This is a genomic window from uncultured Porphyromonas sp. (genome assembly GCF_900541275.1).
Classification (GTDB): Bacteria; Bacteroidota; Bacteroidia; order Bacteroidales; family Porphyromonadaceae; genus Porphyromonas_A.
In genome coordinates this window covers 115,344-230,686 of record NZ_UQJH01000001.1, presented here as the reverse complement: position 1 = coordinate 230,686, position 115,343 = coordinate 115,344, and the positions used below count along the sequence as shown (strand labels likewise).

The window sequence follows — 115,343 nt, the reverse complement described above, 5'->3', positions numbered from 1 at the left end:
ATCCCACTGCAGTTGATCAAGGATGACCACGACCCCTATCGGGGCGTCTTGCACCTTGACTGTGCCTTCCAGCCGGTAGGGGAGGGCTTGGCAATCATCTTCCCGGGTGCATTCCGCCACTACTCTGACTATGAGTTCCTTGTTTCACTCTTCGGTCCGGAGAATGTCTTCTCCATTACACGTGAGGAGTTCTTTGAGATGAATACAAATATCTTTAGTCTCTCCCCGCGAAAGGTGATCATAGACAGCTCCTTCGCGAGGCTGAAGGGTTGGCTTGAGACCCGAGGACTGGAAGTGCTGACGACCCCATACAGGGAGGTGAGCAAGCTGGGAGGCTTGCTCCGGTGCACCACTCAGCCCTTGGTCAGGAGGTACTGATCGGTGCTTCTTAGTCTGTGTAGAAGTCAATCACTTCGCGGATTGCCCTCTGGCAAACCGGGCAAAACTCAGGATTGGTATTGGTCCTCATACGACAGTCCTTAGAGGGTCTGTAGACACCCTTAAGGCTATAGCCGGCTCCTTCGTACACCCCCACGGGATAGTTGCACTCCTCTGGAGTCGGTATGGCGGACACCTCTGCGGGTAGCAGGTCGACCCACTTGGCACTAAATTCCTTCAGCGTAGTGATATTCTGCTCCCACGGCTCCACATCGGTCGGATACATCGGTATCTGCTCTGCCTCGTAAGCATACTCGTCCGCCAGTCCGGCAAAGCTGTGTCCAAACTCATGCGTCACCACTGGGACAAATGCCGGATGCTTAGTCATCGAGAGGTTGTACGAATTGAGTATCCCGCCTCCGCCATAGTGGGGTGTATTGACCAGTACGATGATATGCTCGTAGGGCGTCCCGGCGAGGAGGTCGTGCAGCTTGCGGAGGTGTAGTGTCGTGAGGTAGCGCTCACTATAGAAGGTGTCAAAGTGTGAGCCGAGCGCGGTGTCCCTCCAGATCCCCTTAGAGGGAATGGAAGCACCGCTCTCTGCTGAGGGAGAGCGAACTGCTATGATCGAGAAGCGGTCACGCAAAGACTTGAAGGGCTCGTGCCCGAAGATCGACTCTACAGCCTTATGGGCGTCCGCCAAGTAGTCCTCCATCTCATCCTCCGTATAGCCGTCAGCTACAAATGCTATATGGATTGCTCGAGAACTGTCCTTGGGGGCTTGAAGAGTGGTGTAGGGCAGGATACCCTGCTCACCGAGCGGGGTCATCAGTATATCGTGCGGGTTTATGCGCTGTGTCATGGAGGCAATGACATCGTGACGGCTATTTCGGAGCTCGAGACTAACCTCCACCGGTTGCTTCGGCATAGGGATCAGAGAGACATTCTCAAAGGCTCTCCTGCCACTCTCCTGTGCTTGTGGGTAACTCAGCCACTCCTGAAAGAGCGACGAGAAAGGATGCTTGTAGATCACCCTCCCGGTGGCAAGGTCTCTGACTGTGATCGTGCCATTCCCCTTCATCGGCGTCTCGGCTAAGCGATGCCTCTTGCCATACCAGCGAGGAATCTTGTAGTAAGCCAGCAGGGAGATGTCCTGAACACTGGCATTTCCGGAGAAGATATAGTCCAGGCGTAGGGTCTGGTCGATAAAGTACTCTCCGAAGTCCTGGGCTATAAGGCGACAGGGCAGGAGAAGGTGTGCACATAGCAGCAGAGTCAGTCGAAAGATCTTATTCATAGCCTATTGAGATAAAGTCGGCCCTCCAGACCTAAGTGAAAGAGTAGGTCGAGTGCTGACAGGTTGGGTACGAATCCACTCTGATCCTCAAAGACCTGCCAGTACCTCGGTAGGACCGCCCTACCTTCACGCAGCTGAGAGGGTAGGGCGATGTCAGACCTCTGAGCCTCATCTCTCACACCCTCAGATACTATCGTGGGGGTAGGAATACGCCACTCTCCGAGGATAAAGGTGAGCCAATGCTGATTGAAGTCAATGAGCCTACCTCCCACCTCACAATGACAGAGAGAGATCACTTGATCCTCATAAAACTGCCAGTAGGGCGTGGAGCAGTACGAGGAGCGCAGTGCCTCCTCCAGCCGATGTCTCCAGTGATCGTGCTCGGCAAGATAGATCTCTGACGTGGGCGGAGAGGGGTAGGCAAAGCGCTCCACCGGTATCGTAAAAGGTGTAGCGCCCTGTGGGGTAAGGAAATAGGTCCGATTGCGGAGCGTCTGCTTCTGATACTGCTCACTCACGTTGATCACCGCATTAGGATGATCCATCATCAGTTTGACCTGCAGGATTGCAGGAGCAAAGAGGGTGGGCAGAGAGAGCATACCACTTTTCCTTACTTCAGCACAGTTCCAAATCTCCGCCACCGGATCTTGCCGTGGAGGAGGTCCCTATCCTTATCCAGCGATAGCCAGACGAAGAGAGGCTTGCCAACGATGTGATCCTCAGGGACGAAGCCCCAGGCTCTGGAGTCGGCAGAGTTGTGCCTATTATCTCCCATCATGAAGTAGTAGTCCATCTCAAAGGTGTACGACGAGGCTGGCTTGCCATCTATCAGTACACCCGATGTGGTCTTCTCTACCGTGTGATGCTCAAAGTTCCGGATGCACCGCTCATAGAGTGCCAGATTTTCCGCTGTTAGAGGGATTGTCTCGCCCTTGGCCGGGATGTGGATCGGTCCATAGTTATCCCTCGTCCAGTCAAATAAGTCACTAAGAGGGTATGTCGTGAAGACCGACTGTCCGGGATCAGGCTCCACCTCGATATGGAGGACCCCACTGTGCTTTTGCAGCGTTTCCCGCATAGACTTGGTGAGGGGCAGATGGTAGATCAGCCCGAAGCCCTTAGTCATATCTCCGGTAAAGCCCAGCTGCTCATAGAGAGGATAGTAAGACTGGTCTAGCCCATCCAGCAGAGCGATATCGTCTCGAGCCACCCCCAGCTCATACAGCTCATCCTCCGACAGCATCGTGCCATCGGTCTGTACGAAGTAATTGAGCTGAGCGTGAGGCGGTGTATCAACCTCCTTCGCATTGATATAAAGGGCGTTGTGTCGCACCTCAAGATCATCTCCGGGAAGCCCTACACAGCGCTTGACATAGTGATCTCTCATATCCACGGGACGTGCGACCACCTTGCCAAACGTGCGAGGATCACTCCAGATCCGATCTCTCCCATAGAGGTGACAGAGGGTGTAGTAGTCAGGATTGGTCACCTTAAGTGGGACAGTGTCTCCGGCGGGGAAATTGAAGACTACCAGCTCATTTCGCTTAAGACGACCAAGACCGCTGATGCGCTTATAGGGGAGCTGAGGCTTATCGATGTAGGCTTTCTTCCCATTCCAGGGGAATTGATTGTGCACCAAAGGAAAAGCGAGCGGGGTCATCGGTAATCTCGGTCCAAAACTCAGCTTAGAGACAAAGAGGTGATCGCCCACAAGTGAGGTCTTCTCCAGGGAGGAAGAGGGGATCTTGAAGTTTTGGAAGAAAAAGATATTGAGTACCTGTACCGCTATCAGGACGACAACGATGTCCTCTACGAGTCGCATCGTGCTGCGCAGAGTCTTACTCGAGGAGCTCTGCCACCACCGCCAGGGGATAATGTGGGTGATATAATTGTCAAAAATCAGCAGGGTAGGGACCACAAAGAGCCACACACTGCCCACCCAAATGGCAAATAAGAGTAGGGCGATCGCCCAAGCGCCAAACTTGATCCAATCCCGCTTGGGGACAGCCTTGAAGTCTATCGTTTTCATATCACTTATCGAAGTGCAGCATATCCTCCATGCCGTACCATCCCTTCTTACCTCGTAAAAACTCTGCAGCCATCACCGCCCCCATTGCAAAGCCCTCTCTCCCAAAGGCTTCATGCTCCATCCTGATCACATCCTGAGGACTGCCAAAGGCTACTCGGTGGATGCCGGGCACCTCTCCCTCACGAAGAGAGTGTATAAGTATCTGGTCCTCAGCTATGGTAGGCATCTCTGCATTACCGAGATAGGCCTTTGCGTCTCTGTATCGATCCATCTCCGAGATAATGTCACCGGCAACAGTCAGGGCAGTGCCACTGGGGTAGTCGAGCTTATGGATGTGGTGTACCTCCTCCATCTGAACCTCTGAGTACTGGGGGAGATTATTTATCAGCTTAGCGGCCTCTCTCACCAAGTGACGGAAGAGGAAGACTCCGATGCTGAAGTTGGACGAGTAAAAGAAAGCCCCATCACGCTCTCTGACCTGCGCCCGGATCTCCTCCATACGATCGGTCCACCCGGTAGTACCACTGACCACGGGAAAGCCACTCTCGATCGCTCTACAAATATTACTATAGGCGCTGTCAGGAGTAGAGAAGTCGATGACGACATCAGTCTCGGAGGGGATAGATGCTTGATCGTCCTTGTCAATGCGTCCAACGATCTCGTGCCCCCGGCTATGGGCCACCTGCTCAATGGCATGACCCATACGTCCATATCCTATCAGAGTTATTTTCATTGCAACTATATATGTGATTTGCTCGGTGTAAACTTCCGTAGCTGACAGAAGTGGTCACAAATGTAATCAATTATCAACATAGCCTCACATCTCGAGCATTTGAGCTCAGGGACTTTGCAGATCAGTCAAGAGCTTACTCGATCTGACGGTGTGCTAATATCGGTATTAGTGAATTCTTTTACCGGTATTAGTCGCGACTAATACCGGTAAAAGAATTCACTATGGTGTGCGGGGAGTTTTGCTCTGTTTTCACGCCACCTCTTGATAGGTCACGACTGCGGTGACTCTACAGCACCTGCTCAGCATTATTTGCAGCAAAGGTGCTGTACGAATTTTGTTCAAACCTATTTTTATCCATAATAGAGATTATGTTAAGTAGGCGGTTGGAAGGGTATATATGCTGAGTAAAAATAATCAATAATACCACCCTATCTTCACCGAGTCACCGAAGTCTCACCAGCTACCAGTCTTAAGATATTACACTCAGTTACGTAATACGTCTGCTCCCTGTATCTACGCACTCACAATCATCGTAAGGCATAAGAGCATACCTCACCTCCAATATGCCACAACTATGGTTGGTCTGGGTCGTTATAGCGATATGAAGGGGTTTGCTTAACTTTGTCCTAAGAGTATATAACTAATAGAAACTATTATGCCATGAAGGAGTCTGACAAAATCCACCAAGATGAGGAGCTTGCTCTACCGCGCGATAAATTTGCTATCTGCATCTCGAGGTCCCAGTGCAGTGGTGGCGTCACCTTTGCTCATCGACTAGGGGAAAAGCTTGGTGTGCCGGTCTACGAGGACAATATATTTGACTTAGCCGCTAAGGATCACAATATACGGAAGGATCTCTTTGTGCAGAATGAGGACAATACAGACTTCTCAGTCCCAATATTCTATGGTTCTGAGTACGCCTCATCGGGGTCTATGATCACCTACTCTGACAACTTTCTATCCAATAAGAATATCCACTCGATGCAGGCTGAGACGATACTCAGGCTGGCAAGAGTGAGCTCTGCCATATTCCTAGGGCACACAGCCGACTTTACTCTACGAAATCACCCCAACCTCCTGACTATCTACATATCTGAGCCGATGGAGATACGGGTCAAGAATCTCCAGCGGGATTATGAGGGAGTAAGCGAGGAAGAGGCCATTGACCGACTCCTAAAGCTGGATAAGAACAGACGGCAGTACTACAATTACTACACCGGCAAGCGCTGGGGACGCTGTGAGAGCTACGACTTAGCCATCCAGCCCTCCTTCTTTGGCATAGATTATGCAACTACTTTAGTGATGGACATACTTCGCTCCAAGGGATTCCCTCTTGAGGGTACTTCTATGGAGGACGCAAAGGAGGGTCCCAATCCATAACTAAGTAAGTTGTATAGATGTTAGATAAGCATATAAGTGATCACAAGGAGATACATGGCGAGCTGACTGAGACTCTGATAACCGATCAGAGTGACTTTGACACGCTCTTTGACCAGCCCTCCTCTCCCGATGGAGACGACTCACCCGACGGGCCTGAGTCGACCGGAGATAAGGGTAAGAAGGAGAAGACAGAGACCCCGACACTGGACTCCTTCGGCACTTGGCTCAGTGACCAAGTGAAGAAGGGGAAGCTGGATCCTGTCTATGGTCGTGAGAAAGAGCTACAGCGCATCACCCAGATCCTCGCCAGAAAGAAGAAGAATAATCCCCTACTCCTCGGAGAACCGGGCGTAGGCAAGACAGCTATCGTAGAGGCACTAGCACAGAGGATCGTAGCGGGTGAGGTCCCGCCCTACCTCCTCAATAAGCGGATCATATCATTAGATATGGCCTCCGTGGTTGCGGGATCGATGTATCGGGGGCAATTTGAGGAGCGGATGAAGAAGATCATCCACGAGCTTAAGGCCAATCCTGACATCATCCTCTACATAGACGAAATACATGCCCTCATGGGTAGTGGAAACTCGCAGGGAGGTATTGACGCTGCCAGTATGCTCAAGCCTGCGCTTGCTCGTGGCGAGGTCCGCTGCATCGGTGCCACAACGCTCGAGGAGTACCGCAAGAGCATAGAGAAAGATGGGGCAATGGATCGGCGATTCCAGAAAGTCATAGTGAATGCTCCCGATGAGGAGGAGACGCTACTGATCCTTAAGAAGCTCCAGCCGATCTATGAGAAGCATCACCACGTGACTTATACCGATAAGGCACTTGAGTCGGCAGTTCACCTGACGGAGCGCTACGTGACGGATCGTCAGTTCCCGGACAAAGCAATCGATGCCATGGATGAGGCGGGGGCTTACTCCTTCATCAAGAATCAGAAGCCGGTAGACCTGACACCCTATCAAGATAAGATCGATGAGATACGTAAGCTTAAGCTTCAGTATGTCAATCAGGGACGCTACGACCTTGCCTCACAAGCGCGAGATAAAGAGAAGCAGTACCACGAGGATCTCAAGGCGGTTAAGCGAAGCTTAGAGCGTGGAGACCTCATTGGGGACCCTACCCTCGTCGATACTCAAGAGGTGGAGTATGTGGTCTCCCTCGGCAGTGGTGTGCCGGTGCAGTCCTTCTCCGCCAATGACCTCGGTACTCTGGGCAAGCTGGAGAGTAAGCTTAAGTCTAAGGTGATCGGACAAGACCACGTCGTCCGGGACATCGCGACGGCCATCCAGCGTAATAAGGTGGGGCTACGGGACCCTGGCAAGCCGATCGGCTCATTCCTTTTCCTTGGGTCGTCCGGTGTGGGTAAGACTTACCTCTCTAAGATGCTCGCCAAAGAGCTCTTTGGCACTGAGGAGGCTATGATCCGCGTGGATATGAGCGAGTTTATGGAGAAGTACTCCGTATCACGCCTGATCGGTGCCCCACCCGGATACGTCGGCTACGACCAGGGCGGTGAACTGACGGTGAAAGTGAAGCGTCGCCCATACTCGGTCATCCTCTTCGACGAGATCGAGAAGGCTCACCCCGATGTGCAGAACCTTTTGCTACAGATCCTTGACGATGGTGTACTCACAGATAGTACCGGGGATAAGGTCAATTTCAAGAATACCATCATCATCATGACCTCGAATGTCGGTACCAGACAGTTGAGCGAATTTGGGACTGGTATAGGCTTTAAGGACTTATCTGTCGACAGTAGTGAGGCAGCGGATCAGGTGATCCGTAAGGCGCTTAATAAGCACTTTGCACCCGAATTCCTCAATCGTATCGACAAGATCGTAACCTTCAATCAGCTTAATAAGAAGGATATCCGCCGCATCACCGACCTCGAGCTGAGCAAGCTGGACAAGCGACTACAGGATATCAATATCCTGGTGGAGTACTCCGATGCGGCTCGTGACTTCGTGGCTGAGAAGGGCTTTGATCCCAAGCTGGGTGCTAGACCCCTCAAGCGCGCTATTGCTCAGTATATTGAGGAGATGATTACCGATGCCATCATCAGTGGTGAGGTCAGGCCCGGCGAGCACTACCTTCTCGACACGACAGGTAGAGGGAAGGATGTGAAGCTGAGGATCAGAGTCCCTGAGCCGACTCTTGTCTCCTGATAGCCACTTGTACGGAGAAGGACATCATAGAGCAATCTATGGTGTCCTTTGCTATTTCTGATACAGAGGATCATAGGTGAGATCACTATCAGCGATGCTAAGGTCCTACACAATTGAGTATCTTTGTAGGTGAGTAATCAAGTATTGTATGACACAGTTTTCTATAGATCCCGATAAGGTCATCATAGGCATCGAGTCCTCCTGTGATGACACCTCAGCAGCTGTGCTGAGGGGACAGACCTTGTTGTCCAACGTTATTGCCAGCCAGAAAGTGCACGAGCAATATGGTGGTGTCGTCCCCGAGCTCGCGAGTCGGGCTCACCTGCAGAATGTAGTCCCCGTCGTAAGCGAAGCCATCCGTCAGGCTGGGATCTCTCGGGATGACTTGGATGTGATTGCATATACGAGAGGTCCGGGACTACTTGGGTCACTCCTGGTCGGGGTCAACTTCGCCAAGGGGATGAGTCAGGCTCTGGGGATCCCGATGGTCGATGTCAATCACCTGCAGGGACATGTGATGGCGCACTTTGTACAGCAACCCGGGGAGGATCGACCGGTCCCGCACTTCCCCTTTCTCTGTCTCTTGGTGTCGGGAGGAAACTCTCAGATCATCCTGGTACATAGTCCGCTTGAGATGGAGATCATCGGCAAGACAATAGATGATGCTGCTGGGGAGGCCTTTGACAAGTGTGCCAAGGTGATGGGGCTGGGCTATCCCGGTGGACCTGTTGTAGACAGACTGGCGAAGGAGGGGAACCCACATGCCTTCCACTTCGCTAAGCCTAGGATCAGTGGCTACGACTATAGCTTTAGTGGCTTGAAGACCTCTTTTCTCTATACACTGAGGGACAATCTCGAGAGAGATCCGGACTTTATTGATAAGAATAAGGAGGATCTCTGTGCCTCGCTACAGGAGACCGTGGTCGAGCTCCTTATGGAGAAGCTGGAGCGGGCTGCCAAGGATCTTAATATCGATCAGGTAGGCGTGGCAGGCGGTGTCTCTGCCAATAGTCGCTTAAGACGAGCGTTCGTAGACTATGGTGAGCGGAGCGGGAAGGCTGTCTTCATCCCCCCCTTCAGCTACACGACAGATAATGCCGCTATGATTGCTATGGCTGGAGCATGCCTCTATGCCGCCGGTCATCGTAGCGAGATGAGTGACGCCCCCTACTCAAGGATAACGATCTAATCATACTTGGACATATGGAGTACGACAAATCATTACACAAGTATCTGTCAGACTTAGGACACCTATCGGAGGAGGTCTCCGACCTTCTCCTCTCCATCGGGGCTCATCTCTCAGTCGCTGAGAGCTGTACCGGTGGTCTGATCGCTGCCACCCTTACAAGTATCAGCGGGGCCTCTGACTGGTTTGATACCGGGGTGACGACCTATACACGACATAGTAAGCAGCAGGTACTCGGACTCTTGGATCGGGAGATTCGGGATGGGCTGGTCTCGGAGGCGACAGCGATGGCGATGTGCGAGCACGTTGCAAAGCTCTCCGGAGCTGCATTTTCGCTATCCACGACCGGTGTCGCCGGTCCGGCTGAGAGTGAGGGGTATAAGGCATGCGCTGCTTGGATTGCTGTCCACTCGCCTATGGGAACGGTCTCTCGCTGGCTCGAGCATGAGGATGAGGGACGTAATACCAACCGCGCTTACATCGCGCAGCAAGCGCTCTCTCTACTGCTTGAGGAATTACAGAAGTACGTCAAGATCCAGAAAGGATGACACTTCAGGAGGCGCTGAAGAGGGCGTTTGGGTATGATGGCTTCAGACCCAATCAGGAAGAAGCCTGCCGAAACCTCCTCCTGGGTCGTGATCAGTTGGTCATTTTGCCCACAGGAGGCGGTAAGTCCATCTGCTACCAGCTTCCCGCCCTCCTGCGTGATGGATGCGCCATTGTGGTCTCGCCGCTCATTGCCCTGATGAGAGATCAGATCGATGCACTCAATCGTCGTCACATCCCCTCTGCCACCATCAATAGCTCTATGCCTGATGCTGCCCGGCGTCAGGTGCTTCTGCTTTTACTCAAGGGAAAGTTGAAGCTGCTCTACATCAGCCCCGAGACCTTGATGTCTCAGACCGGGGAGTACATCCTGCGGAGTGCTAAGATCTCTTTCTTTGCCATTGACGAGGCACACTGCATCAGTCAGTGGGGACACGACTTCAGGCCAGAGTACTCGCAGCTAGGTTTTCTTAAGCAGAGATATCCCGATCACCCTATCATCGCACTCACTGCGACAGCTGATCCTGCGACCCGTAAGGACATAGTGAATAAGCTGCAGCTGGCTGATCCCCTCGAGATTGTCGGGGACTTCGATCGACCAAACATTCACATAACCGTGCGGAGAGGGGTAAGAAAGAGGGAAAAGCTGAGGGAGATAGCAGACTTTATCGAGGAGCGTGGCTCCCTATCCAGTGGGATCATCTACTGCACCAAGCGGAAGGATACCGAGATGCTGTCCGACTACCTCAATGGTCAGAATATCCATGCACTCCCTTACCACGCATCGATGTCTCCCGAGTCTCGACTCATCGTACACCGAGCGTTCCTCTCCGGTCAGGTGCAGGTCGTCTGTGCTACAGTTGCCTTCGGTATGGGGATCGATAAGCCCGATGTCAGATGGGTGATCCACTACAGTATGCCCATGAATATAGAGCAGTACTATCAGGAGATCGGGCGTGTAGGAAGGGATGGTCAGCCGGCAGAGGCAGTGATGTACTACTCCTATGGTGACCTTAAGATCCTCGAGCTGCTTATGAAAGACTCCTCCAACGAGGATCTCAATAGAGCCAAGATGGAGTATATGAAGCGCTTCTGTGAGGCTACCGTATGCCGACGTAAGATCTTGCTCGGATATTTCGGGCAGGAGACAGCAGAGGTCTGCAACAATTGCGACATCTGTCTCTTACCACCGGAAGCAACCTTTGATGGTACGATATATGCTCAGAAGGTAATGAGTACTATCGTTAGGGCACAGGAGACGGTCACCATAGAGGATGTAGCAAATATCCTGATAGGATCGCAGCGGAGGGAGCTATGGGATAGAGGTCTCAGCAGGCTGACCACCTTTGGGATCGGAAAGGACGAGACCTGGCTGGCATGGCGAGAGTATGTATACCAAATGGCTCAGAATGGTCTCATCGCCATCGACTACAGTAAGGGCTGTAGCCTCACGATGACCAAGCTCGGCTGGGAAGTGCTACGGGGAGAGAGGACGCTGACGCTAACAAAGTTCACCCCCTATCGTAAGAAAGCGTGACACGACTTGCCCTCTGCTACAATAGGTAGTATGGCAATCGGTGGTCATGCAGTCATTTCCACAGTGACCGATGATGGCCCTGTACAAGGGTGCCTAAGACCTTACTCCTTATCGGGAGTAGGATCCAAGTCGTCCAATATACGATCGACCTCTTTCCCTACCTGGGCAATTTTTGTCCGGCAATGTGTGATCAGTGCCACTGCATAGCGACTTTGGCTAAGTACCTCATCGATCGGCAGGTTACCCTCCTCCAGATGTGAGAGCACACGCTCCGTCTCAGCAATAGCCTCATCGTAGGTCAGAGCGTCTACTTTTTCCTTGATCTCTTCTTTAGTCATAGGTCTTATTGTGTCTTGTCCTTAAGTATGCGGGAGACTTGCCCCTCGATGGAGCCGTCGATCATCAGGATCTGAATGTCAGTATCGCTATCCACCTCTTCGACCGAGGAGAGCTGACGTCCTCCCTGCAGCACCGGCAGGAACCCCCGCCTCATAATCTTCTCTGGATTATAGAGCTCTGCTAGCTTGGCATAGTTGTCCAGTCGCTCCTGCTCCTGCGGGACAATCCTCGTCAGGATCGTGGATAGACGCTGGCGCCTGCTCTCAAGGCCGACGGACTGAGAGCCGACATACAACCTACGATCATAGAGTAGCGCAGTAGCGCGCTTCGTGAGGGTCTCAACGCTATCATGAAGAGCATCCTGGTGACTATGCAGAGCATTGGTCAGTAGCCTCTCTGAGCGGCGCATACGATCGCTCTCTCGACGCTCGAGCGCGGACAGCACCTTCCCCAGTCGAGAGGGGTGATCGACCTGTAGCTGTTGCATCCGATGATAGCGATCGAGAAGCAGAGTACTCAAGTGATCACCGGCATTGACGACCCTATTTACCTGATTCTCCAAGCGATGGATCAGAAACTCTGCGGCCGCTGTGGGCGTCTTGACAGAGGTATTGGCCACATGGTCAGCCACAGAGAAGTCACGCTCATGCCCGATGGCGGTAATGACCGGGAGACAGAAGTTGGCTATATACTCGCAGAGCCTATAGTCATCAAATGCGGACAGATCGATGGGACTGCCCCCACCTCTTAAGATCACCACAGCATCATACGACTCCGCATGATCATATATCCGATCCAAAGCACGTATCACTGTCTGAGTGGTGGTAGCGCCTTGCATCGTAGCTGCGTAGAGATCAAAGTGAAAGAGTCCGGCAAGATTGCTCTTCTGCATCTGATCCCTAAAGTCACCCCACCCTGCAGCGGTCGCAGAGGATATGACGGCTATCCGCTGTGTGAGTGTCGGGAGAGTACACTGCTCCTTATTGAGATCAATAATGCCATCCTTTCTTAGCCTCGCAATCGTCTCCCGACGGATGCGCTCCAGATTGCCCAGAGTGTGATTAGGATCAATATCCAGGATATTGAGGGAGAAACCATACAGCTCATGAAAGGAGACACTCACAGTCATCAAGAGCTCCATTCCAGCACGCGGATAGTCCCCAGTCACATCACAGAAGCGCTGCATCACCCGAGCAGCATTCCCTGCCCAGATAGTGGCTCGTGAGGAGGCTACTTTTCGCCCACGCTCATCTGTCTCTGTCAGCTCTAGATAGTAGTGTCCTGAGGAAGCATTAGAATTAATGCTCGCCACCTCAGCCACGATCCTATAGTATCCCTTGAAGCTCGCATCGAGAGCACGACGTACGCTTCCGAGCAACTCACTCAGCTTAAACGCCTTAACCTCCTCTTCGTCCTCAAAGAGACTGATCCTCGATGCGCCCACGCTCATAGGCAGATAGTGACTACAGTGACCTTAAGAAACGGATCAGTGCCTCTGTGGCTCTCCCTCTGTGGCTGATGCGATTCTTCTCCTCCTCACTCATCTCCGCAAAGGTACGATCAAAGCCCTCGGGACGGAACACCGGGTCGTAGCCAAATCCACCCTCCCCCTGAGGCGATTTCGTAATCACTCCGCGGACCTCACCCACGAAGCAGTGCTCCTGATCATCCAAGATCAGAGTGATGACCGTCCGGAAGACTGCGCTCCGGTCCGCTACTCCATCCAGCTCGTGAAGGAGCTTTCGGATGTTGTCGGCCGGACGGCACTCCGGGCCAGCATAGCGAGCTGTATAGACTCCTGGGCGACCATCAAGTGCCGACACCTCGAGACCAGTGTCATCAGCGAAGCAGTCCATATGGTGACGCTGATGACAGGTCTGAGCCTTGATCATAGAGTTCTCGCGGATCGTCGTTCCCGTCTCCTCTATCTCCTCATCGTCACCCATCTCATGGAGGGACACCACGTCATAAGGCAGTCCCTCAAGGAGGATGAGATCTCTTATTTCCTGAGTTTTGTGCTCATTGTGAGTCGCTAGGAGCAGCCGATGCCTCTCACTCATATTACTCTGTTGAGTCCTCACCATGCCTCGTCGATGAAGTCACTTCCTCAAGTCCCTCTTTCTGTTTCTTCGTAGGCTTGACATAATTGACGTCAAAGCCCTCGCCATAGACTCCCCTTACAGGTGCCTCGGTGATGAAAGCTCGCTCGTCAATGTCCTTCACAATTCTCATGATCGTGGCTGTCTGAGCGCGTCGGGCGATGACCATCATCACCTTCATATCAGATCCGGAGAAAGCTCCTACACCCTTGAGCAGGGTCACACCGCGTCCTGCCTCCTTGATGATCAGCTGACTGATTTCATCGTACTTAGAGGAGATGATGAAGAACTGCACGCACTGACGGTAGCCATTGAGGAAGAAGTCGACCGAGAGATTGCAGGTGATGATCTGGATAAAGGAGTATACCAGCTTATCCGGATCCTGGAAGATAAACCATGAGAGTCCCACAGTGATCACATCGATCGCTAAGAGAGCACGGCCAATGGCCATATGCTTGTACTTATTAATGATCGACGCGATAATATCGGTACCACCCGTCGAGCCACCCCTTGCGAAGATCATTGCAAGGCTGAATCCGATACCAATAGATCCGATGATCACAGCCATAGCCGGATCGTCGGGCAGCATCGGGGTATCAAAGAATTGTCCCGATGCCGGTATCGAGATACCGAGGACAATCACGCTAAATACAGTGCGGATGGAGAACTTCCATCCCAGTATGATCACCGACAGGATCACTAAGATACCATTGATGATATTGTAAGGCCAACCTACGTCGAAGGTCATACCGGCCTTATCACAGGCCCAAGTAATGACCGAAGCGATACCGGAGAGTCCACCCGAGGTGATCTCGTGCGAAAAGATAAACCCTCTCCAGAAGAAGGTGTACAGGAGCAGAGTAAGGAAGATCAGGATATAATCCTCTACCTCGCGCCAGATCTTAGCTGATTTGCTTATGCCCATGATTAATAAGTTAAATAAAACTATTCGTGAAAGCGTCCTTTTACTTTCCAAGGACAATATTGACAATCTTATGAGGTACCACTATGACCCTCTGAGGCTCTTTACCCTCAAGGTATCGCAGAGTGTCCTCAGACCGAAGCACCTCCTCCTCAATCTCTGCCTTACTCATCTCAGCAGGGAGATCCATAGTGAAGCGCACCTTACCATTGAAAGATATCGGATAAGTAATCGTGGACTCCTTGAGGAAGTCCTCATTTAGCTCCGGCCACTTGGCATCCACGACACTATCAGAGTGTCCCAGTGCATGCCACACCTCCTCAGCGAGGTGCGGAGCAAAGGGAGAGAGCATTACGACAAGGTCTTGAAGCAATGACATTGAGGTGCACTTTTGGCTCGCAAGGTCATTGGCACAGACCATCATAGCACTCACACATGTGTTGAAGGAGTAAGACTCAATGCCCTCGGTTACCTTCTTAAGAGCAGTGTGCAGGGACTTCAGAGAGTCCTTCGATGGTTTATCGTCCGTCACCTTCAGCGCCCCTTCGTCATCAAAGAAGAATCCATAGATGCGACGAAGGAAACGGAAGGCTCCATCGATTCCATTCGTATCCCAAGGCTTGGATTGCTCTATCGGGCCGAGGAACATCTCATAGACCCTCAGAGTATCAGCGCCATACTGCTCGATGATATCGTCCGGGTTGACCACATTGAGGTACGACTTGCTCATCTTCTCCACTGCACTACCGCAGATATAGGAGCCATCGTCCTCGAGGATAAAGTCTGCATCATTAAGCTCTCGCTGAGAGGCCTTGAAGGCATCCAGATCCAGTCGGTCATTATGGACGATCCCGACCGACACATGGATCGGCTGGACCTCATACGCATCTTTCTTACCCAGCGAGACGAAAGTATTGGTCCCAATGACACGATAGGCAAAGCTTGACTTTCCCTGGATCATACCTTGGTTAATCAGCTTACGGAAGGGTTCATCCTCGCAGACATAGCCGAGGTCGTAAAGGAACTTATTCCAGAAGCGACTATAGATCAGGTGGCCGGTCGCATGCTCCGTTCCCCCCACATAGACATCCACACTTCTCCAATACTCATTAGCCTCCTTGCTGACAAGTGCCTGCCTATTGTGCGGATCCATATAGCGCAGGTAGTAGGCTGAGCTGCCGGCAAATCCGGGCATCGTGCACAGCTCAAGGGGGTAGCCCTCCTTAGTACACCAGTCCTTGGCCCGACCAAGAGGTGGTTCGCCTGACTCTGTGGGGAGATACTTATCCACCTCAGGGAGCTCCAGAGGAAGCTCCGACTCATCCAGAGTGTAGGGTATGCCGTCCTTGTAGTAGACGGGGATCGGCTCTCCCCAGTATCTCTGTCGGCTGAATATCGCATCCCTCAGTCGGTAATTGACACGCTTGCGACCAAGCTTGTGCTTGTCTACGTAGTCTCTCATCGCACCGATCGCCTCATCGACACTCATCCCATCGAGGAAACCGGAGTGGATCATCGTCCCCTCGTGGCTATCGAGAGACTCCTCCCAAGATGCCGGATCGCTCACCTCAGAGCCTTTCCCCTTGACCACTTGGATGATAGGGAGAGAGAAGTGCTTTGCAAAGGCAAAGTCTCTTGAGTCGTGAGCCGGTACTGCCATCACGGCGCCGGTACCATAGCCGATGAGCACATAGTCGCTGATCCAGATCGGGATCTCCTCGCCCGTTATCGGGTGGATGGCGTAGCTGCCGGAGAAGACTCCGGAGACCGAGTGGTCCATCATACGCTCCCTCTCGGACCGCCTCTTCGTCCGATCGAGATAGGCATCGACCGCCACCCTCTGCTCGTCCGTGGTCACCTCCTCCACAAGAGAACTCTCCGGAGCCAGCACCATAAAGGTCACCCCGTAGAGCGTATCCGCCCGAGTGGTGAAGACCGTAATCGACTCGTGACTATCCTTGAGGTGAAAAGTAATCTCAGCCCCCTCAGAGCGACCGACCCAATTGCGCTGGGTCTCCTTGATCGAGGGCGTCCAGTCTATATGATCCAGCCCTGACAGAAGTCTCTCCGCATAAGCTGACACGCGAAGGCACCACTGCTTCATAACCTTCTGCTCCACAGGGTGTCCACCACGTACGGATAAGCCCTCGCTTACCTCATCATTAGCGAGTACGGTACCAAGGGCGGGACACCAATTGACCATCGTCTCGCCTCTATAAGCGAGCCGGTAATTCATTAGCACCTCCTGTTGCCTCTTCTCATCCCATCCATTCCACTCGTCAGCGCTGAACGAGAGCTCCTCGGACCCCTCAGCACTCAGTCCTTCGGTTCCCCTCTTGGACAGGTGATCCACAAGCGTGGAGATCGGCTGTGCCTTATCCTCCTCCGTATCGTAGTAAGAGTGAAACATCTGGATAAATGCCCACTGCGTCCACTTGTAATACCCCGGATCGCAAGTCATAACCGTTCGACTCCAGTCGTAGGAGAAGCCAATGTTGTCCAGCTGCTTCCTGTACCTGTCGGTATTGATCTTGGTAGTGACGGCAGGATGCTGTCCGGTCTGGATCGCATACTGCTCTGCCGGCAGACCATAGGCATCATATCCCATAGGGTGCAGGACATTGAAGCCGCAGAGCCGCTTGTACCTACTTAGTATGTCTGAGGCAATGTAGCCAAGCGGATGCCCCACATGGAGACCGGCTCCAGAGGGGTAAGGGAACATATCCAGGCAGTAAAACTTCCTCTTAGATGGCTCCTCCGTGACCTTGTATATATTGTGGTTTCGCCACCAGGCTTGCCACTTTTTCTCTATCTCTGTGAAATTGTAGGACATAAAGCTACTCTCTTGGTCTGTCAGACTATTCTATCGCGTGCAAAAATACCAAAAAATTGACAACTCTGCTTCACAGAATGACCGCTTTTCCGTGGCAATCGCCTCAGTGTTCGCCGTCTCAAGCCTAAGCCTCACGGTCCAAGCAGAGGAAGCAATTTTAATCGGATCACTACAGACTGATTATCAATAGGCAACGGGTTACATTAGGTCTATAGCAAAACCAAGCGTACCTCCGTCAAATGAACCCTCAGTCTAATATCGGTATTAGCGAATTCTTTTACCGGTATTAGTCGTCACTAATACCGGTAAAAGAATCGAGTGTGTCCGTGCTCCCTCTCGTCCGTCACAAGCTGTGGTATCAAATGGATGGACATAAGCTAAAAAAAGAGGTGTCCGCCCAGGTAAAAACGGAAGTCGTCTTAGTCGGTGACCAGCGCCCCAACCATTTCCGTAACGGACGAGAAGTGGTGTCGGGTCATATAGTCGTCGATCCCTGCTATCACACCGAGAGGAGCCAGAGGATCGACAAAATTCTGAGTGCCGATCTGAACTGCCGAGGCACCACATAGGATGAACTCGATCGCATCCCTCCAGTCGCAGATCCCACCAATACCTATCAGCGGCACATCGACGACCTGAGACACCTGCCATACCATCCTTAGTGCCACAGGCTTGACTGCAGGACCAGAGAGACCACCGGTGATGGTGGAGATCTTTGGTCTCCTATGCTCCGCATCGACTGCCATAGCCATAATGGTATTGATCAGCGATAGTGCATCAGCGCCCTCGTCTACAGCAGCCTGAGCAATGTCGGTTATGCTGGTCACATTGGGCGTTAGCTTGACGATGAGCGTCTTATCGAAGACCCTCCGCACTGCCTTTACGATCTCGGCAGTGCCTTCGCAAGAGACTCCATAGAGCATACCCCCATCCCTCACGTTTGGACAAGAGATATTCAGCTCGATCGCATGTACCAGATCGAGATCATTAAGAGCCTCTGCCACCTGTACGTAGGAGGCTATCGTGGAGCCACTTACGTTGGGTATGATCTCGGTACCAAGCCGATTGGCCTCAGGATAGATGTGATCAATCCAGTAGTCGAGCCCCTTATTTTGCAGCCCGACAGCATTGATCATCCCTGAGGGGGTCTCCGCCATTCGAGGCTTCGGATTTCCCTGACGAGGCTCCAGCGTCACCGCTTTTGCAAAGATCCCACCCAGCTGAGAGACATCGTACACCTGATTCATCAGCACACCATCACCAAAGGTTCCGGAGGCTGTCGTGACAGGATTTTTCAGCACGAGACTGCCTATCTTAGTCGTTAAGTCGTTCATCTGCTTCATTGCCACAATAGATCCTCGATATTAAACACAGGTCCCTCCGTACAGACGCATACATTACCACGCACCGTTGGCTCTACGCAGCAGAGACAGATCCCGATGCCGCAGGCCATCATATTTTCCAGGGACACTTCGCAACGGATCTTATTCCTACGGGCGATATCTGCAACCGCCTTCATCATAGGAGTGGGACCACAGCAGTATATATCAGAAAATGTCCTCTTGCCCCAGACAGTGTGCTCAGTCACGAAGCCTTGCTCGCCAAGGCTCCCATCCTCAGTAGTGATGAGAAGCTCGCCCACTTCCTCAAAGGGGGTGAGATCGGGAAAGGCACTGTCAGCGCGAGCTCCGAGGAGAAAAGTCGGCTCGTATCCTTGACTGAGTAGGTGGCGACCCATCGTCAGGAGAGGTGCAATGCCCACTCCGCCACCTACTAATAGAGGACTCTCTCCGATAGGAGCGCTGAAGTGGTTTCCAAGTGGTCCCAGTACCTCCACGCTCGTCCCTCTGGGAGCGTCTCTCAAGTAGCGTGTCGCTTTACCGGCCACTTGGATAAGTAGGTCCAAGTGATCCTCACCCCCTCCGTAGATAGAGATAGGGCGTCTCAGTAGCACCTCCGGTGCATGGATGCGTAGCTGCACGAATTGACCAGGAGCAAAGGGAGGCACCTTCACTGCCCTGTCGATAGGCTCCACACGTATGCCATAGAGCGTATCGCTGAAGTGTCGTATGTCGCACACGGACATACTAAGGTCTTTTATCTGTCGCATATATTTCACAATGTCTCCCCCACACGTCTCTTGTGATCTCTATTCAAGGTTCATCTCATACTCCCAAATTTACGATTATTACCTTATCTCTCCACACTCCCGCTATAGAAATCACTCGGATATCCACATAAGTAAACTGATATATACATGCATACAAACCACTGTACGTATACATTTAGATATTTGGTATGGATGGATCTCAGTGTCGTGCGATCGAATGCATACGATCGTGGAACAGTTGAGTCCCTAATATCTACAGGGAACAGTCGCACGATCATATGACGCATAACTATGAATACCATTAAATTACAGACGAATGTTTAGAATTAATCTAGCCTACACGGATTACGCAGCCATCGGAGTGACTGTGCAGTACGTTTCTATGAAGTATAGAATCTTGAAAACCATTAATTTAATCACATAACCATTGACACTATTCTAAGTGACTGCACACATACATTGATGCTTGTGATCGTTAATCCACCCATACAAGTGGGATTGTATCGATATTTACATATATATTTGCATAGTGGACGTGGATATATACGACCCCGGACGTAAGCTACACATTTATATATGGATATAAGGGACAGAATTAAGCTAATGATAGAGACCGAGGGAGTCACCCAAGCCGCCTTCGCAGAGTCTACCGGCATCAATACATCGACGCTGAATCACGTACTTACAGGGAGAAATAATCCCAGTATGGAGGTAATCACGAAGATACTCAGCACGTACCCCCAGTACGAGTCCGACTGGCTCATACATGGCAATGGCTCTATGTGGACTGAGGCCTATAGTGAGGAGCGAGCGAGGAGCTCCACGATCCCCCTCTTTCCAGGTGTTACAGTAGCGACGGACTCCACTACAGGACCAACTTCCGAGCCCCAGACGGGCTCTGAAAAAGCACCTACTGAGAGAAGGAGTCTTCCTTCACTCGGTCCTTTTGAGAAGGTGTCTGTCAGGCGGGTACAGAGGGTCATCATCTACTATGACGACAATACCTACGAGACACTCTACCCCTCACGCCCAGGCGATCTCCCGATCGACCCTCAGTGACGCTATCGCTGGATGCTCTTTGCAAAGCTAAGCACGACAGAGAGCGTCTTTTGATCGATTCTTGTCCTCTATACATACTCATCGGGACGTGGTGTGGGGAAGCAAATTGCACACTCATCAGATAAGATGAGAAATTTGTACCTTTGGCGTTGTAAAGGGGAAGGTTTTGCCAATTGCACACTTGTGCCTTTCCCTTCCTCCGGCACAGACGTACACACTATAGCATTATATGACAAAGCACCTCAGAGCTGCTATCACTGCCATTGGACACTATCTGCCCAAGGATATATTGACCAATGACGACATTGCCAAGATGGTTGACACCTCAGACGAGTGGATCACGACACGCGTCGGCATCCATCAGCGTCACATACTGAGAGACCGCACTGAGGGAGCCTCTTTGCTGGGCGTAGAGGCGATCCGTAACTTGGTAAGACGCCACCCAATGGATCTATCGACGATAGATATGGTGATCTGCTCCACTAACTCCCCGGACTACATCTTCCCATCAACTGCATCCATCATAGCGGCCGAGGCGGGGATCCCGGATGGCGTGCCTTGCTACGACTTTCAGGCTGCATGTAGCGGATTTATCTTCGGGTTGCAGATTGCTCGAGGCTTAGTCGAGAGTGGGCTGTATCGTAAGATCCTTCTGGTGACAGCAGAGAAGAATAGCTACTTTGCCAACCCCTCTGATCGGTCGACCCTCCCCCTCTTCGGCGATGGTGGTGCAGCGACACTTATCGAGCCAACGGAGGACGAGGTGGGGGTGATAGACGTCCTGATCGGGAATAAGAATATCGGTCACCGCGATGACTTGATCATCCCTGCAGGAGGCTCCGCCCGACCCGCCTCGCATGAGACGATTGAGAATGGGGAGCACTTCATCAAGATGAATGGGAGAGTGATCTTCAAGTGCGCTGTCTCGACTATGGGTGAGACGTCGCAGGAGGTGCTCTTACGAAATGGTCTCACCAAGGATCAAGTGGCATGGGTGGTTCCTCACCAAGCCAATCTCAGGATTATGAGTGCTGTAGCTGAGCGTCTTGAGCTACCGATGGATCGACTGTTAGTCAATATCGGGCACTGTGGCAACACCTCATCCTCATCTATACCCATTGTACTCAGTGAGTGTGAGAAGCAGATACGAAGAGGAGATAATATAGTAATGACCGCCTTTGGGGCTGGTCTCACCTATGGAACGGCCTTACTTAAGTGGGCTTACGACACACCGGAGGTGTAAGAGTGATAGAGATGGATAAGATAGAAAACTTCAAGAGCGGCTTCGTCAACATCGTTGGCAATCCCAATGTCGGCAAGTCTACCCTAATGAATCAGCTGGTAGGGGACCGACTCAGCATCATCACCAATAAGTCGCAGACGACGAGGCACCGCATTATCGGCATCGTCAATAGCGATCGTATGCAGATCGTCTATAGTGACACTCCGGGGGTGCTTAAGCCCAAGTATCGTATGCAGGAGGATATGCTCTCCTTCTCACGCAGTGCCCTTGAGGATGCCGATATCCTTCTTTATGTCACAGATACCATTGAGCAGGCGGACAAGAATGCGGACTTCGTCGCTCAAGTGGCTAAGCTTGACATCCCCGTCCTCATCCTGATCAATAAGGCGGATCTTATGAGTCAGGATGAGCTGGCAGCACTTATAGAGAGCTGGAGAGACAGGCTTCCCAATGCCACTGAGATCCTCCCTCTCGCTGCTCTGCATGGGGCCGGTATCCCTTATCTCAAGGAGCGCATCCCCGAGCTGCTCCCAGTGGCGCCCCCTTACTTTGATGAGGACGCACTGACGGACCGACCGGCGCGCTTTTTTGTCTCGGAAATTATCCGCGAAAAGATCTTCCTCTACTACAGGGAGGAGGTTCCATACTCTTGCGAGGTTGCGATAGAGTCCTTCAAGGAGTCCGATGATCTGATACGCATCACAGGGACAATCTTTGTCGAGCGAGAGTCCCAGAAGGGGATCATCATCGGCAAGGGTGGCATAGCGCTTAAGAAAGTCTCTACCCTTGCTCGGCGCAACTTAGAGAGGTTCTTCGGGAAGAAGATCTTCCTCCGCCTCGAAGTGGGGGTCTCCGATGACTGGCGCAACAGCGATCGGGCACTCCGATCCTTCGGTTACGAGTCCAAGAACTGAGTAACCTATTTCACTACCGATAACACAATAGACAGATACACCCTATGGCCAATAGCAAACTGGTAGCACTTGTCGGCCGACCCAATGTCGGCAAGTCCACCCTCTTCAATCGCCTCACCGAGTCCCGGACAGCGATCGTCTCCGACACCCCCGGCACTACCCGTGACCGTCAGTATGGTCGCTGCGAGTGGCAGGGGCGCTCCTTCAGCATAGTCGACACTGGTGGCTGGGTCGGTCAGAGTGATGAGACCTTTGAGTCCGCCATCAATAAGCAGGTAGAGATGGGTCTTGCAGAGGCTGATCTGATCGTCTTCCTCGTCGATGTGAAGGAGGGACTCACTCCACTGGATATGGAGATTGCGAATATGCTTCGTCGCACAGACAAGCCACTTATGGTGGTGGCAAATAAGGCTGACAACTTTACTATGGATGCCTACGCTGCGGAGTTTTACGCCCTCTCACTCGGGGACCCCTACCCAATCTCTGCCACCAATGGCGCCGGCACGGGTGACTTCCTCGACGCCCTGGTCTCGATGCTTCCGGAAGATAGCGTCGAGGAGGAGAAGGTACCGGATATGCTTCGTCTCGCCATCGTTGGCCGTCCCAATGCCGGTAAGTCCACCTTAGTTAATACACTATTGGATGAGGATCGCCACATTGTGACCGATGTCTCCGGCACCACGAGGGACTCCATCTACACTCATTATGATCGCTTTGGCCACAACCTCCTCCTCGTGGACACCGCTGGTGTGAGGGAGAAGAGGAAGGTGAGCGAGGACATCGAGTACTACTCGGTACTCCGTAGCATCACAGCGATAGAGAATTCTGACGTCTGCGTCCTAATGCTTGACGCCACCCAAGGCATTGAGGCCGTTGATGTCAATGTCTACTCCATCGTCCGGAAGAATAACAAGGGACTCATCGTCTGTGTCAATAAGTGGGACCTGATCGAGGAGAAAGGGAAGGAAGTAATGGAGACCTACAAGGCAGCCATCTGCGCCCGACTGGCTCCATTCACCGACTTCCCGATCCTTTTCATCTCCGCCCTGACGAGGCAAAGGGTACTTAAGATCCTTGACCTCGCTGAGGAGATCTATGCCAAGCGGAAGACTCGCATCTCCACCGGTCAGCTCAATAAGGTACTCCTCCCTATCATAGGCGCCACCCCGCCCCCAATGATCAAGGGAAAGATGATCAAGATCAAGTACATCACCATGCTCCCCGGTGTTACTGTCCCGAGCTTTGTCTTTTTCTGCAACCTGCCACAGTGGATCAAAGAGCCTTACAAGCGCTTCCTTGAGAATAAGATACGGGCCAACTGGGACTTCAGTGGCACCCCGATCAACATCTTCTTCCGAGAGAAGTGACCCCAATGGCTGAGGTAAAGAAACGGAAACGTCGTACAGCAACGGCGGAGCGGACTCGACAGCACTTCGTCAAGGTAGCTCGAGACCTCTTCGCCTCGCTGGGCTTCCGTGACACGACGATGAATGGCATCGCCAGGAGTGCCGGCAAGAGTCGTCGAACCCTTTACACTTACTTCAGCACCAAGGAGGACATTTACTTGGAGGTGATCAAGGAGGAGTTTGACTTCCTCTACAGCGAGCTGGAGAAGTTTGTTAATCAGCCCGTCCCCACACCGGAGAAACTTATGCGCTACATAGGTCGCCGTGAGGAGATGATCAATAACGTAGTAATGTGGAATGGGACACTAGAGGCTGAGTTCTTCAATGACATAGCCACCCTCGAGCGGGCCAGAGTGCGCTTCGATGTACTCGAGCGACGCCTCATCCGCCAGATGCTTCAGGAGGGGATTGCAGGGGGCTACTTTCGCCCCACCATTGACCCGACCCGCACCACGATGCTCCTGCACGCCTGCCTTAAGGGGCTCGAGGTACCCTACATCCGGGGGCAGCTGGGACGCTCACGGGAGTCGCTCATGCGCACCTACTTTATCGTCTACGACCTTATCCTCAAGGGGATAGGTAATGAGACAGAGGACAAAGAATAATCCAATACACGATATGACTACTACTCAGACTCACAAGACTGCCATCGTCACCGGTGGAAGCCGTGGCATCGGTCGCGCCATCTGTATTGAGCTTGCCTCGAGAGGCGTCCAAATAGCCTTCTGTGGCAGATCTCTCAATGCCAATACTACCTCTCTCGAGGAGGAGCTCCGTGGAATGGGAGTGGAGGCCAAGGCCTACGCTCTTGATGCTGCAGACCACGAGGCAGCCAAGGTCTTTGTCGCTGACGTGCTCAGAGACTTCGGCACCATTGATTACTTAGTTAATAATGCCGGTATCACTCGCGATGGACTCCTGATGCGCATGGACGAGGAGCAGTGGGACAGCGTTATCGGTGCAAATCTGAAGAGTGTCTTCAATGTCACCTCTGCCCTACTCCCCACTATGATCCGCGCTCGCAGCGGATCCATCGTCAGCCTCTCCTCGGTCGTTGGTCTCCACGGCAATGCCGGTCAGACCAATTACTCCGCCTCCAAAGCCGGGATCGTAGGCTTCACGAAGTCGCTCGCCAAGGAGGTGGGCAGTCGCGGCATCCGGGTGAATGCGGTCGCACCCGGATTTATCCTGACTGATATGACCTCTCAGCTAAGCGAGGAGCAGACGAAGGCGTGGACTGCAGAGATCCCGCTTCGTCGGGCAGGCACTCCGGAGGATGTTGCCCGAGCAGTTGCCTTCCTCCTCTCTGATGACGCCTCCTACATCACCGGACAGGTGCTGCAGGTCTGTGGCGGTATGGCACTCTGATCCGATGGAGGTACTCTACGAGGACAACCACCTGCTCGCTGTCTCCAAGGCTCCCGGTGAGATCGTACAGGGGGACCGTACCGGGGATGAACCACTTGTAGAGACCTGTAAAGCCTATATAAAGGAGAAATACAAGAAACCCGGTGCTGTCTTCCTCGGGGTGGCACACCGACTAGACCGACCGGTGAGCGGGGTGGTGCTCTTCGCTCGCACCAGCAAGGCACTCACCCGACTCAATGACGCCTTTCGCCGTAGGGACGACCTTGAGAAGGTCTACCTCGCCCTTGTCGAGGGACGCCCGGAGCGTCCTGTTGCCACTCTGACCCACCATCTCCTTCGCAATAGGGATCAAAATAAGAGCTACTCGGTCCGCGTGGGGACAAAGGAGTCGAAGGAGGCGGTGCTGGAGTATCGAGTGGTGGCTCAGCCTACCGAAGGGCAGACGCTACTGGAGATCCACCTCCACACCGGACGGCATCACCAGATCCGTGCCCAGCTGGCAGCCATAGGCTGCCCGATCGTCGGTGATGTCAAGTATGGCGCCTCTCACCCCCTCCCAGATGCGTCCATAGCTCTCCACGCCCGCTCACTCACGCTGATCCACCCGGTCCGACGGGAGCCGATCACCTTCACTGCCCCACTTCCCTCCACCCCCGTCTGGGATCCTGTCCGAGACCTATAATACAAGAGAGGCTGTCCGAGATGATCGGGCAGCCTCTCTTTTGCTTTGTAGGGCTCGTGTTACTTCTTATTGAGCCACTTATTCATCCAGTCGATCCAGGTGCGATAGAAGAGGACGCTATTCTGTGGCTTCAGGATCCAGTGGCTCTCGTCGGGGAAGTAAAGCATACGAGAGGGGATGCCTCGCAGCTGAGCAGCGTTGAAGGCCTGCATACCCTGAGAGTAGAGGATGCGGAAGTCATACCCACCGGCGATGCAGAGGATCGGCGTGTCCCACTTGTCGACGAAGTGGTGAGGTGAGAAGGAGTAAGAGTTGCGTACTCGCTCCTTATCTGTCTCCCAGAAGGGACCACCGAGGTCCCAGTTGGTAAACCAGAGCTCCTCTGTCTCCAGATACTGCGCATCGAGATTGAACATCCCGGCGTGAGCAGCGAACGCCTTGAAGCGGCCCTCATGGTGCCCGGCGAGATAGTAGACAGAGAATCCTCCATAGCTGGCACCGGTGGCACCGAGCCGATCCTTATCCACATAGGGCAGTGTGGCAGCATAGTCGATCGCAGAGAGATAGTCCTTGATATTCTGACCACCATAGTCACCGGAGATCTGCTCCGTCCACTCCTTACCATTACCGATGGTGCCGCGACGATTAGGCGCTACCATGATGAAGCCAGCGGAGGCAAAGGTGCGGAAGTTCCAGCGGTAGCTCCAGAATTGTGTCACCGGGCTCTGTGGACCTCCCTCGCAGAAGAGGACGGTGGGATACTTTTTACTGGGGTCAAAGTTGGGCGGCAGGATGAACCAAGTGATCATATCCTTGCCATCGGTCGTCTTGACGATGTGACGCTGTACAGTTACATTGGTATAGTCAGCAAGGAAGGCATCATTGTCAGGGGTCAGCTTCGTCGCCTCCCCCCTTGCTACATCGTAAGCAAAGGCGGAGGTCGGCTCAGCCATCGACTGTATGGTGAGGAGCATCTCCTTACCCTCGCCTGCGAAACCCGTCACATCGGCGAGATCGTACTTTGTCATCTGCTCAGCCTTCCCGGTCTCGATATTGATGCTAAAGAGATTGGACGTGCCGTGATCCGGGGTAACGAAGCGGAGCTTCTTACCACAAGAGCACCAGCCCAGCTGCTGTGGGTAGTACTCATAGTCCTTGGAGACAAAGGTCTTCTTCCCGCTCTTCATATCCATCACGAAGATCCTCGGGAGGTCCGATTCACAGCCGTCATGCTCCATACTGAGCCACGCGAGCTTAGTCCCGTCGGGAGAGAAGGTGGGATTGGTATCGTAGCCCATCATCCCCTCAGTCAGGTTAGTCGTCTTGCCACTCTGGAGGTCAAAGAGATAAATATCCGTATTGGTCGAGACAGCGTATTCCTTGCCCACCTTCTTACGGCACGAGTAGGCGATCTGCTTGCTGTCCTTGGTCCAGCTCAGCTGCTCTGTACCGCCAAAGGGCTTGGTCGGCAACTCAAAGAGCTCGCCCTCATTGAGGATTGAGCGAAGCTCCTTGGAGACATTGCCATCGGTGCCTACCGTGGCGATGAAGGACTGAGGCACGGAGACATTCCACTCATCCCAATGCTTGTACATCAAGTCGTCGTAGATATGCCCGGTCTGCTTCCCGAGATCAGGGTTCTCCTCCTTGGAGATCTCCGGGAGCATCACCTCGCGGATGACGACCACCTTCTTCCGATCGGGAGAGTAAAGGAAGTCGATCACATCGAAGTCATAGTCCGACACCACGCGGAGGTTACTGCCGTCTAAGTTGCAGAGAGCGATCTGAGCTTTATCGCCCTTTGTGGAGACAAAAGCAATCGTCTGATCATCGAGGAAAATCGGAGAGTGACCGGCATTCTTGCCGAGGATGGCTCGTCCGCTACCAGGCTTACCAGTCTCACCGACCATGATCTCGGAGTAGAAGTTATTCTGCTCGAGCTGAGCCATAGTGCGGGTGTAGATGAAGTGCTTCCCGTCCGGAGAGAGCTGGATGCCCCCGATGCGATAAAGCTTGTGCATCGCCTCAGCGGTGAAGACTTTACCCTCGCCGGCGGTCTCACTTGCCGTTGTTGCACTCACCGGAGAGCATAGCATAAGTGCTCCGGTCGCCGCAAGGGTCATAAGGGATAAGAATTTTGACATGTGTACGTGTTATGATTAAAAAGGTATTTGTGCTTCGTACTTCACAATTGCGAAAGTACACAATTATTACGACACCTCCCGACCATAGCAGTCAGAAAAGTTAGTCAGAGAGCGACGAATGGGGCATATACCCCTCATAGGAGCGGACAAATAGACACTAAAAGCAGCATTGATGACTTATTCCGGCACTACAAAGCGCTTGCGATAGTCCTCGAGGCCTATCACCACCATCCGGCTCCTGATCAGAGACCGGACATACTCTTTTTGTCTACCGACAGATGTCAGAAAAATCGCCCCGACTGCAGGCTCAATTCTTTTACCGATATTAGTCTTGTCTAATACCGGTATTAGTCTTCTCTAATATCGGTATTAGATAGACGCCTCCATGGGCGGTTAGGATGGACGATTGACTCGGGCTTTTTCGCTCCGCATAGATTGCATCCCTGTAGGCAATCATCAGGTCGGAAAGAAGTGTGGACTTATAATATGCGTACCTACTCATCAAGATCCACCCCCTATGAGCACACGACTGCTTTCTGCAATATCGCTTCTCCATCCACCAGAGGCGGATTATTTGCTACCTTTGTAGTCAGATAGTAGTAACGTTCGACTAACTCTTCATCGGCTCTTTATATAGACTTCCATTATGTCAGCTAAGGGATATTGGCATAGGGTGAAAGACTTCTTCTACAACGTCAATCCACTCTTCCTGATGACCGGACTACTTGCCGTTATGCTTGTGGTCCCTGGTCAGCATAGTATTTGGTCTCAGATCAAGACCTCCCGACAGCTCAAGGAGAAGCAGGAGGAGTATCAGTACTACAAGGATGAGATCAAGAAGTCTCAGAGACACCTTGATGAGATCAAGTACAAGCGTGATATGCTCGAGAAGTATGCGAGAGAGCGCTATCTAATGAAGGAGAAGGACGAAGATCTCTACTTGCTCACAGACCCGGACAAGAAGTAATGACAGACCTACAGAGTGGTAGTCAGAAGAGACCACACATGACCATCAGTAGCACTCTCTACCCGACAGGCTTGATAGCCTGCGCCCTCGGGGCCATTCTCCATATCTGGCTTCCCCAGGTGGGCGGATGGACCCTCTTTGCAGGCGGGCTCTTGATCATCATCAGCCATATTTCCGATGCCCGTCGGGTGAGTACTCTCGGGGTACGTGCCAAGCGACTGATGCGGATGAACTTCCTCGGTGCTGCTATGTACATGATTGCCGGGGGCTCTGCTGTAGAGGGCAGGAGTATGTGGATCCTCTTCTTCGTGATCGGTACGGTCTTCGTTGCCTACACTTTTTTTGCCCTCAGTCACACAGAAAAGGAAAATAAACTATGACGCGACAGCTTGTCATCATACCTACCTATAATGAGATAGAGAATATCCGTGCCATCACGGCCGCTGTGCTGGAGCTGAGCGATCCCTCCTTTGACATCCTTGTCGTGGACGACGGTTCGCCCGACGGCACCGGTGCCGAGGTGACCAAGATCGCTGAGGAGCTACCGGGACGGGTCTTCCTGCTCAGTCGCAGTGGCAAGCAGGGGCTGGGGACTGCCTATATTGCTGGATTCAAGTGGGCTCTCGAGCACGAGTACGACTACATCTTGGAGATGGATGCCGACTTTAGCCACGATCCCAAGTCTCTACCCAAGCTCTACGAGGCGTGTCACAGTGGCGGAGCTGACGTGGCGGTGGGGTCGAGATACCTGACCGGTATCAATGTGGTCAATTGGCCTCTTGGTCGCGTGCTGATGAGCTACTTTGCCTCCCTCTACGTCCGTACGATCACGGGGATGAAGGTCTATGACGCCACGGCAGGCTTTGTCTGCTACCGCTCCGAGGTGCTTCGGGCGATTGACTTGGATAAGATCCACTTCAAGGGGTACGCCTTCCAGATCGAGATGAAGTACACAGCGACGCTCTGTGGCTTCAGGATACAGGAGGTGCCGATTATCTTTGTGAATAGGCGACTGGGAGTCAGCAAGATGAGCTCAGGTATCTTTGGCGAAGCTTTCTTCGGTGTGCTTAAGATGCGTTACTGGTCACTCACCCACAAGATACCCAAGACAACAGGATATGAGAAGAGACGAGAAGAGACTACTGATCCACGACGCTGAGATCGTCAATGAGGGCGAGTCATTCCGTGGCTCGATCCTGATCACCGGGGAGCGTATCACGGAGATCATCCGCGACGAGGAGCCCCTACCCTCAGCTGATGAGGTCCTCGAGGCAGAGGGACTGCTCTGCCTACCGGGGGTGATCGATATGCATGTCCACTTCCGGGAGCCGGGGCTGACCGCCAAGGGCTCGATCACCTCGGAGAGTGGCGCTGCCCTGCTGGGAGGAGTCACCTCCTATGCCGAGATGCCCAATACCCTCCCTCAGACCACCACACTTGAGACGTGGGAGGACAAGATGAGACGCGCTGAGGAGGAGTCGATGGGGAATTATTCCTTTATGTTCGGCGCTACGAATGAGAATGTAGACCTGCTCTCAAGGCTTGATCTGAAGCACACCCCAGGGGTAAAGGTCTTTATGGGCTCCAGCACCGGCAATATGCTGGTCGACTCTCCGGAGACGCTCCGTCGGATCTTTACGGAGTGTCCCACACTGATCTGCATCCATAGTGAGGATGAGGAGATCATCCGGGCCAATAAGGCGAAGTATACTGCACTGTACGGAGATGATCCGGAGGTAAAGTTTCATCCCCTTATCAGGAGTCGAGAGGCGTGCTATGAGTGTAGCAGACGAGCAGTCGCCATGGCGGAGGAGACAGGGGCAAGACTTCACATTCTCCACCTCTCCACGGAGGACGAGCTGTCATTGCTGAGGCCTCGCACAGCAGAGGGATTCGGCAGCAAGAGGATCACCGGGGAGGTCTGCGTGCACTACCTCTGGTTTACCGATAAGGACTACGAGCGACTTGGGGCAAGGGTAAAGTGGAATCCCGCCATCAAGACCGAGCGCGACCGAGCTGCCCTGAGAGCCGCCATCAATAGCGGCCTCGTCGATGTGGTTTCGACAGACCACTCGCCCCACCTGCCGGAAGAGAAGGTGGGCGGCGCCCTGGAAGCAAAGAGCGGCGGACCGCTGGTGCAGTTTTCCCTACCCCTTATGCTGGAGCTGGTCCGTGAGGGGATTTTCCCGATCGAGCGGGTAGTGGAGTATATGGCACACAATCCCGCCCTACTCTACGGCATCGAGGAGCGAGGATTTATCCGTAAGGGCTACTACGCTGACTTGGTGCTGGTAGACCCTCATAAGAGTACTACCGTGACAAAGGAGGTGATCCGAAGCAAGTGTGGATGGAGTCCCTTTGAGGGAGAGACCTTCCGTAGCAGCGTCGTCGGGACGATACTTAATGGAGCTCCTGTAGTGCGAGGAGGAGTGCTCGATGAGGCACTTGCTCTCCGCTCGAAGAGAGCTCTCACCTTTGGCAATCGACTTCCGAGATGAGCAGGAGTAGCCTTTTTCCTATCCTTGCTACCTGCTGCCTTATGCTCCTCGGTGGAGGAAGGGCACTGGGACAGATCGACATCGACAAGCAACTTCGGGATCGTATCATCGCCCCCGACTCGCTACTCAATGACGACACCGATGCAGATCGGCACGGGACGCTCGAGAGCTACTACCTGACCGGTCGCACGGGAGACCTGCGACCGGCTCCCATTGATACCCTCAAGCTCAATTCCTTCAGGCGAGAGCACATCGAGGGCAGGAGCGTCGCGGAGAGCTACTTAGGCACCTATGCAGGTCCCTATCAGTCCAAAGTCTACTTTGACCAGCCGATCGACCAGTGGGGAGACTTTTACTACTTGGCGCCCTACTTCCACCTTCTCAGGAGAGGGACTATGGCGAGGTACTTTGACACCAAGGTACCCTACACCTACCTTAGCGTGCAGAAGCTGGGCGGATCCAACGAGTTGGAGCAGCTCCTACATGCCCTCTTTACCACAAACCTGGGTCCCAATGTCAATCTCGGCGGGGAAGCCGAGATTGACAAGGCCAATGGCGTGTACAATAATACCGCCTCCCAAGCGCTCACCTATCGAATCTTTGGCTCCTACACCAAGGGGCGGTATGAGCTCTTTGCCGAGGTGGGGAATACCAACGTCATCAACCAGGAGAATGGCGGTATCACCGATATGAGGTATATCTCCAATGTGGAGGAGATAGCCGGCGGACGACGCACGCTGCTACCTCGCGACATCCCGACCCGATATAAGTCCACCTGGAACTCCGCCTCCTATGGTCGCGGACGGCTTCACCACAGGTATCGCCTCGGACGCTACCGAGAGTACGATAAGGATGGGAAGTTGGTCGCCCCCCCCAAGACTCCACTAAAGGACGAAGTAGCCAAGCAGGACTCACTACCAGCAGCACCGTTAGTGGCTACTGAGCCCGACTCCCTTGCAGCACCGACAGAAGCACCTAAGGAGCAGAAGATACTTAGGAGGAGTGCACCACCGAAGGATAAGGGAGACGAAGACAACAACGAGGAGAAAGACGAAGTAGTGAAGAAGGTCTTCGTCCCCGTCACCTCGATCTTCCATGACCTGACGATAGAGCGAGGCAGCCACGAGTTTGTCTCTCAGGATCCTGCCTTGCTTGATCGATTTAAGGAGAAATTCATCCCCAAGCAGGAGGGGATGAAGTACTATCCTTACGAACGCTTCAGCAGCGCTACCATATCGAATACCGTGGGTGTAGAGCTGATGGAGGGCTTCCACAAGTGGGCGAAGATGGGCATCAGCGCTTTTGCCTCCTTTGACTACCAGATCAATAAGCAGCCACTCATCCTGCCTGAGGATGCTGAGCGACTGGATCTCCCTTACGAAGAGCAGGGGTCCAAGCTACACTCCACCCTCGTCGGTGGGAGGATCAAGAGCGACTCCTTCAAGCACCTGAAGTGGTATGTGCAGGGACAGGTAGGTGTCGAGGGCTATCGCGCCGGTGAGATCGATGTGAGGGGTAACGTGGATCTGAGGATGAAGCTCTTCAAGAGGAACGTGATCCTGAGTGGGAATGGACTTTTCCTCAATACAGTGCCACCCTACTTCTTGGAGCACTTCAAGAGTACATTCCACGCCTGGGATAGAGACCTAAAGAATACTCAGCGGCTGAGACTCGGAGCTGACCTTACTATCCCTGCGACAGAGTCTCATCTCTTTGTACGTGCGGAGACGATCCAGCATCCCTATCAGGTCGACTCTGTGTCCTATCAGCCGATCCAGCATGAGGGCAACGTCAGAGTGATCAGTGCTGGCTTTGACCAAGCAGTAAGGTGGAGGTTTGTCAATCTCGAGACCTCCTTCGTCTGGCAGAGTAGTAGCGACAGCTACGTGATCCCGATGCCGGAGTTTGCTGCGTATGCCAATCTCTACTTCAGCGGACTCATTGCCAAGGTGATGACCCTGCAGGTGGGTGTGGATGCCAAGTGGCACAGCAGCTATACGGCACCCTACTATGAGCCGACTACACAGATGTTTACCCCTCAGGATAAGATCCTTATCGGTGGGGACGCTCCTATGATGACAGCGTATGCCAATTTTCATCTCAAGCGAGCACGCGTCTTCGTGAGATACTACAATGTCGGCTCGCAGATATTAAAGCCTAACCACTTCACTATGCCCTACTACCCCACTTACCCACCTCAGGTGCAGTTTGGTGTAGTTGTGGACCTAAAGAATTGATACCCGAGTATGAAGGTCAGTAGATCCTATGCATCCTTGATTGGGGCGCTCGTGGTGATCCTCGGGGTACTCCTTTTTATCGTACTTCGCCGAGGCACTTCCCAGCGAGAGACTCTTGGCCCGATAGAGAGGATGGCACAAGTCCCCACAGGAGATAGTCTTCATCCACTACGGATAGCGGTGGTAATGGAGCCGGGGCTCTTTGAGATCGATGAAAAGGGGGAGATCTCCGGAAGCTTGCCTGCGGTGGCAGACAGGCTGCTGACCGGCATAAGCTATATATGGGTGCCGGTATCTGAGAAGAGCCTTGGGACAGACTTGCTGAGGGAGAAGAGGGTCGACATACTAGCCACTCAGCAAGCCTCCACAGATCTATCGGAGAGCTCCGACCTCCTCACGACAGACCCAATCAGTAGCTCGCACTATGCACTGATGAGTCTGCAGGACAGTCTCTCCTGGGGTGATGTACTGAGTGGTCCCAGTCCCGTGGAGGTCTACTACTCTGCCGAGGACAGGGAGGTGCGCCTGATCCTCCAAAACCTCCACGACATCTCCTATACGGCCATCCGACCATGCGAGATCGATCTGCCGCCTCTCGAGATGATGCTGGAGATGGTAAAGGGGAAGATCTACTTCGCGGTGGTGAAGCATAACCTCGCCAAAGAGATGGCTGAGCGCTTTCCACAGATCCGAGTGGTTACTGACATATCGCTGGAGGCACCCCAGGTATGGCTCATCAGGTCTGATGCAGAGAGTCTGAGAGACACCCTCAATCAGAGGATCCGCAAGACAGATACGACAGAACAATAGTACGTAAGATAGAAATATGACCAAGCAAGAGTCACAGATAGACTCCTTTTATGACTTTGGTCTCCACCCTGATGTCGAGGATGCGGTGGAGACAATGAACTATGGCAAGCCCTCTCCGGTACAGGCAGCAACGATTCCCCTAATTATGGACGGTGAGGATATCATCGCCTGTGCTCAGACCGGTACCGGCAAGACTGCTGCCTATCTACTCCCGGTCCTGAGCGAATTAGCCTACGGGGATTACCCAAAGGATCACGTCAATTGCGTCATTATGGCGCCGACGAGAGAGCTGGCGCAGCAGATCGACCGTCAGATCGATGGCTTTGCCTATTACGTCAAGGTCAATGCTCAGCCGATCTACGGAGGGACCGACGGCATAGAGTATGAGCAGCAACGCAGAGCGCTGGCCAAGGGTGCCGATATTATCGTAGCCACCCCCGGGCGCCTGCTGTCCCATATTGATATGAACTCAGTTGACCTCTCACAGGTGAGCTTCTTCATCCTCGATGAGGCAGACCGGATGCTGGATATGGGCTTCTCGGAGGATATACTCAAGATCCAGTCCCTCTTGCCAAAGAAAGGTGTGCAGACCGTGATGTTCTCTGCCACTATGCCGGAGCAGATCCGAACCTTTGCCCGCAAGATTATGCGTCGGCCAAAGGAGGTCAATATCGCCATCTCACGTCCCCCTGAGAGCATCAGCCAGTCCGCTTTCGTTGTGTCCGATGACGATAAGCTATCACTATTGGTATCACTACTCAATGAGCAGCGACCGGAGAGGTGCATCGTCTTCCTCGCAGCTAAGAAGAGGGTCAAGGAGGCTGCTCGTATGTTGCGTATGCAAGGGCACTCGGTCGAGCAGATGCACTCCGACCTGAGCCAGGAGGAGCGCAATGAGGTGATGCACCGCTTCCGAAATGGACATGCCAGCGTCATCGTGGCTACCGATATCCTCTCACGCGGCATCGACATCGATAATATCGAGCTGATCATCAACTTCGACGTGCCTTCCGACCCGGAGGACTATGTCCACCGCATTGGTCGCACATCGCGCGGAGACAACCTGGGTGGCTCAGCAGTCACCTTTGTCTCCCCGAGGGATAAGGACTCATTTGCCAGGATCGAGAAATTCCTCGGCTACAAGTTGCAGCGACCGGACTTCCCGGCAGACTTTAAGCCTGGTAAGCCAAGCTCCTCAGAGGATAGAGGAAAGGGTCGCTCCGGTAGACGAGGAGGATCCTCTCGTGGTAGAGGTGGGAGAAGACCCGGTAACCGATCTAAGAAATAAGACCAAATGAAGATAGACTTTGCTAAAGAAGACCTCGCCAAGCTACAGGACTTCCTCTCCGTACCACGTCGTATCACACTCTTGGGGCACGTCTCACCGGATGGTGACGCTGTTGGCTCCACACTCGGCTTTGCCTCACTTCTTCGAACCTTAGGACACTCCGCCACGGTTGTCTACCCGACGGCTTACTCGGAAAGCTTTGCCTTCCTGCCCGGGGCTTCGGAGGCACTGATTGCTAAGGATAAGCCCGAGGAGGCTCTCCAGGCAATACGTGAGGCGGAGGGGCTCTTCTGCCTTGACTTCAATGAGACAAAGCGGGTCGAGCAACTGACCGCCCCGCTGGAGGAGTCAGAGGCGCTTAAGCTTCTGATCGATCACCATCCCTACCCCTCCGACTTTGCAGACCTCTCTTTCTCCTATCCCGACAGATCCTCCACCTGCCTGATTGTCTATGAGCTGATCCGTGCGATGGAATGGAGAGACCTGCTGTCCACGGAAGCAGCCACAGCTATATATACCGGTATGATGACTGATACGGGGAACTTTGCCTACAACTCTGAGGACCCCGAGATCTATCAGGTCATCTCAGAGCTGCTCGAGCTGGGGGTGCGAAAGGATGCCGTCTACGACGCTATCAATAGGAGCTTTACCATCGATAAGCTGCGCCTCACAGCGCACTTGATGGCTGACAAGATCACCTTTTTCCCTCAGTTCAAGACTGCCATCATCACCCTAAGTATGGCAGATAAGGGAAAGTACAATTACCAGACCGGTGACGTAGAGGGATTGGTGAATGATCCCCTCGCAGCTAAGGACATCGAATTCTCGATCCTGATCCATGAGATGCCGAAGTACACCAAGATCTCTATGCGAAGCAAGGGGAGCTTTGCCGTAAATGAATTTGCCACCAAGTTCTTCAACGGCGGTGGGCATACCAATGCGGCAGGAGCTGAAGTCTGCGACACCCTATCCAATACCTATAAGCTGGTCGAGACAGCAGTACGAGTACTCCATCCCTGATGATCCCTTCGCTCTTCCCCGGGGAGATATTGCCTGAGGGCGATCTCCCGATCATCGCTGGTCCCTGCAGTATCGAGTCTCAGGAGCAGATCTATGAGACCATGCGCCGACTCAAGGAGTGTGGGATCGGGGTGGTCCGTGCCGGCGCCTGGAAGCCCCGGACACGACCGGGTACCTTCGAGGGTGTCGGGGAGATCGGGCTACGCTGGATGCGCGAGGCTGCTGACGAGTTGGGGCTCAAAGTGGGGACTGAGGTTTGCCTACCGGAGCATGCTCGGATAGCACTCAGGTACAAGTGTGACTTCGTCTGGCTTGGTGCCCGCACTACAGGATCCCCTTTCGTAGTGGAGGAGATAGCAAAGGTCCTCGATGGTAGTGATCTGACCATACTGGTCAAGAATCCCATAGCGCCAGACTTCCATCTGTGGCAAGGGGCAGTCGAGCGACTACAGCGCCATCACCTGATAAGGATAGGACTGATCCTGAGAGGATTCACCACAGTGGCGGGTGGACTCCTCCGTAATGATCCCTTGTGGGAGGCGGTAGATGACTTTAAGTCTCACAATCCGGAGCTCCCGATCCTCTGTGACCCGAGTCACATCTCTGGAGACCGTCGTCTACTGAGAGAGATCGTTGAGGAGGCGCAGCGTAGAGACTACGATGGGCTCTTCATCGAGAGTCACTACCACCCGGAGACGGCCCTGACAGATGCAGCTCAGCAGATCATCCCTGAGGAGATAAGTACACTCCTCAAGGTGGAGTCTACCCATGGTGACTGCGCCCTCACTGCCTACAGGGAGCTGGTAGATAAGGTCGACAGTGACCTCATCCATCTCCTCTCTATGAGATCCGAATTGACCACTGAGATAGGTGCGTGGAAGGCAACTCATCACCTCACGCCCCTACAGTCAGCACGGCTTGAGAGTATGATCCATCACCACAGGCGTCAGGCAGAGCTCTACGGGATCTCGCCTGATCTGGTGGAGGATCTCTTCCGCATCATCCATGACTACTCACTCACCGATCAGATCAAGCGACTAAAGAATGAAAATCACTCAGACAAGGATTGATCTCACTAATCTCCTCTTCCGTGCCGGTCATGGTGTGGAAGAGAGGGAAAAAGTGGCAGGTAATACCTACAGCGTCTCCCTCTCTGTCTGGCCTACAGAGCACTCCGCCATGATGAGTGACAACGTGGGAGAGACGATCAGCTACGCTGATCTCTACGATCTGGTACGACGTGTGATGACTGAGGAGCGTCCCTCTGACCTCTTAGAGCATGTGGCCTATAGGATCCTGCAGGAGCTGGAGACAGCGTCACTCTCAATCAATCGGGCCTCCGTCTCGATCACCAAGGTCCAGCCCCCGATCAAGGGTTTCCGTGGGGATGGAGCGACCTTCTCTGCCGAAGCGACCTTCTGACGATGCCTCGCGTCTCCATTGTCATCCCGGTGTACAATACTTCTCGATTTCTCGAGGAGTGCATCAGGAGTGTCGTGCATCAGGACTTCACTGACTGGCACGCCATCATCGTCGACGATGGCTCCACCGATGGTAGCGGGACGGTCTGCGACCAATTCGCAGCGAACGATCCTCGGATAGAGGTGCTGCACCAGCTCAATCAGGGGCTGAGCGTTGCACGAAATAATGGTCTGGCAAGAGCTCAGGGGGAGTTTGTCCTCTTCTTAGACAGCGACGACTTCTGGCTACGGCAGGATACGCTCACCACGCTTCTTGACGCTATGGATAGCCATCCGAAGTGCGACTTTATCGGGTTCAATTGGGTCTACTATTTCTCAAAGGAAAGGCAGAGACGCTGGAGAGACTTCGGCAACTACGTCCCGGAGGTAGTCAGTGGCGAGGAGGCGCTGAGGAGCATCCTTCGGTCAGGAGACACCCCCATGAGTGCCTGCATCAAGATTCTCCGCCGAGACTTCCTCATCAAGAGTGAGCTATCCTTCATCCCGGGGATCACCTCAGAGGACATCCCGTGGTTTATGCGCCTTCTCTGTCATGCAGAGGGCAGTCTTTTCCTCCACGACTACCTCTATGGCTACCGGCAGGAGGTGGACGGCTCGATCACAAGGGAGTACTCCCCGAGACGCTTCCACGACCTAGTCTTCATCATCGAGGACGGGCTTCAGCTCGCTGACAGCCAACCTTCGCCTGGGATGAGAGAGGCACTCCTCTCCTTCTACGCTACAGAGTACTGCATCCTACTCAGCCATATGGATGTACTCACTAAGGACGAAAGGCAGAGCATAGAGCCCTGGATGCGGGAGCACCAGTACCTCCTAAGTTATGACCAAAGCCCAAAGGTGCGACTCGCTAACAGAGCTTGGCGACTCACCGGACTGAAGGGTCTCGAGCTGCTCCTTCGTCTCCGTAGTACACTGATCCGTCAGTAATAGCACATCACGAGATGATCCTGAAACACCTTTCGCTCACCAACTTCAAGAATATCGAGAGCTGCGACCTGACCTTCTCCGATAAGCTCAATTGCATCATCGGCAATAACGGCATGGGGAAAACAAACCTCATGGACAGCATCTACTACCTCTCCTTCACCAAGTCGCACCTCCATGTGCCTGACCAGATGGTGATCCGGAAGGGTGAGACCTATGCTATCCTCCAAGGAGGGTATCAGATGGGTGAGGACGAGGTGGCGATCAATATCGGTGTCACCACGGAGAAGCCCAAGGTGATCAAGCGGAATCGCAAGCGATACGACCGCATCACCGATCACATAGGGCAGCTACCGGTCGTGATGATCGCTCCCTCCGACATAGACCTGATACGAGGCGGCAGCGTGGAGCGGCGAAAGTTTATGAACCAGCTCATCTCGCAGGAGTCCAATCCCTACCTCACGTCAGTGATGCACTACGACAAGCTCCTCGGGCAACGTAATGCGCTCCTAAAGAATAAAGGCTTCCTCGACCTCCCTACCCTCAATATCCTAGACCACCAGATGGCTGGTGAGGCTGAGACAATCGTCAGACACAGAGCCGACTGGACTGAGCGGATGAAGCCTATCTTCCTCTCCTACTACAGCTACATCACGGAGTCAAGGGATATGGTGGACATCCGGTATCAGCCCTCACTCGCGACAGATCACCTTCCCTCTGCCGAGGACTTCATAGAGGCGTGGCAGGCGACCCGACAGGCGGATCTCTATATGGGCTATACCACTGTCGGTCCGCACAAGGACGACCTGGAGATGCTCCTGGAGGAGACGCTGATCCGGAAGATCGGCTCCCAGGGTCAGTGCAAGAGCTATATGATCGCGCTCAAGTTTGCACAGTTCAAGATCCTCTCCACACTCTACCCCAATAATAGTCCGATACTGCTACTGGACGATGTCTTTGACAAGCTTGACGAGGAGAGGGTCGACAGGATCGTCCACCTGGTGGCCGGGGAGGACTTTGGGCAGATCTTTATGACCGATACCAATAGGAAATACCTGGATCAGATCATCGCCCAGCTACCGGACACGGAGTATACCATTGTCCGGGTGGAGGACGGGGTCTCTATAGTACTCTAAGGGGGTTATGCGCATCTATAGGTCGGAGACACTGGGTAAGATACTGCAGGAAATGAGAGAGGGGAATAAGCCCTCCCTCTTCACCGACCTTGAGCGACACCGGGCATTCCTCGAGCAGTGGCAATCTCTGCCGGGGATCAGGCTGCGACGGATCCGACCTGTCTTTACCTTTGACGAGAGCAAGTCCACCTTAGTCATCCACTGCTCCTCCAGTGTAGCACTTAATCTCCTCCGCCGAGAGCGCCCCACCATCGAGCAGCACCTCAGGCCGCTGATGGATCGGTACAAGCTTGACACTCTCTCGATAGTACTCCAGGACAGCGGCCAACAGTAACGAGAGACAATCTATACAAATCTCTATTACTCAGACCATAGCTGATCACTGGGGTGGGACAAGCAAGGCTCAGGGAAGGATGGAGTAGCGCCCCATCCCTCTGGCGTAATTCTTTTACCGATATTAGTGACGACTAATACCGATAAAAGGATTCTCTAATACCGGTAAAAGGTTGCGTGCTGACTCTGATGCGATTGCCCAATAACGACTGACCCATGGGCGCTCTTTGTAGCGGAAATGAGCTACCTTTGCGACCAAATCAGCATATCGAATGACAGAGATCGCAAAGAAAAGACATCAGACAGCAGAGGGCTACACTGCCGCCCTTCTCTCAGCTTTTACATTCGGACTCATCCCTCTCTTCAGCGTCCCGCTCCTCGCAGATGGGATGCCCACCTCTACGGTCCTTATGTACCGCTTCCTCTTTGCCACCTTGGCGATGAGCATATACGTTTTGGTCCGTAAGTCCTCCCTCCGCATCACGAGGAAGCAGCTTGTCAGGCTCCTTTTCCTCAGTTTCCTTTACTTTGCCACGGCACACCTGCTCCTCACCGGATACGAGTATATCTCCTCCGGTATGGCCACGGTCCTCCACTTCACCTATCCTATATTCGTCGCCCTCCTTATGCTGCTGATCTTCCGTGTCCGGCTCAGCAAGAGAGGCATGATGGCGATCATGGCAGCTGTGGCCGGGGTCTCTCTCGTCAGTGGGGTCACCTCCTCAGAGCCCATCAATCCCGAGGGACCTGCTCTGGTAATCACAAGTGGATTCCTATACGCCGTCTACATCATCACGGTCAATAAGAGTGTGGCCCGGACGCTGAGCCACGAGGCGCTGACCTTCTACATCCTACTGATCACCACTGTCTTCCTATCCCTCTACTGCATTGCGGACGACAAGATGGTGCTACCTGCCTCGGCGATGGACTGGACCAACTTAGTGCTGCTGGGTGTCCTATCCACCACGATCTCCAATATCACGCTGGTCAAGGCAATAGATCTCATAGGTTCCACACCGACGGCAGTGATGGGTGCGCTGGAGCCTATGACGGCAGTCATGGTCGGGGTGATTGCCTTTGGCGAAGTGCTGACACCTATCCGTATCCTCGGGATACTGATGATCCTCGTGGCAGTGGTGCTCCTGACCACAGATAAGAGCAAGTAAAATAGTACCTTTGCCCGAAGCTGTCACCGAAGGGATGACTGGCTCACTATTAGGACTGCATGAAGGCTAACGGTCACCACTTTCTCTCCTATCCTTTCCGCACGTGGATCACACTGTCGATCCTCGTGGGGTTTCTCGTCACCGGGTGCGGTGTCCATCGGCGGAGCATCACCGCTGAGGAGGTGGCAAAGGTGGCAGCAGCAAGGGACTCCCTCCCGGCAAGGGAGGAGACCCCCACAGTAGCCACAGACTCCCTACCGACAGGCTCAGTAGAGACGGTAAAAGCACTGAGAGACAGCCTCGACCAAAGTATAGCAACATCCGACTCCCTCTCGAGGGAAGGGCGTAGAACGGAGCCCGGGGATAGCATCCCTGCGGATAGCCTTCGGAAGGACAGTATCGTGCCGGATAGTCTGTTGAGTGAGCTCAAGGCTCCGATGGACTTCACCTCCAATGACTCCATTGCGATCTACCCCAAGCGCAATATAGTGCGTATGTACGGTGAGGGGACAGTCAACTATGGAGACAATAAGATCACGGGAGACTTTATGGAGATGAAGACAGACTCGGGGACAATCTTCTCCACCTACATCGACTATCCCGACTCCCTCAAGAAAGAGCGTCACTACGCCAAGATCACCACAGGTCAGGACGAGTACGAGGCGAAGTCAATGCGCTACAATGTCAAGACTCAGCGTGGCTACATCACTGACGTGATCACGAAGCAAGGCGAGGGCTATGTCGTGGCGCAGAAGACCAAGCGTATGGAGAACTCTGACCTCTATATGAAGGACGGCAAATACTCCACCTGTGAGAACCACGAGCATCCCCACTACTACATCGCCATGACGGAGGCTAAGGTCCGCCCCGCCAAGGATCTGGTCTCCGGACCGGTCTATCTCGTAGTGGCTGACGTGCCACTGCCGATAGGCTTGCCCTTCGCATTCTTCCCCTTCACTACGAAGCGATCATCCGGACTCCTGATGCCGACCTACGGAGAGGAGGGAGACAGAGGATTTTACCTCCGCAATGGGGGCTACTACCTGGCACTCAATGATCATGTAGACCTCGAGGTGACCGGAGATCTCTATACCAAGGGCTCCTGGGGGCTCACAGGACGCTCTACCTATCGTCGGCGCTACCGGCACAGCGGGTCCGTCAACGCCTCCTACCTCAAGACGAAGCGCGGAGACCGCATCGCCGGCGATTACTCCGAGAGTACCGACTTCCGCATCGCCTGGTCCCACCAGCAAGATCCTAAGGCTGATCCCTACAGGACCTTCTCTGCCAACGTTAATTTCTCCACCTCTTCCTACAACCACAACGACCTCAACGCGCTCTATAATCAGGCGATGATGGGTCAGAATACCAAGAGCTCCTCGATCAGCTTCTCGAGACGTTTCCCCAATAGCCCCTGGTCCATCACCGGATCGGTGGACATCACACAGCGCTCCCAGGATAGTACGGTAGCTGTGACGCTACCCAACCTCTCTTGGTCGGCAAGCAGGATCTTCCCCTTTAAGCGGAAAAAAGCTGTCGGTAAGGAGCGTTGGTACGAGAAGATCTCTCTCTCCTACTCCGGTCAGTTGCGAAACTCAATCACCACGAAGGAGAATCAACTCTTCAGGACCAATCTCATCAAGGACTGGCGCAATGGCGTCAGCCACTCCATCCCTGTGAGTGCCTCTTTCGACCTCCTTAATTACTTTAAGGTAACCCCCTCGGTAAGCTACAACGAGCGATGGTACAGCTCCCGGGTGACTCGCGCCTACGATCCCGAGAAGAACGATATCATCCCCGTGGACACCACCTATGGCTTCAATCGAGTGTACGACTTCCGTGCCTCGCTCGCCCTCTCGACGACCATCTACGGATTCTTTAAGCCCATGTCATGGGTCCCTTGGGCCGGAAAAAATGTGGAGATGATTCGCCACCGTATGGAGCCCTCGATCTCACTCAATTACCAGCCTGACTTCGCCGACCCAAGGTTTGGCTACTGGGAGCATCTGCAATACATCAGTAGGGACGGACGTCAACTGGATAGGTGGTACAGTCCCTACGATGGGCAGCTATTTGGTGTCCCCGGCAGAGGCAAAAGCGGTAGCGTCAGCCTCTCCGTAAGCAATAATGTCGAGGCAAAGTTGGCTGCGAAGAGCGATAGTGTCAAGGCGCGAAAGATCAGTCTGATAGACAATCTCTCCTTCTCCACCTCCTACAACTTTGCCGCCGACTCCTTCCGATGGAGTGACTTCCAAGCCAATATAGCCCTCCGTTTTACCAAGGACTTTACGCTGAGGCTGGGTGGCTCCTTTGACCCCTACATCTGGGACTACTACGAGTATGACGGAAAGATAGTACCCTACCGTGTCGACAAGCTACGCATCACCGCTGGGAAGGGGATCGGCTGGTTTAGAGGCACCTCGACAAGCTTCTCCTACAACCTTAACCCGAAGACCCTCAGTGAGCTGCTTGCCAAGGTGGGGCTGAGGCGCAAGGACGAGAAGGATGAGGGTGATGACACAGCCAATCCTCCCGGCACCGAGCAGCGACCACGCGGAGGATCAGGCAACTCTCCGGATGGCGGTGGCGGAGGCTCCCTCTTCTCCTCCGGACAGAGCGATCTCGAGTACGATCCATACGGGTACAGCAAGAATGTGATTGACTGGAATCTGGGCTTTAACTATAGCCTTACTATGGGCCAGGGTCCTTTTGATCCGAGAATTCGGGAGTTTACCTACAAGTTCTCTCAAGATCTAAGCTTCAATGGAAATCTTAGCGTGACGAAGAATTGGCACTTCAATTTCTCCGCTAACTATAATTTCCAGCTCAATAAGATCACTAATATGTCGTGCAACTTGCAGCGCGATCTCCACTGCTGGTCAATGCGCGCCAGCTTCATCCCTGTGGGGCCCTACAAGTCATACAACTTCTCCATTGCCGTTGATGCCTCTCTCCTCCAGGACCTGAAGTATCAGGAGAGCAGCCATCCCCAGCGGACCAATCCCTGGTACTACTGACCCATGAGGCAGGATAGCCTGCACTGAATTACCAAGGAGGTTCGTCAAGACTTGATGAACGACCTTGGTATTTTTCGCATCAGGAGGGGACAAATAGTAATACTGAGCTGTACCTTTTTCCACGCTCTAAGTCGGTAAATGTGTACCTTTACGTCCGAGATTTTCGTATGATAGATCGCAATACCATTGACCGCATCATGGACCGCGCCGACATCGTCGACGTGGTGGGGGACTTCGTGGCACTGAAGAAGCATGGCAAGGACTACATCGGCTTGTGCCCTTTCCACGACGACTCAAGACCCTCCTTTAACGTCTCCACGAGCAAAAACATCTGTAAGTGCTTTGCCTGTGGCGTGGGAGGAACACCTGTCTCATTCTTAGAGAAATACCTGCACCTTACCTTCCCCGATGCCATCAAGTATCTTGGGAAGAAGTATGGCATCCCTGTCGTCGAGACACAACTCTCTGCCGAAGAGCAGGAGGCGCGCACGGAGCGGGACAGGCTGCTATCTGCCAATGCCTTTGCGAGAGATGCCTTCACCAACGAACTCCATAATGGCAACGAGGGTCGACTCGTCGGGCTGAAGTACTTCCGCGACCGAGAGCTGAGTGATGAGACCATCAAGCAATTTGAGCTCGGATACTCACCGAGAGATCGTCACTTCCTCTACTCTCTTGCGAAAGAGAGGGGAATTTCGCTCGATGCCTTAGAGCAAGTCGGGCTACTCTTCCAGACCGATGACGGACAGTACATCGACCGATACCGCGACCGCGTCATCTACCCCATCCACTCGATTAGCGGCTCGATCGTAGGCTTTGGGGGCAGGATCTTGGTCAAGAAGGAGAATACGGGGAAGTACATCAATTCGCCCGCCTCCTCGATCTACGACAAGAGCCGTGAGCTCTATGGGCTCTACTTTGCCAAGCAGGCGATCGCCAAGAAGGACAAGTGCATCGTCGTGGAGGGCTATATGGATGTGCTGTCGATGCATCAGCGAGGGATAACCAATGTGGTCGCTAGCTCCGGGACCGCTCTCACGACGCAGCAAGTGCAGAAGATCAAGCGCTTTACCTCCAATCTCACCTTTATCTTCGACTCCGATGCCGCTGGCATCAAGGCGGCCATGAGGGGACTGGACGTGGGGCTGGAGCGCGGGATGAGTCTCCATACGGTGCTGCTACCCGAGGGCGAGGATCCGGACTCCTTCGCTAAGACCCATACAGCAGAGGAAATCGAGCTGTACATCAGAGAGTATGAGGAGGATAGCCTGCGCTTCAACGCCCGAGTCCTCTCGGAGCAAAATGGGACTGATACCCCACAAGGTATAGCGGATACCGTAGCGGTCATTGCTGAGTCAATGGCACATATCCAGGATAAGCTCATACTAGATATCTACGTCAAGGATATGGCGCCTCGCCTGGGTGTTGAGCCGAAGCACCTGCTGGAGCGGATCCAAAAGCTGCAGCAGCAACAGAGGAATACCATCCGACGGGAGTGGCAAAACACACAGCACCGTCAGGAGCAACAGAAGCGAGAAGAGGACGAGGCAGGTGCTTCCACCGCTTTCGGTTCCTCAGAGTCCAAGGGTCAATCGACCCCACCTGACGAGAGGCTCAATCCCTTTGAGATCACGCTGCTGGGCGAGATTATGAAGAATGGGCTTATGGAGATACCCGACTACGAGATAGAGCCCGGGAGACATGGCTGTAGCCTGATCCAGGTGGTACAGAAGGAAACGAAGGACCTGAGGGAGAATGGCACCCTGACCACACACTTCTGCACCATACTCGATGAGGTGGAGCGACTATATGAGGAGGAGCCCAATCCCGACATTACCAAGTACCTCTCCTGGCACGAGGATCCGGTGATCCTGCACACGGTGGCAGATATGCTGATGAATGAGGAGGAGCTGAGTGAGATGCACTCCACCTACGTCAGCGAGGCCTCCACACCGACAGAGGTGGTCAGCCGGGTCATGAGGACAATCCTGAGCTACAAGTACGACTTTGTCCTCAGGCAGATCTCGGACCTGCTGCAGCAACTCCAGTCTATCCCAACAGATCATCAGGAGAGTGGTGATGAGCTGGATGAGAAGTCAAGGGAGCTGCTCTCTGAGCTGGCGAACCTAAACCAGATGAAAGTAGATATGAGTCGGATGCTGGGGGATCGCATACTTACTCCGACCCTTAAGTTACAACCACGACAACATTAGAAATAACGCATATATAGATGGAAAACTACTTACTTGAGGCGAGAGATATCGTCAAGGATTTCTCCGCACATCGAGCTCTCGATCACGCAAGTCTGAGGGTCGAGCGTGGTAAGATCCATGGTCTCCTTGGACCTAACGGCGCTGGGAAGACTACCCTTATCCGCGTCCTTACCCGCCTCACCGTGCCGGACGAAGGGGAGATCACCTTTGCAGGACATCCCTTCACCAGCAAAGACCTGAGGCATATCGGTTATCTTCCGGAGGAGCGCGGTCTTTACCCCAAGATGAAGGTGGGCAAGCAGGCTCTCTACTTTGCTCAGCTCAAGGGACTGGAGCGTAAGGAGGCCGAGAGGAGACTGCGCGAGTGGTTTGAGCGACTGGACATCATCGACTGGTGGGACAAGAAAGTGGGAGAGTTGAGTAAGGGAATGGCTCAAAAGGTGCAATTTATCTGCACCATTATCCACCAGCCGGACCTGCTGATATTTGACGAGCCGTTTAGCGGATTTGACCCGATCAATGCGGAGATCCTGAAGCGGGAGATGCTTCGCTTGAGAGATGAGGGTCACTCTATCATCTTCTCCACCCACGATATGTACAGCGTGGAGGAGCTGTGCGACAACATCACACTCATCAACCACTCTCACGTGGTCCTCGATGGAGACATCCATGAGGTGCGTAACGACTATAGGGGAAATCTCTATCGGATCGTCTACGACTCCGAGATTGAGCTCCCCGAGGAGGTAAAGGAGAAATTTGTCTTCCGCACCGATGAGACCAACCTGTATGGTCAGCACACACTGGTGCTTGAGAATACCCCGGGGATGAGCTCACGAGAGCTACTGGCGACCTTTGGACCCATTGGGGAGGTAGTGAGCTACGAGGAGATCATCCCGAGTATGAATGATATATTCATTGATGTGGTCAAGAAGAGCGGTGCCCCGACAGAGCTGCAGAGTATTACGGACAAGCAAAGAGAGATCGAAGAGAGCCATGAATAATTTCCTCATCGTACTCCAGAAGGAGTATATGACCATCGTAGGGAAGAAGTCATTCATCATCATGACCTTCCTCACCCCAGTCCTGATGATACTCCTAGGAGCTGTGCCGGCACTACTCGGAGTCTTCGCAAAGGATACCAGCGACAAGGAGGTGATCATCGTGGACCAGACCGGCAAATACTATGATGCCATTAAGGATGGCGAAGCGGAGGGCTTCCACTTTATGGATGGCTCTGCCGACATCTCGGAGTACAAGAGTCAGGCACTCTCCTCTGACAGCCTCTACGCTGTCGTGGTCATCACGAAGGATTTGCTCGAGGACCCTCGAGCCATCACGATCTACTCCACCGCTACGATCCCTCCGGCACTGCAGGATAATCTATCCAAGACGCTCTCAAGAGAATTGCAGCAGGAGAAGATCGCATCCTACCAGATCCCGGAGCTGGACAAGATCATAGCTGACTCCAAGGTCTCAGTCAATATATCGACCGTACAGTGGAGTGCTGACGGGGAGGAGGTGGCAGCCTCAGCTACGGTGGGGATGATCACAGGTCAGATATTCAATTTCGCCCTCTACTTCTTTGTCATCATGTATGGATCGATGGTGATGGAGAGTGTGCGGGTAGAGAAGAAGAATAGGATCATGGAGATCCTTGCCACAAGCGTCAAACCCACCACCCTACTCTGGGCGAAAATCGTGGGTATCGGGCTCGTCGGTATCACTCAGCTGCTCATGTGGGGACTCTTCTTCGTCATCGTCTTCGTAGCTCTGCAGTCACTGCTGCTAAGCTCGGTTACCTTTGATATGAACCAATTCAAGGACGCTGTCATGGCTGCACAGGATGGAGGCTACGATGCGGAGCTGGCTGGGAGTCTGGAGGCACTCGCGAATATCGATTACGGGCAGATCATCATCTGCTTCCTCTGCTACTTCATCACCTCCTACGTGTCCTTCGCTGCGCTCTACGCAGCCTCAGGCGCGGTCACAGATGCTGAGGAGGGAGTCAATCAGATCACCCTTCCGATCACCATCCTTCTTGTCTTCGGATTTATCTTCGGCTTCTACTCGGCAGAGAATCCAAATACCAACATCTCCCTCATCACCTCCTTCATCCCCTTTATGGCACCCAATGTCATGATGGTACGATTGCCCTTCAATCCACCTGCTTGGCAGGTATGGCTATCGATATCAATTATGATCGCCTTTACTTGTTTCTTCGTGTGGTTTGCGGCCAAGATCTTCCGCGTAGGGATGCTGATGTACGGCAAGAAACCAACTATGAAAGAGCTTTGGCGCTGGATCAAGTATGAGTGATAACTCTCGCGTTAACCTGCGTTAACTATTGATACTCTTTTTCTTTAGGTAGCTAACAACCAAACGCTTACCATCGTAATGGAAATGTAACGCCCTACATTAGAGAGTACTACGCCTAAGAGGTTGAGACCTATAAGGATCGGAATAAACAAGAGAAAAGTGCTTTTTTTGTTTCAGTAGGTTTCATAACCTTTGCATTGCAAGGCATCCAAATAAGGCCTTCTCTCCATTGGAGCCAATGGGAGGAGTCCTTATTTTTAGCCCCGGATCTATCTAATCTCCCGGACAGAGTTGCATCAAGGTCGGAGAAATTTTAGAGTATCATGATTAGCAGTACACTTATCAATGCTTGGGATCACTTCCTAAGTAATGTCAGGACCAGTCTTCACTCACCTCAGGACTACCACATGTGGTTTGAGCCAATCAAGCCGATTAAGTGGGAGGACGGGGTGCTGACGGTACGTGTACCCTCTCGTGACTACTACTCACGGATCGAGTCTCAGTACCTCGAGGTACTCAAGGAGTCCCTCGGGATCGCCTTTGGTGACAATGTGAAGCTCAATTATCAGATCCCTGACGAGACCCTTCGACGGACACTGGAGAGTATGCCTCGGCAGAGCCTGAGAGGGACAGACATCACTACGATCCAAGACATCGAGCCATCGACCGATCTGTCTCAGGCTGCTCCTGATGCTCAGAGTGCACCCTTCCAGACGCACTTGGACATCAGGATGAAGTTTGACAACTTCTATGAGAGTCTCTGCAATCGGCTCGCCTACACGGCTGCTAGGTCGATCATCAAGAAGCCTGGAAATAATGCCTTCAACCCCCTTTTTATCCATGGCGCATCCGGTGTCGGCAAGACGCACATTATGCACGCCATAGGTAATCAGCTGGTGGCGGATAATCCCTCCATGAGAGTGATCTACATACCGGCTCAGACGTTTATGCGTCAGTATGTCTATGCGACGATAAAGGCAAAGCAGCCGGAGCTCTTCTTTGACTACTACCACAATATTGATGTGCTACTGATGGACGATATCCAGGAGATCGCCAGCGCTAGCAGCACACAGAATGCCTTTTTCCAGATCTTCAATAACCTAAAGCTTCTCGGCAAGCAGATCATCATCACCTGCGATCGTCCGCCAGTGGAGCTCAAGGGATTTGAGGACCGACTCTACACCAGACTAAAGTGGGGGCTTACCGTGGAGATAGAGCGCCCTGACGTGCGGCTAAGGAGGATGATCCTGCAGTCTAAGGTCAAGGAAGCGGGTGTCACTCTGTCCAATGATGTCTTTGACTTCATCGTGGAGCACGCTAAGGACAATGTGCGAGACATTGAGGGCTCGCTGACATCGCTTATGGCGTACTCGCTCTATAATGATGTACCCCTTGACATCCACTTGGCCCATCGCGTTATGTCGCAGACAGTGGGCATACAGGAGCACAAGGCAGATCTCAGCGAGATCATCGACACCACCTGCCAATTCTATGGAGTCTCCCAGGAGGACATTGAGAGCAAGCGTCGCAAGCGTGCGATTGCCCTCGCTAGACAGACAGTCATGTATCTCTGCAAGGAGTACACCGAGACCCCACTTAAGGTAATCGGCCAGACTTTAGGCAATAGGCATCACTCCACCGTGATCTATGGCTACAATACCATACGAGATCTTATGCAGAGTGACCAGAAAGTGGCAAAGGATGTGAAGGAGCTCGCTACGATGCTAGGCTTCTAAAAACTCAAAGAGGATCTTGCAGATATCGCATAATTATCCTACCTTTGCAGAGCAATGAACCCAAGAGGGGATTGCTAAAGGCGGAAATAGCTCAGTTGGTAGAGCGCAACCTTGCCAAGGTTGAGGTCGCGAGTTCGAGCCTCGTTTTCCGCTCAGGTTTTGAGGAGAGTAAGAGCATATCTTACCCTCCTCTTTTCTTTTGCTCTAACGTAAGTATTGTGAGTCGAATGTAGTATTTCCGTAGGAAGTGAGACCTATTTATTTTGTGCCTCTTACGAGCAGATGGGCAAAGTAGCCGGCCTCCTCTACCGGGGCAATGCGGAAAGGCTGATCACCTCTGTGACGACAGAGTACAAGCTTCACCTGATCGGACTCATCCACCAATACCGGACAGGTCGGTCGATAGGACGATGGGATACCACACTCCTTGAGAAACTGAAAGACAGACTTATGCCCCCTGCTCATACCCGGCAACACAAAAGTATCAGAAGGACGAGCAGTACGAATGTAATCACCCTCCTCAAGTGGCTGGACAAATGCAATCCTAAGGATCTGAGACCAGACCATCTCTGCCCTAGCCTGCTCTGCAGAGACTGTAGGGAGTATCACCCTGTAGAGCCTCTTCCTAAAGAGCTCGTACCGATCACCTGACACAGTCTCAAATAGCGCCCCACCCTCTGTCGTAGGCGAGAGGATATCGTTCACCTGAGTTGCGGTGAGATCCATATCGCTCATAATCCGGTAGAGTGCAAAGGGATCTCCACTTAAGTCCAGGCACCCACAGTCCTCATCCCAGAGGGCCACCTTAGCTTGCGCCACCTGTCGATCCAGATACTCTTGCTCCTCTCGGAGATGAGACATAGTTTGGATGACACCGGAGGTAAAGGAAGGGTTTATCTCTTGAAATAATGGTATCAGCTTATGCCGAATGAGATTTCTCGTGATAGAGTGGTCCTCATTGGAGGAGTCCTCCACATGGGGCAACTGTTGCTCTGAGAGATAGTGAAGTATCTCGTCGTGCGTTACAGACAGCAGCGGACGCCAGATCCCAGTCCGTTTATCCAGAGTCCGCATCCCGCAGAGACCTCTTCCACCGGTACCTCTCGCAAGGTTAAGAAGGAGCGTTTCCACCTGATCTCCAGCGTGATGAGCCACAGCGATGGCAGCAGCCTCGTAGCTGTCCACGAGGTCGCTAAACCAGGCGTACCTCAGTTCCCGAGCAGCCATCTCCATAGAGAGTCTCTGCTCACGAGCGTATCCGATGGTATCAAATGATCGGACCACGAGCTTGGCCTTAGGATAGCGCTCGCGGCATAGCTCTCGCACAAAGGCCTCGTCTCTATCACTCTCGCCCCCCCGTAGGTGGAAATTGACATGCGCAGCCACAGCTACGTAGCCAGCCTTGTAGAGCAAATCCATCAGGCAGACCGAGTCCGCCCCTCCACTCAGGCCGACAATGATTGTCGACCCTATAGGAAACGTATGGCCTATGAGACTTAGCGACATAACATAGCAGAGAGTGCCTCAGGGCTCGAAAGCTCTGAAGCACTCCTAAGACATCAGTGGGTCACCCTATTACTGCAGATCAATCTCACGCGCTGACTCCTCCGCCAGCTCAGGATCGACCAAGACACGACCGCAATACTCACAGGCAGTGATCTTCTTACGAGACTGGATATCAATGATCCTCTGTGGGGGGATCTTATTGAAGCAGCCCTTGCAGGCACCTCGATCGATCGTCACGACAGCCAGACCATTGCGGTAAGAGTCACGGGTCCTATGGAATGCACGGAGCAAGCGTTCATCGATCTTAGCCTCCAGCTCCTTAGTCTCATCGTGTAGCTTATCCTCCTGCTCCTTAGTCTCAGAGATGATGGTGTCGAGCTCGGTCCTCTTGAGCTCCAGATCCTTCTCTCGATCCTGAGTCTCTTGGCTCAGCTCTTGCATGGCCTCCTCCAGCCGGGCGATGCGCTCCTTGGCGAGGCGAGTATCCTTCTCAAACCCTTGGATCTCGAGATTCTGATACTCTATCTCCTTGACCAAGAGGTCATACTCTCTATTATTGCTGATATTATGAAGCTGCTCATTGTACTTCTTGATCAGTTCATTGGAGTTAGTCGTACTCTCCTTATACTCACCGATCAAGCGATTGAGTTCGGCGATCTCATCCTGATCCTTCTGGTAGCGAGTATGGCGTCCCTCGATCTCGTCCTCAAGGTCACGTACCTCCTCAGGCAGCTCACCACGGATGATACGGATGCGATCGATCTCACTGGTAACCAGCTGCAGCTTATACAGCGCCTTGAGCTTTTCCTGTACGGAGAGCTCCTCTAGATCTTTTGAATTATTTTTTACCATTACTTCTCTCGAGATAATTTACCGGATTTGCACTATTTACAGAGTAGTGGAGTGCAAATGTACCTATTTTCTCTGACAAGATCTCTCCTAATATATTCTGTGTCATCAACTCTGACTCGTAGTGACCATAGGTCGCTAAGACGGTATAGTCGGTAGCGTCATAGAAGTCGTTGTACTTAGCCTCTCCAGTTAAAAAAAGCTCAGCACCCATCCTGCCTGCCTTCTGATAAAGGAAGGCGCCGGAGCCACTGCAAAAAGCTATCCTCCGCACAGCTCTGCCATCGTATCTACTATGACAGACCTGCTCCACCGGCTGAAAAGCCGACATCTTATCAATGATCTCCTCCAGTGTCATCGGCTGAGGGAGATCCCCGATTATGCCTGAGCCAAGCTCTGACGAGCGGTAGCTGACCGGTAACACATCGATCGCTGGCTCCTCGTAAGGATGGGCTTTCCTCAGGGCAGATAGCACGGGTCCCAGCCGACCCTTATCGACCAAAACAGAGATGCAGCTCTCCGGCTCCACATGACTACGGCAGGGAGTCCCACAGTGCGGATGGGCCTCTGCAGAAGGGGTAAAGCGTCCTTCACCTTCGACAGAAAAGCTACACCCACTATACTCACCCTGCCTACCTGCTCCCGCCTCTGAGAGAGCAGCTCTTATGACATCTGCATACTGACGAGGGGCGTAGGTGACCACCTTGCAGTAGAAGTCCGGCTTAGGATCTAAGACCATCACCTCACGGAGACTCATCTTGGATGCCCAGTAGGCATTGGGTCCCAGTGGGCTATTGTCTAAGCAGGTATGAGAGCTATAGATGACGAGATCGTGCTTGAGAGCAAAAGCGACGCACCGCTCTATATATGTCTCGGTCGTGATGCGCCTTAGGCTGTGGAAGAGCAACGGATGATGGGTAAAGACCGCATTGCACCCCAGCTCAACTGCCTCACGCAGCACCTCTTCCGTAATATCTATCGCCAGCAATACTCCCCTACACTCCTGATCAGGATCACCCAGCTGGAGTCCGGAGTTATCGTATGACTCCTGCAGGCTCACTGGCACTTGCCTCTCAAGATAAGAGATCAATTCGGATACTTTCATATGGACAGTGGATCAATGAATGTTTCGCTCATTAAGGGCTGTGGCATAGGCCCTCGCATTTCGCATATGCTCAGTGTAAGAGGCTGCGAAATTGTGATACCCGCTAAAGTCTTCCTTGGCACACATATAGATGTAGTCGTGCTTGGCGGGAGAGAGTACCGCATCGATGGCATCTGCCGATGGGATGCGGATAGGACCAGGCGGGAGTCCCTTGTACAAGTAGGTATTGTAGGGCGACTCAACCTCCAGATGCTTATGTAGCACTCGCCTGATCGACCGATCCCCGATCGCAAAGAGCACCGTGGGGTCAGACTGCAGAGGGATCCCTCGCTTAAGCCTATTGAGGTAGAGCCCCGCTATGACTGGGTACTCATCTCTCTTAGCACTCTCTTCATTGATGATCGACGCCAGCGTAGTCACCTCCACAGGCGTCATCTCGAGCGCCGAAGCCTTGGCGAGGCGCTCCTCGCTCCAGAAGGCCTTGCTCTCTCGAGCCAGTCGACGGACGATGGACCTTGCCGATTCCGTCCAGTAGACTTCGTAGGTATTGGGGATAAGGTGAAAGGCGAGTGTAGAGTCCTGGATATCCAAGGAGTCCAGTAGAGCCCTATCGGTCATCGCTGACGCTATATCAGTGCTGTCACACATCAGCTGATCCGACAGACGTCTCCACAGCTGCCCCACCTCGCGAGTGGTGGTAAACGTGATCCTAACCGGTGCTTGAAGCCCCCTCGCCACCATCCGGTATAGCCCAAGGGTCGTCTCGTTAGGCCGTACCCGGTAATGACCAGCGCGAGGCTTATCCCCGAGAAAACCGATAAGGGCAAGATCTCTCTCATGCCTCACGGACGTGGTCTCCCCGAGCTTGCTTGCGACCGTCCCCCAATCATCGCCGGGATAGACGTAAAGCGAAATAGGAGCATCCCCATCCACATTGTAAGAGGCCTTCCCGGTGATACGATAGTAGCACCAAGAGAGAGCAACTAAGATGCAGATGATCAGGATGGTGATCCACATCCACACCCGCTTAGAGACCTTACTTTGATTCATTTCGGAAAAGAAATCTATAGGGAATACCCCTTTTTATCGTACCTTTGCACGCAAAGATAAGCAAAATAGGCCCTGTAGTTCAACGGATAGAACGGAAGTTTCCTAAACTTTAAATGGGAGTTCGATTCTCCCCGGGGTCACTCAGCTGACGCTACTTGAGTTGCAATGGGCGGGTGACGAGGTAGCAAGCATTCATCTTACAGACATACATTCCTCTGATTCTGAGTTTCAGAATCAGAGGAATGCTTGTATAGTCACCTCCATTATTGCTTAATCTTCTGTCAAAATGATAGCCCACAAGCATATCCGACAGAGTGCAACCCCCAGTATTATTTGGACGCACTAAAGCCCGCTCATACAGGCGTAACCTTGTATGAGCGGGCTTCGGTAGTGGAGATGGAGGGATTCGAACCCTCGTCCAAACATGGAACCAAACTGCTTTCTACACGTTTAGCTCTGATCGGATTTTCGACGCGGGAGGAAGGACAGAGCAACCGACTCCAACGCTTAGTCTCTTAAATGTCGTTGTCGATGAGAGACGCACCGACAACCCTTCCCGATACTTCAGCACCACCTGATCAAGCCACCTCGGGATCACGGGCCTTGGGTGATGTCTCGCCGCGAGCAATTGCTCAAGCGAAAAGGCAGTAAACCCTAAGGCTTACGCTGCGAGAGCGTAGTTATTTTCGCCAGTTAAAAAGTTTGCTACCCGAGTTAGAGTGCCGGATAACCTACACTACGTGCTTACACAGGTCGACTCTACATGCTGTCAAATCCTGTCATCCCCTCTGGAATATATGTTTACAAAGGTACGACATCTGCTCTAATCCTGCAAGGTATCGTCCTGTAGTCTTAGTTATTCTAATATTTATAGGTAATTTTGCTACTGAACCGTTATTAATGAGGGTATCGGTCCTAAATACGATAGAGCTCACCCTCAATTGACAGAACGTATGTTACAAGATAAGATCAAGCAGCTGAGGGAGGAGATCCAAGCCCTGCCTCAGCCTACAACGGAGGAAGAGTACGAGTCCCTCCGACTCAAGTATATCAGCCGTAAGGGAGCCCTCAATGAGGTGATCTCAGACTTTAAGTCCGTACCCAAGGAGGACAAGCGTGAGATCGGCATCCTGATTAATGAGCTGAAGCAGGTCACGGAGGAGAAGTTTCAGACCTTCCGGGCATCTCTCGATCAGGCGAGCGAGTCGTCCAGACTCTTAGACCTCGACCTATCGCGCTCAGCTGCCCAGATACCCACAGGAGGTCGCCACCCGCTCAATCTCGTTCGCGATGAGATCATCCGGATCTTCGGTCACCTCGGATTCAGTATCGCTGTAGGGCCCGAGGTGGAGGACGACTGGCACGTCTTTGAGGCACTCAATTTCCCTCCCGATCACCCGGCACGTGACATGCAGGACACATTCTTTGTCAGCCACGACCCACAGGTCCTACTCAGGACCCATACATCGTCCGTACAGACACGGGTAATGGGTGAGCAGGAGCCACCTATCCGCATCATCTGCCCGGGCAGAGTGTACCGCAACGAGGCGGTATCAGCGCGTGCGCACTGCTTTTTCCACCAAGTGGAGGCGCTCTATATTGATGAGCACGTGACCTTTACTGACCTGCGTAAGGTTCTTCTCCATTTCGCCCACGAGATGTTTGGACCCGAGACGCAGATCCGCTTGAGACCCTCCTACTTCCCCTTCACGGAGCCGAGTGCGGAGATGGATATATCGTGCAACCTCTGTGGGGGCAAGGGTTGCTCCTTCTGCAAGCACACCGGCTGGGTAGAGATCCTCGGATGCGGTATGGTCCACCCCAATGTCCTCGAAGCCTGTGGGATAGACTCACATCGCTACACCGGCTTTGCCCTCGGGATGGGCATTGAGCGGATCACCAACCTGAAGTACACCGTCGACGACCTGAGACTCTTCTCTGAGAACGACCTGCGATTCCTCAGTCAATTCCAGAGCGAGAAGTGATGACGATCAAGGAGCGAGTAGACGGGGTGATTGAGCGATTTGAGACAGCCAATCCTCACCCACAGACGGCACTGCACTACGGCACACCATACCAGTTTTTGGTCGCCGTGTTGCTCTCTGCACAGTGTACCGACGAGCGGATCAATATGGTCACACCCGCTCTCTTTGCCGCCTACCCTACGCCCCTTGAGATGTCCCGAGCATCAGAGGAGGAGATCCTAAGCTATATCCGGAGCGTCACCTACCCCAATAGCAAGGCACGCTACCTCAAGCAGTCCGCAGAGTCGATCGTGCAGGAATATAGTGGTGAAGTGCCCGAGACGCTGAGGGAGCTGATGAGTCTCCAAGGGGTCGGGCGGAAGACTGCCAATGTCTACCTCTCCGTAATCATCGGAGAGCCAAGGATTGGCGTTGACACCCACGTCTATCGTGTCTCCAGACGCATTGGGCTGGTCCCACAGACAGCCAATAACGTACTCAAGGTGGAGGAGTCGCTTATGCGTCGCATCCCGAGGGAGTACTGGAATCGCATCCACCACTGGCTCATCCTCCACGGGCGACAGATCTGCTTTGCGCGCAGCCCTCACTGCCCGACCTGCCCTATCTCTGACTACTGCCGACACTACGCACGCCATTATGGTAGCGATGGTGTAGAGAAAAAATAGATCGTCATCCCATATCACACTTCTCCTCATGACACCCGACACACCTATTATCCCTTTCCTACCCGTCTTGGACGCCTTAGACCTCACCTCCAACGAAGTGCTTATGGAGGAGAAAGCTCTTAGACTGCCCATTATGACCAATAACTGGCCTGCACAGTACGGGTATATGCCCTTGACCTGCGTCGATCTCGCCTACACCGACACTGGGCTTTACCTAAGGTTTTACAGCCGAGGGCGTGGGCTGAAGGCAACCATCTCAGAGGACGGAGGCCGTGTCCACTTGGACAGTTGCGTGGAGGCTTTCCTTCGGATGCCGGGTGAGGATCGGTACTACAATTTCGAGTTCAATTGCATCGGGACTTGCGATGCCTCACATCGTCTCAGTCGGGAGGAGAGTGAGCCACTGACCCCCGAGGATTACTTGGAGATCAGGCGAGCTGCCAGCGAGCGTAGGGACACAGTCTTTGAGCAGAGACAGGGGATCCAGAGCTTCTGGGTCTCTGCCAAGATCAGCTGGCGCATCCTCGGGCTCATCCGAAGCTCACAGATACCCGATCACTTAGAGGGGAATTTCTACAAGTGTGGGGATGAGACGGTGATCCCCCACTACGCATCGTGGCAGCCTATCCACAGTGCTGAGCCGGACTTCCACAGACCGGAGTCCTTTGCCCGCCTCGACTTGGCACCACGCGACTGAGAAGCAAATAGATACAAAAAAGGTCTCCATCGGATGTCCGGTGGAGACCTTTTCTGTACCTAATCTGGTACCCTTGCGGAAGCGACGAGATTCGAACTCGTGAAACGATTACTCGTTTGGCAGTTTAGCAAACTGCTGGTTTCAGCCACTCACCCACACTTCCGGGTTCGTAAGTCGAAGTTTGAAATCAATAAAGAGGAAACCTCCTCCTCTGACCTAACTGAGTGCAAAGATAGGGAAAATACCCTTCAGTGGCAAGAGCCACCCTAGCATATCGTCAAGAATAAGGCAAATTGGATCGTGCATAGTAAAGGCTGACTCTTGCTATACATCGTCTCGTAATATCAATGTGTCATGGCACCCAATCTGCAGTAGAAACAGAGCCGGGATGAAGCCATGCACTAATACCGATATTAGAGATAATCCAGAGCAAGCGAATATGAGAGTAAGTTTGCATTCATTTTTTCTCAGGGGTTAATGCTTGGTTTATAGCGTAATGCAAATCACTGGATGAGTGAATGCGGATTTTGGGGTAAACAGGTATTGGATAAAACGGAAAGTCTTCTTACCTTTGCATTCACAAAACGGAAAGGACAGGGTCGGAAGGCAGGCCCGTCGGTCTGACGAAAGCCGATAGTGCTACACTCGCCCAAGTGGCGGAATTGGTAGACGCGCTAGTTTCAGGTACTAGTGATAGCAATGTCGTGCAGGTTCGATTCCTGTCTTGGGCACCAAGTTCGGTGTCAGACCATAATGCGCAGGTGGCGGAATTGGTAGACGCGCTACTTTGAGGGGGTAGTCCACGTATGTGGGTGAGAGTTCGACTCTCTTCCTGCGCACTCTTTTGTTAAAGACAGTTTAGTTAAGAGAAAGGCATATCTTACTCGGAAGAGTAGGATATGCCTTTCTCTTATATATGGTCTTATCCAATAGTTCCTGTTCGCAGAGTCACGATAAAACATAGTGACTGCGTGAGATGGCAAAAAGCAGCCGGGAAGGTACTCAAAGAGGGAAAATATGGTTATATTTGAGCCGCTAACAAGCTAATCTTACACCACTATTCCTTATCAATCTAATGGATAGCAACAATATGTTTGAGGAGGCGCTCTGCCCTGGTGGAGAGCTGCCCGTATACCCGAAGTTTGAGTCCGGGATCCGCCGTGCACCCGATAGAGGCTGCCGACTGACAAAGCATCAGAAAGAAGTGGCTCTCCGGAATGCCCTCCGTTACATCCCAAAGAAGTTCCATAAGGAGCTCGCTCCTGAGTTCCTCAAGGAGCTGGAGGAGAGAGGTCGCATCTACGGATATCGCTTCCGCCCGACCGGTAACCTCTCTGCCAAGGCGATCGACGACTACGAGGGTAAGTGTCTTGCCGGCAAGGGACTTCAGGTGATGATCGACAATAACCTCTGCTTCGACATCGCTCTCTACCCTTATGAGTTGGTTACCTACGGTGAGATGGGTCAGGTCTTCCAAAATTGGATGCAGTACCGCATCGTCATGCACTATCTCCAGCACCTGACTAAGCGCCAGACCCTCGTGCTTCACAGTGGTCACCCGCTGGGAGTCTTTGAGAGCCGTGAGGACGCTCCCCGCGTCATCGAGACCAGCTCTATGATGATCGGCGAGTACAATAACCAGGACGACTGGGAGGTAGCTGCCGAAATGGGTGTCGCCAACTATGGTCAGATGACTGCCGGAGGCTGGATGTACATCGGTCCGCAGGGGATCGTCCACGGCACTTTCAATACCCTGCTCAATGCCGGTCGTCTGAAGCTCGGCATCCCGGAGGAGGGTAACCTCGCCGGACGCCTCTTCGTCTCCTCGGGTCTTGGCGGTATGAGTGGTGCTCAGCCCAAGGCGGCTGACATCGCCGGTGCCGTCTCCATCGTAGCGGAGGTAGATGCCTCTCGTATCGGTCAGCGCCTAGAGCAGGGCTGGGTACAGATGGTTGCGGAGACCAAGGAGGAGGCCTTTGAGATGGCGGCTGAGGGTATGAAGAGCAAGAAGCCCACCTCCATCGCCTACCACGGCAACATCGTCGACCTGCTGGAGTATGCGGTCGTGAAGAATATCCATATCGACCTCCTCTCCGACCAGACCAGCTGCCACGCTGTCTATATCGGTGGCTACTGTCCGGTGACACTTGACTTCGATAAGCGTACCGAGATGCTCGAGAAGGATCGGGAGGAATTCAAGCGCGCTGTCGACCTCACACTGAAGCGTCACTTCGAGGCGATCAAGACGCTCGTATCAAGAGGTACCTACTTCTTTGACTACGGCAACTCCTTTATGAAGGCGGTCTTTGACGCCGGTGTCAAGGAGATCTCCAAGAATGGAGTAGACGACAAGGAAGGCTTTATCTGGCCATCCTACGTGGAGGACATTATGGGCCCGTTGCTCTTCGACTTTGGCTACGGTCCATTCCGCTGGGTCTGCCTGAGTGGCAAGCCGGAGGATCTGAGAGCAACTGACCATGCAGCTATGGAGTGCATTGACCCCAACAGACGCTATCAGGATATGGACAACTATGTCTGGATCCGTGATGCGGAGAAGAATGGACTTGTAGTCGGTACACAGGCACGTATCCTCTACCAGGACTGCGAAGGTCGGGTGCGGATCGCTCTGAAATTCAATGAAATGGTTCGTGAGGGTAAGATCGGGCCCGTCATGCTGGGTCGTGACCACCACGATGTGAGCGGTACTGACTCACCCTTCCGCGAAACCTCCAATATCTACGATGGAAGCAACGTCATGGCTGATATGGCTGTCAATTGCTTTGCCGGAAACTGCGCTCGTGGTATGAGTATGGTAACTCTCCACAATGGTGGAGGCGTCGGCATCGGTAAGTCAGTCAATGGTGGCTTCAGCCTCCTCCTCGATGGCTCCGAGCAGACCGATCAGATCATCAAGTCTGCGATGACCTGGGATGTGATCAATGGTGTAGCTCGTCGCTCGTGGGCACGTAATGACAATGCCATGAGCACAGCGAAGGAGTTCAATGAGTCCCACTCCGACTACTACCACATCACGATGCCCGAGCTGGTGGATGATCAGCTCATCAATGACCTGATTAAGTGAGGGTCCACCTTTTACAAAGAAACAATTAAGAACAAGCTATATACTTACAATGAAAAAGATAATGGAGTGTGTCCCCAACTTTAGCGAGGGACGCAATATGGAGGTGATGGAGGCTATCCTCGAGCCCTTTAAGCACACTGAGGGGATGACCCTCCTCGACTGGAGTCATGATGAGGATCACAATCGTATGGTCGTGACGCTTGTCGGTGAGCCCGAGGCACTCAAGACCTCAGTCATCGAGGCTGTCAAGATCGCAGTCAAGAAGATCGACCTCAATCACCACACCGGTCAGCACCCCCGTATGGGAGCTGTCGATGTGATCCCCTTTGTCCCTGTCAAGGGCGTGACTCAGGAGGAGGCTATCGAGCTCTCCAAGGAGGTCGGTAAGATCATCGGTGAGGAGATCGGGATTCCAGTATTCCTCTATGAAGACTCCGCCACTACTCCTGAGCGGCAGAACCTTGCCAAGATCCGTAAGGGACAATTTGAGGGCATGAAGGAGAAGATCCACGAGCCTGAGTGGCACCCGGACTTTGGTCCGTCAGACATTCACCCCACTGCAGGCGTCGTGGCTGTGGGTGCTCGTATGTTTTTGGTTGCCTATAATGTCAATCTTGACGATCCAAATGTCGAGCATGCTACCGCCATCGCTAAGCGAGTCCGTCACATCGGTGGAGGACTACACTTCTGCAAGGGTATGGGTGTCGACCTGACAGAGCGTCATCAGTCACAGGTATCGATGAACCTGACGAACTATAAGAAGACGGCTATCTATCGCGCTCATGAGATGGTTCGCATGGAGGCGAAGCGCTATGGTGCCAAGATCGTCGGCTCCGAGATCATCGGAATGATCCCTGAGGAGGCACTCCGAGAGACCCTCGCCTACTACCTCCATAAGGAGGAGATCGCTGAGGGCGAGATGGACCTCGAGGATATGGCAAAGCAGGCTGTGGACTTCCTCCAGGTGGAGAACTTCCAGATGGATCAGGTACTCGAGTATAAGCTCGCTAAGCAGCAAGGAAAGTAAGCCGATGATGGGGAAGAACAAGAGGAGGGGAGATCTCCTTATCGAAAACATCGGTGAGCTGGTCACCGTCGCTGGCACTACCCGGAGGGGTAGAGAGGCGATGCGAGACATCAGGGTGCTATCCGGACCGGCCTCAGTACTGATCCGCGATGGTAAGATCGTCTATGCAGGTCCCTCTGCCGACTGTCCCACTGTGGAGTCAGGAGTGGAGCGAGTCGATGCTAAGGGGCATAGTGTCCTGCCCGGACTCGTGGACTCACATACCCACTTAGTCTTCGGAGGCTTCCGTGAGGATGAGTTTCAGTGGCGCCTCGCAGGCGAGAGCTATATGAGCATAATGGAGAAGGGGGGTGGCATCGCAGCCACCACTACAGCCACTCGGGAGGCTTCTGCAGAGGAGTTGACCCAGGCGGCACTGCTTCACCTGCGCTCTATGCTCCGCATGGGTGTCACCACGATGGAGGCGAAGAGTGGCTATGGTCTCGATAAGGAGACAGAGCTCCGTCAGCTCGAGGTAGCCAAGAGGCTGGATGAGATGCAGCCGATCGATGTCATCAGCACCTACCTCGGGGCACACGACATTGCTCCCGAGTATCAGGGTGACCCGGATGGGTATATCGACTTCATCATACGAGAGATGCTCCCACTCGTAAAGGAGAGGGGGCTGGCTCGTAATGTGGACATCTTCACTGAGAAGAATGTCTTCGACCTCGAGCAGTCCCGTCGACTGCTGACAGCGGCACGGGATATGGGCTTTGCCACTAAGATGCATGCGGACGAGATCTATCCTCTCGGAGGCGCTGGCTTGGCGGCTGATCTCGGTTGCCTCTCAGCAGACCACCTCCTCAAGATCTCCGATAAGGACATCGACAAGATGGCGAAGAGTCATACCGTATCTACGCTACTGCCGCTGACCGCTTTCTCTCTTATGGACGACTATGCTCCTGCACGCAAGATGATTGATGCAGGCTGTGCTGTCGCTCTTGCCTCGGATCTCAATCCCGGTAGCTGCTTCTCCTGCTCTATACCGCTGATGATCGCCCTCGCAACCATCTACATGCATATGAGTGTCGAGGAGGCGGTCACAGCCCTGACCATCAATGCAGCGACCGCTCTGGGACTGCAGGATGAGATCGGGTCAATTGAGGAGGGCAAGGCAGGCGATGTAGTGATCCTACGCTACCCCTCATACAAGTTCCTATCCTATCACTTTGGGATGAATATCGTGGAGACCACTGTCAAGGGTGGGATCCCTTACCACAACTAACCGACTACATTTATAATGAAACTAATAGATATGACCGTTGCCGGCTTCATCGATGAGCTGGCGAGTGACTCTCCCGCACCCGGTGGAGGCAGTGTCTCAGCCCTCAATGGCGCCATCGCTGCTGCTCTCACCTCTATGGTGGGCAACCTCACCATCGGTAAGAAGAAGTATGCCGACGTTGAGGAGGAGATGCGCGAGATCGTCTCTCGCGTCTCCGAGATACAGAAGGAGCTACTCGAGGCTGTCGACAAGGATAGCGACGCCTTCAATGTCGTCTTTGCGGCCTTCAAGTGGCCTAAGGAGACCGAGGAGGAGAAGGAAGCACGCTCCGCTGAGATCCAGCGAGGCACTAAGATCGCTGCCGATGTGCCGATGAGGGTTGCCGAGAAGGCAGCTGAGCTGATGCCTCTGATCGAGAAGGTGATCATGAAGGGTAATCAAAACTCTATCACGGATGCCTGCTGCGCCATGATGGCCTGCCGCTATGCGGTGATCGGTGCACTCCTCAATGTCCGTATCAACCTCGGATCGATCAAGGATGAGACTTTCGTCAAGGAGCATGCCGACCGCGCTGCGGAGCTTGAGAAAAAGGTCAATGAGACAGAGCAGAAGATCCTGGCTCACGTCTATCAGAATCTCTAACCACACCACAACTTTATGAAACTAAAATCAGTCCCCTACTGCACCAAGGAGCATCTCACCTACTCAGTCGGTGAGAAGGACATCACCATCGAGGAGATCGAGAGACTCATCACTGCCGAGTCCGTCGAGTATAAGCTCTCAGACGTTGCTAAGCAGCGTATCCAGAAGTGTCGCGACTATCTGGATGAGAAGGTGAAGACCGCCGGACGTCCTCTCTACGGAATCACCACCGGTTTTGGATCACTCTGCAACATCAGCATCCCATCCGATGACCTGACCGCTCTACAGGAGAATCTCGTGAAGAGTCACTCCTGCAGCTATGGGGAGGAGGTGCCACTTCCGATCGTGAAGATTATGCTGCTCCTCAAGGCACACGCCCTCTCGCTGGGAAATAGTGGTGTCCAGGTGGCTACGGTCCAGTGCATCATCGATATGCTCAATCACGACATCACCCCTATCGTCTACGATAAGGGCTCCCTCGGTGCCTCGGGCGACTTGGCACCTCTCGCCAAGCTCTTCCTCCCGCTGATCGGCGAGGGAGAGGTGTACTACAAGGGTGAGAAGGTCTGCTCACACAAGGCCTTTGAGGACGCCGGCATCAAGACCATCACCCTCAAGAGCAAGGAGGGTCTGGCACTGCTCAATGGCACTCAGTTTATGAGCTCCCATGCAGTATACGCCCTCATTATGTGTCGTCGCGCCCTCTATGCGTCTACAGCAATCGGTGCGGTGTCACTCGAGGCTTTCGATGGCCTGCAGGCGCCATTCATCCCTCAGCTCCATGAGGTTCGTCCTCATCCCGGACAGGCAGAGGTGTCTCGCCAGATGCGGACGCTCCTTGAGGAGAGCGCCCTCCAGCAGAAGGCAAAGCCGCAGGTACAGGACCCCTACTCTTTCCGTTGCATTCCGCAGGTACACGGAGCGTCGTGGGACTCCTTCACCTATGTCTCTGAGGTGATCACACGTGAGATCAACTCCGTCACCGACAACCCCACGATCTTCCCTGATGACGATCTGATCGTCAGCGGTGGCAACTTCCATGGTCAGCCTATCGCCCTCGTGATGGACTTCCTAGCAGTAGCGATGGCAGAGCTTGGCAATATCTCTGAGCGTCGTACCGCCCAGTTAATCCTTGGGCTAAAGGGTCTGCCGGAGTTCTTGGTGGCTAATCCGGGTCTCAACTCAGGCTTTATGATCCCTCAGTACGCTGCTGCTGCTATGGTCAGCCGCAATAAGATGTACTGCTTTGCTGCCTCCTCCGACAGCATCGTCAGCTCCAATGGTCAGGAGGATCACGTCTCGATGGGTGCCAATGCTGCCACGAAGATGCTTCCTCTCTTGGACAACCTCTACGCTATCCTTGGCATCGAGCTGCTGAATGCTGCTCAGGCTCTACAGCTCGAGGGCAATCAGGAGAAGACCTCGCCGAGGCTGCAGAAGCTCTTCCAAGCTTTCCGAAAGGATGTGCCCTTCATCGAGAACGATGTGGTTATGTGCCCGATCATCGACAAGAGCGCCTCTTTCGTCTACAGCTACTGCTTCGCAGAGCTCCAGAAGTAATATCTGCCCTCATTAGCTAAGGCTTTTCGACAAAGATCCTTGGTCCCTTATCTTGGGACCAAGGATCTTTTTTTATTGGCTACTAATCCTTTACTTCTGTATAGACTTCTTCCACAAGTCGGTGAAGAAGGTGGTTGCTTAGCGCTCAGGCGGTCTATTTCACCATATGTCTGCGTGTCAAAGGGAGAGCTGCAGAGAGAGGAGGATGGTCCTTGGGCGGAGGTCGTACCGGTATGCGTACCTATTGACGGTGTCGAAGGTGAGGTAGCGGTAGGACTGGTGGTTGAGTAGGTTGAGCACCCGGAGATCGACCGAGAGAGACTTCTGACGATAGGAGAGCGCGGTACTGAGCTGAGGGAAGGTCCGATCCGGTCCCTCAAATGCGGTGTAGGTAGTGACTCGGCAGTTTGTCCTCCAGATCACCCCCCACAGTAGCGGCACACTCACACCAGCGCGATGGCTGTAGGAGACGACCGGCTGAGCGGAGGTGCCACCGTAACTCATCATCGTGCGACTGAGGTTGTACCCGTAGGAGAGCTCCAGTCCTCGAATCGGCGTGGTAGAGAGCTCCGGCGAGACATACATAGTGGTGGAGCTGTAGGGGAGGAGCACCTCATTTTGCATCACACGATAGTCAGCACGGGAAACTCCGGTATAGAACCGGAGGGCAGTCTTATAGGCGTGGAAGCGCTTCGTCACCGTGAGGTCGCTATTGTAGAGGTGCGAGGTGTTATCCGTCTGCAGAGCACCGGTGCCGATCATGTCCTCCCCTATCGTCTGAGTCGCGAGGGTATTGCTCCGGATCCGGGTGTAGCCCCCGCTAAGCCGGACAAACCACATCTTCATCGGCTGGCTGAAGCGGTAGTCCCCCGTCACACTGATCATAGAGCTCTCTGAGAGTGTCCCCGAACCGGTGGTGGTCTGCGTCAGTCCGGTACGGATCGGGGCGGAGAGGAAGGAGGCAGCGCCGCCATAGCCACTGCTGTAGTTGGCACCAAGGCTGACCTCGGAGAAGGGACTCAGCGCAAAGTCCGCCGACAGAGAGGGGTTGATGGTAAAGAGCGGGCGAGAGAGCCTGAGAGGTCGGTCCCCGCTATTGCTGAGCGAGAGGTAGTTGCCCGTGAGTGCCAGCGTGGCATTTAAAACGCAGCGGAGCCCTCGCGGACGAGTATAGGTGTATCCTGTCGACAGCCCGAGAGAGGTGGTGCTCACGTCGAGGTCATTCAGTGCAGTGCGCTCGGCACCCTCCCGCTCCTGATAGGTCTCCACATGGTCACCCGAGTAGGTCAGTCCCAAGGTGCCGAGGAGCCTGTGCGCCCCCCTTGTTTCACTAAGCGTATAGGTAGCTCCCGCACCCACGGATCCCCCCTGAGCATACTGCCGAAGCGACACCTCATCGGCCGAGCCGATGCCCATCCACTGATCCGGGATCGTCACGAGACTCACCCGCCCCTCCACTCGGTGGTTTTGGGTCCCGCGACGGCGGCTGTAGGCGATCTCATCAAGGAGAGATAGACCGCGAGACTGCTTTTGCACAAAGTGGGATCCGCCACCGCCGAGCACGGTTGGCAGTTGATCGTCAGAAATCTTTCCGTCGAGGACAAAGCTATTACTGAGGTAGTATCCCTCCTGATTGTCCCGATACTCGATCTCCACGCCCGGCAGATGGACGAGAGCAGTTGGATTGCTCTCCTCACTGATCACTGTCCCGTCAGCGAAGCGCCTCTCTATCGCATACCCATAGCCGGTAGAGCTGCGACCATAGCGTGCCTGCACACGGAGCTGCCGATCATCTGATAGGGCACGGAGGACCGATCCGGAGACGGAGAGGTCAAGGGGACTGATGTAGAGCTCCCGATCGATCGGCGGCGCAGATGCAGAGGCCTCGCCAATCACCCGCTCCGCAAGAGCAGAAGGCGGGTCCCCTCTCACGATCAGATCCAGAGCGTCATCCCGGGCACGCTCCGTCTGATTGCCTCCCGATAGCAGCGCCATATACTGCATAGAGTGAGCGAAGAGCATCGACGAGAGGGAGGCATCGTACCGCACCCTACCCCCATAGCCGATCGCTCCATTCCCAGACCATATGGGGCGGCTCTTCGCATCCTTCTCCAGTCGGACATTCAGTGCTACGTCATTCGTCGGCACGTCCTTATCTATCTTCCGATCCTGATGGTGCCTCATCACATCGACTGAGGCTACCTTTGTAGCCTCAAGGTTTCGTGTCGCCTTGTGGTACTGCCCGCCGAGGAGATCCATTCCCTCGATATAGAAGTGGCTGATCGCCTTGCCGAGATAGCTGATCTGTCCCTTGGGATCCACCTCCACACCCGGCAAACGCTTGATTGCATCCTCCAGGGTATAGTCTCCCGCTTCAGTGAAAGAGCGAAGGAGGTAGGTAAGCGTATCCGACCGCTCAATGATCGGGTAGGCCTCCACCGTCACCTCCTGCAACTGTGAGACACGCGGAGACAGACGGAGCGTCACCTCGTGACGGTCGGGCGTCAGCGAGATACTGTCCGTCTCGTACGAGAGATGACTGATAGAGAGCGTCATTCTCGGGTAACTGCGATCGGATGTGAGGGTAAAACTGCCCCCCTTGCGAGTAAAGGCAAAGGCGAGGATCTGCCCCTCGTGGCTGAGAGTCACCCGGGCGCCCACGACCGCCTCGCCCTCAGCACCAGTCACACGACCGGCGAGCTTATACTCTTGTGCAAGAAGCGAGAGCGAGCAAAGGAGAAGTAGGAGCGAGAGTAAGCAGCGGCGGGGTCTCATCACTTCAGCTCCAGTGGTTGGATCGTAGAGACAAGTGGTCGAAGCGTAAAGCCATTGATCATAACGACTCTCTGACCATCGTCATTCCTCCTGACAGTCATCTCGGTGATACCGTCCATAGGGATCTCAGTCTGACGCGACTTTGCCTTGATGAAATCCTGACGGTTAGTCCGGATCGCCATAGAGCGATCAGGCTCCGGTAGTGGCGTTGTTGCCTTAGCAAAGCGAACCGCCGTGAAGTGGTGCATTCCCTCGGTATCCTCCGCCTCGAGGATCAGACCGGGAAGTCCGTGGAGCTTCCATGGACCAAAGGCAGAGGGGATCCCGGGAGCGTACCTCACGACCCAGGTCCGTCCGCCATAGCTACCCGTGGCAGTCTTGCAGCTATAGCCGCACACCTCCTTGGTCTCCTCTGAGAGGGTCCAGTCGATCGACATCATCGGCTCGGTGTAAGTGTAGTAGGAGAGTGGGATCGTCTCCATTAGCGTCATCTCCCCACGCCCCAGATCCATAGTGACGCAGGGGTCGAAGTAGAAGAGATTGTCTACCGCTGCCATCTGAAGACTCTGCAGGAGACTGTCCGGGCGGGTCTTCTCGGCCATCAGGGAGTCCACCCGATAAGCGGTATAGTCTCGACAATAGCTGCGCTGGTCTCCCATCCGGAGCATCACCAGTGTAGAGAGCTCCTGAGGGAGACTCTCGTTATGCTGCTCCTGAGCACTCATAATAGCAACCATAATGTCCAGGCCGCTATCCCCCTCCTCTGCAGAAGTGGTCGGACCACTGTAATGATACCGGTAGAGACACTCATACTGGTCTGACGGAGTCTGAGCGAGGAGACGGGGCGAGACGGTCAGCAGCAGGAGCACTGAGATAGGCAGCAGAAGCGTACGTAAGTGGGAAGGGATCATAATCTTGTCTGTTAGTGGTTGATAGGTGCGCTAAAGATAGCGTATTTTCTCATGACTGACTTCACTTCCATGGCTTATATTTGTCAGAAAAGGAGGAAAAGGGTAAATTTGAAGACAGGTGCGGCGGAGAGCGCCGGTCGATGACCTCTTTATGTCGCTACTCCTTGGAGATCCCATAGCACCTACACGTATATATAGACACCCCTCGGCTGTGCTACGATCTCCCGAGCCGAGTACAACGTAAACCACTATGGCCACTAATCCGGAAATCAAGAAGTTTGTCGAGGAGCATAAGGATACCTTCCTTGAGGATCTATTCTCACTCATCCGCATCCCCTCCGTCAGCTCACAGTCATCCCACAAGGAGGATATGGTACGCTGCGCCGAGCGCTGGAGCGAGATCCTCAAGAGCATCGGCATGGATCGCGCAGAGGTCCTGCCGACGGGAGGACACCCTGCAGTCTTTGCAGAGAAGAAGTATAGCGAGGAGGCACCCACGGTACTCGTCTACGGACACTATGATGTGATGCCGGCAGAGCCGCTCGATGAGTGGAATCAGCCGGATCCCTTCGAGCCGGTAATCAAGGATGGTCTGATCGTAGCCCGTGGATCTGATGACTGCAAGGGACAGTCCTCCACACAGGTACAGGGACTGCGGACTGCCCTCGAGCTAGGTCTGGTGAAGTGCAACGTAAAGGTACTCCTCGAGGGAGAGGAGGAGATCGGATCGATCAATATGGAGAGCTTCCTGAAGGAGCACAAGGATCTCCTTGCCTGTGACGTCATCTTAGTCAGCGACACCGATATGGTAAGTAACGAGGTGCCATCGATCACTACCGGACTGAGAGGTATGTGCTACTGGGAGGTAGAGGTGAGTGGTCCGAGCCACGACCTCCACTCCGGTCACTATGGCGGTGCCGTCGCCAATCCGATCAATGAGCTGGGAAAGATCATCTCCAAGCTCCACGACGAGAAGGGCAAGGTGACGATCCCGGGATTCTACGACGACGTGATCGATATGACTGAGGAGGATCACAAGCAGGTAGCACAGATCCCCTACAACGACAAGTCCTACTCAGATGCGATCGGCGTGCCCGGCGTACAGGGCGAGGAGGGCTACGTCACCTATGAGCGCAATAGCTGGAGACCCGCCCTGGATGTCTGCGGGATCTACGGTGGATACACCGGTGAGGGCGCAAAGACGATCATCCCCGCCAAGGCGACCGCCAAGATCTCTACACGACTTGTAGCCAATCAAGATAAGGATAAGATCATTGCAGCCTTTGAGCCCTATCTCAAGGAGCTCGCTCCTGATACCGTGCGCGTCAAGGTGACCAACTTGAGCGGTACCGATGCGTACAATTGCCCGACTGACCTGCCTGCCTATGAGGTGGCAGAGGATGCCTTCGAGGCTGTATGGGGCAAGCGTCCCATCGCCTACCATAGTGGTGGTAGTATTGGCGTGGTGATCCTTTTCGAGCGGATCCTCCAGACGAAGACCATCCTTATGGGCTTTGGTCTTGGGTCTGACGGCATCCACTCGCCGAATGAGAACTTCCCGCTGACCAACTTCTACAACGGCATCGAGACGGTGGCGGAGTTTTACGCCCGTTTCGGTCACAAGTAATCTATGTCCTCACTACTGATCCAAAATGTACTCCTGCCCTCCGATGACCGTCGGAGGGCAGATGTACTGATTGAGGGGAGTCGGATCTCTAAGATCGGCTCCGTCTCCCCGTCTGACCATCCTGAGGCTGACCTGATCGAGGGGGACGGGCTGGCTATCATACCGGGCTTCGTGAATGGTCACACCCACTCGGCGATGACCTTCTTCCGTGGCTATGGTGACGACCTCAACCTGATGGACTGGCTCAATAATATGATCTGGCCCGTGGAAGCTCACCTCACAGAGGAAGACATCTACTGGGGTGCCCGTGTGGCCACCCTCGAGATGATCAAGAGTGGCACCACCGCCTTCCTCGATATGTACACCCTCCCCGAGGGGACGGCTCGTGCAGTGGAGGAGAGCGGCCTGCGAGCCAACCTCTCCTACACCCTCTTTGACCGATGGGATGAGGAGCGGGCAGCACTGGACCGGAGGCGGCTGGAGGAGTACCTCAGGCTCTTCAGCACCTTCTCCGATAGGGTGCAGCTATCGGTCGGTCCTCACGCCATCTATACGGTATCGGCTGAGCAGCTCAAGTATGGATCCGACTTTGCCAAGGCCAATGGACTCCTCGTGCACCTCCACCTCTCGGAGACCTACACCGAGTGGCGCGATTGCTGCGAGAAGTACGGGACGACACCGGTTCGTTTCCTTGATCAGATCGGAGTGCTGTCGGACAACCTTGTATTGGCTCACGGACTATGGCTTGACAGCGAGGAGATCCGTATGCTGGCTGATCACGGCTGTAGCGTGGTGCATAATCCTGCCTCGAATATGAAGCTCGCCTCGGGGAGCCAATTTAGATACGAAGAGTTGCGCCGCCGGGGTGTCCGGGTGGGACTGGGGACGGATGGCGTCTCAAGCTCGAATAACCTTGATATGATCACGGCGATGAAGTGCGCCTCCTTTATGGGAAAGAGCTGGAGCGGAGACCCGACGGTGAATAAGGCGGGAGACCTCTTCGACAGCGCTACTCGCATTGGGGCGGAGATCCTTCGCTTGGAGAGTGGTCGCATTGAGGAGGGCTATCTTGCCGATGTCTGTCTTGTCGACCTCTCCCGACTTGACATGACGCCCACACACAGCTTGATCTCCAACCTCGTCTACGCTACCAATGGAGACGTCATCGACACGACGATCGTCAACGGGAAGGTGCTGATGAGACACCGCATCATACCGGGAGAGAGAGAGATCAGGGAGCGCTTTGAGGAAGTGTCCAAGGAGCTCTTCCGTCGCAGCGGTGTAGCAGTATAATCATTTATTACTCAAGAGATGAATCTACAAGACTATCAGGCAGCCGCCGACTACCTCCGTCCACTGGTACCGGAGGGGACAAAGGTGGCGATCACGCTGGGAAGCGGGCTCGGGAAGCTCGCTGACCGCATAGAGAATGCTAAGGTAATCCCCTACAAGGACATCCCTAACTTCCCCGTCAGCACGGCTGTGGGACACAAAGGCAATCTGATCATAGGTACGCTGGATGGTGCTCCGGTGATCGCTATGCAGGGGCGCTTTCATTACTACGAGGGCTATCCGATGGATAAGGTCACCTTCCACGTGCGGGTCTTCCACCTCTTAGGCATTGAGTACCTCTTTGTGTCCAATGCTGCAGGCGGACTCAATACTTCATTCCATGTGGGCGACCTTATGGTCATCACAGATCACATCAATTGGCTACCCAATCCTCTGATCGGGCCCAATATTGATGCCTTTGGTCCCCGCTTCTCGGATATGACTCGCCCCTACGACCGCGGGCTGATCCACGAGGCTGAGAGACTCTCAGGTGAGCTGGGGATCTCACTCCAGAGAGGGGTCTATGTCGGCTGGACAGGTCCCTCCTACGAGACGCCTGCCGAGTGCCGTATGCTATCCCTCATCGGAGGGGACGCCATCGGTATGAGCACAGTACCGGAGGTGATCGTAGCTCGGCACTGCGGGATGCATGTATTCGGGATGTCCTGCATCACCAACGAGTGCTTCAATAACGACCCCGAGTACGTTAATGATGAGAATGATGTGATCCGGGCAGCTGATGCAGCCTCGGACCGTATGACGAAGCTCTTCGGACGACTGATTGCCTCTATCTATGCATAAGAGTGTCGCGGTACTCACTACCACCCTACTCTCCCTCCTTTGCGCTCTTGCCCACGGGCAGGAGCGACTTGTGGAGTATGTGGATCCCTTCATCGGGACCACCAACTTTGGCACCACCAACCCCGGTGCCCGGTGCCCGTGGGGAATTATGTCTGTCACACCCTTCAATGTCATGGGCTCGGACAGCAATACCTTCGACAAAGATAGTCGCTGGTGGAGTACACCATATGAGTGGACAAACTCCTTCCTTACTGGTTTTGCGCACGTCAATCTGAGCGGCGTCGGCTGCCCGGATATGAGTTCCCTCCTGCTGATGGCGACAACTGGACTGCTGGAGCCGGACTACCACAAGTATGGGACCGCCTACAGCGAGGAGCGTGCCGAGCCTGGGTACTATGCCGTCCGGCTCGATCGCTACGGCATCTCTGCCGAGCTTACCTCCACTCTGAGGACCGGAGTGAGCCGATTCACCTTCCCTGCCGGGGAGAGTCACCTTCTGCTCAATCTCGGTGAAGGTCTGACGAATGAGTCGGGGGCTTTCCTTAGGCGAAAGAGCGAGACTGAGATCGAGGGGATGAAGCTGCTGGGGAACTTCTGCTACGATGTTCCCCAGGCGGTCTATCCGATCTACTTTGCCCTCCGTGTGTCCAAAGCACCGAAGCAAACAGGCTGGTGGAAGCATCAGCGCCCGATGACTGCCGAGGCGGAGTGGGACCAACACGCCGGCAGGTATAAAGTCTACACGAAGTATGGGCGGGAGATTGCCGGAGACGACATAGGCGCTTACTTCACCTACGAGACAAGTGAGGGGGAGACGATCGAAGTCCGACTTGCCGTCTCTTTCGTCAGCACTGAGAACGCTTGGCAAAATATGGAGACGGAGACGGCGAAACTCTCTTTTGCTCAACTCCGGGAGCGTGCCTCCTCAAGCTGGGAAAGGGAGCTGAGCCGCATCACCGTGGAGGGCGGTACTGAGGAGCAGCGAAGGGTCTTCTACACAGCACTCTACCACACGATGATCCAGCCAAGCATCCTCCAGGATGTCAACGGCCAGTACCCGACTATGGAGAGCGAAAGCGTGGGACAGACGGCACACGACCGGTATACTATCTTCTCTCTCTGGGACACCTACCGCAACGTCCATCAGCTGATGACCCTGGCATATCCGGAGCGGCAGCTCGATATGGTTCGGTCGATGATTGATATGTACCGCGAGGGGGGCTGGCTACCTCGCTGGGAGCTGATCGGTCGTGAGACGCTTACAATGGAGGGGGACCCCGCCATCCTGGTGATCGTCGACACGTGGCTCAAGGGGCTGAGAGGCTACGACATAGAGACCGCTTATGAGGCGATGCTTAAGTCTGCCACCCTGCAGAGTGTGGCAAATCTCCTGAGGAGTGACAACGATGACTACCTCCGGCTCGGCTATGTGCCTCTGCGAGGAAAGTACGACAACTCTGTCTCCCATGCGCTCGAATACTACGTGGCGGACCATGCACTGAGCATCCTTGCTGATTCACTCGGGCACAAGAAAGAGGCGGAGCGCTTCTACAAGCAGAGCCTCGGCTACAGACACTACTTTGACCCGGAGACAAAGACGCTTCGACCTAAGCTGCCGGACGGCTCTTTCCTATCGCCCTATGACCCTGAGCTGGGGAAGAACTTTGAGCCCAATCCCGGATTTCACGAGGGCTGCGCCTGGAATTACGCTTTCTTCGTCCCCCACGACATTCCCGGGCTGGTTCGTCTCCATGGCGGGCAAAAAGCCTTTGTCCGTCACCTGCAGAGCGTCTTTGACGATGGGCACTATGACCCCTCCAATGAGCCGGACATTGCCTATCCCTACCTCTTCACCTACTTCAGTGGCGAGGAGTGGAGGACACAGCACTTAGTTAGCGAATTGCTGGCGAAGCACTTCCACACGGCTCCGGACGGGATCCCGGGGAATGACGATACCGGAACGATGTCCGCTTGGGCAGTATTCTCTATGATGGGCCTCTACCCCGATGTGCCCGGCCTACCTGAGTATGCCCTGACGGCACCCACCTTTGACCGGATCACAATTCGGCTCGACCCGACTTGGTATGGCTCCGACCGCTTGGTGATTGAGGGGGCTCCCCGGGATGCGAAGAGCTATGTCAAGAGGATCCACTTCAATGGCAAGCCTCTCAAGCGCCACAGGATCTCTCACGAGATGCTGAGACAGGGTGGCGTGCTGAGTTATGAGTACTAAGTTATGAGCTTGGAGCGAAGTATTGCGCGGAAATTCCTCTACAGCGAGAGTGAGAAGCCCCGGCTACGACCGGTGGTGAAGGTCTCAACCATAGGGATCGCCTTGGGGATCCTGCTGATCCTGATCTCTTTCTTCATCATTGACGGCTTCAAGCAGGAGATACGGAGCAAGATTGATGGCTTTATCGGCAGTGTGAAGATCTCCAACCCCGACAATATATTCAATAGATACACTGTACCGCTGGATCTCCCAGAGGGACTGACCGACAGGCTGACGGCGATCGCCCGGAGCCATGACCCCAAGGCGGCTGTCTATACTTTTGCCGAAGAGATGAGCCTGATTAAGGTCGACTCCACCTTCCGTGCAGTCGCCTTCCACGGTGTGGACTCACTCTTTAATGCCGACTTCTTCGCAAAGTATATGGTGGAGGGAGAGATCCCGGGCTTTAGGGGTGAGTCGGATGAGGAGGTGCTGATGTCAACAACGCTTGCACGGCTTTTTGACCTTAAGGTGGGCGACCGTTGCCTCTCCTACTTTACGGACGGGGAGAGCTTCAAGGTACGACGTCTCACAGTGGCCGGACTATTCTACACCGGATTTGAGGAGTACGATCAAGCGCTTCTGGTGGGGGATATTCGGCTGGTTCGATCCGTTGCCGGCTTCGGCGACAACCAAGTGGGTGGTGTGCAGATCCACCTGACCGACCACAAGCAGGTGGGGACCGTCTTTGATCGTTGCTTTGACTACTTAGCGACCCGCAATGGGCAGTATAAGGAGCGATACACGATGTTCACCTCAGAGGAGCTCTACCCCGGTATCTTCAGCTGGCTCAGTCTCTTGGACGCTAATGTCTATATGATCCTTGCGCTGATGATCATCGTTGCCGGCATCACGATGATCACCGGCATCATCGTCCTTGTGCTGGAGAAGGTGCGCGCCATTGCTCTCCTAAAGACGCTCGGTCAGTCGGATAGGTCTCTGCGGAGGGTATTCCTCCACATATCGGCATTCGTGCTGGGGCGAGGGGTGCTGTGGGGTAATGCCCTTGCGCTGCTCCTTGCCGGCATACAAATGACCTGGAAGCCACTTAAGCTCGACCCCTCACAGTACTACACCGCTTACGTGCCGATGGAGATCCGCTGGGAGACTCTCCTCTTCACGAATCTCATCATCGTCATCGCCATTCTGCTCCTTGTACTGATTCCCACTCGGGTGATCGGCAAGATCCACCCGGCGCAGGTCCTAAGATTTGAGTAAAAACCAATGAGTATATAAAATAAAATGTCTACAACCAATCTCAGCAACTACGACCCCACGACCATTCCCGACGCAACAGGTAAGCGAGTCGCTCTCGTCGTCTCGGAGTGGAATGATCAGGTCACCAATAGTATGGCACAGGGCGCGATCGACACGCTCAAGGAGTATGGCGTACAAGAGGAAGATATCCTCGTGGAGTATGTGCCCGGAAGCTTTGAGCTCATCTACGGCTGCAACCGAATGCTACAGACAGAGGAGCTCGATGCGATCCTCGCAATCGGCTGCATCGTCCAGGGTGAGACGCCCCACTTCGATTACCTGAGTCAAGCGGTTGCCGTCAATCTCGGCAAGCTCAATGCCGACACCATTGACGTGCCGATCATCTTTGGTGTCCTCACCACCAATACCATGGAGCAGGCGACTGACCGCTCCGGTGGCAAGCACGGCAATAAGGGCATCGAGGCAGCCGTTACAGCCCTGAAGCTCATCGGCCGCTTTGGCAAATAAGCACAGCGGCGTACTATGAGAAAAGGCTTCTGCAGTTGCAGAGGCCTTTTTCTTTTATACATAAATGAGATACCCCGCCAGCCCGGAGAGGATCATCAGCAGGATGGGATGGACCCACCGCTTGAGCATACAGACGAGGCAGGCGAGGAAGAGGACGATGCTCCAGACGTCAATGAAGTTGTCCGGGGTCATCAGGAGCAGAGCAGCTGAGGCGATGAGACCCGCCGTCACTGGTCTGATGCCGACAAAGAGTCCCTGTACATGTTTATTATCGATGAAGCGCCTGTAGGCGCGACTGATGAGGAAGCAGAGGACAAAGGAGGGAAACATCACCGCTAGTGTGGCCGCAACTGAGCCGAGCACACTCCCCCCGGTGACGGTATAGCCAATATAAGTGGCGCTATTGATCCCGATCGGACCCGGTGTCACCTGCGAGATAGCTACGATGTCGGTGAATTCCTGCATCGTCAGCCAGTGGTAATGGTCCACCACCTCCTCCTGGATCAGTGGCAGCATGGCATACCCCCCACCGAAGCCAAGAAGACCAATCTTGAGGTAGACCCAGATAAGCTGTAGGTAGATCATCCCTTATCCGGCTCACCTGTGTGCCGTACCGACTTGCGCAGCACGACAGAGTAAAACCATCCCCCCAGTGCACCCACAATGATGACCACAACGGGGCTGACCCCACCGAGCCAGATCAGCAGCGCTGAGGTGATCGGGACCCAGAGCCAGTAGTAGGGGAGTCGAAGTCCCCGCCAGAGCTTCACCACCGGAGCCACGATCAGCGCGACCACCGCAGGGCGAATGCCATTAAAGATCGCATCGACAGTAGGATTGTCTCGATAGGAGACGGCAAAGATGGCGATCGTCAGCATAATGAGGAAGCTCGGCAACGTCGTCGCAATACCTGCAAGTACCGCTCCTATCGGACCCGCTAGTCGCATGCCGATAAATATGGAGATATTGACTGCAAAGACCCCAGGCAGCGACTGAGTCAGTGCAAGCAAGTCGATAAACTCCTCATCCTCGAGCCAGTGATACTTCTCCACCACCGTCTCGCGGATCATCTCGATCATCGCATATCCGCCACCGAAGGTAAAGCCACCGATGACAAAGAAAGAGCTACAAAGCCGCCAGAGGAGCCGAGCCCGGCTCTTCTCCTTCACCTCCTTGGTATCAGAGGGCATAAGGGATCAGTTGTCAAAGCTTTCCCAGAGGAGGAAAACCGGACGATCGGTTCGGATCGCCTTCTTCATCGGAGTTAGGTCTCCACTCCTTCGGTCCCGCTTATAGAAGCTCACCAGAGAGTCGTCCCTCTGAGCAACAGCGAGGTAGCGGTCGTCGGGGCTGATCGCGAAGTGACGAGGATGACGTCCAGTCGGAGTGGTCGAGAGGTAAGTGAGTCGCCCACTCTGCTTATCCACACGGAAGGCGATGATCGCATCTTGTCCTCCATCCCGATGGCTTGTGTAGAGGAAGCGACCATCGTGGCTGAGGGCAATGTGTCCCCCACTCTTCCCCGTGCGATGAGTGGATATGCGCTGGATCTCGGTCAGTACCCCGTCTTCATTGCGGTAGACAAAGACCTGAGGAGTGAATTCGCAGACGACGTAGGCAAACTTATCGTTTTTGCTAAGGATAATGTGTCGGGGACCAGAGCCCTTGGGGAGCGTGATCTGATTGGCATCAAGGGTGATCGGTGGTGTATCGGTATGGATGCCGAAGTGCAGAATCTTGTCTAATCCAAGGTCAGTCGCAAAGAGCTGAGAGCCATCCGAGGTAAAGTAAGCCGAGTGGGGGTGAGAGACGCCCTTATCCCCTATCTGAATATGCCAGTCCACCGGTGCCAGTACACCCTTGCTGTCACTCTCCGTGAGACTGATACTCCCTCCGGCATAGTTGACCGACACCACATAGGATCCGTTGGTGGCCACATAGGTGGGTCCCTCTCCTATAGTGTAGGTCTTGCTGATGAGACTCAGCTCACCGCTGCTGGGGTCAAGCCTGTAGGAGGAGAGCGTTGACTCGCGATCTGTCTCGTTGGTCACAAAGAGCGTACGGCGATCCTTGCCGAGCACCATAAAGGAGGGCGATGCTGCTGAGACCGTACCGGTATGCTCCGTAGCCATAGTGATCGGGTGAAGGGTAAAGCTCTGTATCTCCCCCTCCTCAGGCGTGCTTCCGAGGGATCCGATCAGCATCACATAGTGGTGGTCCGACACCTCAGTTGCAGTCTCATCCCCATACTCTTGGGTAGTCTGACGCAGTAGCCCGCAGCCGGTGGTGAGGAAGGTGGCAAGCGAAGCGACAAAGACAGGACGAAGTATCTTGGCGAAAGTATTCATATATATCTCGATTGGACTATTTATCTTCTCCTTTCACCTGGGTGCGACGAGTAGCCAGATCCCTCAGGTCAAGGAAATTCTTAGCGGTATCAAATTGATCGGCGGCATGGTACGAGGAGCGGACCAGCGGCCCACTCTCCACATGCTTGAGACCGATCGCCCTACCCTCCTCGGCATAAGCCCGGAAGCGGTCGGGATGTATGTACTCCACGACTGGGATATGCTGGCGCGTGGGACGAAGATACTGCCCGATGGTCATCGTCTGCACGCCTACATCGTAGCAGTCGCGCATCGTCTCCAGCACCTCCTCCTCTGTCTCACCAAGCCCAAGCATAATGCCGGTCTTGGCGATGAAGCCCTGCTCAGCTACGTGCCTCAGCACGGCAAGGCTACCATCGTAGGTCGCCCGGTAGCGGACGTGCGGGGTCAGGCGACGGACCGTCTCCACATTATGCCCCACTACATCGGGACCTGCCTTGAGGACTGTGTCGATGGCACTCATATCACACCTGAAGTCCGGTATCAGTACCTCAATCTTCGTCCCCGGTGAGAGCCTACGGATGGCACGGATCGTCTCCGCCCAGTGTCCTGCTCCACTATCCTCCAGATCATCCCTATCCACGGAGGTGATGACCGCATACCGAAGCCCCATCTCACGGATGCTACGAGCGACAGACTCAGGCTCATCAGGGCTGAGTGCCGGTGGCTTACTCATATAAGCGGTGGCGCAGAAGCGACAGCGCCGGGTGCAGTAGTTCCCCCCTATCATAAAGGTGGCAGTGCCGTGACTCCAGCACTCAGCGCGATTGGGGCACTTACCACTTGCGCAGATCGTATGCAGACCGCCCGAGGTGATGGTATGGGAGGTATGACTGTAGCTGTCGGTACTGCTGAGGTCGATCTTCAGCCAGGCCGGCTTACGGGGCTCGTCTCTCATCATGGACAGAGATAGGTTATGAAGTGATTGGTGATCTGGCGGTAAAGGTGGTTGCGGGTGTTGCCACCATAGATCCCATGGTTCTTGTCCGGATAAACCAGCATTCGGAAGTCCTTGTCAGCCTCCACAAGGGCGGGGACGAGGTGCATTGTATTCTGGAAGTGGACGTTGTCATCCGCTGTACCGTGACAGATCAGCAGTGCGCCCTCCATCCCCTTGATATAGGTTGCGACAGAGGTCTGCTCGTAGCCCTTAGGATTCTCCTGAGGGGTACGCATATACCGCTCAGTATATATGGTGTCATAGAGGCGCCAGTCATAGGGCGGAGCGACAGCAACACCGGCACGGAAGGTCCCCTTGCCACGCGCCATCGTCATCAGGACATTATACCCGCCAAAGCTCCAGCCAAAGATCCCGATCCGGTCGCCATCGACATAAGGCAGCTTGGCGAGTGCATGCGCTGCCTCTATCTGATCCTGACTCTCCAAGTAGCCCATGCGGAGGTAGGTGCACTTCTCGAAGTCACTGCCTCGACCTCCTGTACCGCGCCCATCGATGCAGGCGACGACGAAGCCCTGGGTGGTGAGATATTCCTCCCAGCCAAAAGAGAAGTGATTGAGTGCGGACTGAGACCCGGGACCGCTGTACTGCGTCATCACGACCGGGTAGCGCACCCCCTCTCTGTAGTCTGTCGGGCGCATGATCCAGCCATTGAGCCGCTGTCCACTCTTCGTCTCGAGGGTGATAAACTCCCTCTTACCATAGCTCAGCCGGGAGATCCGCTGAGCAAGTGCGGCGTTGTCCTCCAGCACCCGAAGCTCCTTCCCGTCCTTGGTCCGGTGGATGGTGTAGCGAGGCACCTCGGTAGTGGAGGAGTGGCTCAGCAGGTAGTAGCTCATATCGTCGCTAAAAGTGACATCGCTCGACCCCGTGTCCGGAGAGAGCAGGCGAGTGCGACCCTTGGCATCTCTCGCCACCACGACCCGATCCATCGGCGTGGGCGAAGCGAGCTGGTAGTACACCTCCCCTGAGAGAGAGACGCCATAGAGCTCCTCCACATCGGCATCCTCATCTGTCAGCCGCCCGACGAGATTGCCCTCAGGGGTATACTTGTAGACCCTTGGGCGGCCGTCCCGCTCACTGACGAGGTAGGCCGCTGAGGGCGTGATCTGCATCTGCAGCACCTCCGCATGCTCATCGATGTACCTATCGTCCTTATCCTGTAGCCAGAGTCGGGCAATGCGGCTACCGGGGTTGACCCGATAGATGCGGAGGTCATTCTGATTTCTATTGAGGGTAAAGACATAAAGCTGCTCGCCCTCAAAGCCAAGCCTCGGGATGTAGAGCTCCTCCTCGCCCAGCTCCTTCTCCATGATTGGCACGTTGCGCCTATTGTCCACCTCATAGAGCCAGAGGGAGACCTTTGAGTTTTGCTCGCCCGCCTTGGGATACTTATAGGCGTAGGTAAAGGGGTAGTTGCCCTTGCCGTACATCGTCATGCCGATCATCTTCACATCGCTCTCATCGGTCTTGGCGTAGGAGAGGTACTTGCTGTCCGGGCTCCAGCTCAGCAGACTGGTCAGGTAAAGCTCCTCCTCGTAGGCCCAGTCGGTGACGCCATTCATCACGTGATTGCGCTTCCCGTCCGTTGTCACCCTCACCTCGGTGTCGTAGTCAAATTTCTTTATGTACAGGTCATTGTCTATCACGTAAGCGCACATCTTGCCATCGGGGGAGAAGGTGGGGATCCGCACCTGTCCCTTTGTCTCACTGAGCGGGGAGATCATATTGCGCCGCACATCGTAGTGGTACGCAGTGTAGGAGCGGCTCCGTCGGTAGATCGGTGTCGTCTCCCTGAGGATGATCATATGGAAGCCATTGTCGCTGATGATATAGTCGTCAAAGGTCTCAAAGGGGCACTCCCTCGCCTTAGCAGTGTCAAAGAGCACCGCCTCCTCCTTCCCCGTCGCATAGGAATAGCGCACCACCCGCTTGTGGTCCGGGCTGATCACCGTGTAGGAGCTGCCGGCACCGCAGAGCGAGCGGAAGCCACTACCAGCACTGCGAGGGTAGTAGCCCCCCTTATTGATGTCCTGCAGAGTAAGTTGGTCACCCTTCACTTGCGAAATGACCGGTGTAGTGCCTGCCACAAAGGCGCCAGCGACTACGCCAAATAGGATATGGGATAGCTTCATGAAAAAAAACAATTCTTCGGTAAGCGGTTCGATTCATCTTGTCTCGCAAATATACCCTTTTCTCCTTTGACCGCGCCCGACTCAGCGCGGACGCATAAGAGCTTTACAGCAATCTATCAAATATCTCTCAAGGGGGCTGACCCTCGAGCTCTCGGCAGGGTACTCTCTCCATAGGTATCCTTGAGGATGTGTGCTACTGGTCCGTTTCGTACACGTCAGACCTAATGATTGAGCCATTTGCAACAAGAGAGTAACAAGATAATGGTATCTTTGAACAGAAAGAAAAAAAATAATAGACCCAATCACTAATCAATCAAAGCATTAAGATGAGAAAGACTTACACATCTGCGCTCTGCTCCATCGCTCTGATGGCACTGACCCTCACCGGCTGTCAGCAGGAGAGGGGGCTGGCGCCTGATCAGACACCACAGGACGGATCAGAGGTGGCACAGTTCACCGCTGGTCCAGTCACACGCGTGGTGAGCGGGACCAGCTGGGAGGGAACCGAGGTGATCGGTATCTCCAATGTCACCAAGGCCGAGGCCACCACCACCAACGTAGCATACAAGGCCACATCAGCAGGCAGCACCACCAACTTTGCCGACCAGGGGACAAAGCTCCTCCTCCCGGGCGACAAGTCTCAGGTGACCTTTGCCGCCTACTATCCCTACGCAAGCACCATCTCCGAGGGCAAGGCGTCCTACATCATCAGTAAGGGAAGCGACCAGCCGGTCCTCTTTGCCATCCAGAGTGGCACCGCTGCCAATCCTAAGCTCCCCTTCACCTTTAAGCACAAGCTCGCCCAGGTGAAGATCGTCCTCACCGCACAGGAGGGACTCAACCTCAGTGACATCTCTACCGTGTTCTTCAAGGGCGGTGTGACTGACGTGAAGATGAATGTCCTCACCGGAGAGCTCACCACCGGCACCACGAAGGGCGATATCACCCTGACGAAGGAGGCAGAGGGTACCTACAGCTCTTACGTCGTGCCTCAGGCAGTGGAAAATACCTTCGCCTTTGTGATGACACTGGGCGGGAAGAGCTACACCCTCAGCATGGACAAGGTAAATAAAGCGCCGACGAAGCTGGATAGCGGTTTCTCCTACACCTTTAAGGCCAAGCTGACCAAGGACGGCAAGGTGGTCAATCCTGACGGCAGCACCATCGGCGGTATCGATGACGGCGGCACCGGAGACGGTGGCGATGTCACGCCTGACAACCCCGAGACCCCCGGAGACACCCCCGCAACAGCACAGAAGCTTCCTTTTGCCAATGATTTCAAGGCTGCTACTTCCCTTGACCCTTTCTCCGCTTTCAGTGAGTCAGGCGATGAGGCGTGGAGGATCAGCAACTCTGGACAGTACAAGAATGGCGCTGCTATGAGTGGTTACAACGGTGGTGCAAAGGCCAATGTCGACTGGCTCATCTCTCCTGCTCTGGACTTCACCGGTGCGACTGCTCCCAAGCTCTTCCTCAATCACACCATCGGTCACGCCGGCAACGTGGAGGAGCAGCAACAGGTACTGATCTCCAAGGACTATGTCTCCGGTGATCCCAGCAAGGCGACCTGGTCCAAGCTTACCATCACCTACCCCGGCAAGCCTGCAAAAGGGAACTTCAGCACCACCGACTCTGAGACGGATCTCTCCGCCTACGCCGGTGAGAAGAATATCCACATCGCCCTCAAGTACACCAGCACAGATGAAGCTTCTGCTCAGTGGCAGATCGGTAAGATCGAGGTGAAGGAGGCAACCGGCACTAAGCCCGGTACTGAGGATCCCGGTACTGAGCCCGGCACGGAGGAGCCCGGCACTAAGCCGGAGCAGCCCACCACCGACAACCTCCTCTTCCCCGGAGCCGACTTCGAGGATTGGAGTGCCTTTATGTCCGTTTTCATGAAGGGAAACTCAACCGGCATCACTATTGAGCAGGGGAATGACCCTACACAGGGTGGAGTGATGAAAGTGACCGGTAAAGACTCGGGAAACAAGTGGATCTTCAATATTCAAAACGTGCAAGTCACAAATCCTGCACCTAAGAAGATTACTTTTAAGGTAAAGGGCACAAGTCCATCAAGATCTTTCTCAGTCGTTGTCTATGGCCCCAATGGCGAGATGGCAATCTATAACATTGGGGATATTCTTGCTGATAAGGTGATATCTGAGTACAAGACATCAGTTAAGGACCATAAGTATGATGGTCAGATCAACACGGGGGATCAGTGGGTAACCATCACGCTTGATATTAACCAAGTCAAGATCAACAACACTGGATCCGGTAAGATTTTCAGCGCAAAGATTGGTAAGCAATCTGAGTACAACGTTATGCTCGATGACTTCAAGATCGAGTAAGTAGACCTTATACCATACGACAAAGCGGTCGACAGTCTCTTGTGGCTGCCGACCGCTTTTGCTTTTACCCCCTATGCCCTACTCTTGCTCTCGCAATTGCTCAAAGTCAAGGAGCTGCCCCTCGTGGGCGAGGAAGGAGCGGGGAAAGACCTCCTTCGCCTCCGCAAGGAGGATTGACTCCTCCGTCTCGGGCGTATATCGGGAGGAGAAGTGACCGAGGAGGAGATGCCCCGCCCCGGCAAGCCTTGCCACCTCAGCTGCTTGACGGGCGGTGGAGTGACCGCGATGCTTGGCGAGTTCGCTCCACTCCTCCCCGAAGGTCGCCTCATGGTAGAGCAGGTCGACCCCGCGGACATAGTCCGCCGTTGCCTCCCGGTAGATGGTGTCGGAGCAGTACGCATAGCTGAGCGGGCGTCGACTCGGTGTGGTGACGGAGGTGGCCGGGACGATCGACCCGTCCTCCTTGACGTAGTCTCGCCCCTGCTTGAGGCTGCCGAAGTAGGCCATTGGGACCCCGGCCCGATCGGCCGCCTCCCGGTCGAGGTGCGGCAGCAGTGGTGCCTCGTCAAAGCGGTAGCCGATACAGGGGACGCGGTGCTTAAGCGGGAAGCAGGAGACAGTCACCGACCGATCCTCGTAGATCACCGTCCGCCCGGTGGGCGCACACTCGTGCACCTCGATCTCTGCATAGTAGTCGTCCCCCTCCTCTCCGGTGAAGTAGCGGACGACCCGATCGACAAAGTCTGCCGTGCCCACCGGTCCGTATATATGGATCGGGTGATCAAAGCTCATCAGCGACATCGTGCTGATCAGCCCCGGCAAACCGAGGCAGTGATCGCCATGAAGGTGGGTGATAAAGATGCGGTGCAGGCTCGCTATCGGCACGCCATAGCGCATCATCTGGAGCTGTGTCCCCTCTGCACAGTCGATGAGGAACGCCTTATTGCCTCTCAGTCGCACCACTTGTGCGGAAGGGTTGTGACCAAGGGAGGGCTTGGCTGCACCGCAGCCCAGCACCTGGACATACATCCCGACGCCGATCTCCGCCTTACTCATCTCGAGGTACGCTCTCAGTGATTCCTCCCTCGGGACCGATGCCGTAGGTCTCCCCCACTCGGTCCCTTAGGGCGGTGAGTCGCTCGCGGACCTTCATCAGCCGCTCCCTCACCTCCAGGTCGACATCTAAGTCAGGGTGATCCAGCTGCTCTGCCGCAGCCTGCAGGGTCATTCCCCGCACCTCGACCAAGTAGTAGATCCGCTCGATCAGCTTAAGGTCCTCGATGGAGTAGCGACGAGAGCCGCTCGGCATCCGTCGCGGAGAGAGGGAGGTACCCTTCTCCCAGTATCGCAGGACATGCTCCTCGACCCCAAAGAAGGCAGCCGTCTCCTTGATCGTATAGAGTCGCCTCGGCAGGCTCTCTATGTTTTTCTTCTGTCCGGTCTTCTCTTTCCTCATACTGGCCTACTTGAGGGGGAGGAGGTGCAGGCGATGGGTATAGGTGAGGTAGCCGGTGCCGGAGGGGTCAGCGTAGACAAAGAGGACACCCAGCTGGGGCTGTCCCTCGAGGATCTCCTTGGCACGCTCCAGCCCAACTGCCATAAAGGCGGTCGCCCAGGCGTCTGCCTCCATAGTAGTAGGGGCTACGACAGTCGCCTCGAGTATGTCGCTGTGGGCGGGACGTCCTGTGACGGCGTTGATGGTATGGGCGACCTTCCGCCCCTCGATGATCTTGTAGTTGCGGTAGTCGCCACTGGTGGCGACACCAAGTTTCTCACACATCTCGATCTTACCGAGGAGCTCATTGACGGTGGAGGTATTGTCCTCGATCGGCTTATTGATCCCGAGGCTCCAGCAGTCGCCCCGAGGATTGCGCCCATGGCAGGTCACCTCACCACCGATCTCCACCATATAGTCCTCTACCCCGTAGTGCTCGAGCGTCCGTGCGACGAGATCGACAACATACCCCTTGGAGAGCGAGGCAAGACCCATAGAGAGCCGAGGGTCGTCCTTGGTGATGCGGTGGGTAAGGGTATCGATGTGTATTTGCCGGTACCCGACAAACCGGAGCACCGAGTCGACCTGCTCTTCGGTAGCCAGTCGGGTTACCCCCTTCTTGGTCCCGAAGCCCCAGATGTCGAAGAGTGGTCCTCCGGTGACATCATAGACGCCATCCGTTGCTTCGCTCACGACTGCTGCCTGTCGCAGCACCTCCTCCAGCATAGGATCCGTCCGGTCGGTGGTATTGGCATTGATCTGGGAGACGACGGAGGTGGGGTCAAAGTTATTGAGCACCGCATTGAAGGCATCCATCGTCGAGTCGATCTGTGCGGCCAGGGGCTTATCAGCACGATAAGTGATGGCGTAGTAGGTGGTAAAGCGCTCTCCTGTCTCGCGGTAAAAGGTCCCCTCCCCACGATCACAACCAGCAAGAAGGATAAGTAGGGCGAGGATAAGTAATTTAGATCTCATCACGTAGGGCATAGGTATTACGCCCGGGACTTTGCCGGGCTATGAGCTCACCGAGAAATCCGGTAAGGAAGAGCAATACCCCCAGCACGATAGCCAGGAGGCAGAGGTAGAAGGCGGGCAGGTCGGTCACCAGTCGGGCGGGGATCCCATGGTAGAGGGAGTAGAGCTTGGACCCAAGGACACAGAGGAGAGCGATCAGCCCGAGGAAAAACATCACACTGCCCCAGAGGCCAAAGAAGTGCATCGGCTTGCGACCAAAAGTGCCCATAAACCAGAGGACCAAGAGGTCGAGGTAGCCATTGACAAATCGGCTCATGCCAAACTTTGTCTTCCCGTACTTGCGGGGTCGGTGATGCACCACCAGCTCGCCGATCTTGCCGTACCCCGCCATCTTCGCCATATAGGGAAGGTAGCGGTGCATATCGTTGTAGACCTCTATGTGCTTCACCACCTCATTCTTGTAGCTCTTGAGTCCACAATTGAAGTCATGAAGCGGGATGCCGGAGAAGAAGCGCACGGTGGCATTGAAGAGCTTCGTGGGACCGGTCTTGGAGAGCGGGTCATACCGCTTCTTCTTCCACCCACTCACCACATCGTAGTCCTCCTCACGGATCATACGATAGAGCTCGGGGATCTCATCGGGGGAGTCCTGCAGGTCAGCGTCCATTGTGATGACGACAGCACCCGAGGCGCGCTCAAAGCCTGTCTGCAGCCCGGGAGACTTCCCGTAGTTGCGGGCAAAGCGGACCGCTCGGACGTGCGGGTCCTCCGCATGTAGTTGCTCGATAGTCTCCCAGGAGTCATCCGTACTCCCGTCATCGACGAAGATGATCTCATAGGTGATCCCCATCTCAGTAATGACACGGGAGATCCACCGGTGAAGCTCTGGGAGAGACTCCTGCTCATTGTAGAGCGGGATGACGATCGATAGGTCTATGGGGTAATTCTTATCTTGAGACATATATGTATGTAGTAGACAAGCAAAGTTACCGATAATCAGTCTCTACGGAGGAAGATCGAGACAATAAAGATGTAGAGCGTCCCAAGCGTGAAGGAGAGCGAGATCACCCCTCTCGTCATCAGCGCGGGCGTGATCCCTTGGTAGGACTTCAGCAGCATCTCCCGATCGGCCTCACTGCCCATCATCTGCCCGGCAACGTCTATACTCCGGTCCATATAGGCGAGGAAAGTAGGATCGCGGAAGAGGTACGTGAAGACGAGCAGGTAAGCAAGCGTCACGACGATAAGGGCAAAGAGGTAGATCACGCCCATCACTGTGACGCAGCGTGAGTAGGACAGGCGGTTACCAAATACTATCAGACGATACTTCCGAAGCTCCTGTGTCAGTAAGACAGGGATGAGCACCAGCCCACCTGTAAGGAAGAGTGTAGAGAAGAGGGGCTGCCTGTAGAAGAGCATCCCGACAGCCTGAGCCACAAAGCCCATCCCGACGAGGAGCCCACTCCACATCATAGCTTGCAGGAAGCTCCATGCGAAGCGCTTTTTCTGTGAGTCCTTGTTATCCTGATCCATAGGGTATCATCTGCGTAGTGAGAGACAAAGGTACCAATTATGTAGCAGGGCATCAGCGACCACGCTGCTGGGCATAGGGATGGCGAGTTAGGGCGTACAGAAGTCAATTGCAGGACAGGAAAGAGGCACCCCCCTTTCGGGTGCCGCTGTAAAGCTCAAATCCGTCTCCGCTGATCTGGGATATTTCTTTTACCGATATTAGAGATCACTAATACCGATATTAGACTTCACTAATACCGGTAAAAGAATTCTCTAACATCGGTATTAGTGTGATGCTTCATCCGGGCAGCTTTACGCCGTCTCTTCACAACCATCGAGGGTATTCTCAACCATTCTGAAGCGTCTGCACCGAAAAAGAGGTGGGCAATACTTGCTAATCCATTTTTTATGGCTAAGTTTGCCCTATTGGAAGCCATAGAAAGGACCTTAACTAATTTCTTTAGAGCTATAATCTCCCTTATATGACTTCACCACGTAACCTATAGCGGGTCATAACCATTATGGAATCAAAGAAAACTACGACTGGTAAAGCGAGTGATATTACCATCGTAATCGGTGTGATCGGTGCCGATGCCCATGCAGTGGGGAACAAAATTATCGATTATGCACTTAATGATGCGGGCTACCACGTCATCAACCTCGGCGTGATGGTAAGCCAAGAGCAGTACATCGAAGCTGCCATCGAGACCAACGCTGATGCGATCCTTGTCTCGTCTATGTACGGACAGGGGGAGATCGACTGTCAGGGTCTACGAGATAAGTGCAATGAGGCGGGTCTCAAGGGGATCCCCCTCTTTGCCGGTGGCAACTTGGTGGTAGGTAAGCAGAAGTTTGAGGACGTCCTTGAGCGGTTCAAGAAGATGGGCTTCGACTATGTCTATCCACCGGGCACTCCGATCGAGACGACTATTGCGGACATCGACAAGACTTTCGGGATCAAGAGATAATACTACTTGCCCCGATGATCCACCCATACATAGGCGGGATCGACCTTTTGTTTCATCATCATGAGATATCTTACAGCAGACTTTGGTAGTACATACACCAAGGTAACAGCCATCGACACAGACGTCCCCGAGATAGTGGGTACAGGCGCAGCCTTTACCACGATCGAGACGGATGTGATGGAGGGGCTCCACAATGCATTCAGAGAGTTAGAGAAAGAGATCGGCAAGGAGTGGACACCGGATAAATTCCTCTGCTGCAGCAGTGCGGCGGGAGGACTTAAGATGGTGGCCAGTGGCTTGGTCCCCGACCTCACCGCCAAGGCAGCACGTATGGCAGCAGCCAGTGCGGGTGCCAAGGTGATGAAGACCTACTCCTACGAGATCACCCACACCGAGGCAGAGGAGATCGAGCGACTCGATCCTGACCTCTTCCTCCTCTGCGGGGGTACCGATGGAGGCAACGTGGAGAATATCATCCACAATGCGGAGGTCATCGGTCGGATCCCGGGTCACTTCTCCACCGTCGTGGCGGGGAATAAAGCTGCTGAGGAAGAGGTGGCACGTATCCTCACAGAGGCAGGCAAGCCCTTTGTGATCACGGAGAACGTGATGCCCAACTTCAACTCCCTCAATATCGCTCCCGCCAAGAAGTGCATCATGCAGCTCTTCATTGATCGTATCATCGAGGCTAAGGGCCTCTCTAAGGCTCAGGAGCGAGCTGACAATGAGATCATCCCTACCCCTCTGGCTGTGCTCAATGCCTGCAACCTGCTCAGTGACGGCACCAAGAACAGACGAGGGCTGGGAGAGCTCCTGGCCATTGATCTCGGTGGTGCCACCACCGATGTCTACTCAATAGGCGATGGCGAGCCTCATGAGGCCAACATCATGCATCAGGGCATCCCGGAGCCGTATAGCAAGCGTACCGTAGAGGGCGACCTCGGTATGAGGTATAGCCTCACGGCGCTATCGGAGCAACTGGACCTTGACGCCGTGGCGGCTGAGGTGGGTCTCTCGGGCGACACGCTCAGAGACTGGGTTGCTCGATGTGATGCTGATAAGTCCACTCGTGCAGTGACGGAGGATGAAATCCTCTGCGAGAAAGTCCTTGCCAAGGGAGCAGTGAGCCTGGCGACGGATCGCCATGTAGGTCACACGCACAAGGTCTACTCCCCCATGGGAGAGTTTTTTACCATCAACGGGAAGGATCTTACCCTCACGGACCACGTCCTCGGTATCGGGGGGGCGCTGATACACAGCGCTGACCCCACGTTTATCTTAGATGGTGCCTCATTCAACATATCCAACTACGACAAAGCCAAGCCACTGAAGCCTGACTTTTACCTCGACAGCCACTATATTATGGCGTCAATGGGTCTCCTGAGTGAGCAGATGCCTGACGTTGCCCTGGATCTGATGCAGAAGGAGCTGGTCAAGGTCGGGACGAAGAAGAAAAAACAATAAACTCGAGGAGGGACACATAGCGAGTCAACCACCTCGAATACACCTACGAAACGAATAGAGAACATTATATTATTATGGAGGTCAAAAACGTCAAAATCCCAATGGACGACTTCCTCAAGGAGCGTGAGGAAGTGCTGGCCAGCTGGCCCACGGGTAGGAATATCGACTTTGAGGAGGCGGTAAAGTACCAGCTCTCCATCCCTGAAGAGAAGCGCTTCGGAGCCAAGCTCTGGAAGGCCGATGAAGAGAAGAGGACGCTGATCCAGCCTCGTGCCGGTGTCGCCCTCTACGATGAGCACATCAAGCTGCTCCAGTACCTCGAGGATATGGGAGGTGCAGATCTCCTTCCCTCCACCATCGACAGCTACACCCGTCTCAATAGATACGAGGAGGCTGAGATCGGTATCAAGAAGAGTCAAGAGGCTGGTCGCTCTCTCCTGAACGGATTTCCGGCTGTCAACTATGGTGTCGACATCTGCCGCACCGTCACCGAGTCTGTCAAGAACCCGGTGCAGGTACGTCACGGAACCCCGGACGCAAGACTTCTGACGGAGATCGCCATCGCAGGTGGCTTCACCTCCTACGAGGGTGGAGGTATCTCCTACAACATCCCCTACTCCAAGGATCACCCCATCGACAAGGTCATCAAGTATTGGCAGTACACCGACCGTCTCTGCGGTCTCTATGCCGAGCGCGGAGTGGATATCAATCGTGAGCCTTTCGGCCCCCTTACCGGTACTCTGATCCCTGCATGTATCTCCAATGCCGTCGCCATCATCGAGGCACTCCTCGCTGCAGAGCAGGGTGTGAGCGACCTGACGGTGGGCTACGGTCAGTGCGGTAACCTGATCCAAGACGTCGCCGCTATCCGCGCGCTCAGGGAGCAGTGCCGCGAGTATCTGGAGATGTATGGCTACAATAAGGTACACCTCACCACCGTCTTCCACCAGTGGATGGGAGGATTCCCGGAGGATGAGGCAAAGGCATTTGGCGTGATCAGCTGGGGATCTGCTACCGCTGCTCTTGCCAAGGCCACCAAGGTGATCGTTAAGACCCCCCATGAGGCTGTCGGCATCCCGACCAAGGAAGCCAACGCTGCAGGTCTCCGCGCCACTAAGCAGGTGATCTCTATGCTGAGAGACCAGGATCTGACAATGATCCCCGCTGTAGAGCAGGAGGCTACGATCATCAAGAGGGAGGTCAAGGAGATCATGGACAAGGTCTTTGAGCTCGGGAAGGGCGACCTCGGTGCAGGTGTGGTAAACGCTTTTGCAGCAGGTGTGCTTGACATCCCCTTCGCTCCCAATAAGTACAATGCCGGCAAGGTAATGCCTGCACGCGATAACGACGGTGCCATCCGCATCCTCGACTGTGGCAATATGCCCTTCTCGCAGGAGACGAAGGACTTCCACCGCCAGAAGCTGGAGGAAAGAGCCAAGTGTGAAAATCGCGAGGTGAGCTTCCAGATGGTTATCGATGATGTCTATGCGATCAGCAAGGGCTTCCTCGTTGGTCGTAAGAACCTCAAGTAATCGGATACAATCAATCCTATAATAAACAACTAAACTTCAATCCATTTCTTCTATGAAAATTAAGAAGGTAGTATGTGCCCCCGGCAAGACCGGCTTTTACTTCGATGACCAGCGTGCCATCAAAAAGGGTGCTGAGAATGACGGTAACTTCTATGTCGGCGACCCTGTAACTGAGGGCTTCACTGGCGTACGTCAGGCAGGAGAGTCCATCTCGGTACTCTTCGTGCTGGAGAATGGCGCCATCGCTCATGGCGACTGCGCTGCCGTACAGTACTCCGGAGCCGGAGGCCGTGATCCGCTCTTCCTCGCAAAGGACTTCATCCCTGTGATCATGAAGGAGATCGCCCCGCTCTATGAGGGTAAGGAGATCACCAACTTCCGCGAGATGGCTGATCTGGTCGACAAGCACACAGACGCCAATGGTAAGAAGTATCACACCGCCATCCGCTACGGCGTGACACAGGCATGCCTCGATGCTGTCGCTAAGGCAGAGGGCAAGCTGATGGCTCAGGTCGTCGCTGACGAGTATCACACCACTCTGTCTGACAAGAGGATCCCGATCTTCGCACAGTCTGGTGACGATCGCTACAACAACGTCGACAAGATGATCATCAAGGAGGCTGATATCCTGCCCCACGGACTCTTCAATCACGTAGAGAAGAAGGTAGGTCTCAAGGGTGAGAAGCTGCTCGAGTATGTCAAGTGGCTGCGTAACCGCATCCTCGATAAGCGTACCCGCGAGGACTACAAGCCGATCTTCCACATCGATGTATATGGTACCCTGGGTATCGTATTTAATAACGACTGGGAGAAGATCGCTGACTACATCGGTGAGCTGGCTGAGGCTGCTAAGCCCTTCCACCTCCGCATCGAGGGTCCGGTAGACGTAGAGGAGCGCGAGGCTCAGATCAAGGCTCTTGCTGCCATCCGCAAGTGCATGGACGATAAGGGCATGGATGCCGAGATCGTAGCTGACGAGTGGTGCAATACCTTTGAGGATATTGTCGACTTCTGCAAGGCTAAGGCCGGTCATATGGCTCAGATCAAGACTCCTGACCTCGGCGGTATCAACAACTCTATCGAGGCTGTCCTCTACTGCAAGGAGCACGGGATGGGCGCATACCTCGGTGGTACCTGCAACGAGACCAATCGCTCTGCTGAGTGCTGTGCTCACGTAGCTATGGCCACCTCCCCGTCTCAGACACTGGCTAAGCCCGGTATGGGTGTCGATGAGGGCTATATGATCATGTTCAATGAGATGAGCCGCATCCTGGCGCTCAAGGACATCCTCTAATCAAAGAAGGAATTAAGCTAAAGCATTCGTTACCATGAAAGAATTCAGAGTACTCTCTCCGTCAGCGATCCTGGGCTATGGTTTCCCCAAGGAGTCGTTTGAGGAGGGCATGAAGCGTCACCCGGACGTGATTGCCTGCGATGCAGGGTCCAGCGACCCGGGTCCCTACTACCTCGGTGCCGGCATTTCCTTTACCGATGTCGCAGCTGTAAAGCGTGACCTCTCCATCATGATCCCTGCTGCCATCAAGGCAGGCATCCCGGTCATCGTCGGTACCTCCGGCGGATCAGGCGCTACACCTCACCTCGAGATCAATCGCCGCCTCGTCATGGAGATCGCTGAGGAGCATCATCTTAGCTTTAAGTATGCTGAGATCTCCGCAGAGTTTGACAAGGAGACGATCCACTACAACCTCAAGGAGGGTCGTATCAGCCCCCTCGGTCCCGTGCCGGAGCTGACGGACAAGGATATCGATGAGGCGGTGCACATCGTCGCCCAGATGGGTGAGGAGCCCTACATGGAGGCTCTCAAGGGCGGTGCTCAGGTGATTATGGCAGGTCGCTCCTACGACCCGGCTGTCTTCGCCAGTCTCGCTATCGCGAAAGGCTTCGACAAGGCACTCGCCCTCCATATGGGTAAGATCCTTGAGTGTGCAGCTATCTGCGCACTCCCCGGTAGCGGTAGTGACTGTATGTTTGGCTACCTCTACGAGGACCACTTCGAGGTCGAGACCCTCTCTCCGGCGCGCAAGTGCACGACACTCTCTGTCGCTGCTCACACGCTCTACGAGAAGTCCAATCCCTACCTCCTCCCCGGCCCGGGCGGACGTCTCAACCTGCACAATACCACCTTCAAGCAGGTGGCAGACAATCGTGTCGCCATCGCAGGAACGATCTTTGAGCCCACTGACGGCTACTTCATCAAGCTCGAGGGTGTCAAAAATACCGGCTACCGCACCATCGCATGCGCCGGCTGCTCTGACCCGATCCTGATCTCCAAGATCGATGAGGTAAAGGAGGATGTACGCGCCCGCGTCGAGGATAACTTCCGCGATATGGATATGGGTAACTTCTTCCTAGACTTCAAGATCTATGGTAGAGGCGCTGTGATGAGTATGTTCCCGAATATCAAGAACGCTACCGGTGAGGAGCTCCTGATCATCATCGAGTGTGTCGCCAAGACACAGTCCATCGCTGATACGATCTGCAGCTTCGCTCGCAGTACGTTCCTCCACTTCGGCTATCCCGGACGTATCTCTACAGCCGGAAATCTTGCTTTCCCCTTCTCCCCGTCAGATGCCCATATGGGTGCGGTGTACGAATTTAACGTATACCACCTGATGAAGGTAGATGATCCGAAGCAGTACTTCCCTGTCACCTTCCATGATGTCAAGGACGGCAAATGCAGTGACTTTGATTAAGAGAAAGAGATGAAAACATATAAGCTTATCGACATGGCTGACGTGATCCGGAGCAAGAATTCGGGTCCGTACGAGCTGACGTTTGACGTTATCTTCAAGACGTTTGACGACTACAATTTCTTCAAGGAGCACAAGCCGATCACAGCTGAGTCCTTCTCCAAGCTCTATGGCATCAAGGAGGAAGACGTCTTCAATGTGATCTATTTTGATCCGGCTAAGGCGGTCAAGGTGACGATTAAGCGCCCGATCCCTAGCGGTGCCCTTGGTGAGGTAGACGTCTACGGCGCGCAGCAGCACGCCCCTCTGGTCCACTTCACTTTTGATGCTTGAGGAGAGCACCAATAGCGTAAGACTTCACGCCACGCCCAAGCGAGTGCAGGAGTCCTGGGTAGAGACCCAGTACTTCGCCCCGCGTGGGCGTGAGCGTTTATTACAGCTTGGCGAGCGGATCAGCCAGCTGCATCTCAGCTTCACCGATCGTCTGATCGGCATCATCGGTGCTGCCGGCTCCGGTAAGTCATCCCTCATCCATGGGATGTTTCCCGGGCTGGAGCTCTCCAATGATGACGATGCGATCCTCACGCGGAAGATCATGCAATTCCGTAGTGGATTTGCCGACCTACACTCAGCGACCACCTTTCACCTGGATATGCGGTTTCAGCTCGCATTCACCCAGATGTATGAGATCGTCGACTTCGTCAACAAGGCCCTTGCCGCCAAGAAGCGGCTTGTCATCGAGCACTTTGACCTGCTCACCGACGCCCTCGGACGCAATGCCGACCTGCTGATAGCCATTGGTGAGCAGATCATCATTACGAGACCCTCTATCTTTGGTCCTGAGCCCCACACGCTCTCCCGGATGGTGGAGTCCTCGCTGATCTACCGTAAGATGGCGCACTCCGCAGAGGAGGTGACGACGCTCGCGCTTGCAGAGCTATTCAACCTCCATGAGGATCACTTCTACTCCGCCGATATTGCGAAGGGATATGTCCTGAAATTCAATGAGGATCCCAATCTCTCCAGGGAGGATCTATGCCGCCTAGAGCAGAGGATACTGGACCTTATCAGGGCAGATCTACCGATCAGCTATATCGATGAGGACCACATCAAGGTCGGTGAGAGGATACTCCCCTGCGAGGGCCCTCGCATCCACGTCCAGTCGACGGGTGAGATAAAGGACTTCTCGCTCCACCACTCGCTCATCTACGATGGACGATACGATGCCTGGTGCCTGGTAGGTCTGCTGGGAGCGACAGAGGAGGAGATGGAGAACCTCAATAACCGCAACGCCAGATACTTCTTAGGAGTCTCTTAACATAGATATATCAACTTATGAGAGAAATAAAAGCACAGAACATCACCGAGCTGGTCTCCCGACTCTGCATCGATGCCTGCTATAACTTGTCACCCGACATCTACAATGCGCTCAAGGATGCCAGCGAGCGGGAGAGCTCTCCCCTCGGTCGGGGCATCCTCAAGACCTTGGTCAAGAATGCGGACATCGCTCACGATAAGGAGAAGCCCATGTGCCAAGACACCGGGATGACGGTGGTCTTCGTCCGTCTCGGGCAGGAGGTCCACGTCGTGGGGGGCAATCTCACCGATGCGATCAATGCCGGTGTGCGTGATGGCTATCAGAGAGGGTACCTCCGCAAGTCTGTGGTCAATGACCCGATCCTACGAGAGAATACCGGGGACAATACCCCTGCCATCATCCACTACGACATCGTCCCGGGAGACAAGATCGAGATCACCGTCAGCCCCAAGGGCTTCGGCAGTGAGAATAAGAGCGACCTCCGTATGCTGCAGCCCAGCGACGGCGAGGAGGGTGTCAAGGACTACGTGATGGAGGTGGTCAAGCATGCCGGTCCCAACCCCTGCCCACCTACTATCGTCGGTGTAGGTATCGGTGGAAACTTCGAGGAGAGCGCACTCTACGCCAAGCGTGCCCTACTCCGTCCCGTAGGCGACCGCAACCCCAAGCCCCACCTCGCTGCTATCGAGGAGGAGCTCCTCAGCAGGATCAATGCCCTCGGCATCGGTCCCGCCGGGATGGGAGGAGACACCACCACGCTTGATGTCCACGTAGAGGCGGGTCCGACACACATCGCCGGACTGCCAGTGGCGGTCAATATCAGCTGCCACGCCACCCGTCACTCCGAGGGCAGTCTCTGATGCAATCATTCGACCAAGTAAGAAACGCACGACTTATTATGCATACAAGTGATACAGAGAAGCGTATCATCTCGGCACCCCTGACCGACGAGATCATCAAGACGCTCCACGCAGGGGAGATGGTCTACATTACCGGGACCATCTACACCGCTCGCGATGCTGCCCACAAGCGCCTTTGCGAGATGCTCAAGCGTGGCGAGGAGATGCCCTTCGACTTCGAGGGACAGATCGTCTACTACGCTGGTCCGGCTCCTGCCAAGCCCGGTGAGCCGATCGGCTCAGTAGGGCCCACCACAGCCGGACGTATGGATGCCTACACCCCCACCCTTGTGGAGCATGGACTAAGAGCCATGATCGGCAAGGGAGCCCGCAATCAGGCTGTTATCGATAGTCTGAAGAACCACTGCGGAGTCTACTTCGCAGCCATCGGAGGTGCAGCAGCTCTGATGTCTCTTTGTGTCAAGGAGGCTGAGGTGATCGCCTTCGACGAGCTGGGCACGGAGGCTATCCGTAAGCTCCGTGTCGAGGAGCTGCCGGTGATCGTTGCTGTCGACTGCTATGGCGGCAATGTCTACGACCGGAGCAGCGAGAAGAAGTAAAAGGGAACCTTTTTGTTAAAAAGAAAGACCACCCTCGGGAGATTCATTCTCTCGGGGGTGGTCTCTATTAATGCAAATTAACTGATTGCTCAAAAACATGAGTCCGACAGACGGGAAGACAATAGCGTCACCCTGATTGCCAGCGAGGAGGGAAAACTGCTCATCCGGCAGAATGGAAGCAGGGAGTCATAAGACAGACACCCCATCAAGCCAGATGCGATCCGGGCTATAGACCTCACTCACCAGACCGGAAGAGAGCTTGAAGACCTGCGGTCCACGCCGCATAAGCTGCTTTCTTACGCTCCGACCCAGCTGTGAAGCTGCCAAGATCCTTGTCCCCATAGCCACATTATCTGCCTTTGCATATAGTAGGGCATCGTCGTCGCTGTCATCCAGACAGATCGAGTAGACCATTACCCCCCTTGCAAGTGATCGGTGTGAGAGCATCGCATTAATCGCTCTCGAAAGACCATCATCCGTCCGCCACGTCACAATGACTGCCGTCTCCGAACCACTGCCAAGGGCATTAAGTGTGTTATGGAAACCCTCCATTTCTCTTCCTGGAAAGCGCTCTCCCGGGGTGAGCCCAAAGTCAGGCTCTACGGGAGCCACCCTAGCGGACAGGCACAGTAGTGTCAGCAGCAGAGTAAGCCCTCCAAGTACGAAATTTCTGAATCTCATATCATAATGTTTAGTGAATAGATATCCTGAGTCGCCACATACCCTCACGGGCCGGCAATGCGATCAGGCGTCCGTGTCTCGGAACCTTTTTGAGAGGACAACCGCTGTTGTCCATCGCACTAAGCGACGCAAAGGTACGTGATTTATGGCATGCGACAAAATACTCATCCCTAAGTATCAGGGTTTTCCCGCTCCCAGAGGGGATAAACAAGGTGCGCCCCACCCTGCCGGCACCGAGGTACCATCAGCTCCGTCTCAGTAGGTGACTAATGACAGAGAAGGCACCAATGGAGCGTCATTTTGTCACCGGCAGACATGTCAGGCAGGACTTGGCACACTTTTCCCTAAGTCAATTGTGAAAGTAAAGACAATTTCAATCATTATTCAGCAACTCAATTATGAATATCAAACCGTTAGCAGATAGAGTCCTCATCGAGCCCGCAGAGGCAGAGAAGACTACTGCATCAGGCATCGTCATCCCTGACTCATCCGAGAAGAAGCCGGTCCGCGGCAAGGTTATCGCTGTAGGTGAAGGCACCAAGGATGAGAAAATGGTGCTTAAGGAGGGAGATCACGTCCTTTATGGCAAGTACGCAGGTACTGAGGTAGAGGACGGTGATACGAAGTACCTCATCATGCGCCAGAGCGATGTGCTCGGCATCATTGAGTAATCAATCGTCATAGAAACATCAAAAAGAATCAAATCACAACACTATATGGCTAAGCAAATCAAGTACAGCACTGAGGCAAGGACCCTCCTGAAGGATGGTGTCGACAAGCTCTCCGATGCGGTTAAGACAACTCTCGGACCTAAGGGACGCAACGTGATCTTGGATCGCAAGTTTGGCGCTCCTCACATCACTAAGGATGGTGTGTCCGTAGCTAAGGAGATCGAGCTGGAGGATCCGTACGAGAATATGGGTGCCCAGCTGGTCAAGGAGGTAGCCTCCAAGACCAATGACGACGCCGGAGACGGGACCACCACCGCCACCGTCCTCGCTCAGAGCATCATCAGCGTAGGACTTAAGAACGTCGCTGCCGGTGCTGCACCGCTGGAGATCAAGAGGGGTATTGACAAGGCTGTCAAGGTCATCGTCGAGGATCTTAAGAAACAGAGCGTGGAGGTAGGCACCGATCTGAAGAAGGTCGAGTACGTTGCCACCCTCTCTGCCAATGGCGACGAGGAGATCGGCAAGCTGATCGCTGAGGCCTTTGGTAAGGTCAAGAAGGAGGGCGTCATCACCGTCGAGGAGGCTAAGGGTATGGAGACCTATGTCGATGTCGTTGAGGGAATGCAATTCGACAAAGGCTACATTTCCCCTTACTTCGTGACCGACACGGACAAGATGCTGACGGAGTTTGACAACCCCTACATCCTGATCTACGACAAGAAGATCAGCAACATCAAGGATATCCTTCCCATCCTCGAGAAGGTGTCTCAGAGTGGTCGTCCGCTACTGATCATTGCTGAAGACGTTGAGAGCGAGGCACTCGCCACCCTCGTGGTGAATAAGCTCCGTGGCATCCTCCAGATCGCTGCTGTCAAGGCTCCCGGCTATGGTGACCGCCGTAAGCAGATGCTTGAGGATATCGCCATCCTTACCGGTGCCACTGTGGTGAGCGAGGAAGTCGGTCTCAAGCTCGAGAACGCTACCGCTGATATGCTCGGAAGTGCCGAGAAGATCAGCGTGGACAAGGACCATACCACCATCGTAGGTGGCAAGGGAGACAAGGATGCTCTCGCAAATCGTGTCAGCCAGCTCCGCAATCAGATCGAGGCTACCACCTCCGACTACGACCGTGAGAAGCTCCAGGAGCGTCTCGCAAAGCTCGCCGGTGGAGTAGCTGTCCTCTACGTCAGCGCCCCGAGTGAGGTGGAGATGAAGGAGAAGAAAGACCGCGTCGATGACGCCCTGAGCGCAACTCGAGCCGCCATTGAGGAGGGAACTGTCCCCGGCGGTGGTGTCGCCTACATCCGTGCTCAGAAGGCTCTCGAGGGCCTCAAGGGTGCCAATGACGATGAGCAGACAGGTATCGATATCATCTGCCGCGCTATTGAGGAGCCACTGCGCCAGATCGTCGCCAACGCTGGCAAGGAGGGCGCTGTAGTGGTACAGAAGGTCCGCGAGTCGGAGGGTGACTTTGGATACAATGCACGCGAGGATCGCTTCGAGAACCTCCGTGAGTCCGGTGTCATCGACCCGACCAAGGTATCACGTGTCGCCCTTGAGAATGCTGCCTCCATCGCAGGCATGTTCCTCACCACAGAGTGTGTGATCACCGACATCAAGGAGGATGAGCCTGCTATGAATCCTGCCGCAGGGATGCCTCAGGGGATGTAATATCGCCCTGACTGAGCCTAAGTCGGTTCAGTACAGATAAGTTTGAAAAGGCTGCCGACCCTCAGTGGTCAGTAGCCTTTTTAGTATCCCGTAGGTCCGGGAAAAGTAATCAAGGCACCAAAAGGTTATAGCGTGAGCCGGATCAATCGGTCTTCTGGCGAACTTAACCTGAGCTCGCACCACGAAAAGTCCACTTTATTGGCCACTTCTGATTACATTTGTCATTAGAATTATTTTATAGGAGTAATATGGACAATTCGATCACAGCCACAGGTAATATCAGGGCCATCGGGGTGCTTACCTCCGGAGGCGATGCACCGGGGATGAATCCCGCCATCCGTGCGGTAACGCGTACCGCCATCTACAATGGAATCAAGGTGTATGGTATCTACCAAGGGTACAAGGGGCTCATTGACGATGAGATCAAGGAGCTAGCTACTGAGGATGTCAGCAACATTATCCAGAGGGGAGGCACCTTCCTCAAGACCGCACGCTGCAAGGAATTTATGACCGATGAGGGGAGCCAGCTGGCATACGACAATCTTGTCAAGCACGGGATAGATGCCCTGGTGGTGATCGGTGGCGATGGCTCCCTGAGCGGCGCCCGGAAGTTTGCCAGTGACCACAATTACCCTATAGTAGGCATCCCCGGGACAATCGACAACGACCTCGGTGGGACCGATCAGACGATAGGCTACGCCACAGCCCTCAATACGATCATGGACGCAGTCGACAAGCTACGCGACACAGCCAGCTCGCACAACCGCCTCTTCATCGTAGAGGTGATGGGACGTGATGCGGGTTTTTTAGCACTCAATGGTGCCATCGCCAGCGGAGCCGAGGTAGCGGTGATACCGGAGTTTAAGAGCTCAATGGATCAGATGAACTGGATGGTCGAGAATGGGTTCCGGAAGACAAAGAACTCTGCTATCGTCCTCGTGGCCGAGAGTCCCGCCACCGGAGGCGCTCAGGCACTAATCGAGAGGATCCACGAGTCGCACCCTCAGTGGGAGGCTCGGGCCGTGATCCTTGGGCACATCCAGCGCGGTGGCAGTCCTGTCGCAGGCGACCGTATCTTAGCCAGTCGCTTAGGGGTCGCTGCTGTCGATGCACTCCTCGATGGACAGCGCAATATTATGGTCGGTATCCGAGACAATAGGGTCGTCTACATCCCATTCTCCAGTGCCATCAAGGGTGCCAAGACGATCAGCGAGGAGGACTACCGAGTGCTCAATATACTATCACTATAAATCTCACATAACCTATGCCAGCATCGGCCAAGACACCACGCATACTTAACCCCAAGTATAGCTCTACAAGAGATCCTCTGAAGTACCTCCTCTTTGCCGTCGACCTCGATGGTACGTTAGTGACGGACGACAAGCAGATCACCCCTGCCACAGCCAATGCCATCCGAGAGATCCTCGAGATGGGCATGACCGTCGCTTTAGTGTCGGGGAGACCGACCTTTGGTTGCGAGCATATTGCGGATCAGCTCCAGCTTGCGAAGTATGGAGGGTATATTATCTCCTACAATGGTGCCAAGATCACCTCGTGCATCGACAACGATGTCCTCACCCGGTCGACCATCTCACGGGAGACGGTCGGAGAGCTCTACGACTTCCTCAAGGGGTACACCGTGACGATGATGACCTACACCCGCCACGAGATCATCACCGAGGATGCTGACAGCCCCTATGTCCGCCAGGAGAGCCAGGTCGACAATGGGATGCCGATACGCCAGGTGCCCAACCTCAAAGAAGCACTTGTGAGAGACCCCTACAAGTGTGGCATCGCCGGCGACCCAGAGGTGATCGGCAAGCTAGCTATAGAGCTGCAGGAGCGATTTAGGGGAAAGCTTAATGCGATCCTCTCCGGTCCGACCTTCATCGAGGCGATGAGTCCCTACGTGGACAAGGGGAAGGCGCTCAGCTTCCTCATGTCCGAGATGGGGATCGAGCGAAGCCAGGTGATCGCTGTCGGTGATGCCAATAACGACATCCCGATGCTCCAGGCTGCCGGACTGGGAGTGGCGATGGCTAATGCCAATGAGATGGTCAAGCAGGTGGCCGACTACGTCACTACCTCCAATATGGAGGAGGGGATCCAGCACCTACTTAATAAATATGTATTGCATCCGGAGCAGTCCGCTGCGCATCCTGAGGTGGACTTCATCAATGCGATGCAGAAGGATACCCTCATGGAGACACTCGGGATGAAGTGCACGCTCCTCGAGGAGGGCTACGTGGAGTGTACGATGCCTGTCGACCGACGCACCTGCCAGCCTATGGGGATCCTCCATGGCGGTGCCTCCCTCGCTCTCGCTGAGACAATAGCCGGTTACGGGTCGGTCTACCTGCTGAGCCAGGATGAGACGATGGTGGGAATGCAGGTGAGTGGTAGCCACGTGCACTCAGCCCGGCTCGGCAATACACTGACAGCAAAGGCAAAGATCATCCACCGCGGACGCTCGACTCACCTCTGGGATGTGGAGATTTACACAGAGATGGGGACCCTTGTCTCCTCTGTCCGTGTACTCAATAGCATCCTGCACAAGCGGTAGTTTTTCGTTTCTTTTAGTACATTTGACCGTCGCAAAGGGTCTATGGCTCTTTGCAACCTTTGATTTAGAATAGCTCAGTCGCGTAGCTCTTAAGCACATCTACGCATGCATCCTTAAGCGTGCCTTCGCCTCCCCCTCTCCCCGGGCTCGGATATGGTGCCGCAAAAGGGTGCTACAAACTTTACTTGTAATGATATGGACACGATCATCATCGTTGCTTCATTTGCGGTCGGCATGCTCATCGGGGCACTGATCAACCGACGATCCAAGAGGCTCACAGTCCCCTCTTGGCTCTCCTCCGTCATTATCTGCATCCTTCTCTTCCTGCTTGGTATTGAGATTGGCAACGACCACGATGCGATCAATTCGCTCGGCCAGATCGGTATCTCAGCCCTCTTACTCACTATCGGGGCAGTGATCTGTAGCGTCCTACTCGGATGGGGGATGTGGCGATTCATCGGGAAGTATATGGAAAAGAAAAATCAGCCATCACATAAGCAATGAAAGACAGTCTGATCATCTTTGCCTGCCTCATCGGCGGCGGACTTGTAGGATACTTTATGGGAGACAACGTCCCCGCGATCCTACTCGACTCACGGACCTCAATGTTTGTGATCTACATCCTCCTCTTCGTCATCGGGCTAAACTTAGGTACCGATATGGAGAAAGTGAAGCTTATGCTCAAGATGCCGTGGATCATCTGGACGCTTCCCGTCTTCACCTGCATCGGTAGCATCTCCGGAGCCGCCTTTATGACCCTATTTACTCCCAACATCACTGGGCTGGAGGGTGCCGCCATTGGTGCTGGTCTCGGGTGGTACTCTCTCTCGAGTATCATCATCGGATCCTATGGTGCTGCCTCACTCGCGACTGTCGCCCTGATCTCAAATATCATACGAGAGGCGACCGCTCTCCTGATGGTCCCTCTCTTAGGAAAGAAGATCGGACCTATGGCGTCGATCTCTCTCTGCGGAGCCAACAGCGCTGACGTCTGTCTACCTGTGGTGCAGAAGTCTGTAGGTGCCAGCTACACGATCCCCTCTATCTTCCACGGCATAGTAACAAATATCTTGGTGCCTGTGCTGGTGGGATTTTTCTGTGAGCTCATCTACGTGATCTGAAAAACGATCTGACTTCTTTTATTACATTCAATATTACTTCAAATTTATGGACAAAACCATGAAGCTGCTTGCAGTGTCCTTCCTGACACTGGCAGCCCCCCTTGCCGCCCTGGGACAGGCGGAGGATGCGGGATGGATCAGGAACACCGCCCTCAGCCCCGATGGAAAGGTAGTCGCCTTTACCTACCAAGGGGATATCTTCACTGTACCGGTGAGCGGTGGCATCGCTACACAGATCACGTCCAATCCTGCGTACGACACGGCACCGGTCTGGAGCCCTGATGGACAGAGCATCGCCTTCTCGTCCGACCGAGAGTTTGGCACCTTCCACGTCTATCTCACCTCCCGTCAGGGCGGTCAGGCAAGGAAGCTGACCTACATCAATGGCAAGACACAAACGCCGGTCGCCTTCTTAGACAACGAGACCATCCTCTACGAGTGTGGCTATCGCACCACTAAGGAGTCGGGCATCTTCCCCGGTGGCTCCTTCTCTCAGGTCTACCGGATCAAGACCACAGGTGGGCGGCCACACCTCTTCTCTGCATTTACGATGAAGATGCCGTCGATCAATCGCACCGATGGACGGATCCTCTTTACCGACTTCAAGGGCTACGAGGATCCTCTAAGGAAGCATCACAAGTCTCCCGTCGCCAGAGATATATGGATGTGGACTCCGGATGGCAATATGGGCAAGTATGCCAAGATCACTGCCTTCGAGGGCGAGGATCGCAATGCCATCTGGCTCCCGGGCGAGGAGGCTTTCCTCTTCCTGAGTGAGCGGGATGGTAACTTCAATGTCTACCGTGCCACTCTCGCTGACCCGACCCGCCCGACCCAGCTGACCAACTTTAAGAAGCACCCGGTCCGCAACCTCTCAATGGACAATAGTGGCAACATCGCCTTCTCCTGGAATGGCCGGCTCTACTACATGCCCAAGGGCGGAGAGGCCAAGCAGCTTCCGGTGCAGGTAATTGCCGACAACAGCAAGCAGGAGAAACTCTATGTGGCCTACAGAAGCGGGGCTTCAGAAGCAAAGCTCTCTCCCAATGACAAGGAGTACGCCTTCATCGTCCACGGTGATGTCTACGTCGCCAATATTGAGTACGGCACCACGAAGCGGATCACCAATACTCCGGAGCAGGAGCGTGACCTGACCTTCAGCCCCGATGGGCGGACCCTCGTCTACTCCTCAGAGCGTGAGGATCAGTGGAATCTCTATCAGACCACCATCAAGCGCCCTGATGAGAAGACCTTTACCTACGCTACCGAGCTGGAGGAGAAGAAGCTAACCCACGAGAAGGAGGTGCCTGCCTTCCAGCCGGTCTTCAGCCCCGATGGCAAGAAGATCGCCTACCTAAGGGATCGTGCGGCAGTGTACTGTCTCGACCTTGCCAGCGGGAAGAGCACCGAGGTGCTTAATAAGAAGTACAACTACTCCTACTCCGATGGAGACCAGTGGTTTACCTGGAGTCCCGACTCTAGGTACATCCTGACCAACTTTATGGGCAATGGTGGCTGGAATAACGCCGATGTTGCTCTCGTCAAGGCGGATGGTACTGGTGAGCTGGTCAATCTCACCGAGACCGGATACAATGCCATCGGTGCACGCTTTGTCCTTGACGGAAAAGCCATCGCCTACTACTGTGACTACGCCGGCTACCGCAGCCACGGCTCCTGGGGCTCTCAGACGGACATCTACCTGATGTTCCTTGATCAGGACGCATACGACCGCTTCCTACTCGACAAGGAGGAGCGGGAGGTGCTCCTGAAGGACAAGGACGAGAAGAAGGAGAGTGCAGACAAGAGCGAAAAGGACAAGAAGAAAAAGGGAAAGAAGAAGAAGAGCAAGGATGAGGACAAGGTAAAGCCTCTCGTCTTCGACTTCTCCAATCGAGATAAGCGTATCGTCCGCATCACCCGTACGAGTGGCTCTCAGTCTGACTTCGCCGTGACTCCGGAGGGAGACAAGTTCTACTACCTCGCCTCCTTCGACGGTACGACCAACCTTTACTGTCTCGACCTCGCAGAGAAGGAGACTAAGGAGATCGTCGGCGACACCGGCAGCGGCTCTCTGGAAATGAGCAAGGATGGGAAGACCCTCTACCTCTTTGGCTATAATGGCTTCAAGAAGATCGAGGGCAGGGACATCACTCCCCTTACCTACTCTGCACGCTTTGAGTACTCCCCAGCTAAGGAGCGGGAATACATCTACGACCATATGGTTCGCCAGGTGGAGAATAAGTTCTACGACGCTAATCTCCATGGCGTAGACTGGAGGGGCTACTCCGACAGCTATAGGAAGATCCTGCCCTTCATCAATAACAACTATGACTTCGCCGAGCTCTGCAGCGAGCTCCTCGGAGAGCTCAATGGCTCCCACACCGGTATGCGTTACTTCGGTGGTGCGTCCACCATTCGGACCGCTTCACTCGGACTCTTCTACGACGACAGCTACGAAGGCGAGGGAGCTAAGATCGCGGAGGTGATCGTGGGTGGTCCCTTCGACCGCGCCAAGTCAATTGCCAAGCCGGGCGTCATCGTCCTCAAGATCAATGGCACCACCATCTCCAAGGACCTTCCGATCGAGCATTACCTGAATGGTCTCACCGGACAGCGTACGGTCGTGACCCTCAGGGACGAGAGTGGCAAGGAGGTCGAGGAGTCTGTCGTCCCCATCTCACTCGGTAAGGAGTCCTCTCTCCTGTACGACCGCTGGGTAGACCGCCGGGCAGCTCTCACCGAGAAGTGGAGCAATGGTCGTGTCGGCTATGTCCACATCGAGGGAATGGATAGCGAATCCTTCCGTCGGGTATTCAGCAAGATGCTGGGTAAGTACCGCGGCTGCGATGCGATCGTCGTGGACACACGTCACAATGGCGGTGGCTGGCTGCACAATGATGTAGCGATCCTGCTGAGCGGTAAGGAGTACGCACGCTTCCAGCCGAGAGGGCAGTACATCGGCTCAGAGCCCTTTATGCAGTGGTACAAGCCGTCCAATATGCTGGTGAGCGAGGACAACTACTCCGATGCATACGGGACCCCATGGACCTACCAGACTCTGAAGCTCGGCAAGCTGGTCGGCACCCCCGTTGCCGGCACCATGACTGCCGTATGGTGGGAGACGCAGGTCAATGAAGATCTCGTCTTCGGTATCCCACAGGTGACGATGACCGGGACGGACAACCTACCCCGAGAGAATCGTGCCATCTATCCTGAGATCACAGTCTACAACTCCCCCGAAGACTTCCTCACCGACAATGACCTCCAGCTCAAGGCAGCCATCGATGACCTCATCCAGAGAGTAGACTCCGCCAAGAAGTAAGGAGCTACAGCGTAAAGCAGAGTGGCAGCGCCTCATTCCGAGACGCTGCCACTCTGTATTTTGTCAGAAGCAAAAAAAGAGACTCTACAAACGAATGTAAAGTCTCAGTAGGGTGCCCAAAGAGGTTCGAACTCTCGACATCTGGAACCACAATCCAGCGCTCTACCAACTGAGCTATGGGCACCATATCACCTCTGAAAGCCCTCCCAGAAGTGTAACGCAAAGGTACGACATAATTTCTAACCCTGCAATAGACCATACCACCCTCAGGGGGGGTGCCTTAGCGGTCTATTTCAGGGCTTATCAGCAGACGGATATGCAGATAGTAAAGTCCGATATTGTCATCTTTATCACACAAAATGGCATAGTAGGACTGATAAATGGGACGAAAAAGCGATTTCGACGTCCTTTTTGTGATGATTTATATTGTATTTCAATAAAAGTTCCTACATTTGAGCATGTAGAAGGGATTTCACATTGAGTGCGTTAGCAGTCCGGCTCCCTACTACTTACATAAGCATCATTTTTTTACACGTTTTATAACCATATTACTTTACCATGAACAAGACCGAATTCATTGAGGCAGTTGCCCAGAAGGCTGAGCTCACCAAGGCTGATGCCAAGAAGGCTGTTAATGCTTTCTGCGACGTTGTCGCAGAGGCTATGAAGAAGGACGAGAAGGTGACCATCATCGGATTTGGCACATTCTCCACCAGCGAGCGTGCTGCTCGTACTGGTATCAACCCTCAGACTGGCAAGAAGATGCACATCGCTGCTCGCAAGTCTGTAAAGTTCAAGGCCGGCTCCGGACTCGACCTCAAGAAGTGATCCAGATCCCCTTGAGATAGTGGAGGGGAAGCACTTCCCTCTGCGCTTAAGTTTATGGCGGGTGTCAGACCAAGTGGTCCGACACCCGCCATATCTTGTATCATACCTGCCTCAGGGGATTGCAAAACGCCTACCGACGTGACACATTGTACCGCCATCAGTTACTCGTAGACAGACTTGGCATAGGGTTTGTACATATGAGGGTGCAGACCTCTCACCGCGAGAGGACGATACTGACTAATAGACAACAAACTAATTTCATATACAAGATACAATGGGAAAGATTATCGGAATCGACTTAGGTACAACCAACTCCTGTGTGGCTGTACTCGAGAATAAGGAGCCCGTCGTGATTACAAATAGCGAGGGCAAAAGGACCACACCGAGCGTGGTCGCCTTTGTGGATGGTGGTGAGCGCAAGGTGGGAGACCCTGCCAAGCGTCAGGCAATCACCAATCCTCAAAACACAGTCTACTCTATCAAGCGCTTCATGGGTGAGAGATATTCCCAGATAGAGAAAGAGGCATCTCGTATGCCCTACAAGGTCGTGTCGAGTGGCAATGACCTGCCTCAGGTAGATATCAATGGTCAGATGTACACGCCTCAGGAGATCTCCGCTATGATCCTCCAGAAGATGAAGCAGACAGCTGAGGACTACCTCGGCGAGGCAGTGACGGAGGCGGTCATCACTGTACCTGCTTACTTCAGTGACTCTCAGCGACAGGCCACCAAGGAGGCCGGTGAGATCGCTGGGCTCAACGTGCGTCGTATCGTCAATGAGCCGACTGCCGCTGCCCTTGCATATGGTCTCGACAAGAGCAACAAGGATATGAATATTGCCGTCTTTGACTTAGGTGGCGGTACGTTCGATATCTCCATCCTTGAGCTGGGCGACGGGGTCTTCGAGGTGAAGAGTACCAATGGAGACACCCACCTCGGTGGTGACGACTTCGATCACGCCATCATGGACTGGCTGGCCGACGACTTCCTCAGCACTGAGAATGTCGATCTCCGCAAGGATCCGATGGCTCTGCAGCGCCTCAAGGACGCCGCCGAGAAGGCAAAGATCGAGCTCTCCAGCACCACCTCGACGGAGATCAACCTCCCCTACATTACCTCTGTGGATAATGTACCAAAGCACTTGGTGAAGACCCTGACAAGGGCTCAGTTTGAGCAGCTCTGCCACAACATCATCCAGCGATGCATCGAGCCGGTGAATAAGGCACTGGCAGACGCAGGCCTCTCTGCCTCAGACATTAATGATGTCATCCTCGTGGGTGGATCAACCCGTATCCCTGCTATCCAGGATCTGGTGAAGAAGCTCTTCAACCAAGAGCCCTCCAAGGGAGTCAACCCCGATGAGGTCGTCGCACTCGGTGCTGCTATCCAGGGTGGTGTACTCAGCGGAGATGTGAAGGATGTCCTCCTACTCGATGTCACCCCACTCTCTCTCGGTATCGAGACTATGGGCGGTGTGATGACGCGGCTGATCGATGCCAATACCACTATCCCGACCAAGAAGTCTCAGGTCTTCACCACCGCAGCTGACAACCAGCCCTCCGTAGAGATCCACGTGCTCCAGGGCGAGCGCCCAATGGCGAAGGACAATAAGTCGCTCGGAAAATTCAATCTTGATGGCATCCTCCCTGCCAAGCGTGGCGTGCCTCAGATCGAGGTGACCTTCGACATCGATGCCAATGGTATCGTCAACGTGTCTGCTCGCGACAAGGGGACCGGCAAGGAGCAGAAGATCCGCATCGAGGCCTCCAGTGGTCTTTCTCAGGAGGAGATCGATCGTATGAAGGCAGAGGCAGAGGCCAATGCCGACAACGATAAGAAGGAGAAGGAGAAGATCGATAAGCTCAATCAGGCCGACAGTGTAATCTTCCAGACTGAGAATCAGCTCAAGGATCTTGGTGACAAGATCCCTGCGGATGAGAAGTCCAAGATCGAGGCTTCACTCAGCAAGCTTAAGGAGGCGCACAAGGCTCAGGACATTGCCGGCATTGACTCAGCAATGGAGGAGTTGAATACAATCTTCCAGGGTCTCTCGGCTCAGATGTATGGCCAGCAGGGTGCTGATAGTCAGCAGGGTGCCTCGGGCGCTGGTCAGCAGGCCACCTCAGGCCCCACTGCCGGAGACAACTCCTCCACGGACAACACCGGCGAGGGAGATGTCAAGGATGCTGACTTCGAGGAGGTGTGATAGTCAGCCTTTTCCCTTAGAGAGGGATCTGAGGTGATTTAACTTCAGCTCATCCCTTAAGTCAAAAGACCTACAGGTTTCCGCCTGTGGGTCTTTTTTTGTGTGATAACGAGAGGACAAATCTATTACCGATATTAGTCGCGTCTAATATCGGTAAAGCTGTGAGCTAATATCGGTATTAGATCGCGCTCTGAGGATTTCGGATCAGAAGTAAGTAAGGACCTGCCCTTTCTCTCAAGCTCAAGACCCGCTATTTTGGTACCTTTACACATTCGTAATTTGCCCTTAAAGGAGAATGAGCAAAAGCAAGCTTGAGAAATTTGCCGAGATCGACCGGCTGACCAACGTCCTGCAGTACCCCTTCGAGACACTTCGGAGGGAGGGGATGACCTTTCCCCACAAGGGGCATTGGTCTGATGAGGTCTTCCACAATGGTGCTCCCATCGTACTGGAGCTCGGCTGTGGTAGAGGTGAGTATACCGTAGAGCTCGGTCGGACCTATCGCGACCACAACTTCATCGGAATGGACATCAAGGGGAATCGTCTCTGGGCCGGAGCCAAGGCTGCGGACGAGGAGGGACTGGAGAATGTTTGCTTCCTAAGAGCTGAGATCGAGTTTTTGGACACTTTTTTTGCTCCGGGGGAGATATCTGAGATATGGCTTACCTTCCCCGACCCGCAGATGCGTAAGAGCAGGCGTCGACTTACCTCACCCCGATTTCTGACTATGTATCGTCAGATCCTGGCAGAGCCGTCAGTGCTTCACCTGAAGACCGACTCGCAGTTTCTCTTTAGCTACACCGAGGCCGTGGCTGAGGTCAATGGTCTGACAATCGATAAGCGAATGACAGACGTGGGTAGCGAGGCCACCGCTGACTCCCCTCTTCGGACGATCCAGACGTACTACGAGCAGCAGTGGATCGCTCGAGGGATCTCGATCAAGTACCTCCGACTGCTACTGGATCACCTACCGGATGAGCCTATCGAGCCAGAGGTGGAGATCGAGCAGGACAGCTATAGGAGCTTTGGTCGGTCCCGGAGGTCAGAGGTGGTGGGCAAAGGAAGCAAAGAAGAATAAATCGTAAGAATAGAGATGCCATATATCACACTATACCCGGCACTGATCCGGGAAGCACTTAAGGAGGTGCGATATCCTGGCGAGGAGTCGGATATCGTCGCCTCTGGAATGGTGGAAGACAATATCAGGATAGAGGAGAATAAGGTCTCCCTCTCGATCCGCTTCAAGAAAAGCCGCGACCCCTTCCACAAGAGTGTCCTTAGGGCAGCTGAGGCGGCGCTGAAGCGAGAGATCTCTCCCGACCTGGAGGTGGACATCACTCCCCTATTCCCTGAGCCGACCCCCACTGCCAACGAGGAGCCGCCCCTGCAGGGTGTCAAGAATATCATCGCTATCGCCTCCGGCAAGGGGGGTGTGGGAAAGAGCACAGTGACCACCAACCTGGCTGTGTCATTGGCTGCACTCGGGTATAGCGTGGGACTGCTGGATGCGGATATCTTCGGTCCCTCTATCCCCCGTATGCTCGGGGTGCAGGAGTATAGGCCCTGGCTTGATGAGGTGGACGGCAAGGAGCTGATCCATCCGGCAGAGGTCTATGGCGTCAAGGCACTCTCCATCGGACACTTTGTCGACTCCGACCAAGCTCTTGCTTGGCGCGGCTCTATGGCATCCAATGCCCTCGGGCAGCTGATCCGCGAGGGCAACTGGGGAGAGCTGGACTATCTCCTCATCGACCTGCCTCCCGGTACATCGGACATACAGCTGACACTGGTACAGACGCTTCCCATCACCGGGGCAGTCATCGTGACTACCCCACAGAGCGTAGCTACAGACGATGCGATCAAGGCGATCAACCTCTTCCGTCTGGATCAGGTGTCGGTACCGATCCTCGGTGTGGTGGAGAATATGTCGTGGTTTACCCCTGCTGAGCTACCGGATCATCGGTACCACATCTTCGGAGAGGGCGGTGGAGAGGCTCTGGCAGAGCTCACTGGCAGTACGCTGCTAGGACAGATCCCTCTTGTGCAGAGCGTACGAGAGGGAGGTGACGAGGGGAAGCCGGTTGCCCTCCGAGAGACGGTGTCGGGGCTTGCATTCCGCCACGTGGCAGAGCGGATGATCGGAGCAGTGGGGGAGCGCAATAAGCTACTCCCTCCCACTCATGAGGTAAAGATCAATAAGTAACATCAAGATACTCTATATCAAGAACGAAATGACTAAACGCACTTCCTATAGGCGAAGCGATGGTAACTCGATGCTCGGCTTCCTCAAGGGGGTCAATCCCGCTGTCTATCTCTTCGGTGCCACTGTGCTGGCACTCATCTTAGCCAACTCACCATGGAGTGACTACTACTTCTCCTTCCTAACTACACCGATCAACCTCCAGATAGGAGACTGGCAGGTCTTTAGCCACCACGGGAGGACGATGAATATAGGGGAGTTTATCAACGACGCCCTGATGTGTTTCTTCTTCTTCTCTGTGGGACTGGAGATCAAGCACGAGATGGTGGGCGGATCACTATCGGACTTCAAGACAGCAAACCTACCGGTCCTTGCAGCTATCGGCGGTATGTTGGTACCGGTCGCCTGCTTCGCTCTCGTGG

General features: G+C 54.1%; 97 protein-coding genes, 6 tRNA genes and 1 other RNA gene (2 of these 104 cut by a window edge). 72 read left to right on the top strand and 32 right to left on the bottom strand.

What is annotated here, in order from left to right; translation table 11 throughout:
* Nucleotides 1-378, top strand: the final stretch of a protein-coding gene (locus QZR17_RS00945) for an amidinotransferase (RefSeq protein WP_297126516.1). Its footprint begins 543 nt before the window's first position; the window shows 378 of its 921 coding nt (coding positions 544-921); the start codon falls outside the window, past its left edge; it ends in the stop codon at nt 376-378.
* A 10-nt stretch (nt 379-388) separates the two neighbouring features.
* Here the strand turns inward: QZR17_RS00945 and QZR17_RS00940 are convergent, their stop codons facing one another.
* The 4 genes from QZR17_RS00940 to dapB all read right to left on the bottom strand — a co-directional run bounded on the left by QZR17_RS00940 (nt 389) and on the right by dapB (nt 4,437).
* A complete protein-coding gene (locus tag QZR17_RS00940) occupies nt 389-1,675 on the bottom strand; it encodes a M64 family metallopeptidase (protein ID WP_297126515.1) in 1,287 nt (428 codons plus the stop codon).
* Nucleotides 1,672-2,223 (bottom strand): WbqC family protein, encoded by a 552-nt coding sequence (locus tag QZR17_RS00935; RefSeq protein WP_297126514.1) that lies wholly within the window; start codon nt 2,221-2,223, stop codon nt 1,672-1,674. The genes QZR17_RS00940 and QZR17_RS00935 overlap by 4 nt, the downstream gene beginning before the upstream one ends.
* A gap of 62 nt (nt 2,224-2,285) precedes the next feature.
* Nucleotides 2,286-3,704: a signal peptidase I gene (gene lepB, locus QZR17_RS00930; protein ID WP_297126513.1), complete on the bottom strand. Its 1,419-nt coding sequence runs from the start codon at nt 3,702-3,704 to the stop codon at nt 2,286-2,288.
* 1 nt (nt 3,705) lies between these two features.
* A complete protein-coding gene (gene dapB, locus QZR17_RS00925) occupies nt 3,706-4,437 on the bottom strand; it encodes a 4-hydroxy-tetrahydrodipicolinate reductase (RefSeq protein ID WP_297126512.1) in 732 nt (243 codons plus the stop codon).
* Nucleotides 4,438-5,097: 660 nt separating this feature from the next.
* Between dapB and QZR17_RS00920 the strand changes: the two genes are divergently transcribed.
* From QZR17_RS00920 to QZR17_RS00900, 5 genes are all read left to right on the top strand, one after another.
* The gene (locus tag QZR17_RS00920; protein WP_297126511.1) at nt 5,098-5,817 is read left to right on the top strand and encodes a cytidylate kinase-like family protein; all 720 of its coding nucleotides are present in this window, start codon (nt 5,098-5,100) and stop codon (nt 5,815-5,817) included.
* Nucleotides 5,818-5,834: 17 nt separating this feature from the next.
* Nucleotides 5,835-7,985, top strand: coding sequence for an ATP-dependent Clp protease ATP-binding subunit (locus QZR17_RS00915; RefSeq protein WP_297126510.1), 2,151 nt, complete (start codon nt 5,835-5,837; stop codon nt 7,983-7,985).
* A 148-nt stretch (nt 7,986-8,133) separates the two neighbouring features.
* The gene (gene tsaD / locus QZR17_RS00910) at nt 8,134-9,174 is read left to right on the top strand and encodes a tRNA (adenosine(37)-N6)-threonylcarbamoyltransferase complex transferase subunit TsaD (protein WP_296164619.1); all 1,041 of its coding nucleotides are present in this window, start codon (nt 8,134-8,136) and stop codon (nt 9,172-9,174) included.
* A gap of 14 nt (nt 9,175-9,188) precedes the next feature.
* Nucleotides 9,189-9,719, top strand: coding sequence for a CinA family protein (locus QZR17_RS00905; protein ID WP_297126507.1), 531 nt, complete (start codon nt 9,189-9,191; stop codon nt 9,717-9,719).
* Nucleotides 9,716-11,254 carry an ATP-dependent DNA helicase RecQ gene (locus QZR17_RS00900; RefSeq protein ID WP_297126504.1) on the top strand — a complete coding sequence of 513 codons (1,539 nt, stop codon included), beginning with the start codon at nt 9,716-9,718 and terminating at the stop codon, nt 11,252-11,254. Before QZR17_RS00905 ends, QZR17_RS00900 begins: the two co-directional genes overlap by 4 nt.
* Before the next feature lie 101 nt (nt 11,255-11,355).
* On the opposite strand, the gene xseB is transcribed toward QZR17_RS00900, so the two are convergent.
* From xseB to QZR17_RS00865, 7 genes are all read right to left on the bottom strand, one after another.
* Nucleotides 11,356-11,592 (bottom strand): exodeoxyribonuclease VII small subunit, encoded by a 237-nt coding sequence (gene xseB / locus QZR17_RS00895; protein WP_297126501.1) that lies wholly within the window; start codon nt 11,590-11,592, stop codon nt 11,356-11,358.
* A 5-nt stretch (nt 11,593-11,597) separates the two neighbouring features.
* A complete protein-coding gene (xseA, locus tag QZR17_RS00890) occupies nt 11,598-13,043 on the bottom strand; it encodes an exodeoxyribonuclease VII large subunit (protein WP_297126498.1) in 1,446 nt (481 codons plus the stop codon).
* A 13-nt stretch (nt 13,044-13,056) separates the two neighbouring features.
* The gene (gene rdgB / locus QZR17_RS00885) at nt 13,057-13,653 is read right to left on the bottom strand and encodes an RdgB/HAM1 family non-canonical purine NTP pyrophosphatase (RefSeq protein WP_296164277.1); all 597 of its coding nucleotides are present in this window, start codon (nt 13,651-13,653) and stop codon (nt 13,057-13,059) included.
* Between the two features lies 1 nt (nt 13,654).
* Nucleotides 13,655-14,617 (bottom strand): YitT family protein, encoded by a 963-nt coding sequence (locus tag QZR17_RS00880; RefSeq protein WP_297126495.1) that lies wholly within the window; start codon nt 14,615-14,617, stop codon nt 13,655-13,657.
* A 40-nt stretch (nt 14,618-14,657) separates the two neighbouring features.
* Nucleotides 14,658-17,447: a leucine--tRNA ligase gene (gene leuS / locus QZR17_RS00875; protein ID WP_297126491.1), complete on the bottom strand. Its 2,790-nt coding sequence runs from the start codon at nt 17,445-17,447 to the stop codon at nt 14,658-14,660.
* A gap of 419 nt (nt 17,448-17,866) precedes the next feature.
* A complete protein-coding gene (locus QZR17_RS00870) occupies nt 17,867-18,781 on the bottom strand; it encodes a dihydroorotate dehydrogenase (RefSeq protein WP_297126488.1) in 915 nt (304 codons plus the stop codon).
* A 5-nt stretch (nt 18,782-18,786) separates the two neighbouring features.
* Nucleotides 18,787-19,557: a dihydroorotate dehydrogenase electron transfer subunit gene (locus QZR17_RS00865; RefSeq protein ID WP_297126485.1), complete on the bottom strand. Its 771-nt coding sequence runs from the start codon at nt 19,555-19,557 to the stop codon at nt 18,787-18,789.
* 603 nt (nt 19,558-20,160) lie between these two features.
* On the opposite strand from QZR17_RS00865, the gene QZR17_RS00860 reads away from it, so the two are divergent.
* The 7 genes from QZR17_RS00860 (at nt 20,161) to QZR17_RS00830 (ending at nt 26,229) form a co-directional block, all read left to right on the top strand.
* Nucleotides 20,161-20,616: a helix-turn-helix transcriptional regulator gene (locus QZR17_RS00860; RefSeq protein WP_297126481.1), complete on the top strand. Its 456-nt coding sequence runs from the start codon at nt 20,161-20,163 to the stop codon at nt 20,614-20,616.
* Between the two features lie 229 nt (nt 20,617-20,845).
* On the top strand, nt 20,846-21,859 hold the full coding sequence (locus QZR17_RS00855; RefSeq protein WP_297126478.1) for a beta-ketoacyl-ACP synthase III: 1,014 nt from the start codon (nt 20,846-20,848) through the stop codon (nt 21,857-21,859).
* A gap of 11 nt (nt 21,860-21,870) precedes the next feature.
* Nucleotides 21,871-22,773, top strand: a complete 903-nt coding sequence (gene era / locus QZR17_RS00850; protein ID WP_297126475.1) for a GTPase Era — start codon at nt 21,871-21,873, stop codon at nt 22,771-22,773.
* 44 nt (nt 22,774-22,817) lie between these two features.
* Nucleotides 22,818-24,140: a ribosome biogenesis GTPase Der gene (gene der / locus QZR17_RS00845; RefSeq protein ID WP_296161212.1), complete on the top strand. Its 1,323-nt coding sequence runs from the start codon at nt 22,818-22,820 to the stop codon at nt 24,138-24,140.
* Between the two features lie 5 nt (nt 24,141-24,145).
* Nucleotides 24,146-24,784 (top strand): TetR/AcrR family transcriptional regulator, encoded by a 639-nt coding sequence (locus QZR17_RS00840; protein ID WP_297126472.1) that lies wholly within the window; start codon nt 24,146-24,148, stop codon nt 24,782-24,784.
* A 13-nt stretch (nt 24,785-24,797) separates the two neighbouring features.
* Complete coding sequence (fabG, locus tag QZR17_RS00835) at nt 24,798-25,547, top strand: 3-oxoacyl-[acyl-carrier-protein] reductase (protein ID WP_297126470.1); 750 nt, start codon at nt 24,798-24,800, stop codon at nt 25,545-25,547.
* 4 nt (nt 25,548-25,551) lie between these two features.
* Nucleotides 25,552-26,229, top strand: coding sequence for an RluA family pseudouridine synthase (locus QZR17_RS00830; protein ID WP_297126467.1), 678 nt, complete (start codon nt 25,552-25,554; stop codon nt 26,227-26,229).
* A gap of 59 nt (nt 26,230-26,288) precedes the next feature.
* Here the strand turns inward: QZR17_RS00830 and QZR17_RS00825 are convergent, their stop codons facing one another.
* Nucleotides 26,289-28,373, bottom strand: coding sequence for a S9 family peptidase (locus tag QZR17_RS00825; RefSeq protein WP_297126464.1), 2,085 nt, complete (start codon nt 28,371-28,373; stop codon nt 26,289-26,291).
* A 646-nt stretch (nt 28,374-29,019) separates the two neighbouring features.
* Between QZR17_RS00825 and QZR17_RS00820 the strand changes: the two genes are divergently transcribed.
* The 20 genes from QZR17_RS00820 (at nt 29,020) to QZR17_RS00725 (ending at nt 51,668) form a co-directional block, all read left to right on the top strand.
* A complete protein-coding gene (locus QZR17_RS00820; RefSeq protein ID WP_297126461.1) occupies nt 29,020-29,340 on the top strand; it encodes a septum formation initiator family protein in 321 nt (106 codons plus the stop codon).
* A 38-nt stretch (nt 29,341-29,378) separates the two neighbouring features.
* Nucleotides 29,379-29,720, top strand: a complete 342-nt coding sequence (locus tag QZR17_RS00815; RefSeq protein ID WP_297126458.1) for a hypothetical protein — start codon at nt 29,379-29,381, stop codon at nt 29,718-29,720.
* The gene (locus QZR17_RS00810; protein WP_297126456.1) at nt 29,717-30,499 is read left to right on the top strand and encodes a polyprenol monophosphomannose synthase; all 783 of its coding nucleotides are present in this window, start codon (nt 29,717-29,719) and stop codon (nt 30,497-30,499) included. Before QZR17_RS00815 ends, QZR17_RS00810 begins: the two co-directional genes overlap by 4 nt.
* Complete coding sequence (locus tag QZR17_RS00805; RefSeq protein ID WP_297126454.1) at nt 30,459-31,838, top strand: dihydroorotase; 1,380 nt, start codon at nt 30,459-30,461, stop codon at nt 31,836-31,838. The genes QZR17_RS00810 and QZR17_RS00805 overlap by 41 nt, the downstream gene beginning before the upstream one ends.
* The gene (locus tag QZR17_RS00800) at nt 31,835-34,075 is read left to right on the top strand and encodes a putative porin (protein ID WP_297126451.1); all 2,241 of its coding nucleotides are present in this window, start codon (nt 31,835-31,837) and stop codon (nt 34,073-34,075) included. The genes QZR17_RS00805 and QZR17_RS00800 overlap by 4 nt, the downstream gene beginning before the upstream one ends.
* Before the next feature lie 9 nt (nt 34,076-34,084).
* Nucleotides 34,085-34,885, top strand: coding sequence for a hypothetical protein (locus tag QZR17_RS00795; protein ID WP_297126448.1), 801 nt, complete (start codon nt 34,085-34,087; stop codon nt 34,883-34,885).
* Nucleotides 34,886-34,901: 16 nt separating this feature from the next.
* A complete protein-coding gene (locus QZR17_RS00790; RefSeq protein ID WP_297126446.1) occupies nt 34,902-36,173 on the top strand; it encodes a DEAD/DEAH box helicase in 1,272 nt (423 codons plus the stop codon).
* Between the two features lie 6 nt (nt 36,174-36,179).
* A complete protein-coding gene (locus QZR17_RS00785) occupies nt 36,180-37,193 on the top strand; it encodes a DHH family phosphoesterase (RefSeq protein ID WP_297126443.1) in 1,014 nt (337 codons plus the stop codon).
* On the top strand, nt 37,193-38,263 hold the full coding sequence (locus QZR17_RS00780) for a bifunctional 3-deoxy-7-phosphoheptulonate synthase/chorismate mutase type II (protein ID WP_297126440.1): 1,071 nt from the start codon (nt 37,193-37,195) through the stop codon (nt 38,261-38,263). Before QZR17_RS00785 ends, QZR17_RS00780 begins: the two co-directional genes overlap by 1 nt.
* Nucleotides 38,238-38,615: a dihydroneopterin aldolase gene (gene folB / locus QZR17_RS00775; RefSeq protein ID WP_297126437.1), complete on the top strand. Its 378-nt coding sequence runs from the start codon at nt 38,238-38,240 to the stop codon at nt 38,613-38,615. The genes QZR17_RS00780 and folB overlap by 26 nt, the downstream gene beginning before the upstream one ends.
* A gap of 2 nt (nt 38,616-38,617) precedes the next feature.
* Nucleotides 38,618-39,601, top strand: coding sequence for a glycosyltransferase (locus tag QZR17_RS00770; RefSeq protein WP_297126434.1), 984 nt, complete (start codon nt 38,618-38,620; stop codon nt 39,599-39,601).
* 14 nt (nt 39,602-39,615) lie between these two features.
* The gene (locus tag QZR17_RS00765) at nt 39,616-40,734 is read left to right on the top strand and encodes a DNA replication/repair protein RecF (protein ID WP_297126431.1); all 1,119 of its coding nucleotides are present in this window, start codon (nt 39,616-39,618) and stop codon (nt 40,732-40,734) included.
* A 7-nt stretch (nt 40,735-40,741) separates the two neighbouring features.
* Nucleotides 40,742-41,068: a DciA family protein gene (locus QZR17_RS00760; protein WP_297126429.1), complete on the top strand. Its 327-nt coding sequence runs from the start codon at nt 40,742-40,744 to the stop codon at nt 41,066-41,068.
* Between the two features lie 271 nt (nt 41,069-41,339).
* The gene (locus QZR17_RS00755; RefSeq protein ID WP_297126426.1) at nt 41,340-42,233 is read left to right on the top strand and encodes an EamA family transporter; all 894 of its coding nucleotides are present in this window, start codon (nt 41,340-41,342) and stop codon (nt 42,231-42,233) included.
* A 59-nt stretch (nt 42,234-42,292) separates the two neighbouring features.
* Nucleotides 42,293-45,250: a putative LPS assembly protein LptD gene (locus tag QZR17_RS00750; RefSeq protein ID WP_297126423.1), complete on the top strand. Its 2,958-nt coding sequence runs from the start codon at nt 42,293-42,295 to the stop codon at nt 45,248-45,250.
* Nucleotides 45,251-45,417: 167 nt separating this feature from the next.
* Nucleotides 45,418-47,463, top strand: coding sequence for a DNA primase (gene dnaG / locus QZR17_RS00745; RefSeq protein WP_297126420.1), 2,046 nt, complete (start codon nt 45,418-45,420; stop codon nt 47,461-47,463).
* A 17-nt stretch (nt 47,464-47,480) separates the two neighbouring features.
* A complete protein-coding gene (locus tag QZR17_RS00740; protein WP_297126417.1) occupies nt 47,481-48,464 on the top strand; it encodes an ATP-binding cassette domain-containing protein in 984 nt (327 codons plus the stop codon).
* Nucleotides 48,457-49,779, top strand: coding sequence for an ABC transporter permease (locus QZR17_RS00735; RefSeq protein WP_297126415.1), 1,323 nt, complete (start codon nt 48,457-48,459; stop codon nt 49,777-49,779). The genes QZR17_RS00740 and QZR17_RS00735 overlap by 8 nt, the downstream gene beginning before the upstream one ends.
* Nucleotides 49,780-50,102: 323 nt before the next feature.
* Nucleotides 50,103-51,515 (top strand): chromosomal replication initiator protein DnaA, encoded by a 1,413-nt coding sequence (dnaA, locus tag QZR17_RS00730; protein WP_297126412.1) that lies wholly within the window; start codon nt 50,103-50,105, stop codon nt 51,513-51,515.
* 80 nt (nt 51,516-51,595) lie between these two features.
* Nucleotides 51,596-51,668, top strand: a tRNA-Gly gene (locus tag QZR17_RS00725).
* 105 nt (nt 51,669-51,773) lie between these two features.
* Here the strand turns inward: QZR17_RS00725 and tilS are convergent.
* From tilS to mltG, 4 genes are all read right to left on the bottom strand, one after another.
* A complete protein-coding gene (tilS, locus tag QZR17_RS00720; protein WP_297126410.1) occupies nt 51,774-53,021 on the bottom strand; it encodes a tRNA lysidine(34) synthetase TilS in 1,248 nt (415 codons plus the stop codon).
* 69 nt (nt 53,022-53,090) lie between these two features.
* Nucleotides 53,091-53,873, bottom strand: coding sequence for a C4-type zinc ribbon domain-containing protein (locus QZR17_RS00715; RefSeq protein ID WP_297126407.1), 783 nt, complete (start codon nt 53,871-53,873; stop codon nt 53,091-53,093).
* The gene (locus QZR17_RS00710) at nt 53,860-54,975 is read right to left on the bottom strand and encodes a Nif3-like dinuclear metal center hexameric protein (RefSeq protein ID WP_297126404.1); all 1,116 of its coding nucleotides are present in this window, start codon (nt 54,973-54,975) and stop codon (nt 53,860-53,862) included. The genes QZR17_RS00715 and QZR17_RS00710 overlap by 14 nt, the downstream gene beginning before the upstream one ends.
* Before the next feature lie 12 nt (nt 54,976-54,987).
* On the bottom strand, nt 54,988-56,025 hold the full coding sequence (mltG, locus tag QZR17_RS00705) for an endolytic transglycosylase MltG (protein WP_297126401.1): 1,038 nt from the start codon (nt 56,023-56,025) through the stop codon (nt 54,988-54,990).
* Nucleotides 56,026-56,093: 68 nt separating this feature from the next.
* Between mltG and QZR17_RS00700 the strand changes: the two genes are divergently transcribed.
* A tRNA-Arg gene (locus QZR17_RS00700) sits at nt 56,094-56,165 on the top strand.
* 248 nt (nt 56,166-56,413) lie between these two features.
* Here QZR17_RS00700 and ssrA read toward each other — a convergent pair.
* Nucleotides 56,414-56,812, bottom strand: a transfer-messenger RNA (tmRNA) gene (gene ssrA, locus QZR17_RS00695).
* Nucleotides 56,813-56,978: 166 nt separating this feature from the next.
* Between ssrA and pheS the strand changes: the two genes are divergently transcribed.
* Genes pheS through QZR17_RS00680 form a run of 3 tightly spaced genes read left to right on the top strand, consistent with a single transcriptional unit; the run spans nt 56,979 to nt 59,372 of the window.
* Nucleotides 56,979-58,010: a phenylalanine--tRNA ligase subunit alpha gene (gene pheS / locus QZR17_RS00690; RefSeq protein ID WP_297126398.1), complete on the top strand. Its 1,032-nt coding sequence runs from the start codon at nt 56,979-56,981 to the stop codon at nt 58,008-58,010.
* Nucleotides 58,010-58,675, top strand: a complete 666-nt coding sequence (gene nth / locus QZR17_RS00685) for an endonuclease III (RefSeq protein ID WP_296163587.1) — start codon at nt 58,010-58,012, stop codon at nt 58,673-58,675. The genes pheS and nth overlap by 1 nt, the downstream gene beginning before the upstream one ends.
* 28 nt (nt 58,676-58,703) lie before the next feature.
* Nucleotides 58,704-59,372, top strand: coding sequence for a carbohydrate-binding family 9-like protein (locus tag QZR17_RS00680; RefSeq protein WP_296163591.1), 669 nt, complete (start codon nt 58,704-58,706; stop codon nt 59,370-59,372).
* A 76-nt stretch (nt 59,373-59,448) separates the two neighbouring features.
* Here the strand turns inward: QZR17_RS00680 and QZR17_RS00675 are convergent.
* Nucleotides 59,449-59,535 (bottom strand) — tRNA-Ser (locus QZR17_RS00675).
* Between the two features lie 484 nt (nt 59,536-60,019).
* On the opposite strand from QZR17_RS00675, the gene QZR17_RS00670 reads away from it, so the two are divergent.
* The 7 genes from QZR17_RS00670 (at nt 60,020) to hutH (ending at nt 66,950) form a co-directional block, all read left to right on the top strand.
* A tRNA-Leu gene (locus QZR17_RS00670) sits at nt 60,020-60,106 on the top strand.
* Between the two features lie 21 nt (nt 60,107-60,127).
* Nucleotides 60,128-60,211: transfer RNA gene (locus QZR17_RS00665), tRNA-Leu, on the top strand.
* 236 nt (nt 60,212-60,447) lie between these two features.
* Entirely contained in the window at nt 60,448-62,454 is a 2,007-nt protein-coding gene (locus QZR17_RS00660) for a urocanate hydratase (RefSeq protein WP_297126394.1), read from the top strand.
* 49 nt (nt 62,455-62,503) lie between these two features.
* The gene (gene ftcD / locus QZR17_RS00655) at nt 62,504-63,481 is read left to right on the top strand and encodes a glutamate formimidoyltransferase (protein ID WP_296165407.1); all 978 of its coding nucleotides are present in this window, start codon (nt 62,504-62,506) and stop codon (nt 63,479-63,481) included.
* 4 nt (nt 63,482-63,485) lie between these two features.
* On the top strand, nt 63,486-64,748 hold the full coding sequence (gene hutI / locus QZR17_RS00650) for an imidazolonepropionase (protein WP_297126391.1): 1,263 nt from the start codon (nt 63,486-63,488) through the stop codon (nt 64,746-64,748).
* A gap of 15 nt (nt 64,749-64,763) precedes the next feature.
* Nucleotides 64,764-65,390 carry a cyclodeaminase/cyclohydrolase family protein gene (locus QZR17_RS00645; protein ID WP_297126388.1) on the top strand — a complete coding sequence of 209 codons (627 nt, stop codon included), beginning with the start codon at nt 64,764-64,766 and terminating at the stop codon, nt 65,388-65,390.
* 15 nt (nt 65,391-65,405) lie between these two features.
* Nucleotides 65,406-66,950: a histidine ammonia-lyase gene (gene hutH / locus QZR17_RS00640; RefSeq protein ID WP_297126385.1), complete on the top strand. Its 1,545-nt coding sequence runs from the start codon at nt 65,406-65,408 to the stop codon at nt 66,948-66,950.
* Between the two features lie 177 nt (nt 66,951-67,127).
* On the opposite strand, the gene QZR17_RS00635 is transcribed toward hutH, so the two are convergent.
* Nucleotides 67,128-69,725, bottom strand: a complete 2,598-nt coding sequence (locus QZR17_RS00635; RefSeq protein ID WP_297126382.1) for a hypothetical protein — start codon at nt 69,723-69,725, stop codon at nt 67,128-67,130.
* Nucleotides 69,725-70,636, bottom strand: coding sequence for a GLPGLI family protein (locus QZR17_RS00630; RefSeq protein ID WP_297126379.1), 912 nt, complete (start codon nt 70,634-70,636; stop codon nt 69,725-69,727). The genes QZR17_RS00635 and QZR17_RS00630 overlap by 1 nt, the downstream gene beginning before the upstream one ends.
* A gap of 250 nt (nt 70,637-70,886) precedes the next feature.
* Here QZR17_RS00630 and QZR17_RS00625 point away from each other — a divergent pair, with 250 nt between their 5' ends.
* From QZR17_RS00625 to ribH, 6 genes are read left to right on the top strand one after another with little or no spacing between them, the layout of a single operon-like run.
* Nucleotides 70,887-72,263, top strand: a complete 1,377-nt coding sequence (locus tag QZR17_RS00625; protein ID WP_297126376.1) for a dipeptidase — start codon at nt 70,887-70,889, stop codon at nt 72,261-72,263.
* A 3-nt stretch (nt 72,264-72,266) separates the two neighbouring features.
* Nucleotides 72,267-73,556 (top strand): amidohydrolase, encoded by a 1,290-nt coding sequence (locus tag QZR17_RS00620; protein ID WP_297126373.1) that lies wholly within the window; start codon nt 72,267-72,269, stop codon nt 73,554-73,556.
* An 18-nt stretch (nt 73,557-73,574) separates the two neighbouring features.
* Complete coding sequence (locus tag QZR17_RS00615) at nt 73,575-74,396, top strand: purine nucleoside phosphorylase I, inosine and guanosine-specific (protein ID WP_297126370.1); 822 nt, start codon at nt 73,575-73,577, stop codon at nt 74,394-74,396.
* Nucleotides 74,389-76,629: a GH92 family glycosyl hydrolase gene (locus tag QZR17_RS00610; RefSeq protein ID WP_297126367.1), complete on the top strand. Its 2,241-nt coding sequence runs from the start codon at nt 74,389-74,391 to the stop codon at nt 76,627-76,629. The genes QZR17_RS00615 and QZR17_RS00610 overlap by 8 nt, the downstream gene beginning before the upstream one ends.
* 3 nt (nt 76,630-76,632) lie before the next feature.
* Nucleotides 76,633-77,886, top strand: a complete 1,254-nt coding sequence (locus tag QZR17_RS00605) for an FtsX-like permease family protein (protein WP_297126364.1) — start codon at nt 76,633-76,635, stop codon at nt 77,884-77,886.
* Between the two features lie 24 nt (nt 77,887-77,910).
* Nucleotides 77,911-78,393 carry a 6,7-dimethyl-8-ribityllumazine synthase gene (ribH, locus tag QZR17_RS00600; protein ID WP_297126360.1) on the top strand — a complete coding sequence of 161 codons (483 nt, stop codon included), beginning with the start codon at nt 77,911-77,913 and terminating at the stop codon, nt 78,391-78,393.
* Nucleotides 78,394-78,447: 54 nt separating this feature from the next.
* Here ribH and QZR17_RS00595 read toward each other — a convergent pair whose 3' ends face one another.
* Genes QZR17_RS00595 through QZR17_RS00575 form a run of 5 tightly spaced genes read right to left on the bottom strand, consistent with a single transcriptional unit; the run spans nt 78,448 to nt 83,873 of the window.
* On the bottom strand, nt 78,448-78,978 hold the full coding sequence (locus tag QZR17_RS00595) for a chromate transporter (protein ID WP_297126357.1): 531 nt from the start codon (nt 78,976-78,978) through the stop codon (nt 78,448-78,450).
* Nucleotides 78,975-79,583 (bottom strand): chromate transporter, encoded by a 609-nt coding sequence (locus tag QZR17_RS00590; RefSeq protein ID WP_297126354.1) that lies wholly within the window; start codon nt 79,581-79,583, stop codon nt 78,975-78,977. The genes QZR17_RS00595 and QZR17_RS00590 overlap by 4 nt, the downstream gene beginning before the upstream one ends.
* 6 nt (nt 79,584-79,589) lie before the next feature.
* The gene (locus QZR17_RS00585; RefSeq protein WP_297126352.1) at nt 79,590-80,741 is read right to left on the bottom strand and encodes a lactonase family protein; all 1,152 of its coding nucleotides are present in this window, start codon (nt 80,739-80,741) and stop codon (nt 79,590-79,592) included.
* 16 nt (nt 80,742-80,757) lie between these two features.
* Nucleotides 80,758-81,681, bottom strand: a complete 924-nt coding sequence (gene lipA, locus QZR17_RS00580; RefSeq protein ID WP_297126349.1) for a lipoyl synthase — start codon at nt 81,679-81,681, stop codon at nt 80,758-80,760.
* The gene (locus QZR17_RS00575; protein WP_297126347.1) at nt 81,678-83,873 is read right to left on the bottom strand and encodes a S9 family peptidase; all 2,196 of its coding nucleotides are present in this window, start codon (nt 83,871-83,873) and stop codon (nt 81,678-81,680) included. Before QZR17_RS00575 ends, lipA begins: the two co-directional genes overlap by 4 nt.
* Before the next feature lie 326 nt (nt 83,874-84,199).
* Here QZR17_RS00575 and QZR17_RS00570 point away from each other — a divergent pair, with 326 nt between their 5' ends.
* Nucleotides 84,200-86,224, top strand: coding sequence for a fimbrillin family protein (locus QZR17_RS00570; protein WP_297126344.1), 2,025 nt, complete (start codon nt 84,200-84,202; stop codon nt 86,222-86,224).
* Between the two features lie 78 nt (nt 86,225-86,302).
* Here QZR17_RS00570 and QZR17_RS00565 read toward each other — a convergent pair whose 3' ends face one another.
* Genes QZR17_RS00565 through QZR17_RS00545 form a run of 5 tightly spaced genes read right to left on the bottom strand, consistent with a single transcriptional unit; the run spans nt 86,303 to nt 90,227 of the window.
* Entirely contained in the window at nt 86,303-87,280 is a 978-nt protein-coding gene (locus QZR17_RS00565) for a ribonuclease Z (protein ID WP_297126342.1), read from the bottom strand.
* Nucleotides 87,273-87,680 (bottom strand): MerR family transcriptional regulator, encoded by a 408-nt coding sequence (locus QZR17_RS00560; protein ID WP_296158687.1) that lies wholly within the window; start codon nt 87,678-87,680, stop codon nt 87,273-87,275. Before QZR17_RS00560 ends, QZR17_RS00565 begins: the two co-directional genes overlap by 8 nt.
* Nucleotides 87,681-87,686: 6 nt before the next feature.
* Nucleotides 87,687-88,694 carry an FAD:protein FMN transferase gene (locus tag QZR17_RS00555; protein ID WP_297126340.1) on the bottom strand — a complete coding sequence of 336 codons (1,008 nt, stop codon included), beginning with the start codon at nt 88,692-88,694 and terminating at the stop codon, nt 87,687-87,689.
* Nucleotides 88,684-89,631 carry a glycosyltransferase gene (locus QZR17_RS00550; RefSeq protein ID WP_297127133.1) on the bottom strand — a complete coding sequence of 316 codons (948 nt, stop codon included), beginning with the start codon at nt 89,629-89,631 and terminating at the stop codon, nt 88,684-88,686. The genes QZR17_RS00555 and QZR17_RS00550 overlap by 11 nt, the downstream gene beginning before the upstream one ends.
* 59 nt (nt 89,632-89,690) lie before the next feature.
* A complete protein-coding gene (locus tag QZR17_RS00545; RefSeq protein ID WP_297126338.1) occupies nt 89,691-90,227 on the bottom strand; it encodes a DUF4199 domain-containing protein in 537 nt (178 codons plus the stop codon).
* A 500-nt stretch (nt 90,228-90,727) separates the two neighbouring features.
* On the opposite strand from QZR17_RS00545, the gene glmS reads away from it, so the two are divergent.
* The 9 genes from glmS (at nt 90,728) to QZR17_RS00500 (ending at nt 99,658) form a co-directional block, all read left to right on the top strand.
* Complete coding sequence (gene glmS, locus QZR17_RS00540) at nt 90,728-91,174, top strand: methylaspartate mutase subunit S (protein WP_050560097.1); 447 nt, start codon at nt 90,728-90,730, stop codon at nt 91,172-91,174.
* A gap of 60 nt (nt 91,175-91,234) precedes the next feature.
* Nucleotides 91,235-92,638, top strand: coding sequence for a methylaspartate mutase accessory protein GlmL (glmL, locus tag QZR17_RS00535; protein WP_297126336.1), 1,404 nt, complete (start codon nt 91,235-91,237; stop codon nt 92,636-92,638).
* A gap of 74 nt (nt 92,639-92,712) precedes the next feature.
* Nucleotides 92,713-94,170, top strand: a complete 1,458-nt coding sequence (locus QZR17_RS00530) for a methylaspartate mutase subunit E (RefSeq protein WP_297126334.1) — start codon at nt 92,713-92,715, stop codon at nt 94,168-94,170.
* A 52-nt stretch (nt 94,171-94,222) separates the two neighbouring features.
* Complete coding sequence (locus QZR17_RS00525; RefSeq protein ID WP_297126332.1) at nt 94,223-95,464, top strand: methylaspartate ammonia-lyase; 1,242 nt, start codon at nt 94,223-94,225, stop codon at nt 95,462-95,464.
* 34 nt (nt 95,465-95,498) lie between these two features.
* Nucleotides 95,499-96,884, top strand: a complete 1,386-nt coding sequence (locus QZR17_RS00520) for an acyclic terpene utilization AtuA family protein (protein ID WP_297126330.1) — start codon at nt 95,499-95,501, stop codon at nt 96,882-96,884.
* Between the two features lie 9 nt (nt 96,885-96,893).
* Nucleotides 96,894-97,214 carry a DUF4387 domain-containing protein gene (locus QZR17_RS00515; RefSeq protein WP_018106350.1) on the top strand — a complete coding sequence of 107 codons (321 nt, stop codon included), beginning with the start codon at nt 96,894-96,896 and terminating at the stop codon, nt 97,212-97,214.
* Nucleotides 97,207-98,199, top strand: coding sequence for an alanine-tRNA synthetase second additional domain-containing protein (locus QZR17_RS00510; protein ID WP_297126329.1), 993 nt, complete (start codon nt 97,207-97,209; stop codon nt 98,197-98,199). Before QZR17_RS00515 ends, QZR17_RS00510 begins: the two co-directional genes overlap by 8 nt.
* 17 nt (nt 98,200-98,216) lie before the next feature.
* On the top strand, nt 98,217-99,059 hold the full coding sequence (locus QZR17_RS00505) for a fumarate hydratase (RefSeq protein ID WP_297126327.1): 843 nt from the start codon (nt 98,217-98,219) through the stop codon (nt 99,057-99,059).
* 38 nt (nt 99,060-99,097) lie between these two features.
* Nucleotides 99,098-99,658, top strand: a complete 561-nt coding sequence (locus QZR17_RS00500) for a Fe-S-containing hydro-lyase (RefSeq protein ID WP_297126325.1) — start codon at nt 99,098-99,100, stop codon at nt 99,656-99,658.
* Nucleotides 99,659-99,844: 186 nt separating this feature from the next.
* Here QZR17_RS00500 and QZR17_RS00495 read toward each other — a convergent pair whose 3' ends face one another.
* Entirely contained in the window at nt 99,845-100,339 is a 495-nt protein-coding gene (locus tag QZR17_RS00495) for a hypothetical protein (protein ID WP_297126323.1), read from the bottom strand.
* Nucleotides 100,340-100,737: 398 nt separating this feature from the next.
* Here QZR17_RS00495 and QZR17_RS00490 point away from each other — a divergent pair, with 398 nt between their 5' ends.
* From QZR17_RS00490 to QZR17_RS00460, 7 genes are all read left to right on the top strand, one after another.
* The gene (locus QZR17_RS00490) at nt 100,738-101,010 is read left to right on the top strand and encodes a co-chaperone GroES (RefSeq protein ID WP_070464627.1); all 273 of its coding nucleotides are present in this window, start codon (nt 100,738-100,740) and stop codon (nt 101,008-101,010) included.
* Nucleotides 101,011-101,055: 45 nt separating this feature from the next.
* Complete coding sequence (gene groL, locus QZR17_RS00485; RefSeq protein ID WP_070464628.1) at nt 101,056-102,681, top strand: chaperonin GroEL; 1,626 nt, start codon at nt 101,056-101,058, stop codon at nt 102,679-102,681.
* Nucleotides 102,682-102,929: 248 nt separating this feature from the next.
* Nucleotides 102,930-103,931 carry a 6-phosphofructokinase gene (gene pfkA / locus QZR17_RS00480; RefSeq protein WP_296162730.1) on the top strand — a complete coding sequence of 334 codons (1,002 nt, stop codon included), beginning with the start codon at nt 102,930-102,932 and terminating at the stop codon, nt 103,929-103,931.
* Nucleotides 103,932-103,945: 14 nt separating this feature from the next.
* The gene (locus QZR17_RS00475; RefSeq protein WP_297126321.1) at nt 103,946-105,244 is read left to right on the top strand and encodes a Cof-type HAD-IIB family hydrolase; all 1,299 of its coding nucleotides are present in this window, start codon (nt 103,946-103,948) and stop codon (nt 105,242-105,244) included.
* Between the two features lie 195 nt (nt 105,245-105,439).
* Complete coding sequence (locus QZR17_RS00470; protein WP_297126319.1) at nt 105,440-105,748, top strand: LysO family transporter; 309 nt, start codon at nt 105,440-105,442, stop codon at nt 105,746-105,748.
* Nucleotides 105,745-106,365 (top strand): lysine exporter LysO family protein, encoded by a 621-nt coding sequence (locus QZR17_RS00465; protein WP_297126317.1) that lies wholly within the window; start codon nt 105,745-105,747, stop codon nt 106,363-106,365. The genes QZR17_RS00470 and QZR17_RS00465 overlap by 4 nt, the downstream gene beginning before the upstream one ends.
* 58 nt (nt 106,366-106,423) lie before the next feature.
* Nucleotides 106,424-109,687, top strand: coding sequence for a S41 family peptidase (locus tag QZR17_RS00460; RefSeq protein ID WP_297127131.1), 3,264 nt, complete (start codon nt 106,424-106,426; stop codon nt 109,685-109,687).
* Between the two features lie 111 nt (nt 109,688-109,798).
* On the opposite strand, the gene QZR17_RS00455 is transcribed toward QZR17_RS00460, so the two are convergent.
* Nucleotides 109,799-109,871 (bottom strand) — tRNA-His (locus tag QZR17_RS00455).
* Between the two features lie 374 nt (nt 109,872-110,245).
* On the opposite strand from QZR17_RS00455, the gene QZR17_RS00450 reads away from it, so the two are divergent.
* The 5 genes from QZR17_RS00450 to nhaA all read left to right on the top strand — a co-directional run.
* On the top strand, nt 110,246-110,515 hold the full coding sequence (locus QZR17_RS00450; protein ID WP_297126315.1) for an HU family DNA-binding protein: 270 nt from the start codon (nt 110,246-110,248) through the stop codon (nt 110,513-110,515).
* Nucleotides 110,516-110,789: 274 nt separating this feature from the next.
* Nucleotides 110,790-112,721: a molecular chaperone DnaK gene (gene dnaK, locus QZR17_RS00445; RefSeq protein WP_297126314.1), complete on the top strand. Its 1,932-nt coding sequence runs from the start codon at nt 110,790-110,792 to the stop codon at nt 112,719-112,721.
* Between the two features lie 295 nt (nt 112,722-113,016).
* Nucleotides 113,017-113,799 (top strand): tRNA (guanosine(46)-N7)-methyltransferase TrmB, encoded by a 783-nt coding sequence (gene trmB / locus QZR17_RS00440; RefSeq protein WP_297126309.1) that lies wholly within the window; start codon nt 113,017-113,019, stop codon nt 113,797-113,799.
* Nucleotides 113,800-113,814: 15 nt separating this feature from the next.
* Nucleotides 113,815-114,924, top strand: coding sequence for an Mrp/NBP35 family ATP-binding protein (locus QZR17_RS00435; RefSeq protein ID WP_297126307.1), 1,110 nt, complete (start codon nt 113,815-113,817; stop codon nt 114,922-114,924).
* Nucleotides 114,925-114,952: 28 nt separating this feature from the next.
* A protein-coding gene (gene nhaA, locus QZR17_RS00430) for a Na+/H+ antiporter NhaA (protein WP_297126305.1) crosses the window boundary here: on the top strand, nt 114,953-115,343 show its 5' portion. It continues 1,052 nt past the right edge of the window; the window shows 391 of its 1,443 coding nt (coding positions 1-391); it begins with the start codon at nt 114,953-114,955; its stop codon lies beyond the right edge, outside the window.

What these genes read in the sequence shown, in the direction of transcription:
- QZR17_RS00940 (WP_297126515.1), bottom strand. Translation starts at nt 1,675, where the DNA reads ATGAATAAGATCTTTCGACTGACTCTGCTGCTATGTGCACACCTTCTC.
- QZR17_RS00935 (WP_297126514.1), bottom strand. Translation starts at nt 2,223, where the DNA reads ATGATGGATCATCCTAATGCGGTGATCAACGTGAGTGAGCAGTATCAG.
- lepB (WP_297126513.1), bottom strand. Translation starts at nt 3,704, where the DNA reads ATGAAAACGATAGACTTCAAGGCTGTCCCCAAGCGGGATTGGATCAAG.
- dapB (WP_297126512.1), bottom strand. Translation starts at nt 4,437, where the DNA reads ATGAAAATAACTCTGATAGGATATGGACGTATGGGTCATGCCATTGAG.
- QZR17_RS00920 (WP_297126511.1), top strand. Translation starts at nt 5,098, where the DNA reads ATGAAGGAGTCTGACAAAATCCACCAAGATGAGGAGCTTGCTCTACCG.
- QZR17_RS00915 (WP_297126510.1), top strand. Translation starts at nt 5,835, where the DNA reads ATGTTAGATAAGCATATAAGTGATCACAAGGAGATACATGGCGAGCTG.
- tsaD (WP_296164619.1), top strand. Translation starts at nt 8,134, where the DNA reads ATGACACAGTTTTCTATAGATCCCGATAAGGTCATCATAGGCATCGAG.
- QZR17_RS00905 (WP_297126507.1), top strand. Translation starts at nt 9,189, where the DNA reads ATGGAGTACGACAAATCATTACACAAGTATCTGTCAGACTTAGGACAC.
- QZR17_RS00900 (WP_297126504.1), top strand. Translation starts at nt 9,716, where the DNA reads ATGACACTTCAGGAGGCGCTGAAGAGGGCGTTTGGGTATGATGGCTTC.
- xseB (WP_297126501.1), bottom strand. Translation starts at nt 11,592, where the DNA reads ATGACTAAAGAAGAGATCAAGGAAAAAGTAGACGCTCTGACCTACGAT.
- xseA (WP_297126498.1), bottom strand. Translation starts at nt 13,043, where the DNA reads ATGAGCGTGGGCGCATCGAGGATCAGTCTCTTTGAGGACGAAGAGGAG.
- rdgB (WP_296164277.1), bottom strand. Translation starts at nt 13,653, where the DNA reads ATGAGTGAGAGGCATCGGCTGCTCCTAGCGACTCACAATGAGCACAAA.
- QZR17_RS00880 (WP_297126495.1), bottom strand. Translation starts at nt 14,617, where the DNA reads ATGGGCATAAGCAAATCAGCTAAGATCTGGCGCGAGGTAGAGGATTAT.
- leuS (WP_297126491.1), bottom strand. Translation starts at nt 17,447, where the DNA reads ATGTCCTACAATTTCACAGAGATAGAGAAAAAGTGGCAAGCCTGGTGG.
- QZR17_RS00870 (WP_297126488.1), bottom strand. Translation starts at nt 18,781, where the DNA reads ATGAACGACTTAACGACTAAGATAGGCAGTCTCGTGCTGAAAAATCCT.
- QZR17_RS00865 (WP_297126485.1), bottom strand. Translation starts at nt 19,557, where the DNA reads ATGCGACAGATAAAAGACCTTAGTATGTCCGTGTGCGACATACGACAC.
- QZR17_RS00860 (WP_297126481.1), top strand. Translation starts at nt 20,161, where the DNA reads ATGATAGAGACCGAGGGAGTCACCCAAGCCGCCTTCGCAGAGTCTACC.
- QZR17_RS00855 (WP_297126478.1), top strand. Translation starts at nt 20,846, where the DNA reads ATGACAAAGCACCTCAGAGCTGCTATCACTGCCATTGGACACTATCTG.
- era (WP_297126475.1), top strand. Translation starts at nt 21,871, where the DNA reads ATGGATAAGATAGAAAACTTCAAGAGCGGCTTCGTCAACATCGTTGGC.
- der (WP_296161212.1), top strand. Translation starts at nt 22,818, where the DNA reads ATGGCCAATAGCAAACTGGTAGCACTTGTCGGCCGACCCAATGTCGGC.
- QZR17_RS00840 (WP_297126472.1), top strand. Translation starts at nt 24,146, where the DNA reads ATGGCTGAGGTAAAGAAACGGAAACGTCGTACAGCAACGGCGGAGCGG.
- fabG (WP_297126470.1), top strand. Translation starts at nt 24,798, where the DNA reads ATGACTACTACTCAGACTCACAAGACTGCCATCGTCACCGGTGGAAGC.
- QZR17_RS00830 (WP_297126467.1), top strand. Translation starts at nt 25,552, where the DNA reads ATGGAGGTACTCTACGAGGACAACCACCTGCTCGCTGTCTCCAAGGCT.
- QZR17_RS00825 (WP_297126464.1), bottom strand. Translation starts at nt 28,373, where the DNA reads ATGTCAAAATTCTTATCCCTTATGACCCTTGCGGCGACCGGAGCACTT.
- QZR17_RS00820 (WP_297126461.1), top strand. Translation starts at nt 29,020, where the DNA reads ATGTCAGCTAAGGGATATTGGCATAGGGTGAAAGACTTCTTCTACAAC.
- QZR17_RS00815 (WP_297126458.1), top strand. Translation starts at nt 29,379, where the DNA reads ATGACCATCAGTAGCACTCTCTACCCGACAGGCTTGATAGCCTGCGCC.
- QZR17_RS00810 (WP_297126456.1), top strand. Translation starts at nt 29,717, where the DNA reads ATGACGCGACAGCTTGTCATCATACCTACCTATAATGAGATAGAGAAT.
- QZR17_RS00805 (WP_297126454.1), top strand. Translation starts at nt 30,459, where the DNA reads ATGAGAAGAGACGAGAAGAGACTACTGATCCACGACGCTGAGATCGTC.
- QZR17_RS00800 (WP_297126451.1), top strand. Translation starts at nt 31,835, where the DNA reads ATGAGCAGGAGTAGCCTTTTTCCTATCCTTGCTACCTGCTGCCTTATG.
- QZR17_RS00795 (WP_297126448.1), top strand. Translation starts at nt 34,085, where the DNA reads ATGAAGGTCAGTAGATCCTATGCATCCTTGATTGGGGCGCTCGTGGTG.
- QZR17_RS00790 (WP_297126446.1), top strand. Translation starts at nt 34,902, where the DNA reads ATGACCAAGCAAGAGTCACAGATAGACTCCTTTTATGACTTTGGTCTC.
- QZR17_RS00785 (WP_297126443.1), top strand. Translation starts at nt 36,180, where the DNA reads ATGAAGATAGACTTTGCTAAAGAAGACCTCGCCAAGCTACAGGACTTC.
- QZR17_RS00780 (WP_297126440.1), top strand. Translation starts at nt 37,193, where the DNA reads ATGATCCCTTCGCTCTTCCCCGGGGAGATATTGCCTGAGGGCGATCTC.
- folB (WP_297126437.1), top strand. Translation starts at nt 38,238, where the DNA reads ATGAAAATCACTCAGACAAGGATTGATCTCACTAATCTCCTCTTCCGT.
- QZR17_RS00770 (WP_297126434.1), top strand. Translation starts at nt 38,618, where the DNA reads ATGCCTCGCGTCTCCATTGTCATCCCGGTGTACAATACTTCTCGATTT.
- QZR17_RS00765 (WP_297126431.1), top strand. Translation starts at nt 39,616, where the DNA reads ATGATCCTGAAACACCTTTCGCTCACCAACTTCAAGAATATCGAGAGC.
- QZR17_RS00760 (WP_297126429.1), top strand. Translation starts at nt 40,742, where the DNA reads ATGCGCATCTATAGGTCGGAGACACTGGGTAAGATACTGCAGGAAATG.
- QZR17_RS00755 (WP_297126426.1), top strand. Translation starts at nt 41,340, where the DNA reads ATGACAGAGATCGCAAAGAAAAGACATCAGACAGCAGAGGGCTACACT.
- QZR17_RS00750 (WP_297126423.1), top strand. Translation starts at nt 42,293, where the DNA reads ATGAAGGCTAACGGTCACCACTTTCTCTCCTATCCTTTCCGCACGTGG.
- dnaG (WP_297126420.1), top strand. Translation starts at nt 45,418, where the DNA reads ATGATAGATCGCAATACCATTGACCGCATCATGGACCGCGCCGACATC.
- QZR17_RS00740 (WP_297126417.1), top strand. Translation starts at nt 47,481, where the DNA reads ATGGAAAACTACTTACTTGAGGCGAGAGATATCGTCAAGGATTTCTCC.
- QZR17_RS00735 (WP_297126415.1), top strand. Translation starts at nt 48,457, where the DNA reads ATGAATAATTTCCTCATCGTACTCCAGAAGGAGTATATGACCATCGTA.
- dnaA (WP_297126412.1), top strand. Translation starts at nt 50,103, where the DNA reads ATGATTAGCAGTACACTTATCAATGCTTGGGATCACTTCCTAAGTAAT.
- tilS (WP_297126410.1), bottom strand. Translation starts at nt 53,021, where the DNA reads ATGTCGCTAAGTCTCATAGGCCATACGTTTCCTATAGGGTCGACAATC.
- QZR17_RS00715 (WP_297126407.1), bottom strand. Translation starts at nt 53,873, where the DNA reads ATGGTAAAAAATAATTCAAAAGATCTAGAGGAGCTCTCCGTACAGGAA.
- QZR17_RS00710 (WP_297126404.1), bottom strand. Translation starts at nt 54,975, where the DNA reads ATGAAAGTATCCGAATTGATCTCTTATCTTGAGAGGCAAGTGCCAGTG.
- mltG (WP_297126401.1), bottom strand. Translation starts at nt 56,025, where the DNA reads ATGAATCAAAGTAAGGTCTCTAAGCGGGTGTGGATGTGGATCACCATC.
- pheS (WP_297126398.1), top strand. Translation starts at nt 56,979, where the DNA reads ATGTTACAAGATAAGATCAAGCAGCTGAGGGAGGAGATCCAAGCCCTG.
- nth (WP_296163587.1), top strand. Translation starts at nt 58,010, where the DNA reads ATGACGATCAAGGAGCGAGTAGACGGGGTGATTGAGCGATTTGAGACA.
- QZR17_RS00680 (WP_296163591.1), top strand. Translation starts at nt 58,704, where the DNA reads ATGACACCCGACACACCTATTATCCCTTTCCTACCCGTCTTGGACGCC.
- QZR17_RS00660 (WP_297126394.1), top strand. Translation starts at nt 60,448, where the DNA reads ATGGATAGCAACAATATGTTTGAGGAGGCGCTCTGCCCTGGTGGAGAG.
- ftcD (WP_296165407.1), top strand. Translation starts at nt 62,504, where the DNA reads ATGAAAAAGATAATGGAGTGTGTCCCCAACTTTAGCGAGGGACGCAAT.
- hutI (WP_297126391.1), top strand. Translation starts at nt 63,486, where the DNA reads ATGATGGGGAAGAACAAGAGGAGGGGAGATCTCCTTATCGAAAACATC.
- QZR17_RS00645 (WP_297126388.1), top strand. Translation starts at nt 64,764, where the DNA reads ATGAAACTAATAGATATGACCGTTGCCGGCTTCATCGATGAGCTGGCG.
- hutH (WP_297126385.1), top strand. Translation starts at nt 65,406, where the DNA reads ATGAAACTAAAATCAGTCCCCTACTGCACCAAGGAGCATCTCACCTAC.
- QZR17_RS00635 (WP_297126382.1), bottom strand. Translation starts at nt 69,725, where the DNA reads ATGAGACCCCGCCGCTGCTTACTCTCGCTCCTACTTCTCCTTTGCTCG.
- QZR17_RS00630 (WP_297126379.1), bottom strand. Translation starts at nt 70,636, where the DNA reads ATGATCCCTTCCCACTTACGTACGCTTCTGCTGCCTATCTCAGTGCTC.
- QZR17_RS00625 (WP_297126376.1), top strand. Translation starts at nt 70,887, where the DNA reads ATGGCCACTAATCCGGAAATCAAGAAGTTTGTCGAGGAGCATAAGGAT.
- QZR17_RS00620 (WP_297126373.1), top strand. Translation starts at nt 72,267, where the DNA reads ATGTCCTCACTACTGATCCAAAATGTACTCCTGCCCTCCGATGACCGT.
- QZR17_RS00615 (WP_297126370.1), top strand. Translation starts at nt 73,575, where the DNA reads ATGAATCTACAAGACTATCAGGCAGCCGCCGACTACCTCCGTCCACTG.
- QZR17_RS00610 (WP_297126367.1), top strand. Translation starts at nt 74,389, where the DNA reads ATGCATAAGAGTGTCGCGGTACTCACTACCACCCTACTCTCCCTCCTT.
- QZR17_RS00605 (WP_297126364.1), top strand. Translation starts at nt 76,633, where the DNA reads ATGAGCTTGGAGCGAAGTATTGCGCGGAAATTCCTCTACAGCGAGAGT.
- ribH (WP_297126360.1), top strand. Translation starts at nt 77,911, where the DNA reads ATGTCTACAACCAATCTCAGCAACTACGACCCCACGACCATTCCCGAC.
- QZR17_RS00595 (WP_297126357.1), bottom strand. Translation starts at nt 78,978, where the DNA reads ATGATCTACCTACAGCTTATCTGGGTCTACCTCAAGATTGGTCTTCTT.
- QZR17_RS00590 (WP_297126354.1), bottom strand. Translation starts at nt 79,583, where the DNA reads ATGCCCTCTGATACCAAGGAGGTGAAGGAGAAGAGCCGGGCTCGGCTC.
- QZR17_RS00585 (WP_297126352.1), bottom strand. Translation starts at nt 80,741, where the DNA reads ATGAATACTTTCGCCAAGATACTTCGTCCTGTCTTTGTCGCTTCGCTT.
- lipA (WP_297126349.1), bottom strand. Translation starts at nt 81,681, where the DNA reads ATGATGAGAGACGAGCCCCGTAAGCCGGCCTGGCTGAAGATCGACCTC.
- QZR17_RS00575 (WP_297126347.1), bottom strand. Translation starts at nt 83,873, where the DNA reads ATGAAGCTATCCCATATCCTATTTGGCGTAGTCGCTGGCGCCTTTGTG.
- QZR17_RS00570 (WP_297126344.1), top strand. Translation starts at nt 84,200, where the DNA reads ATGAGAAAGACTTACACATCTGCGCTCTGCTCCATCGCTCTGATGGCA.
- QZR17_RS00565 (WP_297126342.1), bottom strand. Translation starts at nt 87,280, where the DNA reads ATGAGTAAGGCGGAGATCGGCGTCGGGATGTATGTCCAGGTGCTGGGC.
- QZR17_RS00560 (WP_296158687.1), bottom strand. Translation starts at nt 87,680, where the DNA reads ATGAGGAAAGAGAAGACCGGACAGAAGAAAAACATAGAGAGCCTGCCG.
- QZR17_RS00555 (WP_297126340.1), bottom strand. Translation starts at nt 88,694, where the DNA reads ATGAGATCTAAATTACTTATCCTCGCCCTACTTATCCTTCTTGCTGGT.
- QZR17_RS00545 (WP_297126338.1), bottom strand. Translation starts at nt 90,227, where the DNA reads ATGGATCAGGATAACAAGGACTCACAGAAAAAGCGCTTCGCATGGAGC.
- glmS (WP_050560097.1), top strand. Translation starts at nt 90,728, where the DNA reads ATGGAATCAAAGAAAACTACGACTGGTAAAGCGAGTGATATTACCATC.
- glmL (WP_297126336.1), top strand. Translation starts at nt 91,235, where the DNA reads ATGAGATATCTTACAGCAGACTTTGGTAGTACATACACCAAGGTAACA.
- QZR17_RS00530 (WP_297126334.1), top strand. Translation starts at nt 92,713, where the DNA reads ATGGAGGTCAAAAACGTCAAAATCCCAATGGACGACTTCCTCAAGGAG.
- QZR17_RS00525 (WP_297126332.1), top strand. Translation starts at nt 94,223, where the DNA reads ATGAAAATTAAGAAGGTAGTATGTGCCCCCGGCAAGACCGGCTTTTAC.
- QZR17_RS00520 (WP_297126330.1), top strand. Translation starts at nt 95,499, where the DNA reads ATGAAAGAATTCAGAGTACTCTCTCCGTCAGCGATCCTGGGCTATGGT.
- QZR17_RS00515 (WP_018106350.1), top strand. Translation starts at nt 96,894, where the DNA reads ATGAAAACATATAAGCTTATCGACATGGCTGACGTGATCCGGAGCAAG.
- QZR17_RS00510 (WP_297126329.1), top strand. Translation starts at nt 97,207, where the DNA reads ATGCTTGAGGAGAGCACCAATAGCGTAAGACTTCACGCCACGCCCAAG.
- QZR17_RS00505 (WP_297126327.1), top strand. Translation starts at nt 98,217, where the DNA reads ATGAGAGAAATAAAAGCACAGAACATCACCGAGCTGGTCTCCCGACTC.
- QZR17_RS00500 (WP_297126325.1), top strand. Translation starts at nt 99,098, where the DNA reads ATGCATACAAGTGATACAGAGAAGCGTATCATCTCGGCACCCCTGACC.
- QZR17_RS00495 (WP_297126323.1), bottom strand. Translation starts at nt 100,339, where the DNA reads ATGAGATTCAGAAATTTCGTACTTGGAGGGCTTACTCTGCTGCTGACA.
- QZR17_RS00490 (WP_070464627.1), top strand. Translation starts at nt 100,738, where the DNA reads ATGAATATCAAACCGTTAGCAGATAGAGTCCTCATCGAGCCCGCAGAG.
- groL (WP_070464628.1), top strand. Translation starts at nt 101,056, where the DNA reads ATGGCTAAGCAAATCAAGTACAGCACTGAGGCAAGGACCCTCCTGAAG.
- pfkA (WP_296162730.1), top strand. Translation starts at nt 102,930, where the DNA reads ATGGACAATTCGATCACAGCCACAGGTAATATCAGGGCCATCGGGGTG.
- QZR17_RS00475 (WP_297126321.1), top strand. Translation starts at nt 103,946, where the DNA reads ATGCCAGCATCGGCCAAGACACCACGCATACTTAACCCCAAGTATAGC.
- QZR17_RS00470 (WP_297126319.1), top strand. Translation starts at nt 105,440, where the DNA reads ATGGACACGATCATCATCGTTGCTTCATTTGCGGTCGGCATGCTCATC.
- QZR17_RS00465 (WP_297126317.1), top strand. Translation starts at nt 105,745, where the DNA reads ATGAAAGACAGTCTGATCATCTTTGCCTGCCTCATCGGCGGCGGACTT.
- QZR17_RS00460 (WP_297127131.1), top strand. Translation starts at nt 106,424, where the DNA reads ATGAAGCTGCTTGCAGTGTCCTTCCTGACACTGGCAGCCCCCCTTGCC.
- QZR17_RS00450 (WP_297126315.1), top strand. Translation starts at nt 110,246, where the DNA reads ATGAACAAGACCGAATTCATTGAGGCAGTTGCCCAGAAGGCTGAGCTC.
- dnaK (WP_297126314.1), top strand. Translation starts at nt 110,790, where the DNA reads ATGGGAAAGATTATCGGAATCGACTTAGGTACAACCAACTCCTGTGTG.
- trmB (WP_297126309.1), top strand. Translation starts at nt 113,017, where the DNA reads ATGAGCAAAAGCAAGCTTGAGAAATTTGCCGAGATCGACCGGCTGACC.
- QZR17_RS00435 (WP_297126307.1), top strand. Translation starts at nt 113,815, where the DNA reads ATGCCATATATCACACTATACCCGGCACTGATCCGGGAAGCACTTAAG.